At 59.2% G+C, this 115343-nt stretch carries 98 protein-coding genes and 2 pseudogenes (1 of these 100 running past the window's edge); 40 read left to right on the forward strand and 60 right to left on the reverse strand.

What is annotated here, in order from left to right:
• Positions 1-2010 (forward strand): DNA helicase Rep, encoded by a 2010-nt coding sequence (gene rep / locus ACYZT1_RS00005; RefSeq protein ID WP_462017088.1) that lies wholly within the window; start codon positions 1-3, stop codon positions 2008-2010.
• Positions 2011-2077: 67 nt separating this feature from the next.
• Positions 2078-2650, forward strand: a complete 573-nt coding sequence (locus ACYZT1_RS00010) for a xanthine phosphoribosyltransferase (protein ID WP_462017089.1) — start codon at positions 2078-2080, stop codon at positions 2648-2650.
• 129 nt (positions 2651-2779) lie between these two features.
• Here ACYZT1_RS00010 and ACYZT1_RS00015 read toward each other — a convergent pair whose 3' ends face one another.
• The 5 genes from ACYZT1_RS00015 to dadA all read right to left on the reverse strand — a co-directional run bounded on the left by ACYZT1_RS00015 (position 2780) and on the right by dadA (position 8687).
• Positions 2780-4702 (reverse strand): acetyl-CoA hydrolase/transferase C-terminal domain-containing protein, encoded by a 1923-nt coding sequence (locus ACYZT1_RS00015; RefSeq protein WP_462017090.1) that lies wholly within the window; start codon positions 4700-4702, stop codon positions 2780-2782.
• Positions 4703-4848: 146 nt separating this feature from the next.
• Positions 4849-5274 carry a c-type cytochrome gene (locus ACYZT1_RS00020; protein ID WP_462017091.1) on the reverse strand — a complete coding sequence of 142 codons (426 nt, stop codon included), beginning with the start codon at positions 5272-5274 and terminating at the stop codon, positions 4849-4851.
• 170 nt (positions 5275-5444) lie between these two features.
• Positions 5445-5993 (reverse strand): cupin domain-containing protein, encoded by a 549-nt coding sequence (locus ACYZT1_RS00025; RefSeq protein ID WP_462017092.1) that lies wholly within the window; start codon positions 5991-5993, stop codon positions 5445-5447.
• Positions 5994-6120: 127 nt separating this feature from the next.
• Positions 6121-7194, reverse strand: coding sequence for an alanine racemase (gene alr, locus ACYZT1_RS00030; RefSeq protein WP_462017093.1), 1074 nt, complete (start codon positions 7192-7194; stop codon positions 6121-6123).
• Between the two features lie 188 nt (positions 7195-7382).
• The gene (gene dadA / locus ACYZT1_RS00035; RefSeq protein WP_462017094.1) at positions 7383-8687 is read right to left on the reverse strand and encodes a D-amino acid dehydrogenase; all 1305 of its coding nucleotides are present in this window, start codon (positions 8685-8687) and stop codon (positions 7383-7385) included.
• 156 nt (positions 8688-8843) lie between these two features.
• Here dadA and ACYZT1_RS00040 point away from each other — a divergent pair, with 156 nt between their 5' ends.
• Entirely contained in the window at positions 8844-9332 is a 489-nt protein-coding gene (locus ACYZT1_RS00040) for an Lrp/AsnC ligand binding domain-containing protein (protein ID WP_003177284.1), read from the forward strand.
• Positions 9333-9477: 145 nt separating this feature from the next.
• Here the strand turns inward: ACYZT1_RS00040 and ACYZT1_RS00045 are convergent, their stop codons facing one another.
• Positions 9478-9831: a YkgJ family cysteine cluster protein gene (locus tag ACYZT1_RS00045; RefSeq protein ID WP_462017095.1), complete on the reverse strand. Its 354-nt coding sequence runs from the start codon at positions 9829-9831 to the stop codon at positions 9478-9480.
• A 147-nt stretch (positions 9832-9978) separates the two neighbouring features.
• On the opposite strand from ACYZT1_RS00045, the gene ACYZT1_RS00050 reads away from it, so the two are divergent.
• Positions 9979-11271 (forward strand): NAD(P)/FAD-dependent oxidoreductase, encoded by a 1293-nt coding sequence (locus tag ACYZT1_RS00050; protein WP_462017096.1) that lies wholly within the window; start codon positions 9979-9981, stop codon positions 11269-11271.
• Positions 11272-11310: 39 nt separating this feature from the next.
• Here ACYZT1_RS00050 and ACYZT1_RS00055 read toward each other — a convergent pair whose 3' ends face one another.
• Positions 11311-11556, reverse strand: a complete 246-nt coding sequence (locus ACYZT1_RS00055; RefSeq protein ID WP_462017097.1) for a DUF1127 domain-containing protein — start codon at positions 11554-11556, stop codon at positions 11311-11313.
• A 177-nt stretch (positions 11557-11733) separates the two neighbouring features.
• Here ACYZT1_RS00055 and ACYZT1_RS00060 point away from each other — a divergent pair, with 177 nt between their 5' ends.
• Positions 11734-13167 carry an aminotransferase-like domain-containing protein gene (locus tag ACYZT1_RS00060; RefSeq protein ID WP_462017098.1) on the forward strand — a complete coding sequence of 478 codons (1434 nt, stop codon included), beginning with the start codon at positions 11734-11736 and terminating at the stop codon, positions 13165-13167.
• 56 nt (positions 13168-13223) lie between these two features.
• Positions 13224-14789, forward strand: coding sequence for a phospholipase D family protein (locus ACYZT1_RS00065; protein ID WP_462017099.1), 1566 nt, complete (start codon positions 13224-13226; stop codon positions 14787-14789).
• A gap of 101 nt (positions 14790-14890) precedes the next feature.
• Here the strand turns inward: ACYZT1_RS00065 and ACYZT1_RS00070 are convergent, their stop codons facing one another.
• Together ACYZT1_RS00070 and ACYZT1_RS00075 are read right to left on the reverse strand one after the other, a co-directional pair.
• Positions 14891-16033 (reverse strand): MFS transporter, encoded by a 1143-nt coding sequence (locus tag ACYZT1_RS00070; protein ID WP_462017101.1) that lies wholly within the window; start codon positions 16031-16033, stop codon positions 14891-14893.
• Positions 16034-16185: 152 nt separating this feature from the next.
• Positions 16186-17679: an aldehyde dehydrogenase gene (locus ACYZT1_RS00075; RefSeq protein WP_462017102.1), complete on the reverse strand. Its 1494-nt coding sequence runs from the start codon at positions 17677-17679 to the stop codon at positions 16186-16188.
• A 246-nt stretch (positions 17680-17925) separates the two neighbouring features.
• On the opposite strand from ACYZT1_RS00075, the gene ACYZT1_RS00080 reads away from it, so the two are divergent.
• On the forward strand, positions 17926-18288 hold the full coding sequence (locus ACYZT1_RS00080; RefSeq protein WP_462017103.1) for a cupin domain-containing protein: 363 nt from the start codon (positions 17926-17928) through the stop codon (positions 18286-18288).
• 184 nt (positions 18289-18472) lie between these two features.
• Here the strand turns inward: ACYZT1_RS00080 and rpmG are convergent, their stop codons facing one another.
• Both rpmG and rpmB read right to left on the reverse strand, forming a co-directional pair.
• Positions 18473-18628, reverse strand: a complete 156-nt coding sequence (rpmG, locus tag ACYZT1_RS00085; protein WP_007894709.1) for a 50S ribosomal protein L33 — start codon at positions 18626-18628, stop codon at positions 18473-18475.
• A gap of 12 nt (positions 18629-18640) precedes the next feature.
• Positions 18641-18874, reverse strand: coding sequence for a 50S ribosomal protein L28 (rpmB, locus tag ACYZT1_RS00090; protein WP_007894701.1), 234 nt, complete (start codon positions 18872-18874; stop codon positions 18641-18643).
• A gap of 446 nt (positions 18875-19320) precedes the next feature.
• Between rpmB and ACYZT1_RS00095 the strand changes: the two genes are divergently transcribed.
• Positions 19321-20910 (forward strand): ABC transporter substrate-binding protein, encoded by a 1590-nt coding sequence (locus ACYZT1_RS00095; protein ID WP_462017104.1) that lies wholly within the window; start codon positions 19321-19323, stop codon positions 20908-20910.
• 80 nt (positions 20911-20990) lie between these two features.
• Here the strand turns inward: ACYZT1_RS00095 and radC are convergent, their stop codons facing one another.
• Positions 20991-21665, reverse strand: a complete 675-nt coding sequence (radC, locus tag ACYZT1_RS00100) for a RadC family protein (protein ID WP_462017105.1) — start codon at positions 21663-21665, stop codon at positions 20991-20993.
• A gap of 135 nt (positions 21666-21800) precedes the next feature.
• Here radC and coaBC point away from each other — a divergent pair, with 135 nt between their 5' ends.
• The 4 genes and pseudogenes from coaBC to argB all read left to right on the forward strand — a co-directional run bounded on the left by coaBC (position 21801) and on the right by argB (position 26093).
• Complete coding sequence (coaBC, locus tag ACYZT1_RS00105; RefSeq protein ID WP_462017106.1) at positions 21801-23009, forward strand: bifunctional phosphopantothenoylcysteine decarboxylase/phosphopantothenate--cysteine ligase CoaBC; 1209 nt, start codon at positions 21801-21803, stop codon at positions 23007-23009.
• 5 nt (positions 23010-23014) lie between these two features.
• A complete protein-coding gene (gene dut, locus ACYZT1_RS00110; RefSeq protein ID WP_462017107.1) occupies positions 23015-23470 on the forward strand; it encodes a dUTP diphosphatase in 456 nt (151 codons plus the stop codon).
• Positions 23471-23771: 301 nt separating this feature from the next.
• Positions 23772-25148: pseudogene (locus tag ACYZT1_RS00115) on the forward strand (phosphomannomutase/phosphoglucomutase); the annotation flags it as partial.
• Between the two features lie 39 nt (positions 25149-25187).
• Positions 25188-26093, forward strand: a complete 906-nt coding sequence (gene argB, locus ACYZT1_RS00120; RefSeq protein WP_462017108.1) for an acetylglutamate kinase — start codon at positions 25188-25190, stop codon at positions 26091-26093.
• 165 nt (positions 26094-26258) lie between these two features.
• Here argB and pyrE read toward each other — a convergent pair whose 3' ends face one another.
• Complete coding sequence (gene pyrE / locus ACYZT1_RS00125) at positions 26259-26903, reverse strand: orotate phosphoribosyltransferase (RefSeq protein ID WP_462017109.1); 645 nt, start codon at positions 26901-26903, stop codon at positions 26259-26261.
• A gap of 82 nt (positions 26904-26985) precedes the next feature.
• Here pyrE and ACYZT1_RS00130 point away from each other — a divergent pair, with 82 nt between their 5' ends.
• A complete protein-coding gene (locus ACYZT1_RS00130) occupies positions 26986-27765 on the forward strand; it encodes an exodeoxyribonuclease III (RefSeq protein ID WP_028622400.1) in 780 nt (259 codons plus the stop codon).
• Between the two features lie 81 nt (positions 27766-27846).
• Here ACYZT1_RS00130 and gltS read toward each other — a convergent pair whose 3' ends face one another.
• The 3 genes from gltS to rph all read right to left on the reverse strand — a co-directional run bounded on the left by gltS (position 27847) and on the right by rph (position 30538).
• Positions 27847-29052, reverse strand: coding sequence for a sodium/glutamate symporter (gene gltS / locus ACYZT1_RS00135; RefSeq protein ID WP_462017110.1), 1206 nt, complete (start codon positions 29050-29052; stop codon positions 27847-27849).
• A 366-nt stretch (positions 29053-29418) separates the two neighbouring features.
• The gene (locus ACYZT1_RS00140) at positions 29419-29787 is read right to left on the reverse strand and encodes a DUF4870 domain-containing protein (protein ID WP_462017111.1); all 369 of its coding nucleotides are present in this window, start codon (positions 29785-29787) and stop codon (positions 29419-29421) included.
• A gap of 28 nt (positions 29788-29815) precedes the next feature.
• Positions 29816-30538, reverse strand: a complete 723-nt coding sequence (gene rph, locus ACYZT1_RS00145; RefSeq protein ID WP_462017112.1) for a ribonuclease PH — start codon at positions 30536-30538, stop codon at positions 29816-29818.
• Between the two features lie 269 nt (positions 30539-30807).
• Here rph and ACYZT1_RS00150 point away from each other — a divergent pair, with 269 nt between their 5' ends.
• From ACYZT1_RS00150 to ACYZT1_RS00175, 6 genes are all read left to right on the forward strand, one after another.
• Entirely contained in the window at positions 30808-31671 is an 864-nt protein-coding gene (locus tag ACYZT1_RS00150) for a YicC/YloC family endoribonuclease (RefSeq protein WP_462017113.1), read from the forward strand.
• Positions 31672-31683: 12 nt separating this feature from the next.
• Positions 31684-32304 (forward strand): guanylate kinase, encoded by a 621-nt coding sequence (gene gmk / locus ACYZT1_RS00155; RefSeq protein WP_462017114.1) that lies wholly within the window; start codon positions 31684-31686, stop codon positions 32302-32304.
• Between the two features lie 166 nt (positions 32305-32470).
• Positions 32471-32734, forward strand: coding sequence for a DNA-directed RNA polymerase subunit omega (rpoZ, locus tag ACYZT1_RS00160; protein WP_028622406.1), 264 nt, complete (start codon positions 32471-32473; stop codon positions 32732-32734).
• Between the two features lie 57 nt (positions 32735-32791).
• On the forward strand, positions 32792-34897 hold the full coding sequence (gene spoT / locus ACYZT1_RS00165; protein WP_462017115.1) for a bifunctional GTP diphosphokinase/guanosine-3',5'-bis pyrophosphate 3'-pyrophosphohydrolase: 2106 nt from the start codon (positions 32792-32794) through the stop codon (positions 34895-34897).
• 23 nt (positions 34898-34920) lie between these two features.
• Complete coding sequence (locus tag ACYZT1_RS00170; protein ID WP_462017116.1) at positions 34921-35301, forward strand: RidA family protein; 381 nt, start codon at positions 34921-34923, stop codon at positions 35299-35301.
• 69 nt (positions 35302-35370) lie between these two features.
• A complete protein-coding gene (locus ACYZT1_RS00175) occupies positions 35371-36111 on the forward strand; it encodes a hypothetical protein (protein ID WP_462017117.1) in 741 nt (246 codons plus the stop codon).
• A 75-nt stretch (positions 36112-36186) separates the two neighbouring features.
• Here the strand turns inward: ACYZT1_RS00175 and ACYZT1_RS00180 are convergent, their stop codons facing one another.
• Positions 36187-37047, reverse strand: a complete 861-nt coding sequence (locus ACYZT1_RS00180) for an SDR family oxidoreductase (RefSeq protein ID WP_462017118.1) — start codon at positions 37045-37047, stop codon at positions 36187-36189.
• A gap of 188 nt (positions 37048-37235) precedes the next feature.
• Between ACYZT1_RS00180 and exbB the strand changes: the two genes are divergently transcribed.
• The 6 genes from exbB to ACYZT1_RS00210 all read left to right on the forward strand — a co-directional run bounded on the left by exbB (position 37236) and on the right by ACYZT1_RS00210 (position 44096).
• Positions 37236-38216, forward strand: coding sequence for a tonB-system energizer ExbB (exbB, locus tag ACYZT1_RS00185; RefSeq protein WP_462017119.1), 981 nt, complete (start codon positions 37236-37238; stop codon positions 38214-38216).
• Between the two features lie 6 nt (positions 38217-38222).
• Complete coding sequence (gene exbD / locus ACYZT1_RS00190) at positions 38223-38651, forward strand: TonB system transport protein ExbD (RefSeq protein WP_462017120.1); 429 nt, start codon at positions 38223-38225, stop codon at positions 38649-38651.
• On the forward strand, positions 38648-39400 hold the full coding sequence (locus ACYZT1_RS00195) for an energy transducer TonB family protein (protein WP_462017121.1): 753 nt from the start codon (positions 38648-38650) through the stop codon (positions 39398-39400). The genes exbD and ACYZT1_RS00195 overlap by 4 nt, the downstream gene beginning before the upstream one ends.
• 201 nt (positions 39401-39601) lie before the next feature.
• Entirely contained in the window at positions 39602-40531 is a 930-nt protein-coding gene (locus tag ACYZT1_RS00200) for a LysR substrate-binding domain-containing protein (protein WP_462017122.1), read from the forward strand.
• Positions 40532-40540: 9 nt separating this feature from the next.
• Positions 40541-42616 carry an ATP-dependent DNA helicase RecG gene (gene recG / locus ACYZT1_RS00205; protein ID WP_462017123.1) on the forward strand — a complete coding sequence of 692 codons (2076 nt, stop codon included), beginning with the start codon at positions 40541-40543 and terminating at the stop codon, positions 42614-42616.
• 79 nt (positions 42617-42695) lie between these two features.
• Positions 42696-44096: an HDOD domain-containing protein gene (locus ACYZT1_RS00210; RefSeq protein ID WP_462017124.1), complete on the forward strand. Its 1401-nt coding sequence runs from the start codon at positions 42696-42698 to the stop codon at positions 44094-44096.
• A gap of 247 nt (positions 44097-44343) precedes the next feature.
• Here the strand turns inward: ACYZT1_RS00210 and ACYZT1_RS00215 are convergent, their stop codons facing one another.
• The 29 genes and pseudogenes from ACYZT1_RS00215 to ACYZT1_RS00355 all read right to left on the reverse strand — a co-directional run bounded on the left by ACYZT1_RS00215 (position 44344) and on the right by ACYZT1_RS00355 (position 80101).
• Positions 44344-44727: a helicase gene (locus tag ACYZT1_RS00215; RefSeq protein ID WP_462017125.1), complete on the reverse strand. Its 384-nt coding sequence runs from the start codon at positions 44725-44727 to the stop codon at positions 44344-44346.
• 178 nt (positions 44728-44905) lie between these two features.
• Positions 44906-47341: pseudogene (locus tag ACYZT1_RS00220) on the reverse strand (alpha/beta hydrolase).
• A gap of 32 nt (positions 47342-47373) precedes the next feature.
• Positions 47374-47862, reverse strand: a complete 489-nt coding sequence (locus tag ACYZT1_RS00225) for a cell division protein (RefSeq protein ID WP_462017126.1) — start codon at positions 47860-47862, stop codon at positions 47374-47376.
• Between the two features lie 325 nt (positions 47863-48187).
• Positions 48188-48982: a hypothetical protein gene (locus ACYZT1_RS00230; RefSeq protein WP_462017127.1), complete on the reverse strand. Its 795-nt coding sequence runs from the start codon at positions 48980-48982 to the stop codon at positions 48188-48190.
• Positions 48979-52068 carry a glycoside hydrolase family 19 protein gene (locus ACYZT1_RS00235; RefSeq protein WP_462017128.1) on the reverse strand — a complete coding sequence of 1030 codons (3090 nt, stop codon included), beginning with the start codon at positions 52066-52068 and terminating at the stop codon, positions 48979-48981. The genes ACYZT1_RS00230 and ACYZT1_RS00235 overlap by 4 nt, the downstream gene beginning before the upstream one ends.
• Before the next feature lie 15 nt (positions 52069-52083).
• Positions 52084-53073, reverse strand: a complete 990-nt coding sequence (locus tag ACYZT1_RS00240; RefSeq protein WP_462017129.1) for an SEL1-like repeat protein — start codon at positions 53071-53073, stop codon at positions 52084-52086.
• A gap of 11 nt (positions 53074-53084) precedes the next feature.
• Positions 53085-55121, reverse strand: coding sequence for a type VI secretion system Vgr family protein (locus tag ACYZT1_RS00245; protein ID WP_462017130.1), 2037 nt, complete (start codon positions 55119-55121; stop codon positions 53085-53087).
• 28 nt (positions 55122-55149) lie between these two features.
• Complete coding sequence (locus ACYZT1_RS00250) at positions 55150-56151, reverse strand: serine/threonine-protein kinase (protein ID WP_462017131.1); 1002 nt, start codon at positions 56149-56151, stop codon at positions 55150-55152.
• A complete protein-coding gene (locus ACYZT1_RS00255; RefSeq protein ID WP_462017132.1) occupies positions 56148-56876 on the reverse strand; it encodes a PP2C family protein-serine/threonine phosphatase in 729 nt (242 codons plus the stop codon). The genes ACYZT1_RS00250 and ACYZT1_RS00255 overlap by 4 nt, the downstream gene beginning before the upstream one ends.
• Positions 56876-60400 carry a type VI secretion system membrane subunit TssM gene (tssM, locus tag ACYZT1_RS00260; RefSeq protein ID WP_462017133.1) on the reverse strand — a complete coding sequence of 1175 codons (3525 nt, stop codon included), beginning with the start codon at positions 60398-60400 and terminating at the stop codon, positions 56876-56878. The genes ACYZT1_RS00255 and tssM overlap by 1 nt, the downstream gene beginning before the upstream one ends.
• 13 nt (positions 60401-60413) lie before the next feature.
• Positions 60414-61289, reverse strand: coding sequence for a type IVB secretion system protein IcmH/DotU (icmH, locus tag ACYZT1_RS00265; protein ID WP_462017134.1), 876 nt, complete (start codon positions 61287-61289; stop codon positions 60414-60416).
• Positions 61290-61294: 5 nt separating this feature from the next.
• On the reverse strand, positions 61295-62626 hold the full coding sequence (gene tssK, locus ACYZT1_RS00270) for a type VI secretion system baseplate subunit TssK (RefSeq protein ID WP_462017135.1): 1332 nt from the start codon (positions 62624-62626) through the stop codon (positions 61295-61297).
• Positions 62627-62628: 2 nt separating this feature from the next.
• Positions 62629-63129, reverse strand: a complete 501-nt coding sequence (gene tssJ, locus ACYZT1_RS00275) for a type VI secretion system lipoprotein TssJ (RefSeq protein WP_462017136.1) — start codon at positions 63127-63129, stop codon at positions 62629-62631.
• Between the two features lie 5 nt (positions 63130-63134).
• On the reverse strand, positions 63135-64331 hold the full coding sequence (tagH, locus tag ACYZT1_RS00280; protein ID WP_462017137.1) for a type VI secretion system-associated FHA domain protein TagH: 1197 nt from the start codon (positions 64329-64331) through the stop codon (positions 63135-63137).
• Between the two features lie 17 nt (positions 64332-64348).
• The gene (locus tag ACYZT1_RS00285) at positions 64349-64489 is read right to left on the reverse strand and encodes a type VI secretion protein (protein ID WP_462017138.1); all 141 of its coding nucleotides are present in this window, start codon (positions 64487-64489) and stop codon (positions 64349-64351) included.
• 181 nt (positions 64490-64670) lie between these two features.
• Positions 64671-66188, reverse strand: coding sequence for a sigma-54 interaction domain-containing protein (locus ACYZT1_RS00290; RefSeq protein WP_462017139.1), 1518 nt, complete (start codon positions 66186-66188; stop codon positions 64671-64673).
• A gap of 10 nt (positions 66189-66198) precedes the next feature.
• Entirely contained in the window at positions 66199-68847 is a 2649-nt protein-coding gene (gene tssH, locus ACYZT1_RS00295; RefSeq protein ID WP_462017140.1) for a type VI secretion system ATPase TssH, read from the reverse strand.
• A 12-nt stretch (positions 68848-68859) separates the two neighbouring features.
• The gene (gene tssG / locus ACYZT1_RS00300; protein ID WP_462017141.1) at positions 68860-69867 is read right to left on the reverse strand and encodes a type VI secretion system baseplate subunit TssG; all 1008 of its coding nucleotides are present in this window, start codon (positions 69865-69867) and stop codon (positions 68860-68862) included.
• Positions 69831-71618, reverse strand: a complete 1788-nt coding sequence (gene tssF / locus ACYZT1_RS00305; RefSeq protein ID WP_462017142.1) for a type VI secretion system baseplate subunit TssF — start codon at positions 71616-71618, stop codon at positions 69831-69833. Before tssF ends, tssG begins: the two co-directional genes overlap by 37 nt.
• Positions 71619-71713: 95 nt before the next feature.
• Positions 71714-72127, reverse strand: coding sequence for a hypothetical protein (locus tag ACYZT1_RS00310; RefSeq protein ID WP_462017143.1), 414 nt, complete (start codon positions 72125-72127; stop codon positions 71714-71716).
• On the reverse strand, positions 72127-73065 hold the full coding sequence (locus ACYZT1_RS00315; protein WP_462017144.1) for a DUF6402 family protein: 939 nt from the start codon (positions 73063-73065) through the stop codon (positions 72127-72129). Before ACYZT1_RS00315 ends, ACYZT1_RS00310 begins: the two co-directional genes overlap by 1 nt.
• 45 nt (positions 73066-73110) lie before the next feature.
• The gene (locus tag ACYZT1_RS00320; RefSeq protein ID WP_462017145.1) at positions 73111-73635 is read right to left on the reverse strand and encodes a PAAR domain-containing protein; all 525 of its coding nucleotides are present in this window, start codon (positions 73633-73635) and stop codon (positions 73111-73113) included.
• A gap of 10 nt (positions 73636-73645) precedes the next feature.
• Complete coding sequence (tssE, locus tag ACYZT1_RS00325; protein WP_462017146.1) at positions 73646-74053, reverse strand: type VI secretion system baseplate subunit TssE; 408 nt, start codon at positions 74051-74053, stop codon at positions 73646-73648.
• A gap of 13 nt (positions 74054-74066) precedes the next feature.
• Positions 74067-75542, reverse strand: coding sequence for a type VI secretion system contractile sheath large subunit (tssC, locus tag ACYZT1_RS00330; RefSeq protein ID WP_462017147.1), 1476 nt, complete (start codon positions 75540-75542; stop codon positions 74067-74069).
• 28 nt (positions 75543-75570) lie between these two features.
• Positions 75571-76074 carry a type VI secretion system contractile sheath small subunit gene (gene tssB / locus ACYZT1_RS00335; RefSeq protein ID WP_462017148.1) on the reverse strand — a complete coding sequence of 168 codons (504 nt, stop codon included), beginning with the start codon at positions 76072-76074 and terminating at the stop codon, positions 75571-75573.
• Between the two features lie 32 nt (positions 76075-76106).
• Positions 76107-77663 (reverse strand): type VI secretion system protein TssA, encoded by a 1557-nt coding sequence (gene tssA, locus ACYZT1_RS00340; protein WP_462017149.1) that lies wholly within the window; start codon positions 77661-77663, stop codon positions 76107-76109.
• A gap of 634 nt (positions 77664-78297) precedes the next feature.
• Positions 78298-78573 (reverse strand): HU family DNA-binding protein, encoded by a 276-nt coding sequence (locus ACYZT1_RS00345; RefSeq protein ID WP_003213368.1) that lies wholly within the window; start codon positions 78571-78573, stop codon positions 78298-78300.
• Between the two features lie 192 nt (positions 78574-78765).
• Positions 78766-79914 (reverse strand): NAD(P)/FAD-dependent oxidoreductase, encoded by a 1149-nt coding sequence (locus ACYZT1_RS00350; RefSeq protein WP_462017150.1) that lies wholly within the window; start codon positions 79912-79914, stop codon positions 78766-78768.
• Positions 79915-79933: 19 nt separating this feature from the next.
• Entirely contained in the window at positions 79934-80101 is a 168-nt protein-coding gene (locus ACYZT1_RS00355; protein ID WP_007954349.1) for a rubredoxin, read from the reverse strand.
• Between the two features lie 200 nt (positions 80102-80301).
• Between ACYZT1_RS00355 and ACYZT1_RS00360 the strand changes: the two genes are divergently transcribed.
• Together ACYZT1_RS00360 and ubiA are read left to right on the forward strand one after the other, a co-directional pair.
• Entirely contained in the window at positions 80302-80853 is a 552-nt protein-coding gene (locus ACYZT1_RS00360) for a chorismate--pyruvate lyase family protein (protein WP_462017151.1), read from the forward strand.
• The gene (gene ubiA, locus ACYZT1_RS00365) at positions 80853-81743 is read left to right on the forward strand and encodes a 4-hydroxybenzoate octaprenyltransferase (protein ID WP_462017152.1); all 891 of its coding nucleotides are present in this window, start codon (positions 80853-80855) and stop codon (positions 81741-81743) included. The genes ACYZT1_RS00360 and ubiA overlap by 1 nt, the downstream gene beginning before the upstream one ends.
• Before the next feature lie 152 nt (positions 81744-81895).
• On the opposite strand, the gene ACYZT1_RS00370 is transcribed toward ubiA, so the two are convergent.
• Positions 81896-82288 carry a COG4315 family predicted lipoprotein gene (locus tag ACYZT1_RS00370; RefSeq protein ID WP_462017153.1) on the reverse strand — a complete coding sequence of 131 codons (393 nt, stop codon included), beginning with the start codon at positions 82286-82288 and terminating at the stop codon, positions 81896-81898.
• A gap of 153 nt (positions 82289-82441) precedes the next feature.
• On the opposite strand from ACYZT1_RS00370, the gene phoB reads away from it, so the two are divergent.
• The 3 genes from phoB to ACYZT1_RS00385 all read left to right on the forward strand — a co-directional run bounded on the left by phoB (position 82442) and on the right by ACYZT1_RS00385 (position 86029).
• Positions 82442-83131: a phosphate regulon transcriptional regulator PhoB gene (gene phoB, locus ACYZT1_RS00375; protein WP_007896474.1), complete on the forward strand. Its 690-nt coding sequence runs from the start codon at positions 82442-82444 to the stop codon at positions 83129-83131.
• 147 nt (positions 83132-83278) lie between these two features.
• Entirely contained in the window at positions 83279-84565 is a 1287-nt protein-coding gene (gene phoR / locus ACYZT1_RS00380) for a phosphate regulon sensor histidine kinase PhoR (protein WP_462019318.1), read from the forward strand.
• A gap of 123 nt (positions 84566-84688) precedes the next feature.
• Positions 84689-86029: a hemolysin family protein gene (locus tag ACYZT1_RS00385; protein WP_462017154.1), complete on the forward strand. Its 1341-nt coding sequence runs from the start codon at positions 84689-84691 to the stop codon at positions 86027-86029.
• Between the two features lie 50 nt (positions 86030-86079).
• Here ACYZT1_RS00385 and ACYZT1_RS00390 read toward each other — a convergent pair whose 3' ends face one another.
• From ACYZT1_RS00390 to ACYZT1_RS00425, 8 genes are all read right to left on the reverse strand, one after another.
• On the reverse strand, positions 86080-86976 hold the full coding sequence (locus tag ACYZT1_RS00390) for a peptidoglycan DD-metalloendopeptidase family protein (RefSeq protein WP_462017155.1): 897 nt from the start codon (positions 86974-86976) through the stop codon (positions 86080-86082).
• Positions 86977-87188: 212 nt separating this feature from the next.
• Positions 87189-88139, reverse strand: a complete 951-nt coding sequence (locus ACYZT1_RS00395) for a response regulator (protein ID WP_462017156.1) — start codon at positions 88137-88139, stop codon at positions 87189-87191.
• Positions 88140-88308: 169 nt separating this feature from the next.
• Positions 88309-89070: a phosphate signaling complex protein PhoU gene (gene phoU, locus ACYZT1_RS00400; protein WP_028620431.1), complete on the reverse strand. Its 762-nt coding sequence runs from the start codon at positions 89068-89070 to the stop codon at positions 88309-88311.
• 111 nt (positions 89071-89181) lie between these two features.
• Complete coding sequence (gene pstB, locus ACYZT1_RS00405) at positions 89182-90015, reverse strand: phosphate ABC transporter ATP-binding protein PstB (protein ID WP_462017157.1); 834 nt, start codon at positions 90013-90015, stop codon at positions 89182-89184.
• A 93-nt stretch (positions 90016-90108) separates the two neighbouring features.
• Positions 90109-91779: a phosphate ABC transporter permease PstA gene (gene pstA, locus ACYZT1_RS00410; protein ID WP_462017158.1), complete on the reverse strand. Its 1671-nt coding sequence runs from the start codon at positions 91777-91779 to the stop codon at positions 90109-90111.
• A 15-nt stretch (positions 91780-91794) separates the two neighbouring features.
• Positions 91795-94077, reverse strand: a complete 2283-nt coding sequence (locus ACYZT1_RS00415) for an ABC transporter permease subunit (protein ID WP_462017159.1) — start codon at positions 94075-94077, stop codon at positions 91795-91797.
• A 243-nt stretch (positions 94078-94320) separates the two neighbouring features.
• Positions 94321-95319 (reverse strand): phosphate ABC transporter substrate-binding protein PstS, encoded by a 999-nt coding sequence (locus ACYZT1_RS00420; protein ID WP_462017160.1) that lies wholly within the window; start codon positions 95317-95319, stop codon positions 94321-94323.
• A 238-nt stretch (positions 95320-95557) separates the two neighbouring features.
• Positions 95558-96856, reverse strand: a complete 1299-nt coding sequence (locus tag ACYZT1_RS00425) for an MFS transporter (protein WP_462017161.1) — start codon at positions 96854-96856, stop codon at positions 95558-95560.
• 361 nt (positions 96857-97217) lie between these two features.
• On the opposite strand from ACYZT1_RS00425, the gene ACYZT1_RS00430 reads away from it, so the two are divergent.
• On the forward strand, positions 97218-97622 hold the full coding sequence (locus ACYZT1_RS00430) for an acyl-CoA thioesterase (protein WP_003176975.1): 405 nt from the start codon (positions 97218-97220) through the stop codon (positions 97620-97622).
• Between the two features lie 72 nt (positions 97623-97694).
• A complete protein-coding gene (locus ACYZT1_RS00435) occupies positions 97695-98594 on the forward strand; it encodes a D-hexose-6-phosphate mutarotase (RefSeq protein ID WP_462017162.1) in 900 nt (299 codons plus the stop codon).
• Positions 98595-98675: 81 nt separating this feature from the next.
• Here ACYZT1_RS00435 and ACYZT1_RS00440 read toward each other — a convergent pair whose 3' ends face one another.
• From ACYZT1_RS00440 to ACYZT1_RS00460, 5 genes are all read right to left on the reverse strand, one after another.
• Entirely contained in the window at positions 98676-99212 is a 537-nt protein-coding gene (locus tag ACYZT1_RS00440; RefSeq protein WP_462019319.1) for a DUF3299 domain-containing protein, read from the reverse strand.
• An 88-nt stretch (positions 99213-99300) separates the two neighbouring features.
• Positions 99301-99546 carry a GlsB/YeaQ/YmgE family stress response membrane protein gene (locus ACYZT1_RS00445; RefSeq protein WP_462017163.1) on the reverse strand — a complete coding sequence of 82 codons (246 nt, stop codon included), beginning with the start codon at positions 99544-99546 and terminating at the stop codon, positions 99301-99303.
• Between the two features lie 103 nt (positions 99547-99649).
• Complete coding sequence (locus tag ACYZT1_RS00450; RefSeq protein ID WP_462017164.1) at positions 99650-100732, reverse strand: 5-(carboxyamino)imidazole ribonucleotide synthase; 1083 nt, start codon at positions 100730-100732, stop codon at positions 99650-99652.
• 11 nt (positions 100733-100743) lie between these two features.
• The gene (gene purE / locus ACYZT1_RS00455; RefSeq protein ID WP_150582637.1) at positions 100744-101235 is read right to left on the reverse strand and encodes a 5-(carboxyamino)imidazole ribonucleotide mutase; all 492 of its coding nucleotides are present in this window, start codon (positions 101233-101235) and stop codon (positions 100744-100746) included.
• Between the two features lie 331 nt (positions 101236-101566).
• A complete protein-coding gene (locus tag ACYZT1_RS00460) occupies positions 101567-102484 on the reverse strand; it encodes a LysR substrate-binding domain-containing protein (RefSeq protein ID WP_462017165.1) in 918 nt (305 codons plus the stop codon).
• A 180-nt stretch (positions 102485-102664) separates the two neighbouring features.
• On the opposite strand from ACYZT1_RS00460, the gene aspA reads away from it, so the two are divergent.
• From aspA to ACYZT1_RS00500, 8 genes are all read left to right on the forward strand, one after another.
• Positions 102665-104089, forward strand: coding sequence for an aspartate ammonia-lyase (gene aspA / locus ACYZT1_RS00465; RefSeq protein WP_462017166.1), 1425 nt, complete (start codon positions 102665-102667; stop codon positions 104087-104089).
• A gap of 459 nt (positions 104090-104548) precedes the next feature.
• Complete coding sequence (locus ACYZT1_RS00470) at positions 104549-106000, forward strand: alanine/glycine:cation symporter family protein (protein ID WP_462017167.1); 1452 nt, start codon at positions 104549-104551, stop codon at positions 105998-106000.
• Positions 106001-106103: 103 nt separating this feature from the next.
• Positions 106104-107108 (forward strand): asparaginase, encoded by a 1005-nt coding sequence (locus ACYZT1_RS00475; protein ID WP_462017168.1) that lies wholly within the window; start codon positions 106104-106106, stop codon positions 107106-107108.
• Between the two features lie 147 nt (positions 107109-107255).
• On the forward strand, positions 107256-108248 hold the full coding sequence (locus ACYZT1_RS00480; protein ID WP_462017169.1) for an AraC family transcriptional regulator: 993 nt from the start codon (positions 107256-107258) through the stop codon (positions 108246-108248).
• A gap of 26 nt (positions 108249-108274) precedes the next feature.
• The gene (locus tag ACYZT1_RS00485) at positions 108275-108658 is read left to right on the forward strand and encodes a cupin domain-containing protein (protein ID WP_462017170.1); all 384 of its coding nucleotides are present in this window, start codon (positions 108275-108277) and stop codon (positions 108656-108658) included.
• Between the two features lie 124 nt (positions 108659-108782).
• The gene (locus ACYZT1_RS00490) at positions 108783-109814 is read left to right on the forward strand and encodes a histone deacetylase family protein (RefSeq protein WP_462017171.1); all 1032 of its coding nucleotides are present in this window, start codon (positions 108783-108785) and stop codon (positions 109812-109814) included.
• Positions 109815-109826: 12 nt separating this feature from the next.
• The gene (locus tag ACYZT1_RS00495; RefSeq protein ID WP_462017172.1) at positions 109827-110927 is read left to right on the forward strand and encodes a polyamine ABC transporter substrate-binding protein; all 1101 of its coding nucleotides are present in this window, start codon (positions 109827-109829) and stop codon (positions 110925-110927) included.
• Between the two features lie 164 nt (positions 110928-111091).
• Positions 111092-115343: the 5' portion of a dermonecrotic toxin domain-containing protein gene (locus ACYZT1_RS00500; RefSeq protein WP_462017173.1), read on the forward strand. 293 nt of this gene lie beyond the right edge of the window; only the first 4252 of its 4545 coding nucleotides appear in the window; its start codon is at positions 111092-111094; its stop codon lies beyond the right edge, outside the window.

Consider the following 115343-nt stretch of genomic DNA (forward strand, 5'->3'; position numbering starts at 1 on the left):
ATGTCCCGACTCAATCCCCGGCAGCAAGAAGCCGTGAGCTACGTCGGCGGCCCTCTTTTGGTGCTCGCCGGCGCGGGCTCCGGCAAGACCAGCGTGATCACGCGCAAGATCGCGCACCTGATCCAGAACTGCGGCATCCGCGCCCAGTACATCGTCGCCATGACCTTCACCAACAAGGCCGCGCGCGAGATGAAGGAACGGGTCGGCACGCTGCTCAAGGGCGGCGAAGGCCGCGGTCTCACGGTGTGCACGTTTCACAATCTGGGCCTGAACATCATCCGCAAGGAACACGTGCGGCTGGGCTACAAGCCGGGCTTCTCGATTTTTGACGAAGCCGATGTCAAATCCCTGATGACCGACATCATGCAGAAGGAATACTCGGGCGACGACGGCGTCGACGAGATCAAGAACATGATCGGCTCGTGGAAAAACGACCTGATCCTGCCGCCCGAAGCACTGGAAAACGCGCGCAACCCCAAGGAACAGACTGCGGCAATCGTCTACACCCATTACCAACGCACGCTCAAGGCGTTCAACGCGGTGGACTTCGACGACCTGATCCTGCTGCCGGTAAAGCTGTTTCAGGAACATGCCGACATCCTCGAAAAGTGGCAGAACAAAGTCCGCTACCTGCTGGTGGACGAATATCAGGACACCAACGCCAGCCAGTATTTGCTGGTGAAGCTGCTGATCGGCAAACGCAATCAGTTCACTGTGGTGGGTGACGACGACCAGTCGATTTACGCCTGGCGCGGTGCACGGCCGGAAAACCTGATGTTGCTCAAGGACGATTACCCGTCCCTGAAAGTCGTCATGCTCGAGCAGAACTACCGCTCCACCAGCCGCATCCTGCGCTGCGCCAACGTGCTCATCTCGAACAACCCGCACGAGTTTGAAAAACAGCTGTGGAGCGAGATGGGCCACGGTGACGAGATCCGCGTGATCCGCTGCCGCAATGAAGACGCCGAAGCCGAACGTGTGGCCGTCGAGTTGTTGACCCTGCATTTGCGCACCGACCGGCCTTACAGCGATTTCGCGATTCTGTACCGCGGTAACTACCAGGCCAAGCTGATCGAGTTGAAGCTGCAGCACCACCAGATTCCATATCGCCTGTCGGGCGGCAACAGCTTTTTCGGACGTCAGGAAGTGAAAGACCTGATGGCCTACTTCCGCCTGATCGTGAACCCGGACGACGACAACGCTTTCCTGCGCGTGATCAACGTCCCCCGCCGCGAAATCGGTTCGACCACGCTGGAAAAACTTGGCAACTACGCCACCGAGCGCAAGATTTCCATGTACGCCGCGACCGACGAAATCGGTCTGGGCGAGCATCTGGACACGCGCTTCACCGATCGCCTGTCGCGCTTCAAGCGCTTCATGGACAAGGTTCGCGAGCAGTGCGCCGGCGAAGACCCGATTTCGGCGCTGCGCAGCATGGTCATGGACATCGACTACGAGAACTGGCTGCGCACCAACAGCTCCAGCGACAAGGCCGCCGACTACCGCATGGGCAACGTCTGGTTTCTGATCGAGGCGTTGAAAAATACCCTCGAGAAAGACGAAGACGGCGAGATGACCGTCGAAGATGCCATCGGCAAACTGGTCCTGCGCGACATGCTGGAGCGTCAGCAGGAAGAGGAAGACGGTGCTGAAGGCGTGCAGATGATGACCTTGCACGCCTCCAAGGGTCTGGAATTTCCCTACGTGTTCATCATGGGCATGGAAGAGGAAATCCTTCCGCACCGCTCCAGCATCGAAGCCGACACCATCGAAGAAGAACGTCGCCTGGCCTACGTCGGCATTACTCGCGCACGTCAGACGCTGGCCTTCACGTTTGCCGCCAAGCGCAAGCAATACGGCGAGATCATCGATTGCTTGCCGAGCCGCTTTCTTGATGAGCTGCCGCCAGACGACCTGGCGTGGGAAGGCAACGACGACACGCCGGTCGAAGTCAAAGCCGTTCGCGGCAATACGGCATTAGCCGATATACGGGCGATGCTAAAGCGCTAGAATCGCGTTTTTTTAACCACACTTTTTTACGATCTCAGGCGCATACGCGTCATTAGAGGAAAGCTTCATGGAAGCACTGCACAAGAAAATTCGCGAAGAAGGCATCGTGCTTTCCGATCAGGTCCTGAAAGTTGACGCGTTTCTGAACCACCAGATCGACCCGGCCCTGATGAAGCTGATCGGCGACGAATTCGCCACGTTGTTCAAGGATTCGGGCATCACCAAGATTGTCACCATCGAAGCCTCGGGCATTGCACCGGCGATCATGACCGGTCTGAACCTCGGCGTGCCCGTGATCTTCGCCCGCAAGCAACAGTCACTGACCCTGACTGAAAACCTGCTGTCGGCGACCGTTTACTCGTTCACCAAGCAAACCGAAAGCACCGTGGCCATCTCCCCGCGCCACCTGACCAGTAGCGACCGCGTGCTGATCATCGATGATTTTCTGGCCAACGGAAAGGCGTCGCAGGCGCTGATCTCGATCATCAAACAGGCCGGCGCAACCGTCGCCGGTCTTGGCATCGTGATCGAGAAGTCGTTCCAGGGTGGTCGTGCCGAGCTGGATTCGCAGGGTTATCGCGTTGAGTCGTTGGCTCGCGTTCAGTCGCTGAAGGATGGCGTGGTCACTTTTATCGAGTAAGCCGCAGCCTTGCAAAATCAATGTGGGAGCGAGCTTGCTCGCGATAGGGTCATAACAGTCAACACCAATGTCGACTGTCAGGCCGCCATCGCGAGCAAGCTCGCTCCCACAGTTGGTTTGTGTTGGCTGTTACTGCGCGGTGGCTTTGAGGCCGGTGAGTAGCAACCGCTGGAACAGGTCGTCCTTCAGGCCTTCCGGATGGGTGAGCTGCATACGCTCCAAGTGCGCAGGAAACTGCGACGGCTCCGGTGCATCCAGCGCCGCTTTACCCAATTCCAGAATCTCCGTGAGCTTGAACTTGCTCTTCAGCCAGTTCAGCGCCCGCAACAGATCCCGTTCTTCGGCCGTGAAATCACAGCCCAGCGGGTATTCAGGAAACAGGTTTGGATGTTGCGCCTGAATGCTCTGCAGCCGTTCAGGGTAGTTATCGGCAAAGCGCGGATCGAGGCGGAAGTTTTTCGGCAACTTGCCAACGGTCTGCGCTTGCTCGATCAAGCCTGACTGAAACCGTGAATCGCTGATATTGAGCAACGCTTCTATCACCGCCGCATCGGTCTTGCCGCGCAGATCGGCGATGCCGTATTCGGTGACCACAATGTCGCGCAAATGGCGCGGGATCGTGCAATGGCCGTAATCCCAAACGATATTGGAGCTGACTTCGCCGCCCGCCTCGCGCCAGCTGCGCAACAACAGGATCGAGCGTGCGCCCTCCAGCGCGTGGCCCTGGGCGACGAAGTTGTACTGCCCGCCGACACCGCTGAGCACCCGCCCGTCTTCCAGCTGATCGGCGACGCCGGCACCCAGCAAGGTCATGGTGAACACCGTGTTGATGAACCGCGCATCCAGACGCTGCAGGCGTTTGAGTTCTTCCTGTCCGTAAAGCTCGTTGATGTAGCTGATGCGGGTCATGTTGAATTCAAGGCGTTTACTTTGCGGCAATTCGCCAAGGCGCTCGTAGAACGTCCGCGGCCCGAGGAAAAACCCGCCATGCACCGAGATGCCGTCCGTTTGCGCGGCTTCATCGAGAGTGCCCGCGTTCGCCTGTTGCTGGGTCGGCACGTCCGGGTAGACCTTGCGCCGGATGATTCCGGCATCGGCCAATACCAGCAAGCCGTTGACGAACATTTCACTGCAGCCGTACAGGCCTTTGGCGAACGGTTCGACGCCACCCTCGCGATCGATCAATTGCGCCCACTGGCTGAGATTGATGTCCGCCAGCAACGCTTTGTAACCGGCGTTATCCGCCTGGCGCGCGAGCAATGCTGCGGTCAGCGCGTCGCCCATGGAACCGATGCCGATCTGCAGCGTGCCACCGTCGCGCACCAGCGTACTGGCGTGCAACCCAATGAAATGATCCTGAAAACCCACCGGCATGTTCGGCGTGGAAAACAGCGTGCTGCTGTCTTTTTCATCGATCAGCAAGTCAAACCCGTCGATGCCGATTTCGGCGTCGCCCGGCATGTAGGGCAAGTCGTTGTGCACTTGGCCAACCACCAGAATCGTCTCCCCCGCCGCCCGACGTTTTTCGATCATGGGCAACAGGTCAAGGGTGATGTCCGGGTTGCAGCTCAAGCTGAAGCGGTCGGGATGTTCACTGTGGCTGGCGACCATCTGCGCCACCAGGTTCAACCCTGCGGCGTTAATGTCGCGGGCAGCGTGGCTGTAATTGCTGCTGACATAATCCTGCTGCGCGGCCGCGCTGTTGAGCAGGCTGCCGGGCAGCATGAAAAACTGTTGAACGTGAATGTTGGGCGGCAGATTGTCTTTGTGCAGCCCGGCGAGAAAATCCAGCTCCGGGTAGTCGCCGTAAACGCGCTCGATGAAAGGCTCGATGAAGCGCTTCTGCAGACCGTCGCCCAAGGAAGGACGTCCCAGGCACAGTGCGGTGTAGATCGTCAGTTGCCGCTCGGGCAGTTGCGCGATGCGACGATAGAGCGCGTTGACGAAGTGATTGGGTTTGCCCAATCCCAGAGGCAGACCCATATGGATATGCGCCGGCAACCGTTCCAGCACGTCATCGACCGCTTGTTCGATAGAACACAGCTGCACCATCTGATCCTCCCTTACATTCCGTGAATTGGGGTTGGACCGAGCTTGCCGGGTCTTTACTGCATTGAACAGACTTTGCGTACTTATTCAGGACAAAACAGAAGAAACAAAAAAACCGCTCGAAAGCGGTTTTTGCTGAGCATGAACGCTTATTTCAAGCCGGACATCTTCTCGATGGCCGCTTTCAGATCGGCGTCGGTGCAATCGGCACATGTGCCTTTTGGCGGCATGGCATTGATACCGGAGATCGCCTTGGCGAGCAGGCCGTCAATACCGCCTTCCTTTTTGGAGCGCTCGCCCCAGGCGGCGCCATCACCCACTTTCGGCGCGCCTAGCAGGCCGGTGCCGTGGCAAGCGTTGCAGTGCTTTGCAATCACGGAATCAGGGGTTTTGGCATCACCGCCGCCTGCCGACGCAACGACTTCCATGCCTTTGCACTCTTGACCAGTCACGCAAACCTGGCCTACGGGCTCAAGGCGTTTGGCAATATCGTCATTAGTCGCAGCTTGAGCGCTGACAGCCCAAAGGGCCAATACGGTTGCTGGTGCAGCCAGCATTTTCATAATTAGGTTCACGCGTTCACCCTCAATGGTGGCTAGTCACGCCTACGGCCACGGTTCGCAGGCGGGCGCAAGTATAGCGGTAACCCCGTCGCACTGAAACAACCCCAAAGTCGAAGGGGTCTTGTTGCCGGGCGGTAAATCGGTGGGGGCGCCTTGATGCTGCTGGCAGGTCGACTCTTCTGTCAGAAATTCGCCGGTGTGGCTGCGCTGATCAGCCGCGCTGGTGCGTCGAACGGATTGCGGAAACGGTGCGGCTTGCTACTTTCAAAGTAGTAGCTGTCGCCCGCTTCGAGAACAAAAGTTTCCAGCCCGACGACCAGCTCAAGTCGCCCTTCGACCAGAATCCCGGTTTCTTCGCCCTCGTGGGTGAGCATCTCGTCACCGGTGTCAGCACCGGGCGGGTAGATTTCATTGAGGAATGCAATAGCGCGGCTCGGGTGCGCCCGGCCGACGAGCTTCATGGTCACGGCGCCATCGGAAATGTCGATCAGTTCGTTGGCTTTGTAGACGATCTGGGTCGGCGTTTCCTGCAGGATTTCTTCGGAAAAGAACTCGACCATGGACATGGGAATCCCGCCCAACACTTTACGCAACGAGCTGATCGAGGGGCTGACGCTGTTTTTCTCGATCATCGAGATGGTGCTATTGGTAACGCCCGCGCGCTTGGCGAGTTCACGTTGCGAAAGGCCTTTGAGCTTACGGATGGATTGCAGTCGTTCACCGACGTCCAATGCTTGCGCCTCCAGGATTCAATTTGTTGGAATATTGAGCGTTATCATGGCGACAGCGTTCAGTATTTACAACACTTTGGCCTGAATCCTGTTCAGCGAGGCGACTTCCGGTGAGTACCGTCCGCCTTCAGCCCTCGGAATAGAGCATTGGCACCCGGCGCAGGTTACAGAAAATCTGGTAAGGAATAGTGTCAGCAGCGGCAGCCACGTCGCTGGCCAGAATGTTTTTGCCCCACAACTCGACGGTCGCACCCAGACCCGCTTGGGGCACATCGGTCAAATCAATGCACAGCATGTCCATCGACACTCGGCCAATCAGTTGGCTGCGTTGGCCGGCGACCAGCACCGGCGTACCGGTCAGCGCCTGACGCGGATAGCCATCGGCATACCCCATGGCTACCACGCCAACGCGCATCGGCTTGTGAGTGATGAACCTGGCGCCATAGCCGATCGGCTCTCCGGCTGGCAGCTCACGTACGCAGATCACTTTCGATTCCAGGGTCATCACCGGCTGCAAACGGGAGGCCACATCGCTGGCCTCTTCAAAGGGCGTTGCGCCGTAGAGCATGATGCCGGGACGCACCCAATCGCTGTGGATCTGCGGCCAACCGAGCACGGCCGGCGAATTGCGCAAACTGACCTCGGCCGTCAGCCCCTGGCGCGCAGCTTCAAACACTCCGACCTGCTCGACACTGGCCTGACAGTGCAGCTCATCGGCGCGGGCGAAGTGACTCATCAACACAACCTTGGCAACCTTGCCGCTGGCCAGCAGCCGCTGGTAAGCGGCCTGATAGTCCTTGGGATGCAGACCCACGCGGTGCATGCCCGAATCGAGCTTGAGCCAGACATTGATCGGCGTTTTCAGCGTCGACTTCTCGATGGCTTCAAGCTGCCACAGCGAATGCACGACGCACCAGAAATCATGCTCGACAATCAGCGGCAGTTCGTCGGCTTCGAAAAAACCTTCCAGCAACAGCACCGGCGCTCGAATGCCCGCAGCGCGAAGCTCCAGCGCTTCCTCGATACAGGCCACGGCAAATCCATCCGCCTCGGCTTCCAGCGCTTGGGCGCAACGCACCGCGCCATGGCCGTAGGCGTCCGCCTTGATCACGGCGAGGGCCTTGGCCCCGGTGATTTCACGGGCGATACGGTAGTTTTGACGCAGGGCTTGAAGGTCGATCAGGGCACGGGCTGGACGCATGGCGGCAGACTTCTAGGCGGTCATTGGAATGAAAACCGGCGCTGGCTGACGGCGTTAACCGCCAACAGCACCGGGAGAGGGATCTTTCTGACAGGCTTTATGGCAGAGCGGCTACAACCGACAGCTCGACCAGAATTTCCGGTTCGCACAGCCTGTGCTCGCGATGAATCACGATCTGGCTCATGCGCTCATTGGTGAGCTGGCGCTGGATTGACATGTTTTGCGGACTCCTGAATTTTGCTGCCGTAACGGGAGATATCGAGGCCTTCGGCACTGATCTGCGGAGACTTCTTCGCCATCAGATCGGCCAGCAAGCGACCGGAACCACACGCCATGGTCCAGCCTAGCGTGCCATGACCGGTGTTCAGGAACAGGTTACTGAATGGCGTCGCGCCAACAATCGGCGTTCCGTCCGGCGTGGTCGGCCGCAGACCGGTCCAGAAGCTTGCCTGGGCCAGATCGCCGCCCTGAGGATAAAGATCGTTGACGATCATCTCCAGGGTTTCACGCCGACGCGGGTTCAACGACAGGTCAAAACCGGCAATCTCCGCCATGCCGCCCACTCGGATACGGTTGTCGAAACGGGTGATCGCGACCTTGTAGGTCTCATCGAGAATGGTCGAAGTCGGTGCCATCGCCGGATTGGTAATCGGCACGGTCAGCGAGTAACCCTTGAGCGGATACACCGGCGCCTTGATGCCCAACGGCTTGAGCAATTGCGGCGAGTAGCTGCCGAGTGCGAGCACGTAGCGATCAGCGGTTTCCAGCTTGCCATCAATCCACACGCCGTTGATGCGATCACCGGCAAAGTCGAGGCGCTGAATGTCCTGGCCGTAACGGAACTGCACGCCGAGTTTGACGGCCATTTCTGCCAGACGTGTGGTGAACATCTGGCAGTCGCCGGTCTGGTCGTTCGGCAGTCGCAGGGCGCCGGCCAGAATATCGGTGACGCTGGCCAGCGCCGGCTCTACGCGTGCAATGCCGGCGCGGTCCAGTAGCTCGAACGGCACACCGGACTCTTTCAGCACGGCGATGTCTTTCGCGGCGCCATCGAGCTGAGCCTGGGTGCGGAACAACTGAGTAGTACCCAGGCTGCGGCCTTCGTAGGCAATGCCGGTTTCAGCACGCAATTCGTCAAGGCAATCGCGGCTGTACTCGGACAGACGAACCATGCGCTCCTTGTTGACCGCATAACGGCTGGCGGTGCAGTTGCGCAGCATTTGCGCCATCCATAGATACTGGTCGATGTCGGCCGTGGCCTTGATCGCCAGCGGTGCGTGGCGCTGCAGCAGCCATTTGATGGCCTTGAGTGGCACGCCCGGCGCGGCCCACGGCGAGGCATATCCCGGTGAGACCTGCCCGGCGTTGGCAAAACTGGTCTCCATGGCCGCGGCAGGCTGGCGGTCCACCACCACCACTTCAAACCCGGCACGCGCCAGGTAATAAGCACTGGTGGTGCCGATGACGCCGCTACCCAAGACCATAACGCGCATTTTTCAATCCCTCATCGCGGTTCGCCGCTGACGTTTGTTGTTCAGACCGTAGATGTGGGCAGTGTAAAAAAGATCAGCCAGTGCTTTTCACTATATAAGCACCTATATTTGGCGACAATTCTCGGCAAAAACGCATTTCACGGAGGCGCATCCCCTATGCGGACCAACACTCAGACCAAACGTGAGCTGGACAAGATCGACCGCAACATCCTGCGCATCCTGCAAGCGGACGGGCGCATCTCCTTCACCGAGCTGGGAGAAAAAGTCGGGCTCTCGACCACGCCGTGTACCGAGCGGGTCCGCCGCCTCGAGCGCGAAGGGATCATCATGGGCTACAACGCCCGGCTTAACCCGCAGCACCTCAAGGGTAGTCTGCTGGTGTTCGTCGAGATCAGTCTCGACTACAAATCCGGCGATACTTTCGAAGAGTTCCGACGCGCGGTGCTGAAACTGCCGCATGTACTGGAATGCCACCTGGTGTCAGGGGATTTCGACTATCTGGTGAAGGCACGGATTTCCGAGATGGCTTCGTACCGCAAGTTGCTCGGCGATATCTTGCTCAAGCTGCCACATGTGCGCGAATCCAAGAGCTATATCGTGATGGAAGAGGTGAAGGAAAGTTTGAGTTTGCCGATTCCGGATTGAACCCCTGTGGTGTCTGTTCGATCCCCATTGCTAGCAGGCGAGCTCCCACAGTGGATCTTCACCGGCCCCAATTCTGTGCCTGACACAGATCCCTTGTGGGAGCTAGCCTGCTAGCGATTACAGGCGACCCGGTCTAACTGAAGAATCAAACGAGGACCTGGCGAGTTGCCGCCATGTACTGATGAATCTGCTTCTCAACCCGTGGATGAATCAACTCCACCGGCCCGCGGCCGTTGGGGCATGGCAACGTTTTGGTGGTGCCGAAAAGTCGACAGATCAGTGGTCGCTCGTCATACACAGTGCAGCCATTCGGCCCGAGATGCACACAGTTGAGCTCATCCATTGCCGCATCCTGCTCGGCGCGGGTTTTGCGCGGCAGGCGCGACATCTCTTCGGGCGAGGTGGTCACCGGACCGCAACAGTCATGACAGCCGGGTACGCACTCGAACGAGGGAATCTGCTGCCGAAGCGTGTGGATTTTCTGACGATTGCAGCTCATCGAACCGGTGACCCAAAGCGAAATAGAGCGTGATTCTGCAGCAAAAGACCCTGCCCAGACAGTCACAGACGACCAGTGTTGCCCGTGCCGGAAGGTCCGGCTTATCCTCCGTCAAATTTTTCAGACAGCCGAACCAGGATGACGCGCATGACTACCCGTGCCCAGCACACCGCTTCTTACTACGCCGCCAGCAGCCTGCCGCAGCCTGAACTGCCAGTGCTCGAAGGCGAAGTGGTGGCAGACGTATGCGTGGTCGGTGGCGGTTTCTCCGGGCTGAACACGGCACTGGAATTGAGTGAGCGCGGCCTCAGCGTGGTGTTGCTCGAAGCGCACAAGATCGGCTGGGGCGCCAGCGGGCGTAACGGCGGGCAGCTGATTCGCGGGGTCGGTCACGGCCTCGATCAGTTCGCCAACGTGATCGGTACGCACGGCGTACGTCAGATGAAACTCATGGGACTGGAAGCGGTGGAAATCGTCCGACAACGGGTCGAGCGTTTTCAGATTGCCTGCGACTTGACGTGGGGTTACTGCGATCTCGCCAACAAACCTCGCGATCTGGACGGTTTCGCCGAAGACGCCGATGAACTGCGCGACCTTGGTTACCCTTATGAAACCCGCTTGCTGCAGGCTCACGAAATGCGTGCGGTGGTGGGCTCCGACCGGTATGTTGGCGGCCTGATCGATATGGGTTCAGGGCACTTGCATCCGCTGAATCTGGCCCTGGGCGAAGCGGCGGCCGCTCAACAGATGGGCGCGAAATTGTTTGAGGATTCGGCGGTGATTCGTATCGATTACGGTCCGCAAGTCAGGGTCCATACCGCTCAAGGCTCGGTACGCGCCAACACCCTGGTGCTGGGCTGCAACGCCTACCTCAATCAACTCAATCCACACCTCAGCGGCAAGGTATTACCCGCCGGCAGTTACATCATCGCCACCCAGCCTTTGAGTGAAGAAGTGGCACACTCATTGTTGCCGCAGAACATGGCGGTCTGCGATCAACGGGTTGCGCTGGATTATTACCGGCTCTCGCCGGATCGGCGCTTGCTGTTTGGTGGTGCCTGCCACTATTCAGGTCGCGACCCGAAAGACATCGCTGCGTACATGCGCCCGAAGATGCTCGAAGTTTTCCCGCAGCTGGCCGACGTGAAGATTGATTATCAGTGGGGCGGAATGATTGGTATCGGCGCCAACCGTCTACCGCAGATCGGCCGGCTCAAGGACCAGCCGAATGTGTATTACGCGCAGGCTTATTCCGGCCACGGCGTGAATGCCACGCACCTGGCGGGCAAACTCTTGGCCGAGGCGATCAGTGGGCAGCACAGCGGTGGATTTGACCTGTTCGCGCAGGTGCCGCACATGACGTTTCCCGGCGGTAAGCATTTACGCTCGCCATTGTTGGCGCTGGGAATGTTGTGGCACCGGTTTAAAGAGTTGGTCTGAATTGATTGTTCCCACGCTTCTGCGTGGGAACAATCATTACTAGACCTTCCAGAAAGGCTTCAGCCCCTCCTCCCGGGCCTGTTCCCGACTTAAACCAACGTCACGTAACTGCTCCGGCGTCAGCTCCAGCAACGCCTTGCGCGTGTGCAGACGATGCCAGAACAAGCCCCAGCGACTCAGGCCGCACGGCGCGTTGCGCATCAGTGCCTCGCGCATGCCGTCGATTTGCCCTGCTGCCAGCTCCTGACTGTGTAACGTCAGCCGCACATCGCTCAAGCCGTTCATTTTGATTGCTCCTGTTTACATGGGTAGCCAGAGCTTTCATGATGCATTTACGATTTAAAACGTTACAGATTCAAACAGGCTGTATTAAATCCATACAGATTCGCCACATTCGTCTCTGAATCGTGTTTTATCGCTCCATCTGTACTGGTTAGTGCTTGATAACTTCGAGACTGCATCATGACTCTCTACGTCAACCTTGCCGAATTGCTCGGCACGCGTATCGAACAAGGCTTCTACCGTCCCGGCGACCGGCTGCCTTCGGTGCGGGCGTTGAGCGTGGAACATGGCGTCAGCCTGAGCACGGTGCAGCAAGCCTATCGCGTGCTGGAAGACAGCGGCCTGGCGATGCCCAAACCCAAATCCGGTTACTTTGTGCCGGTCAGTCGGGACTTGCCGGAGCTGCCTGCGATCGGCCGTCCGGCCCAGCGGCCCGTGGACATTTCGCAATGGGACCAGGTGCTGGAGCTGATCCGCGCGGTGCCGCGCAAAGATGTGGTTCAACTCGGCCGCGGCATGCCGGACATCACGACAGCGACCATGAAACCACTGCTGCGCAACCTGGCGCGTATCAGCCGCCGACAGGACATGCCCGGTCTGTATTACGACAACATTCACGGCACCCTCGAACTGCGTGAACAGATTGCCCGGCTGATGCTCGACTCCGGTTGCCAATTGACGGCCAACGACCTGGTGATCACCACCGGCTGCCACGAAGCGCTGTCCACCAGCGTGCGCGCGATTTGCGAACCGGGCGACATCGTTGCGGTCGATTCACCAAGCTTTCACGGCGCCATGCAAACGCTCAAGGGCCTGAACATGAAGGCCCTTGAAATTCCCACCGACCCACTCACCGGCATCAGCCTCGATGCTCTGGAACTGGCCCTCGAACAGTGGCCGATCAAAGTCATACAGTTGACGCCCAACTGCAACAATCCGTTGGGCTACATCATGCCGGAGTCGCGCAAACGCGCGCTGCTGACGCTCGCCCAGCGTTTTGACGTAGCGATCATCGAGGACGATGTGTATGGCGAACTGTCCTACACCTATCCGCGCCCGCGCACGATCAAATCCTTCGACGAAGACGGCCGTGTCCTGCTGTGCAGTTCGTTTTCCAAGACGCTGGCGCCAGGGCTACGGATTGGTTGGGTCGCGCCGGGCCGATATCTGGAGCGGGTGCTGCACATGAAATACATCAGCACCGGCTCGACCGCGCCACAACCGCAGATTGCCATCGCCGAATTCCTCCAGGGCGGGCATTTCGAACCGCATTTGCGCCGCATGCGTACGCAATACCAGCGCAATCGTGACGTGATGATCGATTGGGTGACGCGTTATTTCCCGGTCGGTACCCGGGCCAGTCGCCCGCAGGGGAGCTTCATGCTCTGGGTGGAATTGCCGGAAGGTTTCGACACATTGAAACTCAATCGCGCCTTGCATGACCAAGGGGTGCAGATTGCCGTTGGGAGTATTTTTTCCGCCTCGGGCAAATACCGCAATTGCCTGCGGATGAACTACGCCGCCAAACCAACACCACAAATCGAAGAAGCGGTACGCAAGGTCGGCGCGGCAGCGGTCCTGCTACTCGCAGAAACTGACAGCTTCACGAACTGACCTTTATCGGGAAATCAGCGTCCTATGTCGACACCCGCCAACCGGAACGATCCTACGTGAGATTCAGACAGCCCCTGCTTGCTCTCCTCCTTCTCGCCTCGTTCCTTGGCGGTTGCGCCAGTTTCGACGTTCAACGTGAACCGAGTCAGGCGCTGCCTGCCAGTGATTCTGCTTTTGGTCGTTCGATCCGGGCTCAAGCCGCGCCCCACGAGGGCAAATCGGGATTTCGCCTGCTGTCCAACAGCAGTGAAGCCTTCATCGCCCGCGCAGAGCTGATCCGCAACGCGCAAAGCAGCCTCGACTTGCAGTACTACATCGTCCACGACGGCATCAGCACGCGGATGCTGGTGGACGAATTGCTCAAGGCGGCCGACCGTGGCGTGCGCGTGCGCATTCTCCTGGACGACACCACCAGCGATGGCCTGGACTGGATCATCGGCACACTGGCGGCGCATCCGCAGATCCAGATTCGCCTGTTCAATCCGCTGCATCTCGGTCGCGCCACCGGCGTGACGCGGGCGATGGGCCGACTGTTCGACCTGTCGCTGCAACACCGACGCATGCACAACAAACTCTGGCTGGCGGACAACAGCGCGGCGATCGTCGGCGGGCGTAATCTGGGCGATGAATATTTCGATGCCGAGCCCAATCTGAATTTCACTGACATCGACATGCTCGGCATTGGCCCGGTCGCCGAGCAACTGGGACACAGTTTCGATCAGTATTGGAACAGTGCACTGAGCAAACCGATCGATGAATTTTTGTCGAGCAAGCCGACCCGCAAGGACCTGCAGAACAGCCGGACACGCCTGGAAGAATCGCTGGAGGAAACGCGCAAACAAAACCATGCGCTGTATCAGCAACTGATGACGTTCACCACCAACCCACGTATGGACATTTGGCGCCGCGAGCTGATCTGGGCCTGGAACCAGGCGTTGTGGGATGCGCCGAGCAAAGTCTTGTCCAAGGGTGAACCGGACCCGCATTTGCTGCTGACCACGCAGCTGGCGCCTGAGCTGAGAGGCGTCAGCAAGGACCTGGTGCTGATTTCGGCCTATTTTGTGCCTGGCGAGCCGGGGCTGGTTTACCTCACCGGTCGCGCTGATGCCGGCGTCTCAGTGAGTTTGTTGACCAATTCACTGGAAGCCACTGACGTGCCAGCCGTACATGGCGGTTACGCGCCCTACCGCAAGGCGCTGCTCGAACATGGCGTCAAACTGTTTGAATTGCGTCGCCAGCCAGGGGAAGGCGGTGGCAGCGGACCCATCTTCTACGGCAGGTCCTCCAAAGGTTCTGATTCCAGCCTGCACAGCAAGGCGATTATTTTCGATCAGCAGAAGTCCTTCATCGGCTCGTTCAACTTCGACCCGCGCTCAGTGCTGTGGAATACCGAAGTCGGCGTTCTTGTAGATAGTCCGGAGTTGGCCGCACATGTGCACCGCGCGGCCATGGAAGGCATGGCGCCAGCGCTGAGTTATCAAGCGAAGCTTAAGGACGGCAAGGTCGTGTGGGTCACCGAAGACGACGGCAAAATGCACACGCTGACCAGGGAACCGGGTAGCTTTTGGCGGCGGTTCAATTCCTGGTTCAGCACGGCGGTTGGGCTGGAGCGGATGCTGTAGCTTTATATCGCCAAGATCGCAGCCTTCGGCAGCTCCTGCATGGGATCGTGTCCTGTACGAGCTGTCGAGTGCAACGAGGCTGCGATCTTTTGATCTTTAATCTAAGCCGGTTGTGCAGTTCCGAACGCGCCTTGACGGGTCAACAGAATCACCAGCCCCAACGCTCCGGCCGCCATCAATAATGGTAACGCATGCCCACTGATCCATTGACTGCCGGCACCGGCAGCCAGCGGACCAATCAAACATCCGATCCCCCACAATTGCGCAATGTGCGCATTGGCTCGCACCAGCGCATCGTCGCGATAACGCTCGCCAATCAGGATCAGCGACAAGGTGAACAGTCCCCCGGCACTGGCGCCAAACAACACCCACAGCGGCCAGATCATCAGCGTATCGATCAGCAACGGGATAGCCAGACTGGACACCAGCAGGATCACCGCGCAACCGCTGAACAATGTGCGCCGCGACAGTCGATCCGCCAGCGCGCCGATCGGCAATTGCAACAGGGCATCGCCTACCACCACGGTGCTGACCATCGCCAAAGCGATGTCCGTGCTGAAACCCTGACGCAGGCAATACACCGGCAGCAGTGTAAGAATCATCGCTTCGAACGCTGCGAACAACGACACCGCCCACGCAATCGCCGGCAGGCCACGGCAGAATTCCAGCAGATCGCTGAACGTGACGCTGCAGGCTTCACTGCTCGGCGCGCCGCTGCGCCCCAGCAACAGCAGGGGCGCTGTCATCAGCAACACGACGCCGACCCAGAATCCGTAATCGTGGTCGGTACCCAGAACGCCCAGCAGCAGAGGGCCGGCCAACTGGCTCAGCGCATAACTGCTGCCGTACAACGCCACCAGTCGGCCGCGCCATTGCTCGACCACCAGTTGGTTGATCCAGCTTTCGCCGAGAATGAACACCAGGGTCAGGATCACCCCGATCATAAGCCGCAGCAGCAGCCAGACCGGATAGCTCGGCAGCAACGCGAGCAGCCCGATGGACAGCGCGCCGGCCCATAGACAAAGGCGCATGAGGTTGGCGGTGCCGAACCGTGCGGCCAGGTGACTGGAGATCTTAGCCCCCACCAGCACGCCAATCGCCGGCATCGCGGCCATTACGCCGATAGCGAATGAGCCGTAACCCCAGCCCTCCAGACGAAACGACACCAGCGGCATGCTCACGCCCAGGGCCAGGCCAACGCTCAAGACGGATGCCAACACGGCGAAATAAGTCGCCCAACGCATGCTCCACGCTCCTGTGGATAATTTTTTATACAGCGCAAACCAATGTGGGAGCGAGCTTGCTCGCGATAGCAGTTGCACATTCAACATTGACGTCGACTGTCAGACCGCTATCGCGAGCAAGCCCGCTCCCACAGGGGATCTCGCTATATGACTTACAGCTTGATCCAGGTCGCCTTCAGCTCGGTGTATTTGTCGAACGCGTGCAGCGACTTGTCACGACCGTTGCCCGATTGCTTGAAGCCGCCAAACGGCGCCGTCATGTCACCGCCGTCGTATTGATTGACCCACACACTACCGGCGCGCAAGGCCCGAGCGGTCAGGTGCGCCTTGGAGATGTCCTTGGTCCACACCGCCGCGGCCAAACCGTAAGGCGTGTCGTTGGCGATCTGGATGGCTTCCTCGGCGGTATCGAAGGCAATGACCGACAGCACCGGGCCAAAGATTTCTTCCTGAGCGATCTTCATCGCGTTGTTCACCCCGTCGAAAATCGTCGGCTCAACGTAGGTGCCGCCGGTTTCCTGCAGCGTGCGCTTGCCGCCTGCCACCAGTTTGGCGCCGTCGGTGTGGCCGGACTCGATGTACGACAGCACGGTGTTCATCTGCTGAGTGTCCACCAGCGCGCCGACGTTGGTGTCCGGGTCCAACGGATTGCCCGGTTTCCAGGTTTTCAGCGCTTCGATCACCAGCGGCAGGAAGGTGTCCTTGATCGATCGCTCGACCAGCAGGCGCGAACCGGCGGTGCACACTTCGCCCTGATTGAAAGCAATGGCGCCGGCAGCCGCTTCGGCCGCAGCTTGCAGGTCCGGGGCGTCGGCAAAGACGATATTCGGGCTTTTACCGCCGGCTTCAAGCCAGACGCGCTTCATGTTCGACTCGCCGGAGTAGATCAGCAGTTGCTTGGCGATCTTGGTCGAACCGGTGAACACCAGGGTGTCGACATCATTGTGCAGGGCCAGCGCCTTGCCGACCGTGTGACCGTAACCTGGCAGCACGTTGAGGACGCCTTTCGGGATGCCGGCTTCAACGGCCAGAGCAGCGATGCGGATGGCGGTCAGCGGGGATTTTTCCGACGGCTTGAGTATCACCGAGTTACCGGTGGACAGCGCCGGACCGAGTTTCCAGCAAGCCATCATCAGCGGGAAGTTCCACGGCACGATGGCACCGACAACGCCAACTGGCTCGCGGGTGACCAGACCCAACTGATCGTGCGGGGTGGCGGCGACTTCGTCGTAGATCTTGTCGATGGCCTCACCGCTCCAGCTCAGGGCTTGCGCCGCGCCGGGAATATCGATGTACAGCGAGTCGCTGATCGGCTTGCCCATGTCGAGGGTTTCCAGCAGCGCGAGCTCTTCGGCGTGCTGTTTCAGCAAGTCGGCAAAACGAATCATGGTGGCTTTGCGCTTGCTCGGCGCCAGGCGCGACCAGGTGCCGGAATTGAACGTAGCGCGAGCGTTCTCGACGGCGCGCTGGGCGTCGGCGGCGTCACAGCTGGCAATCTTGCCGAGCAGACGGCCATCGACCGGGCTGATGCACTCGAAGGTCTCGCTGGAGACGGCATCGGTGTATTCGCCATTAATGTAGGCGCGGCCTTCGATCTTCAGATCGCGAGCACGCTGCTCCCAATCGGCACGAGTCAGGGTGGTCATACGAGTGTCCTCCTCTTGTTGAATACGAGCGCTCCGCGTTCTTCGCGGACGTTCCCAGCAATTCTGCCCGGCCAGCCTGAATTTCGCCGCAAGGCAACCGCCACCCTAAACCACAGGCCGGGGTTGTTTCAATATATTTGACATAAGGTCGGTAAACGGCCTTGCGGTGTTCATTTTAATAAACATAGACTCCGGGCAATTAAGTACCTTCAGCCACTCGCGCCGCAATCACGGGGGATTACAACAATGAGCATCCAGGACATCGTCGACTTCAGCCAGGCCACTACCGAGCCCGAGCGCTACAGCCCGGATCAGGCGAAAATCCTGAAGGGCGACCCGCAACAGCTGGTGTACAACCACTACAACAGCCCGTGCGGCCAGCTGAATGCTGGCGTATGGGAAGGCGCCGTCGGCCAGTGGCACGTGAACTTCACCGAACATGAATACTGCGAGATCGTTCAGGGCGTTTCAGTGCTGCGTGACAACGATGGCAACAGCAAGACCGTGCGCGCAGGCGATCGTTTTGTGATTCCGGCGGGGTTCCGGGGCACATGGGAAGTGCTGGAAACGTGCCGCAAGATATATGTGGCGTTTGAACAGAAGGCCTGAAGATTTGTGTTGTTTGTACCGGCCTCATCGCGAGCAAGCTCGCTCCCAGGGACCTGTGTCGAGCACAAAACCTGTGGGAGCGAGCTTGCTCGCGATGAGGTCCTGACAGGCAACGCAGAACCATCAGGCACAAAAAAGGCCCGTATCTCGCGATACGGGCCTTTTTCGTAAGAGGGAAAATCAATTACTTGATTTTGCCTTCCTTGTAGATCACGTGCTTGCGAACAACCGGATCAAATTTCTTGATCTCGATTTTGTCCGGAGTAGTACGCTTGTTCTTGTCGGTAGTGTAGAAGTGACCAGTACCGGCGCTCGAAATCAAACGAATCAATTCACGCATGATTAGCTCCCCTTAGATCTTGCCAGCTTTGCGGATTTCGGCCAGCACGACAGTGATGCCACGCTTGTCGATGATACGCATGCCTTTGGCAGATACGCGCAGACGCACGAAACGTTTCTCTTCTTCAACCCAGAAGCGGTGATGCTGCAGGTTCGGCAGGAAACGACGACGGGTTTTGTTGTTTGCGTGGGAAATGTTATTCCCAGTCACCGGACCCTTACCGGTAACTTGACATACTCTCGACATGCCTCAGCCCTCTAAAACCACATGCCCAACCCGGCATGGGTTGGCCGCTTAATCTCTCAGTCATTTGGCGCCAGGCGCCGCGTTTCTTTAGAGGTCTTACCGGCTACACCTACAATGAAGGAACCGGGCCCCTAGAAAAGAGCGCTGCTTTATACCAGAAAGACTGGAAAGCAACAACAATCGGTGTGAGCAGAATCGACAAAAACCCCGATTTACAGACTCCGAGTGCCTTGAACAAAGGCTGTCGTCGATATTTACCGCTCGTCGCAGAAAATCGAACAGCGCGCCGATCTGGCGCTTCCATCGGCAACCACGCACTGAAAACAATCGCACATAGTCCGCTTAAAATGAAAAAGGGGATAGTCATTTGCAAAAGAGCCCACTAGGGTAACCCTTTTCCAGACTGCACTTGCAGATGGGCCTTCGATCTGTAAAGGAATCCGACCATGCGCCTCGCTGCCCTACCGCTGTTGCTCGCCCCTCTTCTGCTGAGCCCATTGGCGCAGGCTGCCGCACTCAGTGTTTGTACCGAGGCCAGTCCTGAAGGGTTCGACGTGGTGCAATACAACTCACTGACCACCACCAATGCGTCGGCTGACGTGCTGATGAATCGCCTGGTGGACTTCGACACAGCCAGTGGCAAAGTGGTTGCCGGCCTCGCCGACAGTTGGGACGTTTCCGCTGACGGTCTGACCTATGTCTTCAAATTGCATCCGCAGGTGAAATTCCACCGCACCGACTATTTCAGCCCCTCCCGCGAGCTGACCGCAGAAGACGTTAAGTTCAGCTTCGACCGCATGCTCGATCCGGCAAACCCGTGGCACAAAATAGCCCAAAGCGGCTTCCCGCACGCGCAATCGATGCAGCTCCCCGCGCTGATCAAGAAGATCGACGCGCTGGATCCGCTGACGGTGCGCTTCACACTCGACCACCCGGACTCGACGTTCCTGCCGACGCTCAGCATGGGCTTTGCTTCAATCTACTCCGCCGAATACGCGGACAAGCTGATGAAGGCTGGCACGCCTGAAAAGCTCAATAGCCATCCGGTCGGCAGCGGTCCGTTCATCTTCACGCGTTTTCAGAAAGATGCTTCCGTACGTTACAAAGCCAACCCGGACTACTTCCGCGGCAAGCCTGCGGTAGACCCGTTGATCTTCGCGATCACACCGGACGCCAACGTGCGCTTGCAGAAACTTCGCCGCAACGAGTGTCAGATCGCGCTATCGCCGAAACCGCTGGACGTACAGTCCGCGCAGAAAGAGCCGACCCTGAAAGTAGAAAAGACCGACGCTTTCATGACCGCGTTCGTCGCCATCAACAGCCAGCATCCGCCGCTGGACAAGCCGGAAGTACGTCAGGCCATCAACCTGGCATTCGACAAGGCCAACTACGTCAAAGCCGTGTTCGAAGATACCGCAGAACCCGCCAGCGGCCCTTACCCGCCCAATACCTGGAGCTACGCCAAAGGCTTGCCAAGTTATGCCCATGATGTGGAAAAGGCCAAGGCGTTGATGGCGAAGGCCGGTTTGAAGGATGGCTTCCAGACCACCATCTGGACCCGGCCGTCCGGCAGCCTGTTGAATCCCAACCCAAGCCTGGGCGCGCAGATGCTGCAATCCGACCTGGCGAAAATAGGCATTCAGGCCGAAATTCGGGTGATCGAATGGGGCGAGGTAATTCGCCGTGCCAAAGCCGGTGAACATGACTTGCTGTTCATGGGCTGGGCAGGCGACAACGGTGACCCCGACAACTTTCTCACGCCGCAATTTTCCTGCGCCGCGGTCAAGTCCGGCACCAACTTCGCCCGGTATTGCAACCAGGATCTGGACAAGCTGATCAGTGCCGGCAAGACCACATCCGAACAAGGCGTGCGCACCAAACTCTACGAACAGGCTCAGACACAGATTCAGCAGCAGGCCCTCTGGGTGCCGCTGGCTCATCCGACCGCCTTCGCACTGATGCGCAAAGGCGTCGAGGGTTATTCGGTGAGCCCGTTCGGACGCCAGGATTACGCCAGAGTGAGCCTCAAGCCCTAAGCTGCAAGCGACGAGCTGGAGCAGTCCTCACGACAGCTTTGGCTTGGGGCTTGACGCTCGCAACATGCAGTTTGTTCCTTTCACATCCACCCATACTCGGCCATCGACAGCGGCTCACCATCGCCGATAATGAAATGGTCGAGCACCCGTACATCGATCAGATCGAGTGCTTCTTGCAAGCGCTTGGTCAGCGTGCGATCGGCTTCACTGGGATTGGTGTTACCCGAAGGATGGTTGTGGCAGAGGATGACGGCGGCAGCATTATGCGCCAGAGCGCGCTTGACCACCTGACGGGGATGCACGCTCGTGCAGTCGATCGTGCCGCGAAATAACGCTTCAAAACTCAGTACCTGGTGCCTGGAGTCCAGAAACAGACAACCAAACACCTCGTGGGGCTCATGGCGTAGCATCGACTTCAGGTAATCACGAACGGCCTGGGGATTTTCCAGCGCCGATTTATGCCGCGCCCTTTCGGCCAGATGCCGCCGGCCCATTTCCAGAACCGCCTGCATCTGGGCAAATTTCGCTGGCCCGAGTCCTGACTGTCCGCTGAACGCTTGTTGATCAGCCTCCATCAGCGAACGCAGACCGCCGAACTGATTCAACAAGTGTCGTGCCAGATCGACAGCACTTTTACCGGACACGCCCGTTCTTAGAAAAATCGCCAGCAGCTCGGCGTCTGAAAGGCTCGCCGAGCCCAACTCCAGCAATCTCTCCCGCGGCCGCTCGGCTGCCGGCCAGTCACGAATACTCATAGCACCTCCCTGTCTGTGGGCGCCGCTGTTCCGTAGCGGTCGCTGTGATATCTTAGCCCATCTTTTTTGCGAGCGGTTTCACTCCTGGGGAGGGGGTATCGCCACGCAGTCATCAACGAAATGAAAGGCAGACCTATGCAGCGGCTGTATCGGAAACGCATTGTTCTGGGCGTCGGCGGCGGCATTGCTGCCTACAAGAGCGCCGATCTGGTTCGCCGACTGATCGATCAAGGCGCTGAAGTGCGCGTGGTCATGACCCGTGGCGGCAGCGAATTCATCACCCCGCTGACCATGCAGGCATTGTCCGGCCACCCGGTGCATCTGGACCTGCTGGACCCGGCCGCCGAAGCCGCGATGGGCCACATCGAACTGGCCAAGTGGGCGGACATGGTGCTGATCGCCCCGGCGACGGCGGACCTGATCGCGCGCCTGGCTCAAGGTATTGCTGACGATCTGCTGACCACGCTGGTGCTGGCCACCGACGCCATAGTGGCCGTGGCCCCGGCGATGAATCAGGCCATGTGGCGCGACCCGGCGACCCAGGCCAACCTGCAAACCCTCGAAAGCCGCGCGCTCAAGGTGTTCGGGCCGGCCTCCGGTAGCCAGGCGTGTGGCGACGTTGGTTTTGGTCGCATGCTTGAAGCCGTCGAACTCGCCCAGTGCGCGGCCGATTGCTTCCAGCGCCAGGCACTGACCGGCAAACACGTGCTGATCACCGCCGGCCCGACCCAGGAAAACATCGACCCGGTGCGCTACATCACCAACCACAGCTCCGGCAAAATGGGCTTTGCCCTGGCAGAGGCCGCGGTAGAAGCCGGCGCCCGCGTCACGCTGATCACTGGCCCGGTGCACCTGCCGACGCCGGATCGCGTCACCCGTATCGACGTGGTCAGCGCCCGCGACATGCTCGCTGCTTGCGAAGCGGCGATCCCCTGCGACGTATTCATCGCCTCGGCAGCGGTTGCGGATTACCGTCCCGAAGTCGTCGCCCCGCAAAAACTCAAGAAAGATCCTGCGAGCGGCGACGGCTTGTTGCTACAAATGGTTCGCAACCCGGACATCCTGGCCACCATCGCCACTCGCCCCGACCGTCCATTCAGTGTCGGTTTCGCAGCCGAAACCGAGCACTTGCTCGATTACGCGGCCCGAAAATTGAAAGACAAGAACCTCGATCTGATCGTCGCCAACGACGTCGCCAATCCGAGTATTGGCTTCAATAGCGAAGAAAACGCTTTCAGCGTGATCGACCGAGAGCTTCACGCCACACTTTTCGCCCAGACCAGCAAGAGCAAAATCGCTCGCCAGCTGATCACTTTTATCGCCGACCGTCTGAACCAGGTTTAATTTCCATGCACGCTTTGCAAGCCAAGATCCTCGACCCACGCATCGGCAGCGAGTTTCCGCTGCCGCAGTACGCCACTCCCGGCTCCGCAGGCCTCGACCTGCGCGCCATGCTGGACCAGGACATCGTGATCAAGCCGGGCGAAACCGTGCTGATTCCGACCGGCCTGTCCGTCTACATTGGCGATCCGGGCCTGGCCGCGCTGATCCTGCCGCGCTCCGGGCTGGGCCATAAGCACGGCATCGTGCTGGGCAACCTGGTCGGTCTGATCGACTCTGATTATCAGGGCCCGCTGATGGTGTCGTGCTGGAACCGTGGCCAGACCGATTTCAATATGGTCGTCGGCGAACGTCTTGCGCAACTGGTGCTGGTGCCGGTGGTTCAGGCGCATTTCGAGATGGTGGAAGAGTTCATTGAAACCGAACGGGGCGCGGGCGGTTTCGGACATTCCGGCAGTCACTGAGCTGACAGCTGCACCCCAGTGGCGAGCGAGCTTGCTCGCGCTGGAGTGCCGCCCCGTCACCGGAAGCACGCTGCCTCGTCACAAATTGCACAGATGTCATCTGGAAGGTTTAACACTGATATCAAGGCATTGGCCCGCCCTATGCTTACTGAAACCGATGTCATGGCTTTTCGCACCACGAACTCTCAGTGAAAAATGCCGTCATATCCTTCAGTTTGAGCCAGCCCCCGAGCATTTCGCAGGCTAGTCTGGTCACTTTCGAGATGGAGTATTTCCTCAGATGAACACCCCCGCCCAAGTCGCACCCAACTTCCCGGCCAGTATTTTCCGTGCTTATGACATCCGCGGCACCGTTCCGGAGTTCCTGAATGCTGAAACTGCCTACTGGCTCGGTCGCGCTATCGGCGCACAGAGTTTGTCCCAAGGTGAACCGAACGTTAGCGTGGGTCGCGATGGCCGTCTGTCCGGGCCTGAGCTGGTCGAGCAATTGATCAAAGGCCTGGCCGAGGCCGGTTGCCACGTCAGCGATGTGGGCCTGGTGCCAACGCCGGCGTTGTACTACGCCGCCAACGTACTCGCCGGCAAAACAGGCGTGATGCTGACCGGCAGCCACAACCCGGCGAACTACAACGGCTTCAAGATCGTCATTGCCGGCGACACCCTGGCCAACGAACAGATTCAAGCCCTGCACGACCGCCTCAAGACCAATAATCTGAGCAGCGGCCCGGGCAGCATCACCCAGGTCGAGATCCTCGACCGCTACAACACTGAAATCGTCCAGGACATCAAACTGGCCCGTCGCCTCAAGGTCGTTGTCGACTGCGGCAACGGTGCGGCCGGCGTGATCGCCCCGCAACTGATCGAAGCGCTGAACTGCGAAGTCATCCCGCTGTTCTGCGACGTCGATGGCAACTTCCCGAACCACCACCCGGATCCCGGCAAGCCTGAAAACCTCGTTGATCTGATCGCCAAGGTCAAGGAAACCAACGCCGATATCGGCCTGGCATTCGACGGCGACGGCGACCGCGTCGGCGTGGTGACCAACACCGGCAACATCGTCTATCCGGATCGTTTGTTGATGCTGTTCGCCCGTGACGTCGTCGCGCGCAATCCGGACGCGGAGATCATCTTCGACGTCAAATGCACCCGTCGCCTGACGCCGCTGATCAAGGAATACGGCGGCCGCCCGCTAATGTGGAAGACCGGTCACTCGTTGATCAAAAAGAAAATGAAGCAAACCGGCGCCTTGCTGGCCGGTGAAATGAGCGGGCACATCTTCTTCAAGGAACGCTGGTTCGGTTTCGACGATGGTATTTACAGCGCCGCACGTCTGCTGGAAATTCTCAGTAAAGAAAAATCCACCGCAGAAGAGCTGTTCGCCACATTCCCGAACGATATTTCCACGCCTGAAATCAATATCCATGTGACCGAAGAGAGCAAATTCAGCATCATTGATGCCTTGCACGACGCGCAGTGGGGTGAAGGCGCCGACCTGACCACCATCGACGGCGTGCGAGTCGATTACGCCAAAGGCTGGGGCCTGGTGCGCGCATCCAACACCACACCGGTGCTGGTGCTGCGTTTCGAGGCCGATGACGAGGCGGAATTGCAGCGCATCAAGGACGTTTTCAAAGTCCAGCTCAAGCGTGTTGCACCTGATCTCCAACTACCGTTTTGATTTATTGAAGCGCCTTTTATCGAAGTGCCGGAGCCCTGAATGACCCTCGAACGCGAAGCCGCCGCCAACACCGCCAAGGTCCTGTCCGAAGCGCTGCCTTACATCCGACGCTATGTCGGCAAGACGCTGGTGATCAAATACGGCGGCAACGCGATGGAAAGCGAGGAGCTGAAAACCGGGTTCGCCCGCGACATCGTGCTGATGAAAGCCGTGGGCATCAACCCGGTAGTCGTTCACGGCGGCGGCCCGCAAATCGGCGACCTGCTCAAGCGGCTGTCGATCGAGAGCCACTTCATTGATGGCATGCGCGTCACTGATGCGCAGACCATGGACGTGGTGGAGATGGTTCTCGGCGGCCAGGTCAACAAGGACATCGTCAACCTGATCAACCGTCATGGCGGCAGCGCCATCGGCCTGACCGGCAAAGACGCCGAGCTGATTCGTGCGAAGAAGCTCACCGTGACCCGCCAGACGCCAGAGATGACCCAACCGGAAATCATCGACATCGGGCAAGTGGGCGAAGTAGTCGGGATCAACACCGATTTGCTGAACCTGCTGGTCAAAGGCGATTTCATCCCGGTGATCGCGCCCATCGGCGTCGGCGCCAACGGCGAGTCGTACAACATCAACGCTGACCTGGTGGCTGGTAAAGTCGCCGAAGCGCTGAAGGCTGAAAAGCTGATGCTGCTGACCAACATTGCCGGCCTTATGGACAAGCAGGGCACAGTTTTGACGGGCCTGACAACTCAGCAAGTTGACGAACTGATCGCCGACGGCACGATTTACGGCGGCATGCTGCCGAAGATCCGTTGCGCGCTGGAAGCGGTACAAGGCGGCGTCGCCACCTCGCACATCATCGACGGGCGCGTACCAAACGCGGTATTGCTGGAAATCTTCACCGATACCGGCGTGGGCACCCTGATCAGCAATCGCAAGCGTCACTAAGCAATGGATACAAAAAGACCCCGCTCAGCCTGGTTGAACGGGGTCTTTTTTTGCCTGCAATCCCTGTGGGGGCGAGCTTGCTCGCGATAGCGGCTTGACAGTCAATGATAATGTCGAATGTTATGGCCTCATCGCGAGCAAGCTCGCTCCCACAGGGAAAAGCAGTTAGACGCCGAACCGGGCCCGGTAGGCTTCGACGGCTGGCAGGTGCTGCTTTAGCTGCGGATCGTCCGCCAGGAATTCCAGCACCTGATTCAGCGAAACGATGCTGATCACCGGGATACCGAAATCACGCTCAACTTCCTGAATGGCGGACAACTCACCGTTGCCACGCTCCTGACGGTTAAGGGCGATCAGCACGCCCGCCGCTTTCGCCCCTTCCTGGGATGCAATGATCTGCATGACTTCGCGTATTGCGGTGCCGGCAGTGATCACGTCGTCGATGATCAGCACCTCACCGGTCAACGGCGCGCCAACCAGGCTGCCGCCCTCACCGTGAGCCTTGGCTTCCTTGCGGTTGAAGCACCATGGCAAGTCACGTTCGTGATGCTCGGCCAGCGCAACCGCGGTGGTCGCCGCCAACGGGATACCTTTATACGCAGGACCAAACAACACGTCGAACGGGATGCCGCTCTCGGTGATGGCCGCCGCATAGAAACGACCCAGCTGGGCCAGTGCAGAACCGCTGTTGAACAGACCGGCATTGAAGAAGTAAGGACTGGTGCGCCCGGACTTCAGGGTGAACTCACCGAAGCGCAAAACCCCGCGATCGATGGCAAAACGAATAAAATCGCGCTGATACGCCTGCATGAAAAAAACCCCAAATACCACGGATTTAGCTAATTAGCTTGACGCCGTGTATCATACACGCACGCGATTTTTGGGGCCATTTATGCGGATCATCAGTGTGAACGTCAATGGTATTCAGGCTGCAGTGGAGCGAGGTTTGCTCAGTTGGCTGCAAGCACAGAATGCCGACGTCATCTGCCTGCAGGACACCCGCGCCTCCGCCTTTGAACTGGACGATCCAGCTTTCCAACTGGATGGCTACTTCCTTTATGCCTGCGAAGCCGAAGTACCCGCCCAAGGTGGCGTGGCTTTGTATTCGCGGTTGCAACCGAAGGCAGTCATCAGCGGTCTCGGCTTCGAGACGGCCGACCGCTACGGGCGCTACCTGCAAGCCGATTTCGACAAGGTCAGCATCGCGACCTTGCTGCTTCCTTCGGGGCAGAACGGCGATGAAGACTTGAACCAGAAATTCAAGCTAATGGACGATTTCGGCCGTTATCTGGATAAACAGCGGCGCAAACGGCGCGAGTACATTTATTGTGGCTCGCTGTACGTGGCGCAGCAAAAGCTGGATATCAAGAACTGGCGTGACAGCCAGCAGTCTCCGGGCTTCCTGGCACCTGAACGTGCCTGGCTGGACGAGATTGTCGGCAACATGGGTTATGTCGACGCCTTGCGCGAAGTCAGCCGTGAAGGCGACCAGTACAGCTGGTGGCCGGACAACGAACAGGCGGAAATGCTGAACCTTGGCTGGCGTTTCGACTACCAGTTGTTGACGCCGGGCCTGCGCCGTTTTGTACGCAGTGCGCGCCTGCCACGTCAGCCGCGGTTCTCGCAGCATGCACCGCTGATCGTGGACTATGACTGGACGCTGACCATCTAACAATTTGCCAGTTATAAAAATGCCCGTATCGCAAGATACGGGCATTTTTATTGTGCGCTATTACGGGTGTGGACCCCGACTTCAAACAGCGGCGAAAAATGGCAGCGCCAGGTACAACTTGATCACGATGACGTTGACGATGTCGATAAAGAACGCGCCTACCATTGGCACTACTAAAAACGCAGTCTGCGAGGGTCCGTAACGCTGAGTCACCGCTTGCATGTTTGCAATCGCAGTGGGCGTCGCGCCCAGTCCAAAACCGCAATGCCCTGCCGCCAATACGGCCGCATCGTAATTACTGCCCATGACTCTGAATGTCACGAAAATTGCGAAGAGCGCCATAACCAACGCCTGGGCAGCCAGAATGATGAAGATCGGCAACGCCATCGCAGCCAGATCCCACAACTTCAGGGACATTAGAGCGATCGCCAGAAACAGCGAGAGACTTACATTGCCCAATACCGAAACTTCACGCTCGAATACTTGATACAAGCCAAACGCCGACAGGCTGTTCCTTAAAAGCACACCGACAAACAAGACGCAAACAAACGTCGGCAACGCGAACGCGGTGTCGCGAAGCAGGTCATTCAAGAGAGTGCCGGCCAGCAAGCTTACGGAGATCAGCGCGAGCGTCTCGATAAACGAAAAAGGAGTAATCGAGCGCTCTTTGTTGGGCTGCTCAAAGCCTTTGGGCAGCCGTGGCTTTTCCTGCTCCAGGCCAGGCGTCTGGACACGCTTGATAAGCAGACGCGCCACCGGACCGCCAATCAAGCCGCCCAGCACCAGACCAAATGTTGCAGAAGCCAGGGCAAGCTCGGATGCAGAGGCCAGACCATACTGCTCGCTAAACGTCGCGCCCCATGCGGCGCCGGTACCATGACCGCCTGACAAGGTGATCGAGCCAGTTAACAAACCCATCAGCGGATCAAGGCCCAAGGCCGTTGCCAGGCTTATGCCCAAGGCGTTCTGGACCACCAGAAGCCCAATGACCACCAGCAGGAAAATCCCTACTGTCCGCCCGCCTTTCTTCAAGCTGGCGAAGTCGGCGCTCAAACCGATTGTGGCGAAGAATGCCAGCATCAAAGGCGTCTGCAATGAAGTGTCGAATCGAACTTCGACCTCAAAGGCTCGCAGAACCAGGAGGATAACCGCTACTACCAGACCGCCTGCTACGGGCTCGGGGATATTGTAGGCACGCAAAAAACCGATTCGCGCGACCAGTCCACGGCCCAGTAACAGAACTAAAGAAGCCGCTACCAGCGTTCCATAAAAATCGAGCTGCAACATTGGATACTCTTGTTTTACATGTTCAGAGACGCACTTTTTACCTGGGCACGCCTCGGAGACAGGTCGAGATTCCTCAACACTGATTAGACTTTTATTCAAGGACCTTCACTGGCCTGAACGTATCGAGATATTTCATTACAAATAAAACCCGGCGCAACTTTATCAATCGCTAAATCCGATTGCCAAGTATTCAATCCCGATATGCCGCCAGAGTTTGTGACCAAAGATGTATTTAGAATATATTGCTATTAAGTCGATACTAAGATGGAATACACAAACAGTAACTAATTTAAGGCACAACAAAAGCTTTGCAAAAAAAATGCCCCGACACGTCGGGGCATTTATCTAACAAGGAAGCACCGCTCGTTATTTAACCAAGCGCCATGTGAACGGATACCGATAAGGCACCCCTTCATTGGCCTTGAGCCCGGCAATGATGGACAAAACCATCGCGCCGATCAGTACCAGCGGCAGCAGCGCAAAACCTATCAACACCAGCATCAGCAGATAACAAATACCCGACACCAAGGCTACCGTGATCTGAAAATTCAGCGCTTCCTTGCCCTGCGCATCGATGTACGGATCGCTGTCACGTTTCCACTGCCAGAGTATCAACGGCCCAATCAAATGCCCGAATGGCAACCAGACACCCAGGAACGCAGAAAGGTGACAAAACATCGCCCACTGCCGAACCTCTTTGGTCGGAACCGGAAGCAGCTCTTGCTCGTCGCTCATGGCGGTCTCCTTGCCTGAAACGGATCAATCAGTCGGCCAAAGCGGCTTTTTGCAGTTCGAAGATTTCAGTCATGCCTTTCTTCGCCAGTTCGAGCATGGCGTTGAGGTCTTCCGGCTGGAACGGCGCGCCTTCAGCGGTACCTTGAACTTCGATAAAACCGCCGGCGCTGGTCATCACAACGTTCAGGTCGGTTTCGGCAGCCGAGTCTTCCAGGTAGTCGAGATCGAGCACCGGCTCGCCCTGATACATGCCCACCGAAACGGCGGCAATCATTTGCTTGAGCGGGTCGCCGCCCTTGAGGCCGCCGCGCTTCTTGATGACTTTCAAGGCGTCGACCAGCGCAACCATGGCGCCGGTGATGGAGGCGGTACGCGTACCGCCGTCGGCCTGGATCACGTCACAGTCGACATACAGGGTCACATCGCCCAGTTTCGACATGTCCAGGGACGCGCGCAACGAACGACCGATCAGACGCTGGATTTCCAGGGTACGCCCACCCTGCTTGCCACGGCTCGCTTCACGCTGGTTACGCTCGCCGGTCGCCCGCGGCAGCATGCCGTATTCGGCGGTCAACCAGCCCTGACCCTGCCCCTTGAGAAAACGCGGCACGCCGTTTTCGACGCTGACCGTGCAGATGACCTTGGTATCACCGAACTCGACCAGTACAGATCCCTCGGCGTGTTTGGTGTAGTTGCGGGTAATGCGGATCGAGCGGAGCTGATCGGCAGCGCGACCACTTGGACGTTTCATAGGGAATACCTGTACGGAGGACGGAAAACTGCCGAGCATTATAGAGCCGTGCGCCGGTACTGGGCACTTCTAATCAATCCGCCCGACGATTGAAGGCCCTGAACAGAGCATAGCCGACGGACTGCAGGGGTTTTGTCACAGCGTGTGTTTAGGCGCATCCGCTCCACTGCGCTACAATCCTGCGCCTTTGCTGCCTGTCGGCTTTCATTCACAGATTGCAGGTCCGCGACCCCTTGGGTCAGCGTCGACCTGCATTGCGAGGTACCTCCATGGTGCACAGCATGACCGCCTTCGCCCGCGTAGAAAAAGCGGGCACTCAAGGCACGCTGAGCTGGGAACTGCGCTCGGTCAATAGCCGCTATCTGGAGCCGCATCTGCGCCTGCCGGAATCGTTTCGCGACCTCGAAGGCGCGGTCCGCGAAGCGCTTCGCCAAGGCATCTCCCGGGGCAAGCTCGAATGCACCCTGCGCTTCACTGAAGAAAACACCGACAAACCGTTACAGGTGGACCAGGCGAGGGCCGCGCAATTGGTTGCGGCCGCCGAAACCATCGCCGGCCTCATCAAGAACCCGGCAGCGCTCAACCCGCTGGAAGTGCTGGCCTGGCCCGGCGTACTGGTCGGCGATGCAAGCGATCCGCAAGCGCTGAATGCTCAGGCCCTGGCGCTGTTCAACGAAGGCCTTGACGAGCTTAAGGCCGGCCGCGAACGTGAAGGCGCGGAGCTGGCACGCTTGATCAATGATCGTCTGAGTTCGATTGAAGAAGACGTGGTAACCCTGCGCACGCTTGTCCCGCAGATGCTCGCCACGCAACGCCAGAAAGTCCTCGACCGCTTTGCCGACATGAAGGCCGAGATGGACCCGCAACGTCTGGAACAGGAAATGGTCATGCTCGCGCAAAAAAGCGACGTGGCTGAAGAACTGGATCGCCTGAGCACTCACATCATCGAAGTTCGCCGGGTGCTCAAGTCCGGCGGCGCGGCCGGCCGGCGCCTCGACTTCCTGATGCAGGAGCTCAACCGCGAAGCCAACACACTGGGCTCCAAAGCCTTCGACCCGCGCAGCACCCAGGCGGCGGTCAACCTCAAAGTGTTGATCGAGCAGATGCGCGAACAAGTGCAGAATATTGAGTAAGGCAAACCCGACATGACCCACAGCACCGGCACCCTGTACATCATTTCCGCTCCTTCGGGCGCGGGCAAGAGCAGCCTGGTCAAGGCCCTCACCGACGCTGATCAAGAGATTCGCGTATCGGTTTCCCACACCACCCGCGCCATGCGTCCGGGCGAAGTGAACGGGGTGAATTATCACTTCGTTGAACGCGGCGATTTCGTGAAGATGATCGAACACGGTGATTTCCTGGAGCGTGCCGAGGTTTTCGGCAATCTCTATGGCACTTCGCAGAGTCATCTGCAGCAGACGCTGGATGAAGGTCACGACCTGATTCTGGAGATCGACTGGCAAGGCGCCGAGCAAGTGCGCAAGCTGATGCCACAAGCCCGTTCGATCTTCATTCTGCCGCCATCCCTGCAGGCTCTGCACCAGCGCCTGACCAACCGTGGCCAGGACAGTGACGAAATCATCGATGGGCGGATGCGTGAAGCCGTCAGCGAAATGAGCCATTACGTCGACTATGACTACCTGATCATCAACGACGATTTCGCCCATGCGCTGCGCGATCTGCAGGCGATTTTCCGCGCCAATCAGCTGCATCAGAAGCGCCAGCAACAGCGCAACGGCAAACTTTTGGCTGAATTGCTCGGCTGACCGGGGCTTCCCAAAACTGCTGCAAGGGCTTTACATTGGCACTTGCAGCGCGTTGAAGGTCTGCTCAAAAAATCAGCGCTTCCCTAATCGCTGGTGATTTTTTAAACTGTTCAGTCCGCTCGCCCAACCGGGCAGCGCGCATATTGCATTCGCTCCGAGGAATACCATGGCCCGCGTAACCGTTGAAGACTGCCTAGAACACGTGGAAAACCGCTTTGAGCTGGTCATGCTCTCTACCAAGCGTGCCCGTCAACTGGCCACCGGCGGCAAAGAGCCATTGGTCCCAGTAGAAAACGACAAGCCTACCGTTGTCGCCTTGCGCGAAATCGCCGAAGGCCTGATGAGCTACGAGTTCATCGCCAATGCAGAAATCGTCGAAGACGAACCGCTGTTCGCAGCGTTCGAGGACGAGTCCAACGAGGCCGTTTAAGCCTATGCCTGGTCGACGTAGCACGGCGCGGGGTCACAGCGAATGGCAGGAGTCATCATGCCGAGCATAGACGCCCTCGCCGATCGCTTATCGACCTACCTCGGCACGGACCAGGTCAACCTGGTCCGCCGAGCGTACTTCTACGCCGAACAGGCTCACGACGGTCAACGCCGCCGTAGCGGTGAGGCGTATGTCACGCATCCTCTTGCCGTGGCGAATATTCTTGCCGACATGCACATGGACCATCAGAGTTTGATGGCGGCGATGCTGCATGACGTGATCGAAGACACCGGTATCGCCAAGGAAGCGCTGCAAGCGCAATTCGGCGAAACCGTGGCCGAACTGGTCGATGGGGTCAGCAAACTGACCCAGATGAATTTCGAGACCAAAGCCGAAGCCCAGGCGGAAAACTTCCAGAAAATGGCCATGGCCATGGCGCGCGACATTCGCGTGATCCTGGTCAAACTGGCCGATCGCCTGCACAACATGCGCACGCTGGAGGTCCTGTCCGGCGAAAAGCGACGGCGGATCGCCAAGGAAACCCTGGAAATCTATGCACCCATTGCCAACCGGCTGGGCATGCACGCCATTCGCATAGAATTCGAAGACCTTGGCTTCAAGGCCATGCACCCGATGCGTTCGGCGCGGATCAACCAGGCCGTCAAGCGCGCCCGGGGCAACCGCAAGGAAATCGTCAACAAGATCGAAGAATCCCTGAGCCATTGCCTGGCAATTGATGAAATCCAGGGAGAAGTCAGCGGGCGCCAGAAACACCTCTACGGCATTTACAAGAAAATGCGCGGCAAGCGCCGGGCCTTCAACGAGATCATGGATGTCTATGCGTTCCGGATCATCGTCGACAAGGTCGATACCTGCTACCGCGTACTGGGTGCTGTGCATAATTTGTACAAACCGTTACCGGGTCGCTTCAAGGATTACATCGCGATACCCAAGGCCAATGGCTACCAGTCGCTGCACACCACGTTGTTCGGCATGCACGGTGTTCCGATCGAAATTCAGATCCGCACCCGTGAAATGGAAGAGATGGCCAACAACGGCATCGCCGCCCACTGGCTGTACAAATCCAGCGGTGACGAGCAACCCAAAGGCACCCATGCCCGCGCCCGCCAGTGGGTCAAAGGCGTTCTGGAAATGCAGCAGCGCGCCGGCAATTCGCTGGAATTCATCGAAAGCGTGAAAATCGACCTGTTCCCGGACGAGGTCTATGTGTTCACGCCCAAAGGCCGGATCATGGAATTGCCCAAGGGCTCCACGGCGGTCGATTTCGCATACGCGGTGCACACCGACGTCGGCAACAGTTGCATCGCCTGTCGGATCAATAGACGCCTGGCACCGCTGTCCGAGCCGCTGCAAAGCGGCTCCACGGTCGAGATCGTCAGCGCTCCCGGTGCAAGGCCGAATCCGGCGTGGCTCAACTTTGTCGTCACCGGCAAGGCGCGGACGCACATCCGCCATGCATTGAAACTGCAGCGCCGTTCCGAGTCGATCAGCCTCGGCGAACGCCTGCTGAACAAGGTCCTCAACGGTTTTGACAGTGCCCTGGACAAAGTCCCGGCGGAACGCGTCAAGGCGATGCTCACCGAGTATCGGCTGGAGCTGATCGAAGACCTGCTCGAAGACATCGGACTGGGCAATCGCATGGCTTATGTGGTCGCCCGGCGCTTGCTCGGCGAAGGCGAACAGTTGCCTGGGGCCGAAGGTCCATTGGCCATTCGCGGCACCGAAGGCCTGGTGCTCAGCTACGCCAAATGTTGTACGCCGATCCCGGGCGATCCGATTGTCGGTCACCTTTCTGCTGGCAAAGGCATGGTTGTGCACCTGGACAATTGTCGCAACATCAGTGAAATCCGCCATAACCCGGAAAAATGCATTCAGCTTTCATGGGCCAAGGATGTCACCGGCGAATTCAACGTCGAGCTGCGTGTGGAGCTGGAACATCAACGCGGGCTGATTGCCTTGCTCGCCAGCAGTGTCAACGCCGCCGACGGCAACATCGAAAAAATCAGCATGGATGAACGCGATGGTCGCATCAGCGTGGTCCAACTGGTCGTCAGCGTGCACGACCGCGTGCACCTGGCCCGCGTGATCAAGAAACTGCGTGCACTGACCGGCGTGATTCGCATCACCCGCATGCGCGCATAAGCCACCATTACAAGGAGTCATTCATGACCAAGACTGTTATCACCAGCGACAAGGCCCCGGCAGCCATCGGCACTTACTCCCAGGCGATCAAGGCTGGCAACACCGTTTACATGTCGGGCCAGATTCCTCTGGACCCTGAAACGATGGAACTGGTTGAGGGCTTCGAAGCCCAGACCGTTCAGGTGTTCGAGAACCTCAAGTCCGTGGCCGAAGCTGCCGGCGGCTCGTTCAAGGACATCGTCAAACTCAACATCTTCCTTACCGATTTGAGCCACTTCGCCAAGGTCAACGAGATCATGGGCAAGTACTTCGAGCAGCCTTACCCTGCCCGCGCCGCCATCGGTGTAGCAGCCCTGCCAAAGGGTTCGCAGGTTGAAATGGATGCCATTCTGGTTATCGAGTAAAGCGTCCGGCGCAGCTTCAAAGGCTGCGCCGTCGATGTAGGCAACGAAGCGTTCTGAAAGGATTCCAACATGCGCCAAGCGCTAGCTCTCTCGCTGGTCGCCCTGTTTCTGGGCGGTTGTGCCAGCGATCCTGCCGATCGTGATATCAGCGGCACCTGGATCAATCAGGTGGCGATCGATGCAGCCTCCAAAGGCGTCCCTCTGCGCGAAGCGCTTCAGGCTTATGGTCCAAACCTGGAGTGGGACGTCAACACCAAGGCCGCTCAGGCCCGCTACACCAATGGCTTTGAAAACGTCGACGGCAAGCTGCTGGGCGAAGCGTCCGGCGCCTGGAAAGTCGATTTTTATGGCAGCTCCGGCAGCGAGCTCAAACGTGACGGCAAGCAACTGACTCAGGCAGCCAGCGAGAACGAGCCCGAGCAGGTTTTCGACCGACCGCAGATTCCGGCACCCGACGGCGCGCCCTTCGGGTCGACCTTCGAACGTGCGCTGTATACCGCTTACATGGGCGGCAGCTGGAAAGTCATCAGTGGCCCCGGCATCGGCAATACCGTGCAGTTTCAAGCGGATGGCCAAGTGGCCGGCTTGCCCGGTGCTGACCGCTATGCGCTGTGCCTGGCCGGCGATTGCGCTTCAATGAGCAGCGGCAACGACAGCCTGTGGTTGCAATTGAACGGTCAGGGCAATGCCTGGATTTTTAACCGCAAGGGCAAAGAGCTGGAGATCCTGCAAGCCGTCAACACCGCACAAGCGGACGAGATGCCATCGTTCACGCCGGGCGAGCGCAAGTGGTTGCTGGAGAAGCAGTGATCTGCTTTTGAGGTTGACGCCAAACAACGTAGGAGTCAGGTCGCTGACTCCTACGTTGTTTGGCGTATTCGAAAGTCAGCAGCGACCTTCGAGGATCGCGGCATAGCCTTCGCGATAGGTCGGATACGTGGGCGTCCAGCCAAGCGCTTTCGCACGTGCGTTGCTGCAGCGCTTGCTCCCCGCCCGTCGCACGCTCGCATCGTCAGCCCAGTCCGTTACACCCAGATACTCACGCAACCAGTTCACCACTTCCGCCAGCGGTGCAGGCGCATCGTCGACGCCGATATAGATATCATCCAGCGCCTGGCCGCGGCGGTCCGCCTCAAGCAAATACGCCATCAAACCCGCCGCATCGTCGGCATGAATACGATTGCCATACAGCGGCGGATCGATCGCCACGCGATAACCGCGCCGCACCTGTGTCAGCAGCCATTCCCGGCCTGGGCCGTAGATGCCGGTCAAGCGTACGATGCTGGCGGGGATGCCGCTGTCGAGCGCCACTTGTTCGGCTTCCAGCATCAACCGGCCTGAATAACCGCTGCCCGGCACTGCCGGTGAGGTTTCGTCGACCCATTCACCTTCCTGCTGGCCGTACACGCTGCTGCTGGAAACGAACAGCAAGCGATTGGGCACTTGCCCATAATCGTCGAGCCAGCTCAGTACATGCTGCAAACCCTGCACGTACGCTGCGCGATAGCCTGCTTCATCATGATCGGTGGCAGCCGCGCAATACACCAGGTAATCCACTGCACCCACCGGCCAGGTGGCGGGGCAGTCTTCATTGAACAAATCGCCGGCCACACCGATCACGCCCTGGGGCAAACGTGACACGTCCCGGCGCAAGCCATGAACTTCCCATCCCAAAGCCAGTAGTTGCGTGGCCAGACGGCTGCCGACATCACCGCAGCCGGCAATCAAAACAGATGGCGCGGACATCCAGAAACTCCTATCGCAAAGGCACAGACTAGCGCCGGCAATGGACGAGCGGCTAGCAAAGAAGTAAAAAAAGTTACTGTATTACTTTTGTTAACAAGAATTACTTGCAATAATGCCCGCCACTTTTGTTCTCGGCCCTCGAGGCCTGGAAGAACATTTACCCTCTTTTTCTCTCAGGTCCGGCCAGCATGACACGCAATCATTTCCCCGCTTCGCCAACCAAACGACCTCGCGCATGGCGCGCTGTGGCCGCCCTGCTGCTCGGCTTGATGCTGGCGCCCACTGCCGCCTTCGCTGATGCCCAGGCTCCTGCCTCTCCCGCGACCCAAGCCGCTCCAGCGCCCGCACCTGTTGATCAGGCCGCTCCGGTCGTGACCCCGGTGGCCGCTGATCCCGCACAAGCCGTGGACGCCCCCGCCGAAGACGCGCCTGAAGTGCTCGAAGCCGACAACACCCTGGGCATGGCACACGACCTGTCCCCTTGGGGCATGTACCAGAACGCCGACATCATCGTGAAAATCGTGATGATCGGTCTGGCCATCGCTTCGATCATCACCTGGACCATCTGGATCGCCAAAGGCTTCGAGCTGATGGGCGCCAAGCGTCGTCTGCGCAATGAAATCGCCCACCTGAAAAAAGCCACCACGCTCAGGGAAGCCAGCGCTTCGGCGACCAAGCCGGGCACCCTTGCCAACCTGCTGGTGCACGACGCGCTGGAAGAGATGCGCCTGTCGGCCAACAGCCGTGAAAAAGAAGGCATCAAGGAACGCGTGAGCTTCCGCCTCGAGCGTCTGGTTGCCGCGTGCGGCCGCAACATGAGCAGCGGCACCGGCGTACTGGCCACCATCGGTTCCACCGCGCCGTTTGTAGGCCTGTTCGGCACCGTGTGGGGCATCATGAACAGCTTCATCGGCATCGCCAAAACCCAGACCACCAACCTCGCCGTCGTAGCGCCGGGTATTGCCGAGGCGTTGCTGGCCACTGCGCTGGGTCTGGTCGCTGCAATCCCGGCGGTGGTGATCTACAACGTGTTTGCCCGCTCCATTGCCGGTTACAAGGCTCAGGTGTCGGATGCGTCGGCGGAAGTCCTGCTGCTGGTCAGCCGTGATCTCGATCACCTGCCAACAGCCGAGCGCTCCACGCAACCGCATGTGGCCAAAGTAGGGTAATCCGCCATGGGCTTGCATTTGAAAGAAGGCGCAGACGACGATCTGGTCGAGAATCACGAAATCAACGTCACGCCGTTCATCGACGTGATGCTGGTGCTGTTGATCATTTTCATGGTGGCCGCGCCATTGGCGACCGTAGACATCAAGGTCGACCTGCCCGCTTCCACCGCCAAACCGGCGCCACGGCCAGAGAAGCCGGTATTTCTCAGCGTCAAGGCTGACCAGCGACTGTTCCTGGGTGAGGACGAAGTGAAGGCCGAGACACTCGGCGCCACGCTGGACGCCCGCACCAAAGGCAAGAAAGACACGACGATCTTCTTCCAGGCCGATAAAGGCGTGGATTACGGTGACCTGATGAGCGTGATGGATGCCTTGCGCGCCGCCGGTTACCTGAAAGTCGGCCTGGTCGGACTCGAGACGGCAGCCAAGAAATGATCACGACGCGCCAAAAGCTGACGCGTTACAGCGGGAGTCTGGCCGTGGTGCTGGGCGTCCATGCGCTGGCCATTGCGCTGGCGTTGAACTGGTCGTCTCGCCCGCCCATCGAACTGCCGCCGCAGGCGATGATGGTCGAGTTGGCGCCGGTTCCGGCCCCGCCACCGCCTGCACCGCCAAAGGTGATCACGCCACCGCAGCCGCCGACGCCGGTGGAAGAGCCGCCGATGCCCAAGCTGGCCGAAGCGCCGAAAGCCGAAATTGCGGTGCCCAAGCCAAAACCCAAGCCGAAGCCAAAACCGCAACCGCCCAAGCCCGTGGAGAAAAAACCGGAGCCGCCGAAGGAGAAGCCGACCGAGGAAAAACCGAGCGACGCGCAACCGACCCAGACACCAACGGAAAAATCCGCACAATCGGCACCCGTGCCATCGGCGGCGCAGCAAGCAGCCAAGGCCAGCTGGCAAGGCAGCCTGCTCGCGCACTTGGCCAAGTACAAAAAGTACCCGGCCAGTGCTCAGTCACGCGGCAAGGAAGGGTTGAACCGTCTGCGCTTCGTGGTGGACGCCGAAGGCAGTGTCTTGTCGTTCGAACTGGTGGGCCTCTCCGGCAACGCCGATCTCGACCGCGCGACACTGGAAATGATCAAGCGAGCGCAGCCGCTGCCCAAACCTCCGGCCGACATGTTGACCAACGGCTCGATCGAAATCGTTGCACCGTTTGTGTATTCCCTGGAAAAACGCCGCCGTTAAAGCGATCTCCGTAGCAGCCGGACGCAGGCTACGCCTGCTGCTACAAAAGGAAATATGGCTAGGGGCACCGAAAGGTGCCTTTTGTGTGTCTGCCACTGCCAAACGCGCATTGCCCGGTGTCACTCACCACACTCTGTCTGATAACGTGCGTCTATCGATTGCAGCCGTTATGCTTGGCTCGCAACTTCACGGACGCTCGCCATGACCCTTACTGAATTACGCTACATCGTTACCCTCGCCCAAGAGCAGCATTTCGGCCACGCGGCCGAGCGTTGCCACGTCAGTCAACCGACTCTCTCGGTGGGCGTGAAAAAGCTGGAAGACGAACTCGGTGTGCTGATTTTCGAGCGCAGCAAGAGCGCCGTGCGCCTGACCCCGGTTGGCGAAGGCATCGTGGCTCAAGCGCAAAAAGTGCTCGAGCAAGCTCAAGGCATTCGCGAACTGGCGCAGGCCGGCAAAAACCAGCTGACCGCTCCGCTGAAAGTCGGCGCGATCTACACCGTTGGCCCCTACCTGTTTCCGCACCTGATTCCGCAACTGCACCGGGTCGCTCCGCAGATGCCGTTGTACATCGAGGAAAATTTCACCCACGTGCTGCGCGACAAACTGCGCAACGGCGAGCTGGACGCGATCATCATCGCCCTGCCGTTCAACGAAGCTGACGTGCTGACGCTGCAGCTCTATGACGAACCGTTCTACGTGCTGATGCCGGCTCAACACCCGTGGACGCAAAAAGAATCCATCGACGCCAGCCTGCTCAATGACAAGAGCCTGCTGCTGCTCGGTGAAGGCCACTGTTTCCGCGATCAAGTGCTGGAAGCCTGCCCGACCCTGACCAAAGGCAACGACGGCGCCAAGCACACCACGGTGGAATCCAGCTCCCTGGAAACCATTCGCCACATGGTCGCCTCCGGCTTGGGCATCTCGATCCTGCCGCTCTCCGCCGTCGACAGCCATCACTACGCCCCTGGCGTAATCGAAGTCCGCCCGCTGACGCCACCGGTGCCGTTTCGTACAGTGGCCATCGCCTGGCGCGCGAGTTTCCCGCGGCCCAAAGCGATTGAGATACTCGCTGATTCGATCCGCCTGTGCTCGGTGGCCAAGCCGCCAGCGCCGGTGGTTGCCGGCTAAGCGACTGTCATGGCCGAGTTGTCGCAAGTATCGGTGACGGCGCTCAAGGGTGTCGGTGAAGCCATGGCCGAGAAACTGGCCAAGGTCGGCCTGGAAAATCTGCAGGACGTGCTGTTTCACCTGCCCCTGCGTTATCAGGACCGGACTCGCGTGGTCCCAATTGGCCATCTGCGCCCGGGGCAGGATGCCGTGATCGAAGGCACCGTCAGCGGCGCCGATGTGGTCATGGGCCGCCGGCGCAGTCTCGTCGTGCGTTTGCAGGACGGCACCGGTGGCCTCAGCCTGCGCTTTTACCATTTCAGCAACGCGCAGAAAGAAGGCCTCAAGCGCGGCACGCGGATTCGCTGTTACGGCGAAGCGCGGCCCGGTGCATCAGGGCTGGAAATCTACCACCCGGAATACCGCGCCATCACCGGCGACGAACCGCCGCCGGTGGATGAAACCCTGACGCCGGTCTACCCGCTGACCGAAGGCCTGACCCAGCAACGTTTGCGCCAGTTGTGCATGCAAACCCTGACCATGCTCGGCCCGACCAGCCTTCCCGATTGGCTGCCAACCGAACTCGCTCGCGACTACCAACTGGCGCCACTGGCCGATGCGATCCGTTATCTGCATCACCCGCCTGCCGATGCCGACGTCGACGAACTCGCGCTTGGTCATCATTGGGCGCAGCACCGCCTGGCTTTCGAAGAATTGCTCACTCATCAACTGTCCCAACAACGTTTGCGCGAAAGCATGCGCTCGCTGCGCGCACCGGCGATGCCCAAAGCCACTCAGCTGCCGGCCAGATATCTGGCCAATCTGGGCTTCGCTCCGACCGGCGCTCAACAGCGCGTCGGCAACGAAATCGCCTACGACCTTAGTCAACACGAGCCGATGTTGCGCCTGATTCAGGGCGATGTTGGCGCCGGGAAAACAGTGGTCGCCGCCCTTGCCGCGTTGCAGGCGTTGGAAGCGGGTTATCAGGTCGCGCTGATGGCGCCCACCGAAATTCTTGCCGAGCAGCACTTCATCACCTTCAAGCGCTGGCTCGAACCGCTGGGCATCGAAGTCGCGTGGCTGGCCGGCAAACTCAAAGGCAAGAACCGCGTCGCCGCGCTGGAGCAGATTGCCAGCGGCACACCGATGGTGGTCGGCACGCATGCGTTGTTTCAGGACGAAGTGAAGTTCAAGAACCTCGCACTGGTGATCATCGACGAACAACACCGCTTCGGCGTGCAACAACGCCTGGCGCTGCGGCAAAAAGGCGTCGGCGGGCGCATGTGCCCGCATCAATTGATCATGACCGCCACGCCGATTCCGCGCACGCTGGCCATGAGCGCCTACGCCGACCTCGACACCTCGATTCTCGATGAACTGCCGCCCGGCCGTACGCCCGTCAACACCGTGCTGGTGACCGACACACGTCGCGTTGAAGTCATCGAACGGGTACGCGGCGCTTGTGCCGAGGGGCGTCAGGCCTATTGGGTCTGCACCCTGATCGAAGAGTCGGAAGAGCTGACCTGCCAGGCCGCCGAAACGACTTATGAAGACCTCACCGCTGCACTGGGTGAGCTAAAGGTTGGCCTGATCCACGGTCGCATGAAGCCGGTGGAAAAAGCTGCAGTCATGGCTGAGTTCAAAGCCGGCAATCTGCAATTGCTGGTAGCCACCACAGTGATCGAAGTCGGCGTCGATGTGCCGAACGCCAGCCTGATGATCATTGAAAATCCCGAGCGTCTCGGCCTGGCGCAGTTGCACCAGTTGCGTGGCCGCGTCGGTCGAGGCAGCGCCGCCAGCCATTGTGTGCTGCTCTACCATCCGCCGCTGTCGCAGATTGGCCGTCAACGCTTGGGCATCATGCGCGAAACCAACGACGGCTTCGTCATTGCCGAGAAAGACCTCGAACTGCGCGGCCCCGGTGAAATGCTCGGCACGCGCCAGACCGGCCTGCTTCAATTCAAGGTCGCGGACCTGATGCGCGACGCCGATCTGCTGCCCGCCGTGCGCGACGCCGCCCAGGCATTGCTCGAGCGCTGGCCGGATCACGTCAGCCCGCTGCTCGACCGCTGGCTGCGCCATGGGCAGCAATACGGACAAGTGTGAGCACGGTCGCAGTTTCTGGACCCTGCCGTTAAACAAGCTGGTTATACTCCAACGAATGTTTGAATACGGACACAGACTAATGACTGAAGCTGCCCTTGCCCCCGAAACCCCGCATGCTCCGTCTGTTATTCGGATGCTGCTGGAAAAGCTGGGTATCGCTTACGAAGAAGTCCTCGACCATCACGGCTTGAACGCCTCGCGCAAAGTGCAGGCGGTTTTGCTCGATGATGCCGTGGGGTCGCTGATGATCCTGTTTCCGCAAAGCCAACTGCTCGACCTCAATCGCCTCACTGAACTCACCGGTCGGCGCCTCACGGCGGTGTCCACCGAACGCCTGGTGAAGATGCTCGGCAAACACAACCTGAGCCTGCTGCCGGGGTTGCCCGCGTTGACGAGTTCGCCGTGTCTGTACGAAGAAACCCTGCTGCGCGAGCCCAAGTTGCTGATCAACTCGGGTGAGCCGGGGGTGTTGCTGGAAATCTCCAGCGATGATTTCAAAACCATGCTGACCAAGGCCAGCGCCGCCAAATTTGGCGAGAACCTGACCAGCATCCGGCCGAACCTCGATCGCCCCGACGACGACGGCAAGGAAATCACCCAGGCCGTTCAAGCATTCACCGCACGACGCATTCAGCAACGCCTCGAAGCGACCATCGAAATTCCGCCGCTGGCCGAGACCGCGCAGAAGATCATCAAGCTGCGCGTCGACCCCAATGCCACCATCGACGACATTACCGGCGTGGTCGAAACCGACCCGGCGCTGGCCGCACAAGTCGTCAGCTGGGCCGCGTCGCCGTACTACGCTTCGCCGGGCAAGATTCGTTCAGTAGAAGATGCGATCGTGCGGGTGCTGGGTTTCGACCTGGTGATCAACCTCGCGCTGGGCCTTGCCTTGGGCAAAACCCTGAGCCTGCCCAAAGACCACCCCCAACACACCACGCCGTACTGGCACCAATCGATCTACACCGCCGCCGTCATCGAAGGCCTGACCCGCGCCATGCCGCGCGCGCAACGCCCGGAAGCCGGCCTGACCTACCTTTCCGGCCTGTTGCACAACTTTGGCTACTTGCTGCTGGCCCACGTGTTCCCGCCACACTTTTCGCTGATCTGCCGTCACCTGGAGGTCAACCCGCACCTGTGCCACAGCTACGTCGAGCAACACTTGCTGGGCATCAGCCGCGAACAGATCGGCTCATGGTTGATGCGCTACTGGGACATGCCCGAAGAACTGGCCACTGCGCTGCGCTTCCAGCACGACCCGAACTACGACGGCGCCTTCGCCGAATACCCGAATCTGGTTTGCCTGGCGGTACGTCTGCTGCGCAGCCGCAACGTCGGCTCGGGCCCGGATGAAGACATCCCCGACGCCCTGCTGGAGCGCCTGGGGCTGACACGCGATAAGGCCGATGACGTCGTTACCAAAGTGCTTGAGGCTGAAGTTTTGCTGCGCGAACTCGCCTCGCAATTCACACAGCCCTGAAAGCATTCGCAGGCAAGCCTCTCCAGTGGGAGCAAGGCTTGCCCGCGAAAAACCTACCTCGGTCTGCCTGATTCACTACAAACCCTGTGGCAAGGGGACTTGTCGGAACGCCGCATCGCCCCCCTGGGCTGCGAAGCGGCCCTGAAGTCGGAGAGGGTGTTGTATCAGGCGTACAGTGTTGTCCGGTTGCGACTGCTCCGCAGTCGAACGGGGACAAGTCCCCTCGCCACAGGGTTAACCATTGACCTCAAGCCTTCGGCTTGGCCTTGCGCGGTTTCAAATACTTGGTCAACCCCTGAAACCAGATTACCAACGCCGGGTTGCCCTTGATCTGAATCGACTTGTCCTGAATCCCTGTCATGAACGCCAGCTGCTTATTCTTCGCCTGCATCGTGGCGAAGCCATACGCCGCATCCTTGAACGCGATCGCGAACGCCGGCTCGGGGTACATGCCCGATTTGCTGGTGATGCGCTGATTCTTCACAAAGAAATGCCGCGCGACTTTCCCGTCCAGGGTTTGAAGCTGGAAGACTAATTCCTTATCACCCAGCTGCTGCTGAAACGCGGGATTGGTCCGACTGGCCTTACCCATCAGCAAACCCAGCATCCACAGAAGAAAACGAAATTTCATGCGTGCAGCCTCAAGAAGAAATGAACGGCGGGCGGCAGTGTAGCGGCTTAAGTGAGTGGCGGCACTATCGACTCGTATTTGAAGAAGATCGAATGGTTTTTGCTGTCAATGACTGCCAAGTCAGTTTGCAACTGATGATTGCCAGTCTCTGTCGGCGATCTTTAATTCGCTCCAGAAACTATCGCACCAACGTCAACTCACCATCGCGATACAGCACCTCACATCCCAGCCACGCGACATCGACGTGAGGCAGTACCGCCGAAGGTTTGCGCAACTCGCGCAGCAATGTCGAACCGTGGGACAAGCGCCCGCCCATGCGCGCAATCACCGCCCGCGCATTTTGGTAATTCGCGTGGCGTCCTGGGTCGAGCGTGTCTTCAAGCAAAATGTCGTCACCGAGAATGCCTTGCACCTGCCCCGGATCAATCATGAAACCTGTTGCTTGCTCGGTGCCCTCACGGCCGTCCTGCCAGAAGCTACCGGCGCGGGTCCGAATGTCTGGATGTGGCGCAAACCAATACGCTCAGTCGGCCATCGGCATGGCGTGGTGCAGACGGAAGAACACCCGCATCAAGTTGTCGCGGTACCACTCGCGCACTTGCAGGTAATAACCGCGCAGTCCCGGCAGGCCCGTCGTATGGGCCACACGGACAAGGCCCGACCATTGGGGAAACGCCTGTAATGGCAGATCCGACAGGGCCGGGCGCGGCGTGGCGGGATCGGTTTCCCAGGGCAGTCGATGCGGGCTGTTATCAAGGTCGTCATAGGCGGTCGGCGGCCGCCCTAGCAGATCGCCGCCACTGCTCCCCAACGCAGTGGCGATGCACAGGTTGCCTTGCACCACGAACACATAGAACCGCGTGAACCAATCCGCCAGTTGTTGGCCGTTGGCACCTTGGGTGATCAGCCCGGCCAGTTCTTCGTCGAAGTGGCGCAACTGCTTTTCCAGCGTTAGCAAATGCCCTCGCGCGATGCGTTGCATGCGCAAAAACAATGGCAGCGAACGCACCAGACGCAGCGGTCGCCAAGGCAGCGGCGGCGTCGCACCGCCCACCTCACCGGCGTAACTGCTGGCAGAGATACCCCAATCGGCCAACCGCGCAAGAAACAGGTCATTGTTGATATACGATGCGCCGCCAAACACCGCGGTGAACGGCTCGTTATCCTGCAACACCCGCGAATCCCAACGCGCCATGATCGCCGGAATACTGGCCGTTGCACGCCTTTGTGCGTACTCCACCAGGACGCTTGGCTGTGGCGGCAGGATCTCGGCGATGGTGGCGGCCGTCAGATGACGACGCCAGCCGTAGTCGCTGATTGGCCGGTATTGCAACAGCCACAGTTGATTACCGTCCCAGGCCCATTCAACGTCGCCGGCCACATAGTGAAACACCCGCAGAACATTCTGCAGAAAGTCCCACAGCAGGTCAGCAGTCAAACCGTGTGACGGCTTGAAAGTGTCGCTGCTCCACGAGCCGCCAAGCCGGGAAATAACGGCGCGCTCAGGACTCACCTGACCATCGGCCAGCGACTCGAGATGCCCTTGTACCCATTCCAGTTCCACCGACAGGTGACGCACAAAAGCGATGCCGGACAACTGCGGCGTGATGAAGCGCTGCACGACCACCTCTTCAACGCCCGCCGCGCACAATTGGGCAATGCGCGCCGGCACGTTGTGAGTGGGTTCACGCAGGAATGTAGTGCTCAAACCGGCATTCGCCGCATCGGCCTGATCCTCGCCGTAACTCGAGGAACGCACCGCCCATGTCGCGTTCGGTTGGCTCGCAAGGAACGCCGGCAAACGTGAATCATCACACGCGTTGAGCGACAGCGCTGGCGGCACCGCTTGCCCGGCCAACTCGGCCAGGCGCAACCGACCACCCTTGGTGTGGGCGACGAACCCGCGCGGGCCCGACTCCAGCCACTCGGCAAATTCGGCTGGCAAGTCGTTCCACGGGTAATGCCCCCAACCGGCTTTCAGGCTGACGCTCAGATCAGCGCGGGCCAGAATGGCCGACCATGCGGCGGCCTGTTCGATGCCCAGCACATTGTCCTGATCACCCCAGACCAGCTCGATCGGGTCGGTGATCCACTCCAGCAGCGGCAACGCGGTGTCAGCGCGCACCAAGTCCCAGTACGGCACAAACGCGCGACAACGTGCGTACCCGGCGCCCATGCGCTGATACTGCGCAGGCGTCCAGGTCTGGTTGGAAAACTTGTGCGCAAACAGCGCGGGCTTGTTCGACAGCAGCCAGTGAATGGTCTTGCGAATCGCCAGCGGCGACATCAACGCCGGCAGCCGTCTCTGCCACAGAAAAGCCCCCACTGGCGCCAACAGAACACTGCGGCAAAAGTGCCCGGGCTGGCGTTGCAGTGCATGCAGCACCAGCAACGCGTTGACCCCGACCGCAATAATCGCGCTGCCCTTGACCGTCGCCGTCAGCAACGCCTGGGCGTAAGCGCTAAAGTCTTGGCACGGGGCTTGCGGATTGTTGCCGAAACCCGGCAGCTCGAGTGGCACCATTTGATAGCGCTGAAAATGCGGCAACGCATCATCCCACCACTCGGCGGTGCCACCGTTGCCGGCCAGCAGGTACATCAGAGGCTTGCTCATGGACGGTCCTCAGGCCAGATCGTGAACGCGCTTCAAGGCTTTGCCGACTCGCTCGGCGTTGTGTTTGCCGCGATGGCGCGACGGTCATGACGATAGAGCCAGATCAGCGGCGGCAGCAGGGTGAGCAGCGCCAAACTGTCGACCGACAGGTGCGACCAGACGCGCGCCTGAGCGGAGATCCACATATCTTGCGGCGCCCACAGCACGATGCCAGCAATCAACCAGCCCCACGCCGCCGGACTTCTCAGTCGATGTCCGATGCTCACGAGGGCAAGCATGTAGAGGGAAAAGCTCTGCAGCGTGGCGCCGAATATCGCAACCCACCAGACTTGTTGGGCACGGGCGGTGATGGGTGCGGCGTCGGCTGCCCAGAAGGCTTGTTCGATGGTCAGCAAGTAGCCATCGAGCAATCCCGAATGGCCCGCCCAGGTCAGCACAACGCCGACGAGCAGATGCACCATGGCGGCGGCATACAGCCAAACCATGAGCGCGGAGCGAAGGGTGTTTGAGGGGACTGGCATTCCGTGTCCTGAGGTCTTCCTGGGAGGGGGCAAGTCTAAAGGAAAATGGGGGGTTGGGTGATTAATCGCGGGGGTGGTTTTGCTGATGATCTTTCCACAGCTGAACGGCTAACAGCACTCGGCATGGATCACATTGATTGCTCGAGTCGGACGGAGCGCACAGCGAAAATCTAGCGAAAACGCAGATACAAAAGGGAACATCGAGTTCCCTTTTTTTGGCGTTTCTTGAGGCGTTACTGAGCATTTAAATGCATTGTTAACTTTTTACTCAATGAGTCAGTCAGCACAATGCGCATTCAAGAGTCACTTTAACGCCTACAAGCGACTAATGTTTGATATGCAGCAGTGCGGCGGGAACCCATCCCACGGTCTTTGTTTTTCCAGCATAAATTATTTTATAGTAGAGTTCGTCGCCGCCTTGAAAAAAATCACTCAATAAAACTTGATCGCCCTTTACCAAATAAGCTTTCCGCAGAACGAATTTTGAGTCGTCACCTTTATCGGACAAATAGGCTTTCGTCGCAGCTATGACCGCGATCACTGGTTCGGATGTGCCTTCATTAACAATTTCAGAATCGGAGCAAGACGACTCATCACACCTCTGCCGTTTTTCAAGTTTCTCAGCAAATTGTTCACGCTTTTCGCAAAAGTAGTAATCCTTTATAGCCCGTGAAAAACACAACTGGTCGTTATGAGTAACAGGCCCTTCGTTATAATTGCTTCTGATTATGTCGTCAGTGAAGTCAGGGTTCGATATCATGCGGACGGCGGATGCTTTGAACTGATCGGCATCCTCCTTGAAGACAAAAAGAGAAAAACTTTCATTTACATCATTTTCGGCATATTTGAGGGCCAAAATACACACATCTGAACTTTTGTATGAGCCGAAAAATATTGAAAGATCTTCCAATTGCTCATCCAGACCAAGGTTGTAGCTCTCACCAGACGCTTTGACAACACTGATGCGCTCCCCTTTCAGCTGAATTTCACTATTAGAACCCACGCAAATAGCGGGCAGCGCATATTCACTCTCAGGTTTGATAACGACACTTCTAAACTCAGCATATGCAGCAGTAGAAAAAAAAGCCGCACCTGCGAGGAATGCTAAAGACGCCCTCATTTTAATTCACCTTTGATTTTTTTGAAAAGCGCTTGCCGCTCCGCTAAATGGTTAGCACCACCGTTCACGACTTTTGTTATTTTCCTTACAACTTCATTATCTATTTCCTCGACCGACAAACCACCTTGTGCATTCAGCTCCTGATAGTATCGATCAATTTTTTTGTTTAGATTCTCACCTTTAAAGACAGTCCAGAACCAAAAAGATACTTTGACTGCGTGCTCTATACTCTGAGAAACAATCTCCGGATTGGCAACACAATCGAGGCCAGTGTACTCCTTGTATTTTTCGTACGCGCTCTTCCAGGTAATTTGAATCAGGCCTTTGCCTTTATATTTCGGCCCACCCCCTATCGTGGTGTTTCCTGATTGCATAATTTGGTGATGCCGCTTGCAGGTACGACTGTTCGCCCCCTGAGTTACGCAGACGCTTGCCGGATGCACGCTCAGATCATAATCATTACCGCTCGCATACTCCTTCGTCGTTCTAAAATGATCACTTTCATGATAGCACTGAGCCAAAAAGTGCATTTTATAAATACATTTATCGAATCCGTTGACGGAAAATGCAGTATTCAGCAAACCTATGAATTTCTGCGGATCAACGTTGTAGGCGTCACAATTGGTAGGCATGTTCTGCGCCGTGAATAATCGTGCCCCTCCAAAAATACTTCTGAAATTGGTTACATTCAGTTCACAACATCCTGCACTCAACAAATTTTCAACAAACGCGACAGGATGAAAATGCCAAAGCAAGCTCGCACTGACAGCAGCTTTCCCAGTGAGCTCATTCCAAAAAACGTAGCCACCAATACGCTCTTTTTCATGCCTCAACGTCTTCGGGGAGGTTTCCAATAGCTGATCCAGTTTGCTCCACTTCGCAGAGTCCGCTGTGTCCTTCCATTCGGTCGGATGATGAGCGATCAGCTTCGACCAGCGTGATCGTGTTTCAGCATTTTTTAACTCATTCGTGAGCTCAGCTGCGTCAACTTGGCCGTCGTGATTGGCGTCAATTTTTGCGAACAAGTCTTTGAAGAACTGCGGCATGTCTTCGGGATCAAGGAAACCATCCGCGGTGGCGTTTGTTTCTTCAACAATCTGGAACCCCAGTTTTTCCCAGTCGTGCTGAGTTACGATCTGGGCGCCTGCTTTCTTCACAATTCCGCTGACCGGTTGACCGTCCTCGGTCACACTGACCTTGTACCAGTCTTCAGTACCTTCTTTTATCACCAGAGCTTTACTAAGGTCGACAGCATGGTCGAGTTTGAGCACTGTCGTGCCCGTCGCTGGTGCTGTTTTCTTGAGCTCAGTTCCGGTCAGCAAGTGCAGGTATTGCTTGCCTATTTTCAAACCGGCAGCGTTCTTCAGGAAGTCTTTGACGTCCGATTCGGCAGTAAAAATCTCGACATGAACCTGATACTTACTGGTCACACCGCCGTCTTCGCCTGTGAGATTTTCAGTTAGCCCTAGATAGCCGATCGGATCGCCAGCCTTGATGCCAATGCCGGTTGATACAACCCTATCAAAGTCCGTTGGAGTAACAACATCCCAGTGCACATGCTGACTTGCTGGATCGTTTTCGACGATTGTCCAGAATGTCGGCGGTGCATTCCCTGTTGGCTGCCAAACGCCGCCAGACACCAGCGTGCATGGGGCCATGCGTCGCAATACATTGCCAACCACGAGGTTAACGACTTCCTTGCTATCGAACTCGATAACGCTATTGACCGCCAGCTCCAGGCCGCCATCGACGGGCGCACCAGCAGGCTGTCCGTTTGTTGGATTCGTCGGACTCTGGCGTATAGGTAGCCGTTTAGTCGCCCTGGCTTTAACTTTTCCTTGCCAGTAATTTGGCCGGGCGCGCTCTGGTATGACGTCTGCAGACCAAATACGGTGGTGTTGAGAGTTTTTGTATGGCTCACCATCCTTCAAATAAGCGAACCAAATTTCGGTTCCAACCTCGCGAACTTTAAGCGGACCAGCCTTCACGCTGCCGGAAAGAATTTTGCCCTTGGCGTAGGTGATGTTGTTGACATCCTTCTGCTCAAGAACTTCAAGCTTGGTCCCGTTCGCCACTTTACCGGGTGAGGTTATATCGCTCGACAAAGGCGCCTCGTCATACGCCTTGAAGTCCCCGACCTTCATGGTCACCTTCGGTTTGGGCGTTTCATCCGGGGATAGCGGATAGCGCTTAAAAGGCAGCAAATGCATGTAAAGGCTGTAGAAATTCAGCTTGTTTTGCTTACCTTTATTCGCACCCTCTTCCGGGTTAGGCGCAGATTTATACTCGTGTCGCACAAGGCAGAAGGAGTTGGAGTACTTCAGCTTTTTCTCGTTGTCACCAAAGGTCGACTCCAGGTAATCCTGATTCAGACGATATGCAACGACCTCTCCATCAGCCATGCAACGTATGGGCTCATTGAGCACGCACTGCGGTGCACTTTTGTCACTGATGTGGATACCGCCATGCCAGAACTTATTGCTGCCCAGCAAATAGTGGCCTGAGGTTTCAGCTTCAAGCGCTTTGTAAACGTCTTCCGCATCAGTGAACTGCTTTCCGTCAGCCTTTCTAAACGGATATTGAAAATTCATCACGGGCGATGCTGTTGGTGCTACAGCAGAGGTTTGAGCTGGAGGGGGTGCTGCCGTTGGCTGCGCTCCACTTTGGTATTGAGCCTTGGGTCGCAAATACTTGTTTGGCATGGGCCAGTACCCGCTGCCAGCGCCGTATTTTGCGGACTTAGGGCCGGTCGAAGTTTGCGAGCCAAAAAATTTGCCTTTGGTGTGGGTGACGTCCATTTCTTCGATTACGCCGGTGTGGCCCAGTGTTGTCCATAGCGCAATATCACCCGGCTGGACATTGCCGAGCGCGATCACTTCAAAATGTGTGGTATCTGACGCTAACGCCCCGGTGGTTCTATAAGGAATGGTGTAGCCCGCGTCGCGAAGCATGCGATTCAGCAGGTGTGAGCAATCGATTTCCTTACGACCATCGCTATCAGCATCTACGTTTCCGTTATCACCATAACCGTATTCATATCCGGTTTGCGGGTAGTTGACCCGTTGCTCGAGTAATCCTGTGCTCATCGGTAGCGTCCTGCTTTAAAGGCAATAAATTGAGTTATTGGCAACGATGCCTTGGGTAGTTAACCGCTCGACCCCGCGCGGCCCGGCCTCGTGATGCTTCTTCTCGGCCTCTTTGTAACAAGCCAAGGCTCTGGGCAAATCGCTCGGGACAATGACACCTGTTTCGTAGGCGCTCCCTAACTGGATCAATGCCGCCGTAGATCCCAAACGTGCCGACTCCACAATCGCACTCAATGATTTCTCTGGATTAATGCAGGCTCGCGTCTCTTCGTAATTACCTTCATCACAATAAAAATCGGCTAGCGCCAAACCGGCGTCCGGCACACTCTTCGATGCGGTGACAAGTAGATCTAGAATTTTCGCGTTCGCCAATCGCGGCGCCTGTCCGGACAGACTGATTCCCGCAGCGGCAAAGGCCGCCTCTGCGGAGCCCTGTTCCGCACCGTCTAAATAGCTATCCAGCGCCGAGACGTACAGCTGAGCGGAGGAGGCCGACTCAGTAACGATGCCTAGTTGGTTGTAGAGCGCGCCACGTTTCAGCGCGCGAGCACCAGCATTCGACTTCACATCTCGAGTATCCATCACCTTCTCAAGCGACCAATCTTCAATGCGATCCAACGTCCAGCAGTCGGCGTGCTTAAACGTGAAGATCTTTAAAACTTCGCCCTTTTGATCACGTACGAACACCTGGTTCGGCAGCTGAACGTTGATGCCCAATTTAGACTTCTCGATGTGGTCTGGCGAAAGTACCGCCAACGACTGAGCATCCAGCACCTTCAATTGCTTCTGCACCACTCGCGGTGTGGACCCGGTGGCGACTACCGTTTGTTCGATCACTGGCGAAGCCGTAAACGCTTTCTGCACCTCAGGCGTGACCGAGAACTCTTTTACGAAACCGGCGAAGTCATGACTCGGACACTGCGCCGCAAAAGCATCTGAACCCATCCCCAAGGCCAGCAGCACCAACCAATTCATACCTAAATGCCGCACTCGATTGTTCGTCATCACGACACTCATCACTCAGAAAACACAAAAAAAGCTTTCGGTTTAACTTTCTCAGGCACCGCATTCCCCAACGCCTGATCCATCAAACTCCCCGCCTTGTCCTTATCCGCCGCCCCCGGCAACATCGGAGGCTTAATCCCGATCCCCGTCCCATTCCCCGCCGACCCACCGGCATTAATCTTCACCACCGGACCAACCACCGTAATCCCACCCGCGTCCAGCTTGATAAAACTGCCACCACCCTTGATCGTCAGCTCGGCCCCAGCCTCAATCACAATCTTCGCCCCAGCCTTCAGGTGAATCTCTCTCCCGACGCTGGTCAGCTGTGCGGTGCCCAGCTTCACATGCTGGTTCTGCCCAATCGTCAGGTGATCATCGAGTCGCACTTCGACTTTTCGATCTGCAATCGTGGTGCGGTGCTCTTCGGCTTTGAGCTCGGTGTAGGTGTTCTTTTCCACCGTGTCGTGGCGTTCGTTGCCGACGCGGATTTTCTGGTCGTGCTCGATGTTTTCATCCCAGTCACGCTGGGCGTGGAGGTAGATCTGTTCCGCGCCTTTCTTGTCTTCGATGCGCAGTTCGTTGTACCCGCCGCCGCCCGGTGAGCTGAGGGTTTTGAAGACGCTGCGGGTTTTGTTTGCCGGCAGGTCGTAGGGGACGGGGTTTTCCTTGTGGTACAGGCAACCGGTCACCAACGGCTGGTCGGGATCGCCTTCGAGGAAGGTGACGAGGACTTCCATGCCGATGCGCGGGATGACGATGGCGCCATAGCGATCCCCCGCCCAGCTTGAAGAAACACGCATCCAGCAGCTGGTTTTGTCGTCGGCCGCACCGATGCGGTCCCAGTGGAACTGCACCTTGATGCGGCCGTACTGGTCGCAGTGGATTTCTTCGCCTTTGGGGCCGGTGACTAGGGCGGTCTGGCTGCCGAGGACACGCGGTTTGGGGTGCTCCAGCGCCGGGCGGTAGAACACCGCCCACGGGGTGGCGAGGAAGCGGTTGCGGTAGCCTTGGTGGAAGTCGTCTTTGTTTGCGGTAGTGTCGCTGGTCACCGACTCTTCGAGGACTTGCGGCTGTTTGCCTTCATGGACGATTTCGGTGAGCAGCCAGAGGTCGTTCCACTCGGTGCGCGGGTGGTCGGACATCTCCAGGAAATGGCCGCTGATCAGGCGTGTCTGGTCGCCGTTGCCCTCGGCTTGCTGGTAGTCGGCGCGGTGGCGTTCGAGGGCGCGCTGGCTGAGGAATTTGCCCCGCGCGCGGTCGAGGAAGCGGCCGGGGTAGTCGTAATCTTCGAGGTCTGGCTCTTCGCTCTGCACATCAGGCTTGTAGGCAGCTTCGAGTTGCAGGCGTGGTTTTTCGAAATCGTAATCGCGGCGAGTGATTCGGCTGGTGCGGGTTTCCAGGCGCAGCTTGAAGCCTTTGATCACCGGTTCGTCAGCGACCATGCCGCTGCCCTGCACGTAGGCGGTGGGTTGCCCAAGTTTGCGGAACACGGTCTGGTCGTCGCCGAATACCAACAGATGGCCGTCGGTGCTGTGCTGGAAGTGGTAGTGAATCCCTTCCTCTTCGCACAGGCGCTGGACGAAGTGCAGGTCGGTTTCGTCGTACTGCACGCAGTAGTCGCGGTCCGGGCAAGGCTGGCTGAGCTGAAAGCTGTAGGCGTTGCCCTTGATGCCGTGTTCTTCGAGGATCAGCGCGATGATTTTCGGCGCGGACATCTGCTGGTAAATGCGCTGGTTGGTGCGGTGATGCAGGTATTGCAGTTGCGGCACCAGGGAGATTTTGTAGCGGGTCAGGCGCTTGCCGGCATCACCTTGGGCGACGCGGTAGATCTGGCCGTGGATGCCACTTCCTTGCGGATCGAGTGCCAGAAATGCCTGTTTGTGCAACAGCTTTTCCAGGTCCAGATCCGGGTTTTCGCTCACCAGTTCGATGTCGAAACGATACGGCTGGCTGATGCCCTCGGTGCCGGTGAACGACAACACTTGCAGGTTACCGTCGTAATCTTTCACGCTCAGGCTGAAATGCGTTTCGTTAGCTGGATTGAACATTGCTTGCTCCCTGTTCGGTAGTCATCCGTTACGCCCGAAGTCGCAGACGCTGCAGCAAAGTCGAGGTGGCGCCCATGGTGTCACGCAGTTGTGCGGCGCTGATCGTGCGATCAGCCGCATCGAATGCCAGCGCCGTGCGCAGCGCTGGCCAGCAGTGTTTTGGCAGATTGCGCGGTGCGTGCAGCTCGCGGTCGAGCCGGGCCTCGCGCGCTTCGGTCGAGGGCATGCGCCGGAACGGGTGTTTGCCGCCCGCCAATTCGTAAATCACACAGGCGACGCCGTAGACGTCGGCACTGGTCGACAAACGTTGGCCGTCGAGCAGTTCCGCGGCGGCGTAGCCCGGGGTCCAGGCGTTGAAACGGTTGCGGCTCAGGTGCGGCAGGCCGGGCAGAATGCCCTCCTCGGCCTGGCCCAGACCGAAATCGAACAGGCGCACGCCGTCTTCGCTGAGCATCACGTTGCTCGGTTTCATGTCGCCGTGCAGCACGCCGCGAGCGTGGGCATGGGCCAGCGCGTCGAGCAGCGGTAGCGCGATGTCGCGCAGTTCTTTCCACGGCAGGCCCAGCGGCCGTTCGCAGAGCAGTTTGTCCAGGGTCAGCCCACGCATGAGCTCCATGGTGATGAAGGCGCGCTGGCAATCGGTGTCCACTTCAAAGCTGTGCAAACGCAACACGTTGTCGTGGCGCAGACGCCGGATCAGGGCGAACTCGCTGTACAGCAAGGCGCTCGCATCCGGCGATTCGGCAAATTCTTCGCTGAGGATTTTCAGCGCGATGTAAGGGTCGGGGTCGCCGAACTGTTCGCTCAGCAGATCCCGTGCGCGGTAGACCGCGCCCATGCCTCCGGCGCCCAGCAGACGCTCGATGCGGTAACGGCCTGCCAACACGTCGGGCAACTCACCGACGCTGGCCTTGGTCGGGGTCAGCGCAGGTTGTGCGTTATGGGCTTTGGCGAACGCAAAGTAAGTCAGGTTGCTGGCTTGCTCTTCGCTCACCCGCAGGTCGTCGAGCGGCGGCATGAGTTGAGTCATTGGCGGATCACCACAGCGGTCAGGTTGTCACGCGCCGAGCCACGCAGGGCGCCGTCGAACAGGCGCTCCAGCGCGATGTGCGGCGCGGTCAGGCTCAGCGCATTGCCCAAGGCGTCGCTGCTCAACCCGTTGTACAAACCATCGCTGCACAACAGAAACGCATCGCCGGGATACACCTCGAGCTCGAGCACATCCAGAGTCAGTTGCTCGGCCGCCCCGACCGCGCGGGTCAAGGCCTGGGCCGAAGGATGCGCACGCGCGTCCTCCAGGCTCATTTGCTGTTCGTCGATGAGTTGCTGCTGCAGCGAATGATCCTTGGACAGTTGATACAAACGCTGGCCGCGCCACAGGTAGCAGCGGCTGTCGCCGGCCCAGATGCAGGCTGCGCGATTGCCTTCCACCAGCAGCGCCACCACGGTACTGCCCATGATGCTGTCGTGACGCCCGGCGGTGACGGTCAACTCCTGCCCCAGGCGGCGGTTCAGCCAGTGCAGACACTGGCGAATGTCTTTGAGGCGTGCATCGAAATCCTCCTGCAGCGGCAGTTCCGCCAGGCTGGCGACGATCAATTGACTGGCGATGTCGCCCCCCTGATGACCGCCCATGCCATCCGCGACCGCCCACAGCCCCTGCTGTGGACAGTCGAGAAAAGCATCTTCGTTGCGCGCCCGAACCTTGCCGGCGTCGGTACGCGCAGCGCTGCGCCAGGGACTGGCAACCCGCATCAGAGCTGCACCGGCATACGGAAGGTGCGCAACACGCCCATGTCGAACGGGTTCGGTGTGCGCTGGCTGCTGAGCAGGTAATTGGCGCGCAGGCCACCCACGTCAGCTTTCAAAACCAGCACGTCGCGACCGCTCAGGTACTCGGTCTGCATCAGGTCGAACAAACGGAACAGCGACCATGGACCGGTGTTTTTCTCGATGCCGATCGGACGCCCGGCCATGCGATCCATGACCAGACTGGTGCGACCGTCTTCAACATCGGTCGGCCATTTGAACGACACCGGCACGATCGGGCCGTGACGGTATTCAATAGTCTTGTCGCCGAACTTGAACTCGGATCGGCTGACCGCCGGATCGAGGGTGTACGGCTCGAGTTTGAACTGCACCTGCGGCTCGGCCGGGTTGATCGAGAAGAAGCTCTGGCGGATCACTTGGGCCGCGGCCATCTGATCGAGGTAAACCTTGGAGATCGGCATGCTGTGACCGTCGATGCTGCGCAAACGGTAGTTGCCCGGATCGCCGCTGACGAAGGGACGCAGGTAGTTATCGAAGAAACGGTCGGCGATGCCCTGAGCCTTGAAGAACTCACGGAAATCGCTGATCGCCACGTCGCTGGTGCTGTGGGCGCTGAACGGGTAGCGCTTGTTGATCGCCTTGCCGTAGAAGCTGTACAGCTCGCTCTGATAGCGCTGGTTCAGGTACTGGTAGGAATCGTTCAGCACCAGGCGCCAGGTATCTTCGGCCAGCACGTTGAACCACACGCTGACCGGACGCGGCAGACGGTTCGAGGCGTTGCGCAGATTGCTCAGCGCATCGCGTTGGCCACTCATGCGGGTCTTGGCCATTTCAAAAGCGGCCTGCTCGGGCGCACTGGCACGCGCGAGGCTGGCCAGCTGCAGTTGCAGGTCGTTGAGCGCGGTCAGCGCCGGGGTCAAATCAGCGGCCGGGCCGTTGTTGTCGTCCAGCAAACGGTGCAGCGGTTCGAAGCGCCGTTGCAGGGATTTTTTCGCAGTGTCGGGCAGGTTCTTGGCCATATCCGACGCTTTATCCGCTGCGGCAGCGGCCAGTTTGCCGAGTTTGCCGCCCTTCTCTGCGAGTTTGTCTGCGGCCTCGGCTGCTTCGTCAGCGCTGTCCGCGATCACCGGGAATCGGGTGTTTTCGCGCACTTCCACCAGCAACTGCAGGACCGGCGAATTAGCCGAGGTCAGGCCCGCCAGTTGCTCGGCGCCCTCGCCCGCATCATTGATCGGAGGGAGAGCCACCTGACCGACCGCTTCACTCCAGAAGTTCGCGTAGTCGCGGAAATACAACTGCTCCAGCTCGACCATCAGGCGACGCAAGTCCATGCCGCTGATGCCCGAACCTTCGCCCAGGACCCAGTTGTCGCGCAGGATATCGGTGACCAGCGCCGAGCCCTGGATCGAGAAATACTGCGCGTAACCCTGCTGCGTGTAGAAGCCCGGGATCACGTAGTCGGTGCCGACAAACAGCGCACCCTGCGGGCCCAGGTGTTGGCTGAAACGGTATTCCGGCAGGTTGCGGGCCTGCTCGCGCAGCATCCGGTAAACCACGTTCGCCAGCGACTCGCTGCGCAATACCTGACGTGCCTGAGCCACCAGTTCATCGTTCAGCGGGTAGATAAACGGCTGCTTGAGCAAACGCTCGAAATGGGTGTTCAAACCGTTTTGCACCGCCGTATTGCCGGCGTAACGCAGGGACCAGTCAGTGGCAACCCAATCCTTGAGCCATGCTGCATCGCGGCGATCTTTCATGTTCAGCATCAGGTACGCGCGCAGGCTGTTAAGCAGGCGTTCGCGGTCCTTCATATTGGCGCGGATCTGCCCTTCGAGCAGCGCTGCGACTTTGGGCAGCAGCTGGGTTTCCAGCTCGCGCTCGTACGCCGATTGGACGACAGGATCAACCTCTTCACCCTGATACAGGCCACCGCGTTCGTGGTACGCCACGTCAGCCTTGTTCGGGAAAACCCGGGTCGCCGCGTAGCTGCTGTCGAGCGGCTTGAGCACTGCCATGGAATCATCACGAGCGGTCAAAATCACGCGCTGTTGCGTCCAGTTTTGCGCGAGGTCGCGCAGGTGCTCCAGTCGCTCGTAGTTGGCCGAGAAACCACTGGCCCACAGCAGACCGAACAGGCCCAGCGCCGCCAACGCGCCCACATATAACGCACGCTGACCCCAATGAATGCGGCTGCGTTCACGCTGATCCAGACCCGCCAGATCCGCCTCGGGGAAAATCACCCGGCTGAGCAAGTGGTGAATGAACCGCGAACGACCGCTGCGCAAGGTCGGCAACATACCGGAATCAATCCCCAGATTCGCGCCGATGCCGGCGGTGGTCTGGTCCATTTCCTCGGTCAGGTGCGGTGCGCTGGTCAGGTAGAACCCGCGCAACTGGCTGACACGCTGGTAACGGTTGCCGGTGAACGCCATGTCGACGAACAGGCACAGGCGCTCGCCGATCTGTCCCAGCTGATGCGGGAAGTCGAGGATGCGGCCACGGCGCTGAGTGTCGCGCTCCTGGTGCATGCGCATGATCACCTGGCTGTTCAGGCGACGCAGCAGTTCTTCGAACTCTGCGCGCAATACCGCCACATCGGTGCCGCTCTGATCTTTGCGGAAACTGGTGCCGAGCACCTGATCGCTTTCTTCGCGGGTCAGTTGATCGAAGAACTCATCAAACCCGAGCAGTTTGTCGGCCTTGCTCAGCACCAGATAAACCGGCACGTCGACGTGCAGCTTTTGATGGACATCCTGCAGGCGCGCGCGTACCTGGCGAGCCAGGGTGTCCAGATCCTGTTCGCTGCTGCCCAGCAGGGTTTCCACGGGAATGGTCACCAGCACACCATTCAATGGACGACTGCGACGACGCTTGCGCAACAGGTCAAGCAAGGTGTTCCAGGCGCTGCCATCGACTTCGGCATCCTGCTGGGTCAGGTAGCGCCCGGCTGTGTCGATCAGCACACCGTGATCGGCGAAATACCAATCGCAATGACGGGTGCCAAGGGTGTCGCGAGTCAGCTTGCGGTCGATCCTGTTGATCGGAAATTCCAGCCCCGAGAAGTCCAGCAGACTGGTCTTGCCACTGCCCTGCGGACCAATCAGCAAATACCACGGCAAGTCACCGCGCCAGCGCTCGCTGCGACCACGGTACAAGCTGGAAGTCTTCAGGGTTTTCAACGCATCCTTGAAGCGCATGCGAAGCTCTTTCTGCTCATCGTCCATCAGCTCTTCACGGCGGATACGATCCTGGCCGTCTTCGGTGTCTTCGATAGCCTTCTTGCGCACGCCGGCGCGCCAGCTGACGAAGACCATGGTCAGGCCCCAGATCAGGAACAGCACACTGATGGTCAGCAGGCGGGAGGTTGAACCTTCCCAGAACTTGTAGTCGTCCACCGCCAGCAGCGGCCCGACGAACCACACCAGCAGCGCAAGCAACAGCACGACCAGCAAGGTCCAGACCCAGGTCTGGCGCAAGAGTGCGCCGACTTTCTTGAAAAACTTTTTCATCACACGTCCCTGTTTACGGCTGCGACTGCGGCTGGACCGCGGCCTGATCAAGCTGCTGATAAGGTTGCAGAACGGTTTCGCGTTGTTCGCCCAAGACCCAGGCAAAACCCGAGTACATCACCACCAGGCAGACCACGGTGAACAGCACCACCATCCACGCCGGTACGATCCGCACCAGGCTGCGGCGCTGATCGTTCAAGCCTTCCCAATGCGGCGAAAGTTCGCGCGGCACGTCGCCACGCAACTGACGAATCTGTCGATACAAAGCGTCGCGGATGCCTTCAAGCTCAAGCATGCCGCGCGCCTGCACGCGGTACTTGCCCTCGAAACCGAGCGACAGGCACAGGTACATCAGTTCCAGCATCGGCAGGTGCTTGACCGGGTTTTTCGACAGGCGATCCAGCAGCTGGAAAAACTTCTCACCGCCGAAGGTTTCATTGTGGAAGCTGCTGAGCAGGCTCATCTGCGACCACTCGCTTTCGTTTCCCCACGGGGTGGTGACGACAGCTTCGTCAACCACTGTGCAGAGCACGTAACGCGCGGCCATCACCTGGCTGCTTTCGGCGCCGTTGTGCAGCGCACGCACTTCAAACAGTTTGAGCCCGGCGGTCAGTCGCTGGTTGAGCGCGTGCATGTCTTCGCGGGAGTCGCTGTGCTTGAGCCGCACCACTTCCGAGAGCAGATCGGAGCTGGCGGCCACCAGCGAATTGAGGCTGATGTTGAACGATTCCGCAGGCCGCAGACGCGCGGCGTAAATCATCCGCTCTTCGAGCTGTTCAAAGCGTGGCGGCGCAGCAAAATCAGTCAGCGGACTCTGCGCCGGCCCGTGGCCCTGACGGTCGAGCAAGACGGTTTTATCGTCCTGATGGTGTTCCATGTCCTTGATCATGTCGGTCAGTTCCTGATGGCCCAGAATTTCAGTTCAAGCTCGGCGAATTCGCCGGACACGTGGAACGCGAAGCCGCCGGAGCGCTCCAGTTGTGCCAGGTCTTCGGAACTGAGTTCGAGAATGAAATAGGTTTTGTTGGAGTGAAACGCGATCTGCCGCGGGGCCACCGGCAACGGTTTGACCTTGATGCCGGGCAGGTGCAGGTTGACCAGTTGGCGAATGCGCTCCACCGGGCCGACCTTGAGGTGCGCCGGCAAGCGATGGCGCAGTTCTTCGGAATCGCAGTTGGCACTGGCGGCGAGCACGAACGAGGCCGAACCCAGCAGCTTGTGGTCATGCAGCGGCGAGACGATGATCCCGTATTGACGGGCCTGCAGGACCAGTTCGATGGCGTGCTGTTCGAGCACCATCGACAGCACCTGCCGAATCGCTTCCATCAGTTTGCGAAAGCTCGCCCCCTGATCGCTGTGTTGATAACGACTGTCCAGACGCGGCCGTTTGCTGTCGCTGGAGAACGTCGCCAGATCGCCGAGCATGGTCAGCAGCGTGCGGTACAACTCTTCCGGATGAACCTGCTCCAGGCCGAGATAGTGACGCAGCAACAGTTCGGTGCGATTGATCAGTTGCAGCATCATGAAGTCACCGACTTCCGCGCCACCGACCTTGCCGTTGGAGCGGATACGCTCGGCAATGGTGTCGCCGCGATGGCCGAGCATGCTGATGACTTCTTTGAGGCACGACAGCAAATAGCTGGAGGCATGCGCCTGAATGTAGGTCGGCACGAAATCCGGATCGAGGCTGATAACGCCGTCAGGCGTGGTGTCGAGCACGTCGCAGATTTTCAGCTTTACGTAAGCCTGATCGCTCTGCTGCTCGCCGAGCAACAGCTTGAAGTCCGGCCGGCCACAGCTGACCTGACTGACGGAATCGTCGCCAGCGTTGGAGTCGGCGACTTCGGCTTCGTACGCGGTGTAGCGCGCGAGCACGTCCGATTGCTCCGGACGACGCGCTTCGATGTGGTTACCAGTGACCAGCGGCAGCGCCAGATAAATCGGTGTGTTGCCCGTGTTCGGCGGCACGTCCAGCGCCAACGGCTCGGTGTTGCCGCCCAGCTCGAACAGGCTGCCGTCCGGCAAAATCCCCGAGGCCTGGCTGATCACCAGTTTGCCCATGTTGAGGAACTGCAGGTCGATATCAAGATTCAGAAAACCCCAGGTGTAGCTGCCCAGCAACTGCGTGCGGGTTTTCATCTGGTGATCGTAATAGCGATCGTTATGCTGAAAGTGCTGCGGACGCAGCAGCATGCCTTCCTGCCAAATGACTTTATGGGATTTCATGATCAGTCAGCTGCCTTGGCGAGCGTTTCGTTGCTGTTGCGAATACCGGCCTGGTCGAGGGTCAGATCCGCCTCGGTGAGCGCCACCGGGGTGACTTGCACCGTGTAACGCCACTGGGTTTCCGGCAGGTCGCGGTAGGCGGCGAGGATGCCGACGTAGCGGCTACCCTCTTCCACGCTGAGCTTGAGTTCGACGGTTTCACCCGGGCGCAGCTCAAGTTCTTCGCTGGCCACCAGGTCCGGGGCGAGAGATTCCTTGGCACGCTCGTAGAGGCTGAAGAAGTCGGCGTTCTCGAAGGTCACCGGGTGCTTGAGTTCGAACAGGCGCACGACAATCGGCGACGGGCGTCCGTTGAGGTCCGGGTTCAGCTGATCGCTGGCCGTGAGCTTGAGGTTGACTTTGGTCACGTGGGAATACGGCGACAGCGACGAGCAGGCGCTAAGCAGCACCAGCGCCGCACATGCCGTCAGCGTCTTGAAAATAGCGGTCGAGCTGCGAGACATGCGCATCATCCTTGGTGGTCGGTGTGAAGGGTGGAAATCAGGCGGATCTGTTCTTCGTAGGCCTGAGCGAAGTCGCGCGCCAGCAAGCGCTCGCTCCAGTCATCGTCCTGGCGCAGGGCCTGGTGATAACGCCCGTAAGCGCGCCAGCGGCTCCCGGACGTGGCCAGCAACGGCTTGGTATCGCGCTCGAAACGCAACGTCAGCTGTTCAGGCGAAAAGTGCTCCAGCGTGCCGCGAACAGCGGCGCGGCTGGCGCTCAGCAGGGCCACCTGATGCGCCTGCAAATCGCGAAAGGCACGGGAGATTGACTGCTCGGCCGGCATTTGCCCGGGCTTGTTCGGGTGCAGCAACATACCCAGCGCTTCACTGGCATCGACGGCAAATTTCAGCGGGTTTTTCTGCGTGCCCTGCACGGTGGTCTGCGCCAGGCGCAGTTCGTTTTTCAACTCGCTGCGCGTACGCAGGCTCTGCTGCAAACCGCCGACGCTCTGCCTGAGCAGGCGTGCCGCGTTCAGCGCCACGGCTTCGCGGGTATCGTGGTCGAGACCTTTGAGGTCGACGCCCAGTGCCGAACCGAATTGCTCCCAGAAACCTTCGGACTGACGCTCGACGGCCTTCGGCGCCGGAGCGGGAACAGGCTCTGCGGGCGCGTCGATCAGCTCGGGGACCATCAGGCTTTCCATGTCGATGCGCGCATAGTCGGCGCGCTGACGGGTGTCCTCGATGTGGGTGCTCGGGGAAATCAGTTCGTCGATTTCCGAGTACACACGCTCCTGCTGATCCAGTGCGTTCAACGGATCGAGATCAAGAAACGCGTCGTCCGGGATGATGCTGCCCGCCGCTTGCGGCCGACCGACCTCAACGTCGAACGTCGCCGGGTCGCGCACGAGGCGCGCACGAATCTCGAAATCACCCAGCACGTAGACATTGCCGTGTTCGATGCGCATCGCCTCGCCCTTGCGCAGGCGCGCGCCGCTTTCGCTGTCTGCAATACCGTTGCTGCTGATATCGGTCAGGAAAAACGAGCCGTCGCGGTAGCTGATCATCGCGTGGTGATTGGACAGGTGACGCTTGCGGTCGGGGATGATCCAGTCGCAATCCTCGCCCCGACCGATCACGCCGCCGGCCTGCTTGAACGTCTTCTGGCACAACTCCGTAGGCACGAACTGCTTGGTGTTGAGCATTTCGAAAACCAGTTCCATGGTGATACTCCTTGCGGTCACTTGCCGCGATTGACCGCCTGCGGATCACCCAACGGGCGATAGGTGTTGTCGTTGAATTTGTAGTTGCCGCTACAGCCGCCGAGGCCACATAGAACGACGAGGGTCAGCACAACGGCTTGCCAGTGACGAACAGACATCAGAGGGTCTCCAGAGGTAGACAGCATAAAGCGCCGACCCGTTTGGGTGGCGCTGTTAGAAGCGAATGAGGTTGATTGGGAGGCTCTAATCCGGAACTCAGAGCAGATCCCCCTCACCACAGGAACCCCATTGGCCACAGAGAGCATTCCAACCACAGTGTTTGGGTGGCAAAAGTTATGGTCAGCCATCGAAGTCACCCAGATTGATATTCAACCGCCCGAGGCGGTACAGCAGCGTGCGGCGCGGCAGCCCGAGTTCGCGGGCGGCGAGGGTTTGGTTGCCATCGTTCTTGCGCAGGCAGTCGAGCAGCAGGCTGCGTTCGACTTGCTCCAGACGCTCGCGCAGATTCAGGCTGTTGTCTTCCGGTACGGCCTCCATGCGCAGGGAGAAGTGCTCGGCCAGCAACTCGCCGCCCTCGCACAGCAGCACCGCGCGTTCGACCAGACCTTTGAGTTCGCGCACGTTGCCGGGGAAGGCATAACCAGACAGGTGATCGAGCGCCGCATCGGACCAACGCACCGCGTCGCGTTGCAGAAACGAGCAGGTCTTGTCGGCGAAATGGCGAGCCAGGTCGAGGATGTCGCCTTCACGTTGGCGCAAAGCCGGCAGCTCGATCGGGAATTGCGCGAGGCGGTAGTACAAGTCCTCGCGAAATTTGCCTTCGCTGACCAGCACTGACAAATCGCGGTGAGTCGCGGCGATGATGCGCACGTCGATTTTGTGGGTGTCGTTGGAGCCCAGCGGTCGAATCTCGCCTTCCTGCAGCACGCGCAGCAACTTGGCTTGCAGAGACAGCGGCATGTCACCGATTTCATCAAGCAACAAGGTGCCGCCGTTGGCCGCGTCAAACAGACCGGCGCGGTCGCGATCAGCGCCGGTGAAGGCACCTTTGCGATAGCCAAACAGCTCGCTTTCCAGCAGGTTCTCAGGGAAAGCCGCGCAGTTCTGCACGATGAACGCCTGGGAGCGGCGTGGGCCGCAGTCGTGAATGGCGCGCGCGACCACTTCCTTGCCGGTGCCGGTTTCACCGCGCAGCAAAACGGTATAGGGGCTGTGCAGGACTTTGCTGATCAGCGAATAGGTTTCGCGCATGGCTTTGCTCTTGCCGATCAAGCCGTAACCGCTGGCACTGGGCGCGCTCAACGGCGCGGGTTTCGAATCATCCGCAGGACGGCGCAGACGGTGCAGCAAACGCAGCTGCCCGAGCACGAACGAGCCGAGCTGCGAGAGTGATTCGGCAAACCCTTGAAGGTCGATGCGGCGGCGCGTGGCGCACAACAGCAGGCCCTCGACTTGCTTTTGCTGATTGACCAGCGGCACGCACAGCAACGACTGCCACGGTATGGCCTGCGGCGGCAGAAAACTGGTTTCGTGCAAGCTGCCACTCAGTTCACCGAGGCTCACCACACGGTTCTGACACAGGGCAAATTGCAGCAGTTGTTCACCGTTGTAATCCGCCGGCAGGCTCGCCGCTTCTCGGGGTTGCAGAATGCCGTTGAGGCATTCGGCGTTCATCCCCAGGCAAGTGTGCGTCGCGTCCAGCAGGTACAACTGCGTCAATTCACAGCCACTGAGCGACGCGACCCCACGCACAAAGTCACCCAGCAGCGCCGCGCCGTCTGCCGCGCGAGACAGACTGGAAAATTGCGCCAGCAAGGCTTCGGCATACACCAGCGGTTGCGGCACTTGCGTGAACATCACACCCACCTCAGGCGAACTCGCAGGTCACGCTGGCGCTGCCGTCGAGCGTCGCGTGAACACGCTTGAGGCTTTCACCCCTGGCCATGGCGTCCAGCAAACGGTCGGCCACCAGCGGCAGCACGTGCAGGTCGAGCAAGTGATCGATCAATCGCGCACCGCTGTCGCTCTGCGTGCAGCGTTCGGCGAGGTGATCGACGAGGTCTTGCGAGTAGGTGAAATCCAGCTGACGACGGTTCAGCCGCTCGCCCAAACGATCCAGTTTGATCTCGATCAATTCGCGCAGCACCGGGCCGCCGACCGGGTAATAAGGCACCACCCGCATGCGTGCCAGCAGTGCCGGTTTGAAATGTTTGCTGAGCACCGGGCGGATGGTTTCTTCAAGCACTTCGGCGCTTGGCCGCGCGCCGTTTTCGCAGAGTTCGCTGATACGGTCGCTGCCCAGGTTGGAAGTCATCAGGATCAACGTGTTGCGGAAATCGATCTCGCGCCCTTCGCCGTCGTTGGCCACGCCCTTGTCGAAGATTTGATAGAACAGGTTGAGCACGTCCGGGTCGGCTTTTTCGATTTCATCGAGCAACACAACCGAGTACGGTTTCTGCCGTACGGCCTCGGTGAGCATGCCGCCTTCGCCGTAACCGACGTAGCCTGGCGGCGCACCGATCAGACGCGAAACGGTGTGTTTCTCCTGGAACTCGGACATGTTGATGGTGGTGATGAAACGATCACCGCCGTACAGCAAGTCGGCCAAGGCCAGCGCGGTTTCGGTCTTGCCGACGCCGCTCGGACCGACCAGCAGAAACACGCCCACTGGCGCATCCGGCTTGTTCAAACCGGCAGCGGTGGCACGCATCGATCGGTCGAGGGCGTGAACGGCTTGCTCCTGACCACGGATGCGCGTGCGCAAGTCGGTGGCGAAACTGGCGACCTTGGCGTTGTGCTCGCGGGCCAGTTGCGCCAAGGGCACGCCGGTCCAGGCGCTGATCACTTCGGCGACCAACCGCGGGCACACTTCGAAGCTCACCAGACGTTCTGTGATTTGCGCTGCGGTCAGGGCCTTATGGGTTTCGTTGAGCGCGGTTTCCAGACTTTCGACGCTTTGCGCTTCGTCTACCCGCAGGGTTTCGATGACGCTGCCTTCGGCGTCTTCGTCGACCATGACGACTGGTTCAACAGCAGCCGCTTCGCGCGCCTTGGCCAGTTGCTGACGCAGATCCAGCAAGCGCTCAGCGAGTGCTTTCTGCTCTGTCCACAGCGTTTCAAGCGCGAGCATGTCCTCTTCAGCCGCGGCCAGGCGATCTTCCAATACCTCGAGCGCTTCGTGATCGATCAGCAAACCGGCATCGGCATCGCGCCGCAGCGCCCGGCGCTGACGTCCACCTTCAGCCAGTTCACCGCGCAGGCGCTCCAGGCTTTGCGGGGCGGCAGCGAGGCTGATGCGGACACGGGCGCAGGCGGTGTCGAGCACGTCGACGGCTTTGTCCGGCAGTTGGCGTCCGGCGAGGTAACGTGCGGACAGCTCGGCCGCGGCCACCACTGCGTCATCGCGCAGATAGATGCCGTGGCTCTTTTCGTAAACCTGAGCCAGACCACGAAGGATGGTCACCGCTTCGCTGACCGTCGGTTCGTGCAGTTGCACCGGTTGAAAACGACGGGCCAGCGCCGGGTCTTTTTCGAAATATTTTTTGTACTCCGCCCACGTAGTTGCAGCAATGGTGCGCAATTCGCCACGCGCCAGTGCAGGTTTGAGCAGGTTGGCCGCGTCGGAGCCGCCGGCATTGCCGCCCGCGCCGATCAGCGTGTGCGCTTCATCGATGAAGATGATGATCGGTTTCGGCGAGGCTTTGACTTCGTCGATCACACCTTTCAAGCGACGCTCAAACTCACCTTTGACACTGGCACCGGCCTGCAACAGGCCCATGTCCAGCGACAGCAATTCCACGCCTTTCAACACTTGCGGCACTTCGCCGGCCGCGATGCGCGAGGCCAGGCCTTCGACGATCGCGGTTTTACCGACACCGGCTTCACCAACCACGATCGGGTTGTTCTTGCGACGACGGGCGAGGATGTCGACCATCTGCCGGATCGCGCCATCGCGGCACAATACCGGGTCAAGTTTGCCGTCGCGGGCCTGTTGGGTCAGGTTGTGGGTGAAGCGCTGCAGCAGTGATTCACCCGGCCCGGCAGGCTTGCCGGTGGCCTGCTGCTCTTTCTGCGACAGGGCAAATTCTTTCAGACGCTCGATGTTCAGTTTGGCCAGCAACGACTGATAGCGGCTGCCCGCGTAGCGCATCGGGTTGCGCAGCAGCGCGAGAATCAGCGCCGCTTGTTCGACCTGGCTTTGACCCAATTCAAGGTTGGCCACCAGCAACGCGTCTTGCAGCCACTGCACCAGTTCCGGGGCAAATACCGGATTGCGCGAAGCGCTGTGCTCGACCCGCGATTGCAACGCGGCGCTCAGTTCGCCGGCATCCACCTCGGCGTCTTGCAGGGCGCGTGCGAGCAAGCCTTGCGGACGCTCCAGCAGGCCGAGCAGCAAGTCTTCGACAAGGATCTTGCTGCCGCCGCGGGCGACGCAGCGCTCGGCCGAACTTTCCAGATCACGGCGGGTTTCGGCGTCCAGCGCCTGAATCAGTTGTTGCAGGTCTACGTTGATCATTGGCCATTTTCCTTAATGAATTTTGCTGCCCAGGGTCACCACGCCGTCCGCTTTTTCGCGGCCCAGCCAACTGGTCCATCCCAGGCGACAGGCGTTCTGCTCACCGATGCGCAGTTCGCGGATTTCTTCCTGGCGCAATACCAGGCGAATGTCGTAATCAAGCGGGTCACGCAGAGTGAACCGCACCAGCGCGCACAGCGGCTGGTAACCGAAGCCGATCGGCAGGAATTCGTGAAAGCGCTGCCAGTCGAGTTCGCGGATGTGAATGCGGAATTTGCCGCTGCGGTCGCGCACGTGTTCGCCCAGCACCAGGTCTTCGCCGAGCAGGCTGTTGGCGCGGCCCAAACGATTGCGCTGCTCGTCGAGAATTTCCACGCGGCGCTCGATGCACTGCTCGATGGTCAGTTCGGCGTGCTTGAAGTAGTAACGCAGGACCGCTTCGATCAGCGCCGCCGAGTGCGCCCGCAAGCTGAGCAGGCCGAGGTACGGCAGCAGACGTTTCCAGTTCAGCTCCTGGGCCTTGCGAATCTCCTCGCCACCGAGGCCGATCAGGGCGAACAGCTGCGCCGAGAAGGGATCGAGCGCGCCGCTCTGGAAGCTCGCCCGGTAACGGTACTTGCGCCAGATCGGCAGCATCAGCCGTTGCAGGCGATGGTGGAACAGGTCGAGAAAATTGCGCGTAGGGTTGCCGTCTTCGCTGTCCCCCAGGGCCTGCTCGCCGTAGAACGCGGGCAGTGGCGAGCCGGATCCGACCAGGCCAATCAGGTTGAAACGCAGGCGCGCGCGCATCTGCCCGTGCTCGTGGAAAAACTCCACACGATCGACGTCGCTGCCGGGGAACCCCAGGCTCGGGTTGGCCTGGAATTCCAGCTGATCGTACAAATCGTCTTCGCTCAGGTGCGGGTGTGCCTCGCGCAGCCGGTCAACCACCAGCAGCACGGCCTGAAACAGCGAGTACTCGCGTATTACCCGGGTTAGCCCGCTTAAAGCAGGGGCTGCAGGCCCATACGTGGTGTCCATTGGTACACCTCTCCCTGTGTGCTTTTTACTCGTAGCTCGTGGTACGAATTGAGGCTGGCGTAAAGCGCGAAAAACTCGTTAAGAACCGAAGCGAACACGAACAGATCGCCCTCGCCGATATAGCCTTCCGGGTCGATGGTCAGCTCGGTGCGCAAGCCGCGCACCGGCAACCCTCGGTGCAGCCGGTCGACGTGTTGATGTTTGATCGACTTGAGCCCGCCGAGCAGGCGTTTACTGACTTTCTCCGCATGCTGGTCGTAGTAGCGCGGCAGGTCGTAAGTTTCGAGAATCACCTTCAACGCATTGACGTCGGCCAGTGACAAATAGTTAAGCGACATGTTGCTGATCAGCTTCCAGAGGAAGTCACGGTTCAGCGGCGGCGCATAACTCGGTGTGGCCGGTGTGATGTTGCGGAAGCCGAGGAACTCCGGGGTGTCTTCGCAGGCGACGCAAATGTCGCCGAGCTTGAGCTTGCGCGGCAGATTCTGGTTGGTGCACATCAGCTCGATGGACAGCGTTTCATGCGCCTCGGTGTGGCGAATGCCGAAGCTCAGGTGCGTGTCGAGGCCGTCGTGCAGCGAAGAAGACCGCTGGCGGATGCTGTAATGCGGACGGCTGTTGGGCACATCGAAACTCGGATCGTGCTCGAAGGATTCGAACGGCACGTAGGCCTGGTAACCGAGGCCACCGGGCTTCCAGCCCGTCACGGTTTCAACCGAAAACACGCCACAGTTTTCCAGGTCGTATTCGGCCGGCAGCAACAGGTATTCGTCCTGCTTGCCGTCGAGGCGAATCGGCAATGCATCGTGCTTGAACAGGTTGACGATGGGCGTGCAGTAGAGCTTCACGTTGTCCAGCGTCGGGCGCAGACGCTGGATGCCGCTCTTGCGGATATCGAAGCGCAATTCGAGACCGCGCACTTGCTTGAGCGTGTCTTCGGGCAACGCCTTGAGCAGATCCAGACCGTTGATATCGACGAAGAGGAATTTGTCCTGGAAGGCAAAATATTCCTGTAGGTAGCGATAGCCGCGAAAGGTGTTCAGCGGGTACGGGATCAACGCTTCTTCTTCGGCGAAACCCACCGGCTGCACACGGTCGCCGGGCATCTTGAACGCCATCGGGGAGCCATTGACGCCGTTGAGGGGTTTGCCGGCGCCGTCGAGCGGAATCAGCTCAATGCCGCCGAGATTGCGCAACAGGCTGAGGTACAGCATCTGACTGATGTAGCGCTCGCCGGCAAAGTGCAGGCGCAGACGACTCAGTTCCAGTTCGCCGAGGTGACCGTCGGCGGTCATTTCCAGGCGCAGGCTCAGCAGCGAACCGTCGCCCTTCACCGAATAATTCAGTGCAGCCAGATCCAGCGGCAACACTTCGGTCGGGTAGCAAGTACGGAAACGGCAACGCACGTCATTGATCGGCACGCTCTCGACCGGCGTATCGCGCTCGACCATCAGCGCAGGGCCTGACCGCTTCAGTGGGTCGAACTGCAAAATGCTGAACGCCGGGAGCGGTCGCATGTAGTTGGGCCACAGCAGGTGCATCAGCGAATGGCTGAGTTCGGGCAGTTCGTCATCGAGCTTCTGACGCAGGCGACCGGTCAGGAACGCAAAACCTTCCAGCAACCGCTCCACGTCCGGATCCCGCCCGGCCTGCCCGAGGAAAGGCGCCAGCGCCGGGCTACGCTCGGCGAATCGACGACCTAACTGGCGAAGTGCGGTGAGTTCGCTTTGGTAGTAGTGGTTAAAGGACACGGGTTACCTGCCTGGTAGTGGAACTCATCTAAAGCAAATCCTGTCGATCAGAGCGGTCTGTTCAGTCATCTCATTGCCAATGTTCTGCCGCTCCCTCAATCAGCCCCGACAATCTCGAACGAGGTATTACTGATAAAGCTGTTGAGCCAATGCGATTTCCATTCCGGCACCCTGATGCCGAAGTGCTGATCGCGTTTGTAAAAATCGATCCAGACTATTCCCACAATGACATCGTCCTCATGGGTACTCATGTCCACCGCGCTTCGTGGGTACAAAGGCGATCGAAAAACAGCGTTGGAATCCTGCTTGTCGGTAATTCGCAGATACGCCAAATCATCAAACGGCACCAGCCATCCTCTGACGGGCACGTTTTCAATGAAATAATTACCCGACTCGCTGACGAGCGAGCTACTGGCCGGACGCTTGAAAAGATTGTTCAGAGCAACGCCAAACAGGCCGATTGCAACGACCAGTAAACCGACGAACAAGGCTGCTTTTTTAGCGTTCATCAGTTCTTTACCAACTCAATGGAAACCGGCGCGATGGTTTCGTAGAAAATATCGGAGAAGAGCTTGAAGTCCCCACCCTTGGAAAACTGCGTTCTATACGCCACAAAATGCTTGTTCTGAATAAGGAAAAATCGTCTGTTCGCCGCTTCGAAGAACTGCTTCTGTGCCGCGTCGCTCATGCCAAAGACAGATGACCGCCCGATGGCAGCCATTTGCTGATCGACTGCCATATTCTGCGCACTGGCTTCGACCACCCCGGCGACGCCGTCAAAATTCCAATAGCCGAGGGGCTGGCTGACAAAATCGTCACCGTCGCTGAAGTCGTAGTTATCTTCGACGTAGTAACCCAGGCGATCGGCGACAAATACAATCTTCTTGTCAAAGACGTTCACCACCCCCTCGGCAATGACGCGCATATTGAAGTTGGCCAACGCACCGCGGAGCTCGTCCAGCTCGCCACCACCGAACTGACCGAAGTTGACCGCACGCGAATTGAAATAGCCGAACTTCTCGGCAGTACGGCCTTTACCGTTGAACGCCACTGGATAACAACCAGGCCCGGAATTGCCAAATGCACGCAGTATTTTTGTGCGTATTTCGGGCATGGCCCTCGCGTTATTCCAGGCAGCCTTGAGCACTTGACGCGTCTCCTCAGGCTTTTTGAACGTCAGCACCCAGTTCATCTTGACAATACTTTCTTCGATGTACTGGTCGGGCACTGGCCGTGTGCGCTCTTTCTCTTCTGTTTCCATTCCACCGCTGGCGTTGTTCCAGGGAGCACCGTTGAACCAGTGACGCATCAATGCCGCAGCAACCGGCCATTTCATCTTGTCCATCGCGCCGGGAATATCGCTGACCTTGAAAAGTCGCACGGCAGTAGGCTGTCCGGCCTTATTGCTGGCGGGGGTCAGGCTTGAGGCTACTACTGTGTCTGCCATATCAACGTCCTATCCTTAAACGCTTGCTGCACCAGAAAGCGATGCTCAGCCGATCAACACTTCGGTTTGCTGCTCGATGAGCAACTCCACAGCCTCGGCCTGAGCGGAAGAAATTTTCCGGGTCTTTCCATCAGCGCCGGTAACCCCGCTGATGATCTTTCCCGAGGCGGTTTTCAACGTGTACGCCACGCCAGCCATTGGCTTGCCGGTATCCTGGCAATTGATCACGAAGTGTTCATCAAATGGCCATTTGATCTCCACCGGCAACGGCGCTACAAACGGCGCCGGCGAATGCGAGTTACCAATAATCACCGTCGATGACCCAGCCGTAACCTTGTTGCCATGCGTACCTTCAGAATCGACGGTAACAGCAGACTTGCCGTTGATTTTTACCGTCGAGGCCAGGCCGCCGACCATCGCACCACCACACGCGGAGGCATCGCCTTCGCGGGCGGCCGCGAGGCCGTCGAAGAATACGTCGCCGGAACCGGCGGCGATCGGGTTGGTGCCGTGGCCGGGGAGCGGGCAAGCTGTAGGGTCGGTGACGCGTGCTGCGGGTTTGCCGGACATGCGAATCTCCTTAGTTGACCTTGACCTGACCGCTGCCATCCAGGCGCGCGGCGAAACTGACCTGACGCTTGAAACCATCAACTTCCAGCAAGCCTTCGATGCTGAAGGACAGACGAAGCTGATCGTGTTCACGCGGCAGGGAAATGACACGCACATTGCTCAGGCGTGGCTCGTAGGCTTCGATGAATGTTTCGATAGCCAGACGGGCCTGACTCAGGGAGTCGTGCAGGCTCAGGCGCATGTCATTGAGATCGGGTAGCCCGTAATCGGACAGCGTTTGCACGCTGCCCGCACGGGTGCTGAGCATCTTGGCCAGATGGGCAGCCACGGACGCCATGGCAGAAACCTCGCGGCTCCAGCCGACGCGTTTTTGCGCGTCGCCGCCCAGGCGTTCGAAAAGGCTGCCGTATCCAGTCATGAGTCAGCTCCGCTTACTCTTTGTCCAGCTTGCCAACCAGCGACAGGGTGAAATCGGCACCCATGTACTTGAAGTGCGGGCGCACATTCAAGCTGACGCGGTACCAGCCAGGCTCGCCTTCGACATCGCTGACGATGATCTGGGCAGCGCGCAGCGGACGACGGCCACGCACTTCGGCGCTCGGGTTTTCCTGATCGGCGACGTACTGACGGATCCACTTGTTGAGTTCCAGCTCGAGGTCGGTACGCTCTTTCCACGAACCGAGTTGCTCGCGCTGCAGCACTTTCAAGTAGTGAGCCAGGCGGTTGACGATCATCATGTACGGCAGTTGGGTGCCGAGCTTGTAGTTCAGCTCTGCAACCTTGCCTTCTGCGCTGATGCCGAAGAACTTCGGCTTCTGCACCGAGCTCGCGGAGAAGAACGCCGCGTTGTCGGAGCCTTTGCGCATGGTCAGGGAGATGAAGCCTTCCTCGGCCAGTTCGTATTCACGACGGTCGCTCACCAGGACTTCGGTAGGAATCTTGGTTTCGATTTCGCCCATGCTTTCGAAGTGGTGCAACGGCAGGTCTTCAACCGCGCCACCGCTTTGTGGGCCAATGATGTTCGGGCACCAGCGGAATTTGGCGAAGCTGTCGGTCAGTTTGGTGCCGAACGCGTAGGCCGTATTGCCCCACAGGTAGTGCTCGTGACTGTTGGCGACGGTCTCTTTGTACACGAACGACTTGACCGGGTTTTCTTCCGGGTCGTACGGGTTGCGCAGCAGGAAGCGCGGCACGGTCAGACCAACGTAACGGGAGTCTTCCGACTCGCGGAAACTCTGCCATTTGGCGAATTGCGGGCCTTCGAAATGGTCTTTCAGATCCTTCAGGTCCGGCAAACCGGTGAAGCTTTCCAGACCAAAGAACTTCGGACCGGCCGCAGCAATGAACGGTGCGTGAGACATGCAGGCAACGCTGGACACGTACTGCATCAGTTTCACGTCCGGCGAGCTTGGGGACATGTAGTAGTTGGCGATGATTGCGCCGACCGGCTGACCACCGAACTGACCGTATTCAGCGGTGTAGATGTGCTTATACAGGCCAGACTGCATCACTTCCGGCGAATCTTCGAAATCGTCCAGCAGGTCTTCTTTGGAGACGTTGAGGATTTCGATCTTGATGTTTTCGCGGAAATTGGTGCGGTCGACCAGCAACTGCAGGCCACGCCACGACGATTCCAGGGACTGGAAATCAGGGTGATGCAGGATCTCATCCATCTGACGGCTGAGCTTGGCATCGATCTCGGCGATCATGCGGTCAACCATGGCTTTTTTGACCGGCTCACCGCTGTTCTGCGGCTTGAGCAGCTCTTCGATGAAGGCCGACACTCCGCGCTTGGCGATGTCGTAGGCTTCGTCATCCGGCGTCAGGCGGGTCTCGGCGATGATGCTGTCGAGAAGGCTGTATTCGCCATTCTCGGTAGTCTTTTGCTGCGCTGCACTCTTGCTCATAGCGTTGGCTTCCTTGGCTGATGGGGACTCAGGCGTCCTGGGCTGCGGCGTTCAGGCCCAGTTCGCCCAGTACGCGACCGCGGGATTCGTCGTCGGCGAGCACGCCTTCGATGGCTTTGCGGAACGCCGGCGCATTACCCAGCGGGCCTTTGAGGGCCACCAGTGCATCGCGCAGTTCCATCAGCTTTTTCAGCTCGGGCACTTGATCGACCAGCGAGGCCGGATTGAAGTCTTTCATCGAGTTGACGCGCAACCGAACGCCCAGCTCTTCAGTGCTGCCCTCTTCCTGCAGACGATTCGGCACGTTCAAGTTCAGGGTCAGCTCTTGCTTGGCCAGCACTTCGTCGAAGGTGGTCTTGTCGATGCTGATCGGCTTGCGATCTTCGACTTTGCGTTCGTCCTTGCGGTGGGTGTAGTCACCGATTGCCAGTAGTTTCAACGGCAGTTCGATCTCTTCCTGGGCACCACCGGTGGCAGGTTTGAACGTGACGTTGATGCGTTCCTTGGGGGCTACCGAGCCTTCTTTGGCCATGGCTTTTCTCCTTGCGATTGTGGCCCTGGGGCCTATTCGAGCACCACTTCGAGGTCGAGGTGGCACAGCCTGCGATATATCTCTTCCTTGCGTTCACGGACGGCATGGTTCTGCGGCAACAACTCGCAGCAGCTATGCAGTAAATGCAGCACTTGCAGCGCAAGATCGGGCTCCCAGGCGTTCAGGCCTGAGTCCTGTAATGTGTGGTCGAGGGTTTCGAGTTGGGTCCTGGCCAGTTCGTATTTTTTGGCCATGAAGCACAGCCGTGCGAGGGCGAACTGCCAGAAGAAGCGGGCGCGTCCGCCCTGGGCACTTTGCAGGCCTTGCTTGAGAATCTGCACGGCGGCCTTCAGGCCGTCCTTGCGCAGGATCGGCAAGACTTCTTCGAGCGCCAGCTCCCAGGCCGGCTGTGTATCGGCCACTTCGACTTTGCGCGGCGCGCTGGCTGCCTGCAGGTGCGGCATGACACTGCCACTGATCCAGGCGCGAGTGGCCGGATCGGCGAACGGGACACCGTCGTGGAATCGCAACTCGATGATGCCGGGCAGCCGCTGAATCAAAAGCGCGAAGTGGATTTCCACTTCGCGCATCGCCATCTCGGCGTTGAGCCCCTGCAGGCATTCCCAGACCATTCGCTGACCATCGAACCAGAACGGCGCCTTCGCCAGACTCGCCTCCAGTTCCACCAGCAGGTCTGCATATTTGGCCTGATCGTAACGCTCCTGATAGGCCTTGAGCTTGTCGACCGGCAGGCCACGCAGCAGGGTGATCTGCTCCGCGTTGCGCTCGGGCATCGCGTCGATGGGCAGCCACAGCAGCGTGCGGTTGAGGCGCAAGGCTCGCAGGTCGGTGGCTTTATGTTTGAGCCACCAGGCGCACAACGGACGCGCGTTTTCCTGCTGGGCGCGCAGGGCTTTGTGGGCGTCTTTTTCGTTGTCGATCGCAGCGCCGGGGGTGAACAGTTGCGTGGCGGCTTGCTTGACCTGAGCCACGGCGGTGCTGACTACACCGGGCTCCGGCTGGTTGTCGGCAGCGCGCTGCACCATGCTCTTCAGACGACGGGAAAGCGGCAGCAGCAAAGGCGCATCGTCGCCCAAATGCTCGGTGCATGCCGCGTCGAGGCCTTCCAGATGCTCTACCAGACGGCGGAACAGCGGCAGCTGCTCCTTGATCGCGATTTTTTCGGTGAGCACTTGCTCAAGCCGCGGCACCAGCCAGCTGACAGAGGCGGCGCGGGTTCTGGCCTTGGCCGGGTGCAGCTCGGGCCAATGGTTCTCGCACAAGTAGTGCAGCAAACCGAGACCGGCGAGCAGACCCTGGAAGGATTCACGCTGGTACAAGGCCCAGGTCAGCCAGGCGCCAACACGCAAATCCTTGGACTGGGTGCGCAGCAGATTTTCACTGTTTTCACGGATTTTCAGCCAGTCGATCTGACCGCTCTCGTGCATCGACGAGGCTTTGCTCAGCTCGCCTTCCAATGCCTCATATTCGCTCGAAAAGCGAACATCCTCGCCCGCAAAATTCTCTCTGGAAACAGAGGCTTTAGCGAGTTCAAGATAATGTGCAGAAAGTTTGCTTGAGTAGGACATCCTTGGCCTTTGGTTTGAATTACAGTCGTACGCCGATTGGAATTACACAGGGCGTTGAAACCGTATCAAGAGCTGCGAAAAGTCTCATCCAATTGAGATCGTGCTCTTACAAGTGCGCGCATCGTACTCACGATGATGGCCACTAGCAAGCATCTAGTTAAACAACAAGATGAAGTTTCGTTTTATCTCGTAGGGGATTTCCCTAGATAGCTTCAGGGAATCCCTGATACCTGTTTAATATTTAACTCGCTGCTCCACTGGCTGAAAAGATGCTTGCTGGAGCCGCCAGCGGAACGCGGGTATCCGCCTGCGGTTGAACTACCCGAGGCGCTGGAAGCATGGCAAAACCAGGAAAGATTAAATGTAGGATGCTTCCGAAAGAAGCCGACGCCTTCTGCCTATGTGGGCAAGATAGTAAGAAGAGAGGAAAGTGCCACCATCGTCATAGCGCTTTGTTCACCAACCGGCCCACTACCTGGGAATCAAGCAAAACAGAAAATTATTTCCACTCTGTATAAATCAGTCCAACAAGGAACCAGGTTAATAACGCAGGCATAAAAAATGGACAGCCAACGTCATTGGCATGCCCATTTCTCAAACAATCATCACTCCACAATAAAGGGAGTTCATACATTTAAGGATTAACACTGTCCTTCAATGACTTGCCCGGCTTGAACGCAACGGTGTTGCTGGCCTTGATTTTCACAGGCTCACCGGTTTGCGGGTTTTTGCCGGTGCGGGCGCCGCGATGACGTTGCAGGAAGGTGCCGAAGCCGACCAGCGTCACGCTGTCCTTGCGGTGCAGGGCGCCGGTGATTTCTTCGAGGACGGCGTTGAGGACGCGGTTGGCCTGTTCTTTGGTGAGATCGGCTTTTTCAGCAATGGCTGCGGCGAGTTCTGGTTTACGCATAAGTGAAGCCCCTTTGACGGTTTTTTGTTGTTATGTCCGTGCTGTCCTCGTTGGGACAGCGACCAAAGCGCCGCAGGTGCTCTACTCTGCGGCAGACGGGAGTGAGAATGGCATGCAGCGGGGTGCCGCGCCAGTCTCGGCGCGACCTTTGTGCAGGCAAAACAGGGGTGATTCCGACAGAACGACCTGTATTTACGCCAGCAAGGCTGGAAGCTGTTTGTTCAGGGCCAGTTTTTCCATCACGGCCGTGCCGGTCAGGGCATAACCCAGCAGTTGACCAGCGGCATCGCGACATAAAACCTTGAGGTCGGCGCCCTGCCCTTCGACGGTCCAGACACCTTCCAGGCCCCGTGGCGGCGGGGAAACCACCAGCGGGCAAACCGGTGTTTTCACCGTGATCGGCATCGGGCCATAGCTGACCGAAGTCGGATTGCCGGCGAGGGTTTGTGCCAGTGCTCGCGCACAGCTCATCAGGGGCAAGACGTACAAAAGATTCAACCCATCGACCTCGGCGCAATCGCCCAAGGCATAGATATTGGCGTGAGAGGTTTTCAACTGACGGTCGACCATCACGCCACGATTGATCTGGAGACCGGCAGCGGCCGCCAGATCGACGCGGGGGCGCAGGCCGATGGCGCTGACCACAACGTCGCAAGGGATCACTTGCCCGTCCGATAAATGCGCGTCCAGGCCATCGGCGACATGCTGCAATCGATTGAGCACCGGACCGAGATGGAACCGCGCACCCAGGCTTTCCAGCCCCGCCTGAACCGCAGCGGCCGCCGCCGGGTGCAGCAAGGTCGGCATCACCTGCTCGCACGGTGCAACCAGTTGCACTTCGTAACCACCGAGGATGAGGTCGTTGGCAAATTCACAACCAATCAGCCCTGCGCCCAGCACCAGTACCCGGCGTTTGCCCGCCGCTGCCGCGCGAAAACGCGCGTAATCTTCGAGGTCGTTGATCGGGAACACCGCGTCGGCCGCATCGCCTTCGATTGGCACGCGTACAGTTTCGGCACCCCACGCCAGGATCAGGTCGCGATAAATTACCGACTCTTCGCCGATCCACAGGCGCTTGTGGCCAGGGTCGATGCCGCTGATGCGGGTGTGGGTGCGCACCTCGGCTTTCAGCTGCTCGGCCATGGCGCCAGGTTCGGCCATGCTCAAGCCGTCGGCATCCTTGTTTTTGCCAAATCCGGTGGAGAGCATTGGCTTGGAGTAAGAACGCCCGTCATCAGCGGTCATCAACAGCAGCGGGGTTTCGCCATCGAGTTTGCGAAACTCCCGGGCCAGGTTGTAACCCGCCAGGCCGGTGCCGATGATCACGACAGGTGCGTTCATGCCTTACTCCTTTAATGACTCAGTTGATTTCGATCATTTCGAAATCCATCTTGCCGACGCCGCAGTCAGGGCACAGCCAGTCTTCCGGTACGTCTTGCCACAGGGTGCCCGGCGCAATGCCGTCATCCGGCCAGCCGTCGGCTTCGTTATAGATGAGGCCGCAGACTACACATTGCCACTTTTTCATTCAGGTACATCCTCAGGATTCAGGCTTTTACCGGCGCGAACGGTCGATGGTTGCAGCGTTGCCGTCCGGCTCAGGGCGTTTTGTACTGATCGGACCCGGCAGATGCAAGCCTGTTCAACGCAATGGCCCGTCGGATCCATCAAAATCGCCGACCGACATGGTAAGCTCGCCACCTCATTTGCTGCCAATAATGACTCATTGTGCAACACTCAAACGCCCCACTCTGGCTGCCTCAAAGCCAACTGACACCCCTCCCCGATGCCCCGACGCTGGACTGGCTGTTCGACGAAGGCTCGCTGACCCGCCGACTGACCCGCTTGTCCAATGACGCGTTCAGCGTGACGCCGCTGTTTGAAGGCTGGCAAGCCCTGCGTGACGACGAATGCGCGGCGTTGAGCCTGACAGCAGGCAGCGAAGGCTGGGTGCGCGAGGTGTATTTGCGCGGCCACGGTGAGCCGTGGGTATTCGCTCGCAGCGTGGCATCGCGCAGCGCATTGCAGGGCGACGGTTTGCACATGAATGAACTGGGCAGTCGCTCGCTGGGCGAGTTGCTGTTTTGTGACCGGGCATTTGAGCGTCGGGCCATCGAGGTCTGTCACTACCCTGAGCAATGGCTGCCGAGCGAATGCCGGGTTGCTCAATTGTGGGGCCGACGCTCGCGCTTCGACCGGGGCGCCTTGAGCGTACTGGTGGCCGAGATTTTCCTGCCGTCCCTGTGGCTGGCCGCCCGCGCGCATCCGGAGAACTGCTGATGTACCAAAGCCTGCTCAAGTCTCTGAATCGGCTGAATCCGCGCGCCTGGGACTTCATTCAGCTGACGCGCATGGACAAGCCGATTGGCATTTACCTGCTGCTGTGGCCGACATTGTGGGCGTTGTGGATTGCCGGTGAGGGTTCACCGTCGATGGCCAATATCGTGATTTTCGTGCTCGGCGTCGTGCTGACCCGTGCCGGCGGTTGTGTGATCAACGACTGGGCGGACCGCAAGGTCGATGGCCATGTGAAACGCACTGAGCAGCGACCATTGGTGAGCGGTCGGATCAGTTCCAAAGAAGCCTTGGTGTTTTTCGCGCTGCTGATGGGCGTAAGTTTCCTGCTGGTGCTGTGCACAAACACCACGACCATCTGGCTCTCACTGGGCGGTTTGGCGCTGGCCTTCAGTTATCCGTTCATGAAGCGCTACACCTATTACCCGCAAGTGGTGCTGGGCGCGGCGTTTTCATGGGGCATGCCGATGGCGTTTACGGCGGAAACGGGCGAGCTGCCGGCAGCGGCATGGCTGTTGTATATCGCCAATCTGCTGTGGACGGTCGGTTACGACACTTATTACGCGATGACCGATCGCGATGACGACTTGAAGATCGGCGTGAAATCCACGGCGATTCTGTTCGGCGAATCGGACCGGGTGATCATTCTGACCTTGCAAGGGCTGGCGCTGGGTTGCCTGCTGCTGGCCGGGGCGAAGTTCGAACTGGGCGGCTGGTTCCACTTGGGCTTGCTGGCGGCGGCGGGCTGTTTTGCCTGGGAGTTCTGGTACACCCGTGGCAAGGACCGGATGCGTTGCTTCAAAGCGTTTTTGCACAATCACTGGGCCGGGTTGGCGATTTTTGCGGGGATTGTGCTGGATTACGGACTGCGTTGAACAAGCCGCTCCATGTAGCAGCTGCCGCAGGCTGCGCAGCAGTCGTAAACTCTGCCTCGGCGCTGTCTCAGGTAGACCGCATGCACAGAATTCACGACTGCCGCGCTGCCGAACGTCCGAACGCGGCCCGAGGCCTCGCCGCCTGCTACAGGTTACATTTTCGGTCCGGTGTTGGTGATGATGTGCCACTTGTCCATTTTCTTGTCGCCAGTCTTGTCGCCCGGCTTCTTGTCCTGAACGAAGTAGTACAGCGGTTTGCCGTCGAAGGCCCACTGCATCGTGCCGTCGTCACGCTTGATGGTGGTCCACTTGCCTTCAGGCTTGTCTGATTCGCTCGCCTTCAGCGGTGGCCAGTTTTCTGCACACTTGCCGGTGCACGCCGACTTGCCGCCCGTGTCGTTGTCGAAGGTGTACAGCGCCATGCCCTTGTGGTCCACCAACATGCCATCTTGAACCATGCCCGGGTCTGCGGCGAAGGCCATAGTCGGCAGCGATAGCGCGGCCGCCAGCACTACAGCCTTGCAGGATTGAGCGATGTGCTTCATGGAAACCTTCCTTTTGTGGTTGTCAGGATTCGGACTTAAAGCTTAGTTCAGGATCCCTGCAATCGCCGGACGACTAAAATACTGTCACACGACTGCAATAATTCCGTTATCTAATGCGGCGCAAGACAGTTAAATGACAAGAGGATTAACGGCATGGTTGGCAGGAGCATTCTGATCGTCGACGACGAAGCGCCCATTCGCGAAATGATCGCGGTGGCGTTGGAAATGGCTGGCTATGACTGCCTGGAAGCCGAGAATTCGCAACAGGCTCACGCGATCATCGTCGACCGCAAACCAGACCTGATCCTGCTCGACTGGATGCTGCCGGGCACGTCCGGCATCGAACTGGCGCGCCGCCTCAAGCGCGATGAGCTGACCGGGGATATCCCGATCATCATGCTGACCGCCAAGGGCGAAGAGGACAACAAAATCCAGGGCCTGGAAGTTGGCGCGGACGATTACATCACCAAACCGTTTTCCCCCCGCGAGCTGGTCGCGCGCCTCAAAGCCGTGCTGCGCCGTGCCGGACCTACCGACGGCGAAGCGCCGATTGAAGTCGGCGGCCTGCTACTGGACCCAATCAGCCACCGCGTGACCATCGACGGCAAACCGGCCGAGATGGGCCCGACCGAATATCGCCTGCTGCAATTCTTCATGACGCACCAGGAACGCGCCTACACCCGTGGACAGTTGCTGGATCAGGTCTGGGGCGGCAATGTCTATGTCGAAGAGCGCACCGTCGACGTGCACATTCGTCGTCTGCGCAAAGCCCTCGGCGATGCTTACGAAAATCTGGTACAAACCGTGCGCGGCACCGGCTATCGGTTTTCCACCAAAGCATGACGGCAGCTACAAGTTGCAAGCTTCAAGCGGCAAGCTAAAGCCAGACCGCTTCAAACTTGCCGCTTGAGGCTTGAAGCTGGAAGCTGTTTTTCTTCAAGGACGCGCGTACACGTGAACCAAAACTGGCATGGCATCCTGATTCGCCACATGCTGTTGCTGGTCACCGTCTGCCTGGTGATCGGCCTGTTGACCGGCTATTACGGTTGGAGCCTCGCTGCTGGGCTGGGCCTTTATCTGGCCTGGACCCTCAAGCAATTGCTGCGGCTGCACGAATGGCTGCGCCTGCACCAACCCGATGAAGCACCGCCCGATGGCTACGGCCTGTGGGGCGAGGTGTTCGACAGCATCTATCACCTGCAGCGTCGCGACCAACGCGTGCGCGGGCGTCTGCAAGCGGTAATCGATCGGGTCCAGGAATCCACGGCCGCGCTCAAAGACGCGGTGATCATGCTCGACAGCGACGGCAACCTGGAATGGTGGAACCGCGCAGCGGAGACCCTGCTGGGCCTGAAGACTCCCCAGGACAGCGGCCAGCCGGTCACCAATCTGGTACGCCATCCGCGCTTCAAGGAATATTTCGAGCAGGACAACTACGCCGAACCGCTGGAAATTCCCTCGCCGACCAATGACCGCGTGCGCATTCAGCTGTACATCACCCGTTACGGCAACAACGAACATCTGATGCTGGTGCGTGACGTGACGCGCATCCATCAGCTGGAACAGATGCGCAAGGATTTTATCGCCAATGTTTCCCACGAACTGCGCACGCCGCTGACGGTGATCTGCGGCTATCTGGAAACCCTGCTCGACAACGTCGAGGAAGTGAACCCGCGCTGGACCCGTGCCCTGCAACAGATGCAGCAACAAGGCGGGCGCATGCAGACATTGCTCAACGACCTGCTGCTGCTGGCCAAGCTGGAAGCCACCGATTACCCGTCGGACAACCAGCCGGTGGCCATCGATGGCTTGCTGCAATCGATCAAAGGCGACGCACAGCAGCTGTCCGGCCAGAAAAACCAGCACATCACGCTGGAAGCCGATCCGACGATTCTGCTCAAAGGCAGCGAAGCCGAATTGCGCAGCGCATTCTCCAACCTGGTGTTCAACGCGGTGAAATACACCCCAGCCGAAGGCAATATCCGCATTCGCTGGTGGGGCGACGAGCAAGGTGCGCACTTGAGCGTGCAGGACTCCGGCATTGGTATCGACAGCAAACACCTGCCGCGCCTGACCGAGCGTTTCTACCGCGTCGATTCCAGCCGCAACTCCAATACCGGCGGCACAGGCCTCGGTCTGGCGATCGTAAAACATGTGTTGCTACGTCACCGCGCACGCATGGAAATCAGCAGCGTGCCTGGCCACGGCAGTACGTTCACCTGCCATTTTGCACCCGCCCAGGTAAGCAAATCCCTGGTGATCAGCACATTGGATTGATACCGGTCAGCACACTCCACTAGGCAATCGCCGAGTCAGCCGCTACATTGGCTGACTTGTGCCTGCCTTTCAGGCACCGCATCAATCCCCTATTCGAATACACGGAACCCGCAAAACTCCATCATGGACCCTTCCCCTGGCTTGACCCTCGCGACACTCTTCGCCGATTTCGGCATGATTCTTTTTGCTTTGATCCTGGTTTTGCTCAACGGCTTTTTCGTTGCGGCGGAATTCGCCATGGTCAAATTGCGCTCGACCCGGGTCGAAGCCATCGCTGAGAAAAACGGCTGGCGCGGGCACATCCTGCGCACCGTGCACAGTCAACTCGATGCCTATCTGTCGGCGTGTCAGTTGGGTATCACCCTTGCCTCGCTGGGCCTGGGCTGGGTCGGTGAACCGGCGTTCGCGCACATCCTCGAGCCGGTCCTGAGCGCGGCGGGCGTGGAGTCCCCCGAGGTGGTCAAGGGCGTGTCGTTCTTCACCGCGTTTTTCATCATTTCGTACCTGCACATTGTGGTCGGTGAACTCGCGCCAAAGTCCTGGGCCATCCGCAAACCCGAGCTGCTGTCACTCTGGACCGCCGTGCCGCTGTACTTGTTCTACTGGGCAATGTACCCGGCCATTTACCTGCTCAACGCCAGCGCCAACGCGATTCTGCGGATCGCCGGCCAAGGTGAACCCGGCCCGCACCACGAACACCATTACAGCCGTGAAGAACTGAAACTGATCCTGCACTCCAGCCGTGGCCAGGACCCCAGCGACCAAGGCATGCGTGTGCTGGCGTCGGCGGTAGAGATGGGCGAGCTGGAAGTGGTCGACTGGGCCAATTCCCGCGAAGACCTGGTGATGCTGGAATTCAACGCGCCGCTCAAGGAAATCCTGGCGATGTTCCGTCGCCACAAGTTCAGCCGCTACCCGGTTTATGACAGTGACACTCAGGAGTTCGTCGGGCTGTTGCACATCAAGGATCTGCTGCTGGAACTGGCCGCGCTGGACCACATTCCCGAGTCGTTCAACCTCGCCGAGCTAACCCGGCCGCTGGAGCGGGTGTCGCGCCACATGCCGTTATCGCAATTGCTCGAGCAGTTCCGCAAGGGCGGTTCGCACTTCGCGCTGGTTGAGGAGGCCGACGGTAATATCATCGGCTACCTGACCATGGAAGACGTGCTGGAAGTGTTGGTCGGCGACATCCAGGACGAACACCGCAAGGCGGAGCGCGGGATCCTCGCTTATCAGCCGGGCAAGTTACTGGTTCGCGGTGATACGCCGTTGTTCAAGGTTGAGCGTTTGCTGGGCATCGACCTCGATCACGTCGAAGCCGAGACCCTTGCCGGGCTGGTTTACGACAGCCTCAAGCGTGTGCCGGAAGAGGAAGAAGTGCTGGAAGTCGAAGGCCTGCGGATCATCATCAAGAAAATGAAAGGGCCGAAGATCGTGTTGGCCAAGGTGTTGATGCTGGGTTGATCACGGCTGAGGGGCGTTTGTGGCGAAACGGCTGTTGTGACGAGCAGGCTTCATTGTTTACCCAGCGCAAAATTCGGCAGATTGCCCACCGGTTGGACGAACTGAAACGGGATCGATACCAGCCCCAACCCGGTATTGCGCTGCACCACGAAATGCAGGTGCGGCCCGCTGCTGTTGCCGGTGTTGCCCGACAACGCCAAGGCACTGCCCACCGACACCCGCTGCCCCTCGCGCACGCTTACCGAGCCCCTCTGCAGGTGCAGATAGACGCCCATCGTCCCGTCATCGTGCAACACCCGCACGAAATTGCCTGCCGGGTCGGTACCGCGGCCGGTCTGTCTATTCTCGGTTTTCACCACGATGCCGCCGCGTGACGCGATGATCGGTGTGCCTTCGGGCATGGCGATGTCCATCGCGTAGCGATTTTTCGCTCCGTAGTGACTGTATTGGCCGTTGGCGCCCTGACTCAGACGAAACGGGCCGCCGCGCCACGGCAACGGGTATCGATAGGCCATGGCGGTGCCTGAAGGGTCGCCCAGGGAATATTCGAACTTCGGGACATACACGAGCGGCCGACCGGTCTGTTCTGGCGTGAGCAGCGCCAGGCGGATCCGGCTGCGCGCCGGCATGACCCGCCGGATCGGCCGGCTCGGTGCCCCGCTGACGTTTTTCAGTCCGGAGAAGCTCAGCTCGATTTCGACGGGAGCGTACAGGTCGTTGCGCACGAACACACTGTCCGCGCCTTTGTGCTTCTGGATGTCGAGGTACACCTGTCGCTCGAGGTGTTCTTCCATGCGATCACGAAAAACGAACACCTTGGAGCCTTTCGTGGGGCGGTCGCTGTAGGAGACCACGCCATTGGCGTCTTTGGACTTGTAGATGGTCATGGCCAAGGCCGACGTGCAGGCCACGAACAGACCACAGAACAATAACAGGCGCGCGAGCATGGGCAGGTATCTGTCGAGTGAGACTTGGGTGGGAGCCTAGCAGGTGCAATGGACCCGGGTAGCGGGTAGATGTTTCAAATCGGCAGGTTGGGAGATGAACGGTGGATGGAGTGGCCCCTTCGCGGGCAAGCCTCGCTCCCACATAGGACAATGTGGGAGCAAACTTGCTCCGGACGGCGTTCCGACGATGGCGAGCCGTCATGCGACGAAGATTACGCGCCAGGAATGAAATGCTTCTGCGCTGTTCCGCGCGCGATCAGGCGCGAGATGTAGTCGAGCTTCTGCGCGTCCTGGTCCACGAAGCGGAAAGTCAGTTGCAGCCACTCGCTGTCCGGTTTCTGCTCGAACGCCACGATGGCGTGCAGGTAACCATTTAAACGCGCGACTTCAGCATTTTCGCCCTGTTCCATATCGAGCACTGCGCTGTCGAGGATTTGCGGCAGCGCCTCGGTGCGTTTCACCACCAGCAACGCTTCCTTGAGGCTCAGGGCCTTGATCACGCATTGTTGAATGCCATTTGGCAAACGCAGCTGGCCTTGACCACGGCCGCTGGCAGGCGCGGCCGGAGCAGGCGCTGCCTTGACCGGCGGGCTGTTGAGCAAGCCTCGAGACGGCGCACTGGCCGCTGGGGCAGGTGCGACAGCAGCAGGTCTGGCGACAGCCACCGGTGCCGCCACAACGCCCACCGCGGCAGCCTTGCCACCGGTCAATGCACTCAGGGAATCGTTGCCGAAGGCCGAGTTCATCTTGGTCGGAGCGCTGTTCATCAACGTGTCGAGCTTGCCAACCTTGTTCAGCGCCTGCTTGACCTTGGTCAGCAGTTGTTCATTCGTGAAAGGTTTGCTGACGTAACCGGAAACGCCGGCCTGAATCGCCTGCACAACGTTCTCTTTGTCGCCACGGCTGGTCACCATCACGAAGGGCATGGTCTTGAGGTTGTCCTGCTCGCGGCACCAGGTCAGCAGTTCCAGGCCGGACATTTCCGGCATTTCCCAGTCGCACAGGACCAGGTCGAACGCTTCGCGGGCCAGAATCGACTGAGCTTTCTTGCCGTTGACCGCATCTTCAATGCGGATGCCCGGGAAGTAATTGCGCAGGCATTTTTTCACCAGGTCACGAATGAACGACGCATCGTCCACGACCAACACACTGACCTTACTCATCCATCACCCCTATAAAAAATCCCGGCAAGGCTACCGCCTTATCTGATGGCACTTTGCCAAAAAGCTTCAGTCACGCCGGGACTTTTCGTTCGCGGGTGCTGCATTCGAATTCGCAAGCCCGTAAACGAAAACGCCCGGCCATAAGGCCGGGCGCTTTACCAGGGCAATCTTACTTATCGTCCGCTACGCCTGGAACATTAGCGTTTTCACCACTTGTGCCCTCAACTTCTTCCTTCATGCGCTTGAGGCCCAGGTGACGTACGTCGGTGCCACGCACCAGGTAAATCACCAGCTCGGAGATATTGCGCGCGTGGTCGCCGATGCGCTCCAGCGAACGCAGCACCCAGATAATGCTCAGAACCCGCGAGATAGAGCGCGGATCTTCCATCATGTAGGTGGCCAGTTCGCGCAGCGCCGTCTTGTATTCGCGGTCGATGATCTTGTCGTATTGCGCCACCGACAACGCCAGATCGGCGTCGAAGCGGGCAAAAGCGTCCAGCGCATCGCGGACCATGTTGCGCACCTGGTCGCCGATGTGCCGCACCTCGACGTAACCGCGCGGCGCTTCGCCTTCTTCACACAACTGAATCGCGCGACGGGCGATCTTGGTCGCTTCATCACCGATGCGCTCCAGGTCGATCACCGACTTGGAGATGCTGATGATCAGCCGCAAGTCAGAGGCCGCAGGCTGACGACGAGCCAGAATGCGCAGGCATTCTTCGTCGATGTTGCGTTCCATCTGGTTGATCTGGTCGTCGATCTCGCGAACCTGCTGGGCCAGACCGGAGTCGGCCTCGATCAGCGCGGTCACCGCGTCATTGACCTGCTTCTCCACCAGCCCGCCCATGGCCAGGAGATGGCTGCGCACTTCTTCGAGTTCGGCGTTGAACTGCGCGGAAATGTGGTGGGTAAGGCCTTCCTTAGAAATCATGTTGTTCGCTCCGCGAAAGTTGCAAGCTTCAAGCCGCAAGCTTCAAGCAGTTAAATGTAGGTCCTGATCTCACAGCTTCTGTCTTGCCGCTTGAAGCTTGCGGCTGCATGGCTAGCCGTAACGACCGGTAATGTAATCTTCGGTCTGCTTCTTCGCCGGGTTGGTGAACAGCGTATCGGTATCGCCGAATTCCACCAGCTTGCCCATGTACATGAACGCCGTGTAGTCGGAAACCCGCGCAGCTTGCTGCATGTTGTGGGTCACGATGACGATGGTGAACTTCGATTTCAGTTCGTAGATCAGCTCTTCGACTTTCAGCGTCGAGATCGGGTCGAGTGCCGAGCACGGTTCATCGAGCAGCAGCACTTCCGGCTCCACGGCGATGGTGCGCGCGATCACCAGACGTTGCTGTTGACCACCGGACAAGCCCAGTGCCGATTCATGCAGACGGTCTTTGACCTCGTCCCACAGCGCCGCGCCTTTCAGCGCCCACTCAACGGCTTCATCGAGAATACGCTTCTTGTTGATGCCCTGAATCCGCAGGCCGTACACCACGTTTTCGTAGATGGTTTTCGGAAACGGGTTAGGCTTCTGAAACACCATGCCAACGCGCCGACGCAACTCGGCAACGTCTTCGCCCTTGCGGTAGATGTTGTTGCCGTAGAGGTTGATCGCGCCTTCAACGCGGCAGCCGTCGACCAGATCGTTCATGCGGTTGAACGTACGCAGCAGCGTTGACTTGCCGCAGCCGGACGGGCCGATGAACGCAGTCACGCGCTGTTTCGGAATGTTCAGGCTGACGTCGTACAGCGCTTGTTTGTCGCCGTAGAACAGGCTCAGGCCCGGCACTTCGATAGCCACGGTTTCCTGCTCGAGGCTCAGGCTCTGCTTGTCGCGACCCAGGGCAGACATGTTGATGCCGTGGGTGTGATTTTCATGCTGCATGGTCTCACTCCGTTCGTAGCTGCCAGCGTCAAGCTGCAAGCTGCAAGATTTGAGCAAAAGCGGCTGGTAGCTTGCCGCTTGTGGCTAATGGCTTTAGCTATCCAGCGCTTTGTACTTCTCGCGCAGGTGGTTGCGGATGTAAACGGCCGACAGGTTCAGTGTCGCGATCACCAGCACCAGCAGGAACGCTGTGGCGTACACCAGCGGCCGCGCGGCTTCGACGTTAGGGCTCTGGAAGCCGACGTCATAAATATGGAAGCCAAGGTGCATGATCTTCTGGTCAAGGTGCAGGTAGGGGTAGTTGCCATCCAGCGGCAGCGACGGGGCCAGTTTCACCACGCCCACCAGCATCAGCGGCGCTACTTCGCCCGCGGCACGCGCCACGGCGAGAATCATGCCGGTCATCATCGCCGGGCTGGCCATTGGCAGCACGATCTTCCACAAGGTTTCAGCCTTGGTCGCGCCAAGCGCCAGCGAACCTTCACGCACAGTGCGCGGAATCCGCGCCAGGCCTTCTTCTGTGGCCACGATGACCACCGGCACCGCCAGCAGCGCCAGGGTCAGGGAAGCCCAGAGCAGGCCCGGTGTACCGAAGGTCGGCGCCGGCAATGCTTCCGGGAAGAACAAGCGGTCGACCGAGCCGCCCAGAACGTACACGAAGAAGCCCAGGCCGAACACGCCGTAAACGATTGCCGGCACACCGGCCAGGTTGTTGACCGCGATACGGATGATCCGGGTCAATGCGTTCTGTTTGGCGTACTCGCGCAGGTAAACCGCTGCCAGCACACCGAACGGGGTCACGATCATCGCCATGATCAACGTCATCATCACGGTGCCGAAAATTGCCGGGAAGATCCCGCCTTCGGTGTTCGCTTCACGCGGGTCGTCGCTCAGGAATTCCCAGACCTTGCTGAAATAAAAGCTGATCTTGGTGAAGGTGCCCATCGCGTTCGGCTGGAAGGCGTGAACCACTTTGCCGATGTCGATCACCACTTCTTTACCGTTGGCATCGCGGGCGGTGAGGCTGTCGCGGTTGAACTGGGCATGCAAATCGGCCAGGCGTGCTTCGATGTCCTGATAGCGTGCGTTCAACTCTGCACGATCAGCGTCCATGTCGGCTTGTGCAGCGGCGTCCAGCGTACCGGAAAGCTCCAGTTTGCGACCTTGCAAGCGGATGCGTTCGAGGCCGGCGTTGATGGCGCCGATGTCGATTTTTTCCAGGGACTTGAGCTGGGCAGCGAGCTCGTTGACGCGAGCGACCCGCGCCTGCAGTTCCGGCCACGCGGCTTCGCCTTCAGCGATGACTTTGCCGCTCTCTTTGACGTTGACCAGGTAACCGTAAAAGTTGCCCCACTCGCGACGTTCAATGGCCATCAGTTCCGGCGGCGTCGTCTGGTTGGTCAGCCACTCGCCGACGATCCAGGTGAAGTCGTTGCCGTTCAGGTCACGGTTGCCGACCTTGATCAGCTCGCGGGTCATGAACTCCGGGCCTTCGTCCGGCACCGGCAAACCTGCGCTTTTCAGACGCTCGCGCGGCACTTGTTCTTTTTGCACTATTTCGCCGATCACCAGGTGATTGGCCTGGCCCGGCACGTTGTAGCTGGCATGCACCAGGTCCGCCGGCCAGAAGTGACCCAGACCGCGCACGGCAATCACTGCCAGCAGGCCAATGGTCATGATGACCGCGATGGACACCGCGCCACCGCTGATCCAGACGCCAGGGGCGCCGCTCTTGAACCATCCGTTCAGGGAGTTCTGTTTCACAGACTTCTACCTTTCTTAAAGCGACGAGTATTTCTTGCGCAGACGCTGACGAATCAGTTCCGCGAGGGTGTTCATGACAAAGGTGAACAGCAGCAGCACCAGCGCCGAGAGGAACAGCACGCGGTAGTGGCTGCCGCCGACTTCCGATTCGGGCATTTCCACCGCGACGTTGGCGGCCAGCGTACGCAGACCTTCAAACAGATTCATTTCCATGACCGGCGTGTTACCGGTGGCCATCAGCACGATCATGGTTTCCCCGACCGCACGGCCCATGCCGATCATCAGCGCCGAGAAAATACCCGGGCTGGCGGTAAGGATCACCACCCGCGTCATGGTCTGCCACGGCGTGGCACCGAGGGCCAGGGAACCGAGGGTGAGGCCGCGCGGTACGCTGAATACGGCGTCTTCGGCGATGGAATAGATGTTCGGGATCACTGCGAAGCCCATGGCCAGGCCCACCACCAGTGCATTGCGCTGGTCGTAGGTAATGCCCAGGTCGTGGGAAATCCACATGCGCATGTCGCCACCGAAGAACCAGTTTTCCATGTACGGGCTCATGTACAGCGAGAGCCAACCGATGAACAGGATGACCGGGATCAGCATCGCGCTTTCCCAGCCGTCCGGCACTTTCAGGCGGATCGACTCGGGCAGGCGACTGAAGATGAAACCGGCCAACAGAATGCCGATCGGCAACAACATCAGCAGGCTGAAGATGCCCGGCAGATGCCCTTCGACATAGGGCGCGAGGAACAGACCGGCGAAGAAACCGAGGATCACCGTCGGCATCGCTTCCATCAATTCGATGACCGGTTTGACCTTGCGGCGCAGGCTCGGGGCCATGAAGTAAGCGGTGTAGATTGCGGCGGCAACGGCCAGTGGCGCGGCCAGCAGCATGGCGTAGAACGCGGCCTTCAGCGTCCCGAAGGTCAGCGGCGCGAGGCTCATTTTGGGTTCGAAATCGGTGTTGGCGGCGGTCGATTGCCAGACGTATTTAGGTTCGTCGTAGTTTTCGTACCAGACCTTGCTCCACAGCGCGCTCCAGGAAACTTCCGGGTGCGGGTTATCCAGCAGCAACGGTTGCAGCTTGCCGCCCTGCTCCACGATGATCCGGTTAGCCCGTGGCGACAGACCGAAAATGCCTTGGCCTTCGACCACTTGATCGACAAGCAGCGTGCGGTGAGCGGTGCTGTGGAACACGCCAAGCTTGCCGGAAGCATCCAGCGCGACGAAACCTTTGCGGCGCTCTTCGGCGGTGATTTCGACGATCGGCGCGCTGCCCATGTGGAAGGTACGAATCTGCTTCAAACGCGACTCGCCGTCCGCATCCCGCGCCATGAACCACTGGGCCAGGTTGCCCTTGGAATCGCCGAGAATCAACGAGATACCGCCCACCAGCTGAGCACTGGCGGTGATTTGGTCATCGCCGTTCTCGAGCAGTTTGTAGCGACCGTTAAGGCTCTTGTCGCGCAGGCTGAATACGTCGGCTTGTGCACGACCGTTGATCACGTACAGCCACTGTTGGCGCGGGTCGACGAAGATGTTCTTCACCGGTTCGGTCATCTGCGGCAGCTCGATGCGCTTCTGCTCGTTGGTCACTTCGCCCGTCATCATGTTCTCTTCGCTGGTGAGCGACAGAACGTTGAGTTGCGAACCCGTGGAACCCACCAGCATCAGGGTCGAATCGGTCGCGTTGAGACTGACGTGCTCCAGTGTCCCACCCGCCTCGTTGAGCGCAATCGGTGTCTCGCCATACGGGTATTCGATAGCCGGCGAAATGGTTTTCTTGCCGTCCGGGTAGGAGACTTTATAGGTGTGGCGAAACACCAGCGCCTGACCGTTGGAGAAACCCACGGCCACCAGCGGTTGGCCGGGTTGGTCTTCGCCGATGGCGGTAACGCTGGCCCCGGCCGGAACCGGCAGGTCGACGCGCTTGAGTTCGGCGCCGCTGTCGATATCGAAGAACAGTGCCTGGCCCCTGTCGGACACACGCATGGCCACCTGATTCTGTTCTTCGAGGGAAATCATCAATGGCTTGCCAGCGTCCTGCATCCACGCCGGAGCGATCGCATCCTGCACTTCCAGGTCGGCACCCTTGAACAGTGGCGCAACCACGTAGGCAAGAAAGAAGAAGATCAGGGTGATCGCTGCCAGCACCGCCAGCCCGCCGATCAGAACGTACCAGCGCGTGAAGCGATCCTTGAGCGCACGAATACGGCGCTTGCGTTGCAACTCAGGCGTATTGAAGTCAATCCGCTTGGGGGGATTTGTAGTCATTGGAGAATTGGCCAGATCATTCATGCGCACACCCTAGCGATCCTGTATGACAGAAAGATGACAGTGCAGTGACGCGACAAATCCGCCGCCTGCAGGGACAGGCAGCGGACTGAAAGTTGAGGGCCGGGCAACCCGGCTTCTGTAGGAGCTGTCGAGGGTATCGAGGCTGCGATCTTTTGATCTTGCGGTTAAAGCCAGGTCAAAAGATCGCAGCCTCGTTTCACTCGACAGCTCCTACAGATCCGGGGCTAGCCCCGGATCAGGGTTTTACTTTTTTACTACGTTGGCGCCTTCCTGCAAGCCCAGGTCAGCCAGTGCTTTGGCAGCAACCTTGGCCGGCAGCGGGATGTAGCCGTCTTTCACCACAACTTCCTGACCCTGTTTGGACAGAATCAGCTTCACGAACTCGGCTTCCAGCGGCGCCAGAGGCTTGTTCGGAGCTTTGTTGACGTAAACGTAGAGGAAACGCGACAGCGGATACTTGCCGTTCAGGGCGTTTTCTTCGGTGTCTTCGACGAACTCGGTGGTGCCTTTTTTAGCCAGAGCCACTGTCTTTACGCTAGCGGTCTTGTAACCGATGCCCGAGTAACCCACGCCGTTCAGCGAAGAGCTGATCGATTGCACAACCGAAGCCGAGCCTGGCTGTTCGTTGACGTTGGCTTTGAAGTCACCTTTGCACAGGGCTTCTTCTTTGAAGTAGCCATAGGTGCCGGATACCGAGTTACGACCGAACAATTGAACCGGCTTGTTCGCCAGGTCGCCAGTCACACCCAGATCACCCCAGGTTTTCACGTCGGCTTTACCGCCGCACAGACGAGTGGACGAGAAAATCGCGTCGACTTGTTCCATGGTCAGACCCTTGATCGGGTTATCCTTGTGCACGAACACCGCCAAGGCATCCACGGCAACCGGGATAGCGGTTGGCTTGTAGCCATATTTGGTTTCGAAGGCTTGCAGCTCGTTGTCCTTCATCTTGCGGCTCATCGGGCCCAGGTTAGCGGTGCCTTCAGTCAGCGCAGGTGGCGCGGTGGACGAACCGGCGGCCTGAATCTGGATATTTACGTTCGGGTATTCTTTTTTGTAGTTCTCGGCCCAGAGGGTCATGAGGTTGGCCAGGGTATCGGAACCGACGCTGGACAGGTTGCCCGACACACCAGTGGTCTTGGTGTAGCTCGGGATAGCAGGGTCAACAGCGGCAACCGCGTTGGCAGTCGCAACGCCAGCAGCGACAAAAGTCATTGCCGCCATCAAACGCTTCAGTTTCATGCCTTACTCCTAGCAGATAGGGTGTTTAAGTCGGGGCCAAGTATCAGCAGGCCGTGTGAACACTCTATGGCTGAAATATGACAATTGGATGAAAGGCCATCATTTGGTTTGCATTGAATAATCAAGGCGCCCGATCGCTAGCAGGCTAGCTCCTACAGGGATCTGAAGTGCGCATAGAACCCATGTGGGAGCCAGCCTGCTGGCGATGGGGCCAGTGCAAACGATAAAGAAGTCGAGATCAGCGCCCCTTCTTCCAAAGATACCCACCCACCGCAATCCCCACGCCGCACAGCACCGCCACGTAATAGGCCGGGCCCATCGGGCTTTCTTTCAGGAGCAGGCTGACGATCATTGGCGTGAGGCCGCCGAAGATGGCGTAGGCGACGTTGTACGAAAACGACAAACCGCTGAACCGCACCACTGGCGGGAACGCTTTGACCATCACGTACGGCACCGCACCGATGGTGCCGACCAAAAATCCCGTCAGCGCGTACAGCGGGAATAGCCAGTTCGGGTGATCCGCCAGGCTGTGGTAGAAAGTCCAGGAGCTGACCAGCAACCCGGCGCAGCCGAAGACAAATACCCGGCCTGCACCGAAGCGGTCCGCCAGGGCACCGGCGATGATGCAGCCGATGCTCAGGAACACGATCGCAATGCTGTTGGACTGCAGGGCCGTGGTTGGCGAAAACTGGTAGACCGTCTGCAGCACAGTTGGCGTCATCAGGATCAGCACCACAACACCTGCCGACAGCAACCACGTCAGCAGCATCGAAATCAGAATCGCCCCGCGATGATCACGCAACACCGCGCGCAGCGGCACTTCTTCGGCCAAGGCCTTGCGTAATTGCAGCTCGGCAAACACCGGCGTCTCGTGCAACCAGCGACGCAGGTAGACCGAGAACAAGCCGAACACACCGCCCAGCAGGAACGGGATTCGCCAGGCGTAATCCGAGACTTCCACCGGCGTGTAAATACTGTTGATCGCCGTGGCCACCAGCGAGCCCAGCAAAATGCCCGCGGTCAAACCGCTGGTCAGGGTGCCGCAGGCGTAACCGATGTGCCGCTGCGGCACATGTTCAGAAACGAATACCCACGCGCCCGGCACTTCCCCGCCAATTGCCGCGCCCTGAATCACCCGCATCAGCAGCAACAGGATCGGTGCCCACATGCCGATCTGCGCATACGTCGGCAGCAACCCCATGATCAGGGTCGGTACCGCCATCATGAAAATGCTCAGGGTGAACATCTTTTTGCGGCCCAGCAGATCGCCAAAGTGCGCCATGACGATGCCACCCAACGGCCGCGCCAGGTAGCCGGCAGCGAAGATGCCGAACGTCTGCATAAGGCGCAGCCACTCGGGCATGTCGGCCGGAAAGAACAGCTTGCCGACCACTGTGGCGAAAAACACGAAAATGATGAAGTCGTAGAACTCCAGCGCGCCGCCCAGGGCGGACAGCGATAAGGTCTTGTAGTCGTTGCGGGTCAAGGGACGCGCGGGCTGGGTCGGTTGCGCGACGCTGGAGGGCGCTATGGTCATGGCAAGGGCTTCTCTTATAGTCGAATCTGCAGCCTCGACAACGCTGGCAGAGGCTTGGGCGGTTCGGCACGATAACAAATTGTTCGAAAAAGCACATGGAGGTGCGTAATTGACGGTCAAAATCAGAACCGGACGGTCGTCTCGGAGTCTACCGACCGATATACTCGCGATCCTGCAACAGATTGAAAGGGTTGCTGTGCGAAAACGCCTGCCCGCTTCACAGGCGATTTCGCAGAGTTTCCCTTTAGGCGCCTTACGAAAAACATTGCGAACAGCGTATGTTCGAGGCTCGATCGTTTTTCCAAGACGGCTACTTACCCGCTATACCAATGAAGAGTCACGGGTCAGAGGCACCCCCGGCATGATAGAGCTCGAACAAGAAGATCCAATTCCGCAGGGCGACCTGGCCCTGCAAATCACCGCGCTCCCCCGCGAAACCAACGGCTTTGGCGATATTTTCGGCGGCTGGCTGGTGGCGCAGATGGATTTGGCGGGCACCGCGATGGCCAGCAAAGTTGCGGGCGGCCGGGTGGCAACGGTTGCGATTGATCGGATGGCGTTTCTGGTCCCTGTGGCAGTGGGCGCGCAGCTCTCCTTTTATACCCAGGCGCTGGAAATCGGCCGTAGCTCGATTCAGATGATGGTCGAAGTATGGAGCGACGACCCCCTGTCCAGCGAATGGCGCAAAGTGACCGAAGCGGTGTTCGTATTTGTTGCCATCGATGGCAGCGGCCGTACCCGCTCGGTGCCTTCCAGAGCTCGTTAAGCCAGACAGCGTTAAACGCGGTGACCGTTCTGCGGTCCATTGCAGTCATTGTCCCTGATCGAGAGTTGCCCCATGAGCACGCCCAACGTTGAAGCCATGAAACTGGACGACCTGAACTGCTGGCGCATACGCCACGGTCAGGCGGAATTGCTGGTGGCCCAGCAAGGCGCGCACATCCTCAGTTATCAGTTGGCCGGACAGCCGCCGCTGATCTGGCTGAACGACGAGGCCGTGTTCAAGACCGGCAAGAGCATCCGCGCCGGTGTACCGGTGTGCTGGCCGTGGTTTGGCAATCTCTCGCGCAACCCGCAGAGCGTTCAGGCGATGCGCGTCAGTCATGAAGAAGCGCCGGCTCACGGTCTGGTACGGACGATGGACTGGCAACTGGGCGGTATCGAAACCGAAGGTGAGTGCCTGAAGGTGGAGTTTGTCCTGCCCTACCCCGAAGGTGGTTTGCCGGGTTGGCCGCATCAGGTCGATTTAAAGCTGAGCCTGCGCCTGGACGAGCAACTGCACATCAGCCTGACCAGTCATAACCAAGGGGCCGAAGAGGTCACCATCAGCCAGGCGTTGCACAGCTATTTCGCCGTCAGCGATGTGCGCAATGTGCATGTCGAAGGACTGGATGGCTTGCGTTACATCGAGACCCTGGATGACTGGAAGATCAAGCCTCAGGTGGGTGATCTGCGGTTTACCGGCGAGACCGACCGAATCTATCTCGATGTGCCTGCGCAACTGACCATCGTTGATCCAGCGTGGGAACGGCGTGTCGAGCTGACCAGCAGCGGATCGCGCTCGGCGGTAATCTGGAATCCGTGGATCGATCGTGCGGCGGCGTTCAGCGATATGGCGGATGACGGCTGGCAGCGGATGCTGTGCATCGAGACGGCGAATGTGATGGATGACGTGGTCACGTTGGCACCGGGTGGGAACCATACGCTGGGTGTGAGCATTGGCAGCATAATTTTTTAAGATCAAAAGATCGCAGCCTCGCTTCACTCGACAGCTCCTGCTTCAAACGACGGGGCTGCGATCTTTCAAACCAACCCCGAATTACAAATCCGATTCCTGTACCACCCGCACTTTCTCCGCGTCCAGCGCGTACGCCGCGTCAGCCAGGTCATTGTTGACCTTTTCTATTTTCAGCGTGCCGGTCACCCACAACGGCGTGTAGATGTCGTCCAGCTTCAACCCCTTCGGAAAACGCACCAGCACCAACTGATTAGGCGGTGGCGGCGGCACGTGGATGCAGGCGCCCGGGTAGGGCACGAGGAAAAACAATGTGCTGCGACCGGCAGCGTCGGACTCCAGCGGCACCGGATAGCCCCCCAGACGAATGCTCTTGTCGTTCATCGACGGCACGGTTTTGGTCGAATACATCACGGCCGGCAAGCCCTTGCTCTGCTTCATGCCACCTTTTTCGGTAAAGGTGCCATTGGCTTCGGGGGAGTCGTGATCGATTTCGGGCATGGCCTCGAGGGCCTTCTGATCCGACTTGGGCATCAGGTCGAGCCAGTCGGTTTCCGGCAAATCGCCGGCATGGGCAAGGCCCGAACAAAGTATCAGGAAGGTCAGTAAAAAACGGCGCATGTCGGTGCTCGGCAAAAGAAAGGACGGTGAAACGCCGAGCATTCTAGCCCTCCCTGCACGATTGGCAGAGAGGGCGTTGTCGCCTGGATCAGCGCTTTCTGATCAAACCGTAGATCACCAGCAGCACCACGGCGCCAACCAGCGCACCCAGGAAGCCTGCGCCTTCGCCGGCACGATAGATGCCCAGAGCCTGGCCGCCATAGGTGGCCGCCAGCGAACCGCCGATACCGAGCAGGATGGTCATGATCCAGCCCATTTTGTCATCACCCGGTTTCAGGAACCGGGCCAGCAGGCCGACGATCAAGCCGATAAAGATGGTTCCGATAATTCCCATGGCATTTCCCTCAGATTTGAATGGCTATAAGCCTAGTCAGACTTTCGCATACTGCCATGAGAGAACGGCGGCCCCTGAATGGTTCCGCCCATACTGCAGGAAACTATTGGGCGATGAGCGCTTCGACCTTCAGAATCTGCTCAGCCAGGGTTTGACGGTCTGCACAACGCAGGTTGGCGTGACCGACCTTACGGCCGGCCTTGAAGGCCTTGCCATAGTGATGCAGATGGCAATCGGCAATGGCCAGGACTTTTTCGGTGTCGGGCACTTTACCGATGAAGTTGACCATCGCGCTCTCGCCGACCTTGGCGGTGGAGCCCAACGGCAGACCGGCAACTGCTCGCAGGTGATTCTCGAACTGGCTGCACTCGGCGCCTTCGGTGGTCCAGTGCCCGGAGTTGTGCACGCGCGGGGCGATTTCGTTGGCCTTGAGGCCGCCGTCGACTTCAAAGAACTCGAACGCCATCACGCCGACATAATTCAACTGCTTGAGCACGCGGCTGGAATAATCTTCCGCCAACGCTTGCAGCGGGTGATCGGTGCTGGCCACGGACAGCTTGAGAATGCCGCTGTCATGGGTGTTGTGAACCAGTGGATAAAACTTCGTCTCACCGTCGCGAGCACGCACGGCGATCAGCGAAACTTCGCCCGTGAACGGTACGAAGCCTTCCAGCAGGCAAGCCACGCTGCCGAGTTCGGCGAACGTATCGACCACGTCTTCAGGCGTGCGCAGGACTTTCTGACCCTTGCCGTCGTAACCCAGCGTGCGGGTTTTCAGCACGGCAGGCAGACCGATAGAGGCCACTGCGGCGTCCAGATCGGCTTGCGACTGGATATCGGCGAATGCAGGCGTTGGAATGCCCAGGTCCTTGAACATGCTTTTCTCGAACCAGCGATCGCGGGCGATGCGCAGGGCATCAGCACTCGGGTAGACCGGCACGAACTGCGAAAGGAATGCGACGGTTTCCGCCGGGACGCTTTCGAACTCGAAGGTCACCAGATCGACTTCATCGGCCAGCTGGCGCAGATGATCCTGATCGCCGTAATCGGCCCGCAGGTGCTCGCCCAGGGCGGCTGCGCAAGCATCCGGCGCCGGGTCCAGAAAAGCGAAGTTCATGCCCAGCGGAGTACCCGCCAGCGCCAACATGCGGCCCAACTGGCCGCCACCGATTACACCGATCTTCATCGTCAACAACCTCAGGCGATGCGTGGGTCTGGATTGTCCAGAACGCTGTCCGTCTGCTCAGCGCGGAAGGTTTTCAGCACGTCGTGGAACTGCGGATGCTTGGCGCCCAGAATGCTCGCCGACAGCAACGCGGCGTTGATCGCGCCCGCCTTGCCGATGGCCAGGGTGGCAACCGGAATGCCCGCCGGCATCTGCACGATGGAAAGCAGTGAATCGACACCCGAGAGCATCGACGACTGCACTGGCACGCCCAGTACCGGCAGGTGGGTCTTGGCCGCACACATGCCAGGCAGATGGGCCGCGCCACCGGCACCGGCGATGATCACCTCGATGCCACGCGCTTCGGCCTCTTCGGCGTACTGGAACAGCAGGTCCGGGGTGCGGTGGGCAGACACCACTTTCACCTCGTAAGGGATGCCGAGCTTTTCCAGCATATCGGCGGTGTGGCTAAGGGTGGACCAATCGGACTTGGAGCCCATGATCACGCCAACCAGTGCGCTCATCGTCGTGCCTCTTCTCTCTGGGCGCCCGCAGGCGCGTCAAAAAACAACAAGCCACGCAAAAAAGCGTGGCTTGTTGTACGAATTTTGGCCAGTCGAGCCGGCCGAAGGCCGCGCAGTATACCTCAATAAAGCAGATAAACAGCCCCCATTGCGACCATCTGTCATACGGCGCAAATGCCCGGTTTTATTGACTCGAAGGTCAATCAAATACACTACAAATCCCCTGTAGGAGCGAGCCTGCTCGCGAAGGCGGCGCATCAGCCGACCTCAATGTTGCCTGACACACCGCTTTCGCGAGCAGGCTCGCTCCCACATTTGATCCTCAGCGGTCTCAGGAACCGGTTGTACCTTGCGCCGCGCCACCTTCCAGCTTGCGCCACAGCAACCGCACATTCGCCTTGCGCACCAGCGCGCAGCGATACAGGCGAATCTCCAGCGGCACATGCCATTGCGGGCCGCCGCAGACCACCAGCTCGCCGCGAGCCAGTTCGGCGCGCACGCTCAGCTGCGGAACCCAGGCAATTCCCAGCCCTTCCAGCGCCATGCTCTTCAGGCTGTCGGCCATGGCGGTTTCGTAAATGGTGGTGAAGCGCAGCGCACGCTGGCGCAGCAACAGGTTCACTGATCGCCCCAGAAATGCTCCGGCGCTATAGGCGAGCAATGGCACACTGGCGTCACCTTCCAGATCGAACAGCGGCTTGCCCTTGGCATCAGCGGCGCAGACCGGGAGCATTTCGGTCTGGCCGAGGTGCAGCGACGGGAAGATTTCCGGGTCCATCTGCATGGCGGCGTCCGGATCGTAGAACGCCAGCATCAAATCGCATCCGCCCTCGCGCAGAGCGTGCACAGCATCGCCGACGTTGGTCGCCACCAACCGCGTGGCAATATTCAAACCTTCGTTACGCAACTGCGCGATCCAGCGCGGAAAGAAACCCAGCGCCAGAGAGTGCGCCGCTGCGACTTGCATCACTTCGCCCTGCCCGCCCTCCAGATGATGAAGATGGCGCAGCACTTCACCGAGCTGTTCGACCACGGTTCTTGCGGTGACCAGAAACAACTGGCCCGCCGCTGTCAGCTCGATCGGCGTGCGCGAACGGTTGACCAGTTGCAGCCCAAGCGCCGCTTCCAGGCTGCGGATTCGCCGACTGAACGCCGGCTGAGTCACGAAGCGTCGCTCCGCCGCCTGAGAGAAGCTGCGGGTGGCGGCCAGAGCACTGAAGTCCTCAAGCCATTTACTTTCCAGATTCATCACGTCCTCCCGGACACGCACCAAATTAGCTCACACGCTCGCCGCGAAGTCGGCGTCACATCGGCATTATGCCGAATGTGCATAGGCCAGCGCTTAATAGCATTGGCCGAAAAATCTCCACAAGCCTAGCATTTGCGGTGTTCCGGCACAGACCGGGTTCTTATCGAGATGATTTCTATCATGTCCTCCGCTGCATCATTCCGCACAGAAAAAGACCTGCTTGGCGTACTCGAAGTACCGGCTCAAGCGTATTACGGCATCCAGACCCTGCGAGCGGTAAACAACTTCCGTCTCTCCGGCGTCCCGATTTCGCATTACCCGAAGCTGGTTGTCGGTCTGGCCATGGTCAAACAGGCCGCCGCTGACGCCAACCGTGAGCTGGGTCATCTGAGCGAAGCCAAGCACGCTGCCATCAGCGAAGCCTGTGCACGATTGATCCGCGGCGATTTCCACGAAGAGTTCGTGGTGGACATGATTCAAGGCGGCGCTGGCACTTCGACCAACATGAATGCCAACGAAGTCATCGCCAACATCGCGCTGGAGGCCATGGGTCACCAGAAGGGCGAATACCAATACCTGCACCCCAACAACGACGTGAACATGGCGCAATCGACCAACGACGCCTACCCGACCGCTATCCGCCTGGGTCTGCTGCTGGGTCACGACGCGTTGCTGGCCAGCCTCGACAGCCTGATTCAGGCATTCGCTGCCAAAGGTGAAGAATTCGGCCACGTGCTGAAGATGGGTCGTACCCAGCTGCAAGATGCCGTGCCGATGACCCTTGGTCAGGAATTCCGTGCGTTCGCCACGACCCTGGGCGAAGACCTGGCGCGTCTGAAATCCCTCGCACCTGAACTGCTCACTGAAGTGAACCTGGGCGGCACCGCGATCGGCACCGGCATCAACGCCGACCCGCGTTACCAGCACCTGGCCGTTCAGCGTCTGGCACTGATCAGCGGACAACCGCTGGTTCCAGCGGCCGACCTGATCGAAGCCACTTCCGACATGGGTGCCTTCGTGCTGTTCTCCGGCATGCTCAAGCGTACTGCGGTCAAGCTGTCGAAGATCTGCAACGACTTGCGTCTGCTCTCCAGCGGCCCACGCACCGGCATCAACGAAATCAACCTGCCAGCGCGGCAGCCGGGCAGTTCGATCATGCCCGGCAAGGTCAACCCGGTGATTCCGGAAGCGGTTAACCAGGTGGCGTTTCAGATCATCGGCAACGACCTGGCGCTGACCATTGCGGCCGAAGGCGGCCAGCTGCAACTGAACGTGATGGAGCCGCTGATCGCCTTCAAGATCTTCGACTCGATCCGCCTGCTGCAACGTGCCATGGACATGCTGCGCGAGCACTGCATCGTCGGCATCACCGCCAACGAAGCCCGCTGCCGTGAACTGGTCGAACATTCGATCGGCCTGGTCACCGCGCTGAACCCTTACATCGGCTACGAAAACGCCACCCGCATCGCCCGTATCGCCCTCGAAAGCGGCCGTGGCGTGCTGGAACTGGTGCGCGAAGAAGGCTTGCTCGACGAAGAAATGCTCGCCGACATCCTGCGCCCGGAAAACATGATTGCTCCGCGTCTGGTGCCTTTGAAGGCTTGACCGAACGCTGCACACGCTCACCAGGTCGAGGGACTAGACACCTCTCACCTTTTGAGGGCTTGGGGATTTATTCCCCAGGCCCTTTTTTTTCATCCGCAGCACTTCAAAAACGTGTGGGAGCGGGCTTGCTCGCGAAGGGGCTTGTCTGCGGAATTGATGTGGGTTGACACACCGCTTTTGCGAGCAAGCCCGCGCCCACAAAAGCAACTCGCTTTCGTTTCTCGCACCAAACCCGTGCAGACGGACGCCGCACTGATCGGTATAGTGCCGCCCCTCTTCGCATGAGTGGTCGTCGTTAACGAGGCTTTAACCCATGCGATACCCGAACTAACAACAAACCCGCGATTTGGAACCGGGACGAAACCTCTGCCCCGCCTGTTTGCCGTGCGCAAACCGGTGTAACACGATGTTTCCTACCGTCCAGCTTTTGCTTACATAAAAAACAGCGAGGAATACTCCATGCTCGAAGTCATCAACGGCTTCCTCTCAGAGAAAGTACTGATCGTGCTCATTGTCGGGCTCGGTGGCTACTTCACGATCCGCTCGCGTTTCGTCCAACTGCGCCACTTCTTTCACATGTTTGCGGTGTTCCGCGACAGCCTCAAAAGCAGCGCCGGCCAGCTCAGTTCGTTTCAGGCGCTGATGCTGAGCCTCGCCGGTCGCGTCGGCGCGGGCAACATCGCCGGGGTCGGCATCGCCGTCACCATGGGTGGCCCGGGCGCGGTGTTCTGGATGTGGGTGACTGCGCTGGTCGGCATGTCCAGCAGCTTTTTCGAGTGCTCCCTCGGCCAGCTCTACAAGCGCTTCGACTCCGACGGCAGTTATCGCGGCGGCCCGTCCTACTACATTCAACATGGTTTGCAAAAACGCTGGCTGGGCATGGTCATGGCGTTCCTGCTGCTGGTGACCTTCGGTTTTGCCTTCAACGGCCTGCAATCCCACGCCGTGACTCACTCCCTGCAGAACGCATTCAAACTTGATCCAACGTACACGGGTGCAGCCTTGGCCGTTTTGCTGGGATTGGTATTCTTCGGCGGGATCAAGCGCATCGCCAAAGTTGCTGACCTGCTGGTACCGGTGAAAACCCTGGTGTACATCGGTGTGACCATTTACGTGATCGTGCTGCAATTCGATCAGGTCCCGGCGATGCTGATGACGATTGTGAAAAGCGCCTTCGGACTGGATCAGGCGTTCGGCGGGCTGGTCGGCAGCGCCATCATCATGGGCGTGAAGCGCGGCGTGTTCGCCAACGAAGCGGGCCTGGGCAGTGCGCCGAACGTGGCCGCAGTGGCATCGGTCGAGCACCCGGTGGCGCAAGGTGTGGTCCAGGCGTTCAGCGTCTTTCTCGATACGTTCGTGATCTGCACCTGCACCGCGTTGCTGATTCTGCTGTCGGGTTTCTACACGCCGGGTTTCGAAGGCGATGGTATTGCGCTGACGCAAAACTCGCTGGCCGCGGTGGTCGGTGACTGGGGCCGCAGCTTCATCTCCGTCGCCTTGTCGTTGTTCGTGTTTACCTCGATCCTCTACAACTACTATCTGGGTGAGAGCAATCTGCGTTTCCTGATCGGTGAAAACCGCGCGGCGCTCATGGCTTATCGCGCTTTGGTGCTGGTGCTGATCTACTGGGGCGCCATCGAAAACCTCGGCACGGTGTTCGCGTTTGCCGACATCACCATGACCCTGCTGGCGTTCGTGAACCTGATCGCGTTGTTCCTGCTGTTCAAGATCGCCATGCGCGTCCTGCGTGATTACGATGACCAGCGCGCCGCCGGGATCAAGACGCCGGTGTTCGATTCGAGCAAATTCCCGGATCTGGACCTGGACTTGAACGCCTGGCCCGCCAATCCGCCGCCTACCGCAGCCAAGGCTGAAGCCGAACCGCAAGGCGTACCCGCAGCGCAACGCTGATCGCCAAACGACGAGCGCAGGCCTGCGCCCGTCAGTTAAAGTGCCTGACCTGTGGGAGCGAGCTTGCTCGCTCCCACAGGTCATCTTTTGCGGAGGCTCCCAGATGATTCCCAACAACTACCCAGCCGCTCAGCACGTCATGGTGCTCTACACCGGTGGCACCATCGGCATGCAGGCCAGCGCCAACGGCCTGGCCCCAGCGTCCGGTTTCGAAGCGCGGATGCGTGAGTATCTGCACAGCCAGCCTGAACTTGCGGTGCCGCAGTGGCGCTTTCGCGAGATGTCGCCGCTGATCGACAGCGCCAACATGAGCCCGGCGTACTGGCAGCAACTGCGTGAAGCGGTGGTCGATGCGGTGGATGTGCAAGGCTGCGACAGCGTGCTGATCCTGCATGGCACCGACACCCTCGCCTACAGCGCGGCGGCCATGAGTTTCCAGTTGCTCGGCCTGCAAGCCCGCGTTTGCTTTACCGGTTCAATGTTGCCGGCGGGCGTGGCGGACAGCGATGCGTGGGAAAATCTCGGTGGTGCGCTGGTCGCTCTGGGTCAGGGCGTGGCACCGGGCGTTCACCTGTATTTCCACGGCGAATTGCTGGACCCGACGCGGTGCGCGAAAGTGCGCAGTTTCGGGCGTCATCCGTTCAAGCGGCTGGAGCGTCAGGGCGGTGGCGTGAAAGCTTCGGCGCTGCCGGTTGAACTGCATTACCGCAAACACAAGCAATTAGCCAACGTCGCGGTGCTGCCACTGTTTCCCGGCGTTGGCGTCGAGCTGCTCGATGCTGTGCTCAACAGCGGCATTCAAGGCCTGGTGCTGGAGTGTTACGGCAGCGGTACCGGGCCGAGCGACAACCCCGAGTTTCTCGCCGCGCTCTCGCGGGCACGCGACAACGGCGTAGTGGTGGTGGCGGTCACGCAATGCCACGAAGGTGGCGTTGAGCTGGACGTCTATGAGGCCGGTAGCCGGCTGCGTGGCGCCGGCGTGCTGTCTGGTGGTGGCATGACCCGTGAAGCGGCATTCGGCAAGTTGCATGGATTGCTGGGTGCAGGGCTCGATACGGCAGAAGTGCGCCGGCTGGTCGAACTCGACCTCTGCGGCGAACTGAGCTGACCCTGTAGAAGCCGGCTTGCTGGCCATTCGGCCCATGCGGTATGGCGGATTTATCGCGTTACCGTTCTCCGCCAACAACCCGGCTTCGACAAAGTGCCGCGGCACATAACTTGCTGCCGTTTCAGCATCCCAAGGCTGGAACACCCCATGCTCCACTCCCACCTCACCACCCTTAACGCCGTCTCCCTGGTGCTCAACACCTTCAAGGCCGAAGGCTTGTCCAGCGAAGCATTGCTCGCTGGCAGCGGCATCAGCGCGGAGGATTTACACCGGGCAGACACGCGCATCACCACCCATCAGGAAATGCAGGTCTGTGCCAACGCTGTCGCGCTCAAGCGCGATATCGGCCTGGAGCTGGGCCGGCGCATGCACGTTTCCTCGTACGGAATGCTTGGCTATGCCCTGCTCACCAGTGCCACCTTCGGTGACGCTTTGCGGTTGGCGATGCGTTATCCGGCGCTATTGGGAACACTTTTCGAATTGAACCTCGAGGATGACGCCGAGCAAGTGTGGTTCGTCGCCGCCGATTACCGGGAGAATCCCGCGCTGGCAGTGTTTAACGCCGAATTCTGCCTGGTGTCGCTCAAGGTTATCTGCGAAGACCTGCTGGGCCACAAACTGCCGCTGATCGGCGCTCGCTTCGAACACGCCGCCCCGGATTATCAAGCCACCTATGCCGAACATTTCGACTGCCCATTACACTTTCAGGCGTCGAACAATGCGTTTGCCTTTGACCGGCGCTGGCTCGATCAGCCGCTGCCCCTCGCCGATGTCATCACGCATCAGGCGATGGCCGAGCGCTGCCGCAAACAGAACATCGAGTTCACCGGGCGCCAGGCGTGGCTGGGACGGATTCGGCAATTGCTGCGTGCGCAGTTGAACGCGGCGCCGGGTCTGGAAGGCCTGGCCGTGCAGATGAACTGTTCGGCCCGCACGCTACGCCGACACCTCAAGGACTTGGGGTGCAGCTATCAGGAACTGCTCGACGAGCTGCGGTTCGAGCAGGCCAAGCAACTGCTCTGTGAAGACCGGATGCCGATCCACCGGATTGCCGAGGCGCTGGGGTTCAGCGAGACCGCGAGCTTTCGCCACGCATTTGTCCGCTGGAGCGGCGTAGCGCCGAGCCAGTTTCGCCCCTGAAAAATCACATAAAAGGAATGGCCAGGATGATCACCAACCTGTTCACGGATTTTCCGGACGCTGCGCGCAATGCTGAAAGTGAAACATTCGAAGCGTTGCTCGCTCAACCGGGTATCCGTATTGAGCGCATCGTGTCTACCGGACAATCAAGCCCGCCAGATTTTTGGTACTGCCAGCCCCAGGGTGAGTGGGTCCTTGTACTGAAGGGAGCCGCGGGTCTGCAATTTGAAGGTGAGTCCCAGTGTCGGGAACTGCACGCAGGTGACTTTGTGAACATCCCGGCCCAGTGTCGCCACAGAGTCGCGTGGACGGCGCCTGACGTAGCGACAGTCTGGCTGGCTATCCACTATGGCGCACCGGATTCTGATCAGAGCCTTCAAGCAGGCAATCAAATCGCGCCTGCGCCATAAAGGGGCGATTTTCGGTCATGCTTTTTGGCCATTTCAATCCCCTTTTGGCCGCTCCTGCCGTTCTCTCAAAAGTGTTCCGACGCAAGACTGTGTTCAACCGAATCAGCCCGCGGAGAACAAGAAAATGCTGACGATCTACTCGGACGATCACCACCTCCACCACGGCCGTTGTGAATTGATGGACGGGCAACTGATGCCCTGCTTCGAAATGCCGTCGCGTGCCGATCATGTATTGCAACGCGTACAAACCCAAAACCTCGGTCCCGTCCAGGCACCGACGGATTTCGGTCTTGACCCCATCGCGCGCATTCACAGCCGCGACTACCTCGACTTCTTCAAAGGCGCCTGGGCCCGCTGGACCGAATTCAACACCGACGGTGACTTGCTGCCTTACACCTGGCCGGCCCGCACCTTGCGCCGAATCATGCCGACCAGCCTGCACGGCCAGCTCGGCTATTACAGCTTCGACGGCGGCGCTCCGATCACCGTCGGCACCTGGCAGGCCGCGTACAGCGCAGCCCAGGTAGCGCTCACCGCCCAGGCTGAAATCCAGCGCGGCGCCCGCAGTGCCTTCGCGTTGTGTCGCCCACCGGGACATCACGCCGCCAGCGATTTGATGGGTGGTTATTGCTACCTCAACAACGCCGCCATTGCTGCTCAGGCGTTCCTCGACCAGGGCCATGAAAAAATCGCCATCCTGGACGTCGATTACCATCACGGCAACGGCACGCAGTCAATTTTCTACGAACGCAGCGACGTGCTGTTCACCTCGATCCACGGTCATCCGGAAGCCGAGTTTCCGTTTTTCCTCGGTTATGACGATGAGCCCGGTGAAGGCGCCGGCGAAGGTTTCAACTTCAACTACCCTCTGCCCGCCGGCTCCGGTTGGGAGACGTGGAGTGCAGCCCTCGACCAGGCCTGTCAGCAGATCGACAAATACGCCGCCGACATCGTCGTGGTCTCCCTGGGCGTCGATACGTTCAAGGACGATCCGATCTCGCAATTCAAGCTCGACAGCCCGGACTACCTGGCCATGGGCGAGCGCATTGCCCGGCTCGGCAAACCGACGCTGTTCGTGATGGAAGGCGGCTACGCGGTCGAAGAAATCGGCATCAATGCCGTGAACGTTCTCGAAGGTTTTGAAAGCGCCCAATGAGGAATTAGAAGAATGAACACACTCAAGCGTTTTATCGCGCCCGTGCTTTGCGCTGCGGTGCTCGGTGGTGCGGCGCAGGCTGAAGAGCGAACGTTGCGCGTCTACAACTGGTTCGACTACATCACGCCCAAAGCGCTGGACGATTTCAAGGCGCAAAACACCCAGACCAAACTGGTCTACGACATCTTCGACACCAACGAAGCGCTGGAAGCCAAGCTGTTGACCGGCAACTCCGGTTACGACGTGGTGGTGCCGTCGAACGTGTTCCTGGCCAAACAGATCGAGGCCGGGGTTTTTCAGCCGCTGGATCGCAGCAAATTGCCCAACTGGAAACACCTCGATCCCAAGCTGATGAAGCTGATCGAAGCCAACGACCCGGGCAACAAATTCGCCGTGCCGTACATGTACGGGACCATCCTCATCGGCTTCAACCCGGACAAGATCAAGGCAGCCCTTGGCGACAATGCGCCCGTGGACAGTTGGGACCTGATCTTCAAGCAAGAAAACCTCAGCAAGCTCAAACAATGCGGCGTCGCCCTGCTCGACTCGCCGTCGGAAATCCTGCCGCTGGCCCTGCAGCATCTTGGCCTCGACCCGAACAGCGCGAAGCCGGCGGACTACGAAAAGGCTGAAGCGCTGCTGATGAAAATCCGCCCGTACGTCACCTACTTCCATTCCTCCAAATACATGGCCGACATTGCCAACGGTGACATCTGCGTTGCCGTCGGTTACTCGGGCAGTTTCTCCCAGGCCGCCAACCGCGCCAAGGAAGCCAAAAACGGCGTGACCGTGGACATGCGTCTGCCGAAAGAAGGCGCACCGATCTGGTTCGACATGCTCGCCATCCCCAAAGGCGCGAAGAATCCGCAAGACGCCTACACCTTCATCAACTACTTGCTGCAACCGCAAGTGATTGCGCCGGTCAGCGATTTTGTCGGTTACCCGAACCCGAACAAGGATGCCACCGAGAGGGTCGACCCGGCGATTCGCAACAATCCGAACCTGTACCCGACCGACGCGGCAATGGGCACGCTGTACACCTTGCAACCGTTGCCGCGCGATGCCGAGCGTGCGCGGACCCGGGCCTGGACCAAGATCAAGTCCGGGACCTGAAACAAAGGCTAAGCGACACAACGGGGCAGGCGTCAGTGGCGTCCGCTCCGTTTTTTTGCCTGCGATAATTAGTTACCGCACTTCAGGCCGTGAGGCCTTTTACCTTCGATGCCAACGCCAGGACCGACGCCTGCGTCCTGCCCACACATCGAAGGAATACAACCATGACAGACCACCCGCCCAACGACGGTGAAAACCAGCCGCTGGTGGAAAAAAACCATCTGGTCAGCCAGATCAGTCACAGCCCCTTGCTCAGCGAGGTCGCTGCGCCCCTGCTGCGACGAATGCTGAAGGCGCACTATGGCGAGCTGGACATCGACCCCGACAAAGTGATGGTCGGCAGTCCGCAATGGTCGATCAGCGATGGTCAGGTTGTCAGCCTGCCGACGCGCTATGAATCACTGACCCATGCGCTGGTTCGGCACAGTCTTTTCGGCACCAGAGCCGATTACCTCGAAGGCGAACACTTCCTGACGCGGGAACCGCACGCCGACAACCCGGTGCAACTCTCGGTGGGTATCGAAGACATCGCCAACACGCTCAACGACGCCGCAGCGCTATTGTTCGTCGAACTCCAGGAACGCCAGCTTCATCTGTGGAATCAGAAGAAACACGGAGTGACCCGCTGGCAAAATTTTTCCGATTCGTTGGCAAAGGCCGTGAAGGTCAAGCAGGTCAAGGGCTGGGATGCCGACGAGTGCGCGATGGCCCGCGAAGTCGCCATCGCCCCGGGTCGAGCCACGCGCAAACCGCTCAACACTGATTTTTCAGAGATTCAGGCCTGCCTGATCGACATCGACAGCGTCGAGAAAAACCTCCCCCGGCACCTGCTGATCGCCGGTTATCTGGTGATCAAGGGCAAGTGCCGCGGTCGGCAGCTCATCGTGATGTACACGATCGATCGTGGCTATGAGTCGTTCGGTTCACTGGAGCAACTGGGCAAAACCCTGCCCGAGCGGCTCGATCCCGGGACACAGGCGTCGCTGGAGTGGCGCTTGTTCGAGCCCGATGGCAACGTATTCGATCATATGACGTGGGCGCTGATTTCGGCGCAGATCGACAGCATTGGCTCACTCGGCGATGGCGTGGATGCCCCAGAGCCAGCCGAGCGCGAAAGCGGGTCGGATTCATTCGAGCAAGCCCGCTACAAGCAACTGGATGCGGCCATTCCCGACTGGCTGCGCGATGCATCGCCCAAGGACATCGACGATTATCGCCATTACATCACCGGTCTGGGGCATCTGTATGGCGACCCCGCACACCGAATCGCCAGAGCCGAGATCCCCTCCATCAGCCAGTTCGCCCACAAAGCGATGTGTGACGCCATCACGGCCGATGAGCAGGCGACAGGTGCTGCGTCACTGCCGTGGGATCAGCTACGCATCAGGGTCACCAACAGCTTCACCGTGGACAGTTTCACCTTGCCTAATCCGCTGGACGAGTACACCGAAACACTGGGCGAGTTCGCACTGGCGAATGAAGAACCCTACCTGGCGAACCTATCCTTTAAAAACGCCGTACAGCTTCCGGCCTGGCTGACGCCCGCGTATCTGACCCGCATCGCTGCGGCTGTGGACGTGGGCAGCGCGTATCCGGCATTGATCAAGAAAACGCTGATCGATGACCCGGTCACGTCGGCCCGTCAGGCTCGTTTTTATCGTGAGCAATTGCGCTGGTTATTACCGCTCAAGGCACTGGAGGGGAAGATCAGACACGAAGCCGGCATCGACGAGCGCGGCTATCAGTACATCTGCAGATGGCTGGAGCCTGCTGCCGAGGCGGTCGATCCCATCCAGATTTATCCGCTGGCGATGACGCCGCAGCACCGCTTGATCAAATCCAGCGACACCGTAACCAACATGTTCATCATCAGCCCTCGCAACGAGCACAGCGGCCCGTGTCTGCTTTACCGGCCGATGCAGGACCAGCCACTGCTGCAGTTTCCCTCGCGACAAAATCTGCTGTACGCCCTGCATCAGCCCGGCGACCTGCGCGACTCGGTACTCGCGTGGCTGCCCGATAAAACACTGAGCTTTGAATATGCGCAGTTTGTCTTTCCGGTGGGTCTGCCGTCTCCTTGGGCCATCACGGAACAACTGGTCAACCCGCTCCGGCGCGCGGACCAGTTCGGCCGCGTATCGCTGGCTTCTGATGCGATCACCGGCGACGTGCTCACCCGCCTGTTCAGCAGCAATGCAAAGGCGCTGGTCGCCCTGGCAGATCGCCAGTCGCAATCCAATTCGGAGCGCCGCTGGACACTGCTCAAAGACAGCAGCTGGGCCCTGTTCGGTGCCGTCACCAACTTTCTCAGCGGCGCCGTGGGCTCCGCCGTCTGGGCCTGGCAGATCATCGAGCAAATCCAGCAAACCCTGGAGGCCCACGAGCGCGGGGACACCTTCGTGCAGTGGAAATCCGAATCCGACATCCTGTTGGCAATGGGTATTTTACTGAGTCACCACGCGGTGATGCGCCGCAACGCGCTGTCCGGCAAACCCCGCCGCGCCAAAGAGCCTTTGGCAGAAATCGTCGAGCCACCCCTGGCTACCACGGTAGCGCTGGACGTCAATGCTTTGGTCGGCGCGCTCCCCTCGACCCATCAATCCCTGGTAGAAACCGGCGGTGCAGTCCCGCGTCTGACGCCTGAAAAACTCGCGACCTATCTGGATGCACTGGCGGTCACGCCCCCGGAGCTGGACACCGATGAGGGGGGCCCGTCTGACCAGACACCTCGCTATTTGCACCGTGTTGGACAGCAGCGTTACGCCAAGGTCGGCCAGCGCTGGTTCAATGTCGAGGTGGATGAAGATGACCAGGTGCGCATCGTCGATCCGGGCAACCTGCAAAAAAACGGCCCTTTCCTGGCCAGCGATCAGGACGGCCGGTGGGTGCTGGACCTGCGCCTGCGATTGAAGGGCGGAGGCCCGAAAAACCGTCTCAAAGCGCTGAAAGCGGCGAAAGAACTGCGCAAGCAAGAGCTGAAACAACAGCTGGATAAATTCCAGCACAAAAAAGTCGGGGAGGACGACGAGGAAGGGATCGAACAACTGAAAAATAACGAAGTTATCAAGGCGCAGACAGAACTGGGCAATGTCCAAGAGGATGAGGATGAGGATAATTACAGACGCCTGAGCATTGTCTACCTGGAGAAAGTCGAGGCCATGACTGAGGCTTATCAGAACGCACTGGAGCAGCTCCGGGAATGGCACTCGTTGGGCGGCGGCCCCAGCTACCTCTACGATTCTCTGAGGATGCACACCGAGTTGCAAAAGCACATTTCGATCTGGTTTGCGCTGAAGAAATACGACTATTCCAAAGCAATCAGTGTGTTGCGTTCTACCCCGGAGCGGGGTGAGTTGTCGCGAACCGACTTTCTCAAACACGTCCAGCAGGTCACGGACCTGAGCCAGGCAATGGTGGAAAAACTGCACATTTCAGCGGCGGGCCTGGAGGCTATGCGAGCGCTTGGGCGGCCGGGAATAGAGAAAGCCGCCAGCCTGCGCAAACTCATGCCTTCATTTACCGAATGGGAAGTCAAAGCCAACGAAATCGGTGTGGCTCAGGAATTGTGTATGGAGGACCAGACCAGTGAGCACACGACGCAGGCGCGAGACGACGTCGGGCACTTGGTGATCCGGGGTGCGGACGCCGCTCAGCGGATCTCGAAAATCCTGAAGAGAACTACCGAAGAACCCGCGCAGGATCAGATTGAGGAGCTGAGTCAGTTGATAGAAACATTGGCCGACGTCGATCAGCAATTCAAGGATCTGCCCGAAACCTACCCCGGTCTCTTGAAACAGGCCCGAATCGATCGCCTGCGCGAGCTTCTGGACGAGTTCTCGCTCAACGCGCAAACCCTGCGCTCGTCTTTGCTGGACGAATACCAACCACTGCAATCAAGCGCGTCGGCCGGGCCGTCGAAGTCAAACGCGCCACGTCCAGCCGCCAAGGTGAGGAAGACCCGGCCCCGTCAGCCCTCTGGCGGTCAGGCGACACCGACGCTCGATGAGGCGCTCGATTCGATCACACTGACGGATCGACCGCGGCCGTCTCCAGTGCTGGATGACCGCGACATCATCAGCAACGGATTGACGTTGAGTCAGGACGCCGACGCCTTCATCGCGCGGACGTTGAAAGACGCTTACCGGCCTTCGCGAATCCCGGCGGACATGCAGGACATATTCGATCAACAAGCCACCCGGCTTGAACACAGCGCTGCCAGCGTCGACCAGGTTCTGGCCCGAAGCCGGGAATTTCCGGTGGCCAGCCTCGGCACGGAGCTGCGGACGGCGGCGGCGCGGATGCGCGAATCCGGAAAAAGTGTTCGCGCCAGCCTCTACAAATTAAGAAAGCCCACGCAGAGCACGTTGCGATGGATGCATGAGAACGATCAGATCGAAATCCGCCGCGACAAAGGCC

This window comes from Pseudomonas sp. PB3P13, from assembly GCF_054897735.1.

Excerpts from the sequence above, each read along its gene's own strand:
- tssM (WP_462017133.1), bottom strand. The coding sequence starts at position 60,400 with ATGAAAAAGTTTTTCAAGAAAGTCGGCGCACTCTTGCGCCAGACCTGG.
- ACYZT1_RS00045 (WP_462017095.1), bottom strand. The coding sequence starts at position 9,831 with ATGAGCTGCAATCGTCAGAAAATCCACACGCTTCGGCAGCAGATTCCC.
- ACYZT1_RS00345 (WP_003213368.1), bottom strand. The coding sequence starts at position 78,573 with ATGCGTAAACCAGAACTCGCCGCAGCCATTGCTGAAAAAGCCGATCTC.
- ACYZT1_RS00315 (WP_462017144.1), bottom strand. The coding sequence starts at position 73,065 with ATGGCAGACACAGTAGTAGCCTCAAGCCTGACCCCCGCCAGCAATAAG.
- ACYZT1_RS00195 (WP_462017121.1), top strand. The coding sequence starts at position 38,648 with ATGATCACGACGCGCCAAAAGCTGACGCGTTACAGCGGGAGTCTGGCC.
- ACYZT1_RS00130 (WP_028622400.1), top strand. The coding sequence starts at position 26,986 with ATGCGGATCATCAGTGTGAACGTCAATGGTATTCAGGCTGCAGTGGAG.
- ACYZT1_RS00310 (WP_462017143.1), bottom strand. The coding sequence starts at position 72,127 with ATGAACGCTAAAAAAGCAGCCTTGTTCGTCGGTTTACTGGTCGTTGCA.
- ACYZT1_RS00070 (WP_462017101.1), bottom strand. The coding sequence starts at position 16,033 with ATGCGTTGGGCGACTTATTTCGCCGTGTTGGCATCCGTCTTGAGCGTT.
- ACYZT1_RS00470 (WP_462017167.1), top strand. The coding sequence starts at position 104,549 with ATGCTCGAAGTCATCAACGGCTTCCTCTCAGAGAAAGTACTGATCGTG.
- ACYZT1_RS00440 (WP_462019319.1), bottom strand. The coding sequence starts at position 99,212 with ATGCGCCGTTTTTTACTGACCTTCCTGATACTTTGTTCGGGCCTTGCC.
- recG (WP_462017123.1), top strand. The coding sequence starts at position 40,541 with ATGGCCGAGTTGTCGCAAGTATCGGTGACGGCGCTCAAGGGTGTCGGT.
- ACYZT1_RS00225 (WP_462017126.1), bottom strand. The coding sequence starts at position 47,862 with ATGCCAGTCCCCTCAAACACCCTTCGCTCCGCGCTCATGGTTTGGCTG.
- coaBC (WP_462017106.1), top strand. The coding sequence starts at position 21,801 with ATGCAGCGGCTGTATCGGAAACGCATTGTTCTGGGCGTCGGCGGCGGC.
- ACYZT1_RS00055 (WP_462017097.1), bottom strand. The coding sequence starts at position 11,556 with ATGAACGGCTTGAGCGATGTGCGGCTGACGTTACACAGTCAGGAGCTG.
- ACYZT1_RS00490 (WP_462017171.1), top strand. The coding sequence starts at position 108,783 with ATGCTGACGATCTACTCGGACGATCACCACCTCCACCACGGCCGTTGT.
- rpmB (WP_007894701.1), bottom strand. The coding sequence starts at position 18,874 with ATGTCGAGAGTATGTCAAGTTACCGGTAAGGGTCCGGTGACTGGGAAT.
- ACYZT1_RS00140 (WP_462017111.1), bottom strand. The coding sequence starts at position 29,787 with ATGAGCGACGAGCAAGAGCTGCTTCCGGTTCCGACCAAAGAGGTTCGG.
- ACYZT1_RS00240 (WP_462017129.1), bottom strand. The coding sequence starts at position 53,073 with ATGACGAACAATCGAGTGCGGCATTTAGGTATGAATTGGTTGGTGCTG.
- exbD (WP_462017120.1), top strand. The coding sequence starts at position 38,223 with ATGGGCTTGCATTTGAAAGAAGGCGCAGACGACGATCTGGTCGAGAAT.
- ACYZT1_RS00450 (WP_462017164.1), bottom strand. The coding sequence starts at position 100,732 with ATGAAGATCGGTGTAATCGGTGGCGGCCAGTTGGGCCGCATGTTGGCG.
- ACYZT1_RS00420 (WP_462017160.1), bottom strand. The coding sequence starts at position 95,319 with ATGAAACTGAAGCGTTTGATGGCGGCAATGACTTTTGTCGCTGCTGGC.
- radC (WP_462017105.1), bottom strand. The coding sequence starts at position 21,665 with ATGAGTATTCGTGACTGGCCGGCAGCCGAGCGGCCGCGGGAGAGATTG.
- tssE (WP_462017146.1), bottom strand. The coding sequence starts at position 74,053 with ATGACTGGATACGGCAGCCTTTTCGAACGCCTGGGCGGCGACGCGCAA.
- ACYZT1_RS00150 (WP_462017113.1), top strand. The coding sequence starts at position 30,808 with ATGGTGCACAGCATGACCGCCTTCGCCCGCGTAGAAAAAGCGGGCACT.
- tssB (WP_462017148.1), bottom strand. The coding sequence starts at position 76,074 with ATGGCCAAAGAAGGCTCGGTAGCCCCCAAGGAACGCATCAACGTCACG.
- ACYZT1_RS00355 (WP_007954349.1), bottom strand. The coding sequence starts at position 80,101 with ATGAAAAAGTGGCAATGTGTAGTCTGCGGCCTCATCTATAACGAAGCC.
- ACYZT1_RS00460 (WP_462017165.1), bottom strand. The coding sequence starts at position 102,484 with ATGAATCTGGAAAGTAAATGGCTTGAGGACTTCAGTGCTCTGGCCGCC.
- ACYZT1_RS00095 (WP_462017104.1), top strand. The coding sequence starts at position 19,321 with ATGCGCCTCGCTGCCCTACCGCTGTTGCTCGCCCCTCTTCTGCTGAGC.
- ACYZT1_RS00040 (WP_003177284.1), top strand. The coding sequence starts at position 8,844 with ATGCGGACCAACACTCAGACCAAACGTGAGCTGGACAAGATCGACCGC.
- ACYZT1_RS00060 (WP_462017098.1), top strand. The coding sequence starts at position 11,734 with ATGACTCTCTACGTCAACCTTGCCGAATTGCTCGGCACGCGTATCGAA.
- phoB (WP_007896474.1), top strand. The coding sequence starts at position 82,442 with ATGGTTGGCAGGAGCATTCTGATCGTCGACGACGAAGCGCCCATTCGC.
- ACYZT1_RS00480 (WP_462017169.1), top strand. The coding sequence starts at position 107,256 with ATGCTCCACTCCCACCTCACCACCCTTAACGCCGTCTCCCTGGTGCTC.
- pstB (WP_462017157.1), bottom strand. The coding sequence starts at position 90,015 with ATGCAGCATGAAAATCACACCCACGGCATCAACATGTCTGCCCTGGGT.
- ACYZT1_RS00050 (WP_462017096.1), top strand. The coding sequence starts at position 9,979 with ATGACTACCCGTGCCCAGCACACCGCTTCTTACTACGCCGCCAGCAGC.
- tagH (WP_462017137.1), bottom strand. The coding sequence starts at position 64,331 with ATGGAACTGGTTTTCGAAATGCTCAACACCAAGCAGTTCGTGCCTACG.
- icmH (WP_462017134.1), bottom strand. The coding sequence starts at position 61,289 with ATGATCAAGGACATGGAACACCATCAGGACGATAAAACCGTCTTGCTC.
- tssC (WP_462017147.1), bottom strand. The coding sequence starts at position 75,542 with ATGAGCAAGAGTGCAGCGCAGCAAAAGACTACCGAGAATGGCGAATAC.
- ACYZT1_RS00015 (WP_462017090.1), bottom strand. The coding sequence starts at position 4,702 with ATGGTGCAGCTGTGTTCTATCGAACAAGCGGTCGATGACGTGCTGGAA.
- ACYZT1_RS00200 (WP_462017122.1), top strand. The coding sequence starts at position 39,602 with ATGACCCTTACTGAATTACGCTACATCGTTACCCTCGCCCAAGAGCAG.
- phoU (WP_028620431.1), bottom strand. The coding sequence starts at position 89,070 with ATGATTTCTAAGGAAGGCCTTACCCACCACATTTCCGCGCAGTTCAAC.
- ACYZT1_RS00430 (WP_003176975.1), top strand. The coding sequence starts at position 97,218 with ATGATAGAGCTCGAACAAGAAGATCCAATTCCGCAGGGCGACCTGGCC.
- spoT (WP_462017115.1), top strand. The coding sequence starts at position 32,792 with ATGCCGAGCATAGACGCCCTCGCCGATCGCTTATCGACCTACCTCGGC.
- ACYZT1_RS00385 (WP_462017154.1), top strand. The coding sequence starts at position 84,689 with ATGGACCCTTCCCCTGGCTTGACCCTCGCGACACTCTTCGCCGATTTC.
- ACYZT1_RS00435 (WP_462017162.1), top strand. The coding sequence starts at position 97,695 with ATGAGCACGCCCAACGTTGAAGCCATGAAACTGGACGACCTGAACTGC.
- purE (WP_150582637.1), bottom strand. The coding sequence starts at position 101,235 with ATGAGCGCACTGGTTGGCGTGATCATGGGCTCCAAGTCCGATTGGTCC.
- ACYZT1_RS00285 (WP_462017138.1), bottom strand. The coding sequence starts at position 64,489 with ATGTCTGTTCGTCACTGGCAAGCCGTTGTGCTGACCCTCGTCGTTCTA.
- pyrE (WP_462017109.1), bottom strand. The coding sequence starts at position 26,903 with ATGCAGGCGTATCAGCGCGATTTTATTCGTTTTGCCATCGATCGCGGG.
- rpmG (WP_007894709.1), bottom strand. The coding sequence starts at position 18,628 with ATGCGTGAATTGATTCGTTTGATTTCGAGCGCCGGTACTGGTCACTTC.
- exbB (WP_462017119.1), top strand. The coding sequence starts at position 37,236 with ATGACACGCAATCATTTCCCCGCTTCGCCAACCAAACGACCTCGCGCA.
- ACYZT1_RS00170 (WP_462017116.1), top strand. The coding sequence starts at position 34,921 with ATGACCAAGACTGTTATCACCAGCGACAAGGCCCCGGCAGCCATCGGC.
- ubiA (WP_462017152.1), top strand. The coding sequence starts at position 80,853 with ATGTACCAAAGCCTGCTCAAGTCTCTGAATCGGCTGAATCCGCGCGCC.
- dut (WP_462017107.1), top strand. The coding sequence starts at position 23,015 with ATGCACGCTTTGCAAGCCAAGATCCTCGACCCACGCATCGGCAGCGAG.
- tssG (WP_462017141.1), bottom strand. The coding sequence starts at position 69,867 with ATGGACACCACGTATGGGCCTGCAGCCCCTGCTTTAAGCGGGCTAACC.
- dadA (WP_462017094.1), bottom strand. The coding sequence starts at position 8,687 with ATGCGCGTTATGGTCTTGGGTAGCGGCGTCATCGGCACCACCAGTGCT.
- gltS (WP_462017110.1), bottom strand. The coding sequence starts at position 29,052 with ATGTTGCAGCTCGATTTTTATGGAACGCTGGTAGCGGCTTCTTTAGTT.
- ACYZT1_RS00255 (WP_462017132.1), bottom strand. The coding sequence starts at position 56,876 with ATGCGGGTTGCCAGTCCCTGGCGCAGCGCTGCGCGTACCGACGCCGGC.
- aspA (WP_462017166.1), top strand. The coding sequence starts at position 102,665 with ATGTCCTCCGCTGCATCATTCCGCACAGAAAAAGACCTGCTTGGCGTA.
- ACYZT1_RS00320 (WP_462017145.1), bottom strand. The coding sequence starts at position 73,635 with ATGTCCGGCAAACCCGCAGCACGCGTCACCGACCCTACAGCTTGCCCG.
- rep (WP_462017088.1), top strand. The coding sequence starts at position 1 with ATGTCCCGACTCAATCCCCGGCAGCAAGAAGCCGTGAGCTACGTCGGC.
- ACYZT1_RS00290 (WP_462017139.1), bottom strand. The coding sequence starts at position 66,188 with ATGTTCACGCAAGTGCCGCAACCGCTGGTGTATGCCGAAGCCTTGCTG.
- ACYZT1_RS00230 (WP_462017127.1), bottom strand. The coding sequence starts at position 48,982 with ATGAGGGCGTCTTTAGCATTCCTCGCAGGTGCGGCTTTTTTTTCTACT.
- ACYZT1_RS00245 (WP_462017130.1), bottom strand. The coding sequence starts at position 55,121 with ATGTTCAATCCAGCTAACGAAACGCATTTCAGCCTGAGCGTGAAAGAT.
- tssH (WP_462017140.1), bottom strand. The coding sequence starts at position 68,847 with ATGATCAACGTAGACCTGCAACAACTGATTCAGGCGCTGGACGCCGAA.
- ACYZT1_RS00215 (WP_462017125.1), bottom strand. The coding sequence starts at position 44,727 with ATGAAATTTCGTTTTCTTCTGTGGATGCTGGGTTTGCTGATGGGTAAG.
- ACYZT1_RS00475 (WP_462017168.1), top strand. The coding sequence starts at position 106,104 with ATGATTCCCAACAACTACCCAGCCGCTCAGCACGTCATGGTGCTCTAC.
- ACYZT1_RS00390 (WP_462017155.1), bottom strand. The coding sequence starts at position 86,976 with ATGCTCGCGCGCCTGTTATTGTTCTGTGGTCTGTTCGTGGCCTGCACG.
- ACYZT1_RS00495 (WP_462017172.1), top strand. The coding sequence starts at position 109,827 with ATGAACACACTCAAGCGTTTTATCGCGCCCGTGCTTTGCGCTGCGGTG.
- rpoZ (WP_028622406.1), top strand. The coding sequence starts at position 32,471 with ATGGCCCGCGTAACCGTTGAAGACTGCCTAGAACACGTGGAAAACCGC.
- ACYZT1_RS00175 (WP_462017117.1), top strand. The coding sequence starts at position 35,371 with ATGCGCCAAGCGCTAGCTCTCTCGCTGGTCGCCCTGTTTCTGGGCGGT.
- ACYZT1_RS00415 (WP_462017159.1), bottom strand. The coding sequence starts at position 94,077 with ATGAATGATCTGGCCAATTCTCCAATGACTACAAATCCCCCCAAGCGG.
- ACYZT1_RS00395 (WP_462017156.1), bottom strand. The coding sequence starts at position 88,139 with ATGAGTAAGGTCAGTGTGTTGGTCGTGGACGATGCGTCGTTCATTCGT.
- ACYZT1_RS00485 (WP_462017170.1), top strand. The coding sequence starts at position 108,275 with ATGATCACCAACCTGTTCACGGATTTTCCGGACGCTGCGCGCAATGCT.
- ACYZT1_RS00080 (WP_462017103.1), top strand. The coding sequence starts at position 17,926 with ATGAGCATCCAGGACATCGTCGACTTCAGCCAGGCCACTACCGAGCCC.
- tssA (WP_462017149.1), bottom strand. The coding sequence starts at position 77,663 with ATGTCCTACTCAAGCAAACTTTCTGCACATTATCTTGAACTCGCTAAA.
- ACYZT1_RS00445 (WP_462017163.1), bottom strand. The coding sequence starts at position 99,546 with ATGGGAATTATCGGAACCATCTTTATCGGCTTGATCGTCGGCCTGCTG.
- ACYZT1_RS00075 (WP_462017102.1), bottom strand. The coding sequence starts at position 17,679 with ATGACCACCCTGACTCGTGCCGATTGGGAGCAGCGTGCTCGCGATCTG.
- ACYZT1_RS00350 (WP_462017150.1), bottom strand. The coding sequence starts at position 79,914 with ATGAACGCACCTGTCGTGATCATCGGCACCGGCCTGGCGGGTTACAAC.
- tssK (WP_462017135.1), bottom strand. The coding sequence starts at position 62,626 with ATGAAATCCCATAAAGTCATTTGGCAGGAAGGCATGCTGCTGCGTCCG.
- tssJ (WP_462017136.1), bottom strand. The coding sequence starts at position 63,129 with ATGTCTCGCAGCTCGACCGCTATTTTCAAGACGCTGACGGCATGTGCG.
- ACYZT1_RS00210 (WP_462017124.1), top strand. The coding sequence starts at position 42,696 with ATGACTGAAGCTGCCCTTGCCCCCGAAACCCCGCATGCTCCGTCTGTT.
- ACYZT1_RS00250 (WP_462017131.1), bottom strand. The coding sequence starts at position 56,151 with ATGACTCAACTCATGCCGCCGCTCGACGACCTGCGGGTGAGCGAAGAG.
- argB (WP_462017108.1), top strand. The coding sequence starts at position 25,188 with ATGACCCTCGAACGCGAAGCCGCCGCCAACACCGCCAAGGTCCTGTCC.
- ACYZT1_RS00180 (WP_462017118.1), bottom strand. The coding sequence starts at position 37,047 with ATGTCCGCGCCATCTGTTTTGATTGCCGGCTGCGGTGATGTCGGCAGC.
- ACYZT1_RS00010 (WP_462017089.1), top strand. The coding sequence starts at position 2,078 with ATGGAAGCACTGCACAAGAAAATTCGCGAAGAAGGCATCGTGCTTTCC.
- gmk (WP_462017114.1), top strand. The coding sequence starts at position 31,684 with ATGACCCACAGCACCGGCACCCTGTACATCATTTCCGCTCCTTCGGGC.
- alr (WP_462017093.1), bottom strand. The coding sequence starts at position 7,194 with ATGCGTCCAGCCCGTGCCCTGATCGACCTTCAAGCCCTGCGTCAAAAC.
- ACYZT1_RS00425 (WP_462017161.1), bottom strand. The coding sequence starts at position 96,856 with ATGACCATAGCGCCCTCCAGCGTCGCGCAACCGACCCAGCCCGCGCGT.
- ACYZT1_RS00370 (WP_462017153.1), bottom strand. The coding sequence starts at position 82,288 with ATGAAGCACATCGCTCAATCCTGCAAGGCTGTAGTGCTGGCGGCCGCG.
- phoR (WP_462019318.1), top strand. The coding sequence starts at position 83,279 with ATGCTGTTGCTGGTCACCGTCTGCCTGGTGATCGGCCTGTTGACCGGC.
- rph (WP_462017112.1), bottom strand. The coding sequence starts at position 30,538 with ATGAAACGTCCAAGTGGTCGCGCTGCCGATCAGCTCCGCTCGATCCGC.
- ACYZT1_RS00235 (WP_462017128.1), bottom strand. The coding sequence starts at position 52,068 with ATGAGCACAGGATTACTCGAGCAACGGGTCAACTACCCGCAAACCGGA.